The sequence below is a fragment of the Pseudoalteromonas sp. RB2-MNA-CIBAN-0110 genome (genome assembly GCF_040309305.1).
GTDB classification, from domain to species: Bacteria; Pseudomonadota; Gammaproteobacteria; order Enterobacterales; family Alteromonadaceae; genus Pseudoalteromonas; species Pseudoalteromonas arctica.
The window spans coordinates 1-92,546 of record NZ_JBEOOQ010000016.1 but is presented as its reverse complement, the minus strand read 5'-3'; the positions used below and the strand labels follow the sequence as shown (position 1 = coordinate 92,546).

The window sequence follows — 92,546 nt, the reverse complement described above, 5'->3', positions numbered from 1 at the left end:
CTGCTGTACCGAACCTTATCAGATCAACCGGCCAAGATAATTGTCGCTAGACCGGCCACCGTAATTGTCGCTTAATAAACTGATACAACTTTCAAAAAGCTTAGATAACGATAAGCACGCAATAGGGATGCTAAACAATACTGATCCCGCCAAAGTACAATGGATAAACGCGGTAGATTGGATCAGCCAAAGCTATATTAGGCAACAGCAAAACACACAAGCTACCAACACCTCCCCAGCCAATGCGGATGAGCAAAGCAGCAACCCAATACTTAATCTAACGTTGTTAATAAGTATGTTGTCGTTATTCAGTATTTTTATAATTGCGATAAAAATGAAGTTACGCGCAATTATAAATACTTAAACTTTATTTTATAAATTCCATAAAAAAACCCGCTAATTTGGATTAACAAATTTGCGGGTTTCTTATGGTTTTCGAAAGTTCTTTTAATTAATAACTATTTATTCACCCAATCTAAGTGATTAGCCTTAAAAATCTCTACACCTTTTCGACGAACACGTTTTATCCAATCCTCCGCTTTATTAACGCCCACACTAAAATGCTCAACAGCAGCTTTTTGGAGTACTCGGTGCTCATTTTGTATTGTGGTTGGCATTAGGGCTGAGTCATCCGTATTGATACATACTGTAATTGACCCTTTTCTCAAGCCAAAGCGATTGTACTTTTCACCCTGCTTAAGCCAATCCTGTTCAGGTGGGTCCCATCTAAAAATAGGATGTTCGTGATAGTGTTCAAATCGACCAATATAAATATTAGAAGTTGGGCAAGCTTCAATGATTATGCCTTTAGCTGCATAATACTCCATAGACCAGTCTTGAATAGCTTCATATAAGTCAAGTTCAGGAAGGGAAATAGAATCAAATAAACGACCGTCGGCATAGCCAAAAGTGTCTACCTTTAAATCACAAAAACAATCTATGCTGACAATTTTTTCGCGCTTTGAAAAGTAATCACCATCTAAATTACCCTGTAAATACTTTTCCCATAATGCAACTTTCTTGCTAGTAATATTATTTTTACTGAAGTCATTACTATCAATTACCCATCCGCTATAAATAGCATCATCTTCTATAATATCAGTTAAATTAAATTTTGTTTGTTCATAAACTTTTAAATGCAGCGGGCAATTGCGTCTTAATAACCATGCGTCATACAAGCGTTTGGGAGTTTGAGACTCACCAAATAAGAACTCGCTCCAATATTGAATTTTCTCTTGCAGAAGTGGTAAAACGCCAACTAAACTAGGAACAGATTGAGTTACAGTAAGCGCTTTATGATAGCACCACACCAAATTATCTAAATGATCTCCAACTGTTAAGTAAGCCGTTTGCTGACGTTTTGCCCACTGCTTAGGCTCTATACCTAACGCTAAACCATGACCTATCCTGTCATTTTCTTGAAAATCACAAAATACGACAGCTTCATCAACGGCTCTCATACCCGATAATAAATGGCTAAAATCTTCTCCCGCATGTACAGTTATATGCGGCTTAACCTGTCTATTGAAAACAATACCTCGCACAGGATACTTACTATCTCTTAACTTTCTTAATGCTGGTGCAAAAACTTCTATCGGTAAATCATTTTCGTTACCAGCCACATCATAACCTCTTATAGCTTTACGCAGATCAACCAACACATCTGTTTTTTTAAATAAAGCACTAAATGTTGTAATTTCTTGCTCAGAAAAGGTAATTGAATGCGTGAAATCTTGTAATAAGTTAACTTGATTCTTTATTTTAATGCGAAGTGCTTCTTGCAGTTTGTCTTCGCGTTTGCCACTTCGAGTGAAGTGAACCACTAAGTGAACATTATCTGATAGTGAACTTAAATATAGCTGCTTTAATTTTTTCGCAAAATGCCAAGGAGCTAAATTTGTCTCATTTTTATTAAATAAAAGCGCAGGCCCAAAGCGAAATTCTCTGAATGTTGATTTATCAATATCAGTAATAAGACGTTGATCATCATCTTGAAACGAGATTGAATTTGTTTCACGACCCTTAAACCTAAAATACTCAACAAACTGAGTGAGACCAACACCTGAAACAACCATATAGTTGCGCAGAATATTACAGTATCTAATAAGCGGCAGTAGCTCTCCTGCTGCAATTCTTGTATCTACAAGCAATCCAGTTAAATACAATAGCCATGCTTTAGACAAAGGCATACCTTCGCATGTAGCTTTACTTATAAGCTGTTGCGATGAAAATTCATTTACAGAAAACTCTATCCCTGTAATCGCATTGTATTCAAACTCTTTTAATGTGGAATTAAAGTTACATTTCAAAGTGATTGGCTTTTCCGAGCTTTCAAATATTTGCCCCACAAGTTCATCGGCAATCAGTGCACATCGAATGGCTAAATCATTTCTTTCTAATAACCCACTTTCACAAACGATGTATTCCGGACGTGTAGGCCAACTAAAACTTTTCTTTGTTTTAGCTCCATATAAACAGAAACTCAATAAACTTGGACTTAAAGAACCATGCCCTCCGAGATGCACATGGTTATCAGCAATCTGTTTAGCGTTTTTAGGTAATGCAAATGGGCATTGAAACAGCTCAATGCAATGTGCAACCTCGAGTGCGTCAAAGTCGTCATCATTTATTAGGTCAGCATAAGCTTGGCCAATTACCCAACTACCATCACATAATGTCTGTAACTCAAGCCACTGACTTAACTTTTCAGGTTTAACAACAAAACAATTGCCATGCCAGCGTAAAAACTCTTTTGCTAGTTTAGTGAGTAATTTTTTTTCGTTAAAGCGTTCTTCCAATAAGCCAAAGCTATCCAACATAGCATTAATATCATCACTCCGAAGTTTGCGCTGAACATAAGGATGATAATCTATTACAGCTTTTAATAATTGATTTTGAATTATCTCCTTTTCACCATAGTAATTAGGGGGGCCTATAAAGCTAAATAACAGTAATCGATCAGAAGATAGATATGCAGCATTAACTATATTAAAGTCACACGTTTTAAGCATCTAAATCTTCCATATTGCGAATGACAATTAAGATATTACTAATAATCGGAGATTCTATATTGGAGATAAAGCTTTCATCATTCCAAGATTTGATTTGACTCATATCTATAGCTTTAGCGATTCTTTTTAACCGAGGAATTATTATTCCTGATATAGAACCACTTGAACTGAGTTCTTCTATTTTAAGTCTGATAGTATTGATATTTTTGGTGTTGTGGTGAAAAAATTGAAGTAGAAATGCAACATCTTTACAATATTCAGTATCAATGTACTTTTTAAGAACTTCACATTTTCCTAATTCACTTAAATTAGGCTTCCTTATTGTATGGCTTCTACTTTTTTTCTCAGGAACATTAGGACGTGATAATTCACTGTTTACTTCCTTTTCATTCTCATCGTCGACCCCTGCTTTCCCGACCTTCAACATAGTCATCACTGTTTTATCCGTGTTTATAAACACCGAGAATACTGGATGCTCTGATACTGCATCATGTAAATCTTTAACGTCTAGTAAAGTTACTTTTTTTGCTACTTCGCCTTTATCACAGCTTTCTATTTCTTCAATAAGTTTCTTATAATTACGAGTATACGTTCGCTCTGAGTTATTTATTTTCGATATAGATCTAACAGTGGTAGTTTGAGCCCAAACTAAAACATTTGCTTGTATAGCCTCACCATAAATTCCAGCTCTGATTATTGTATTCAATAAATTATATTTAAACCTCAAAATCATATCTGTTAAGTTTTCATCTATAAGCTTATTTGATAGATTTCCTTTTATGATATTTAATGCAGTAAAAACACCATTAAAAGAATAAGAAAGTAGTGCTACTAACTTAGTTAATGAGTTATTTTGAAGAAGTGCGGAATGCATATCCTGCCAGCTAGTAATCATGCTATACAAAGCTATCGCTGTACTATTTAAAGTATCATTGAAATTCGAATTCAGATTAGATTTTTCCTCGCCATCAATAGCAACTTTAGTTTCAGCTAATTTTATTAGACTGTAAAATGGCTTTCGGGAAATTATTTTATATATTTGATCTAATTGCTTCATTCCACTTTTAGGCATACGGAATGAGAAGGCTATTAACTCAAAAGCTCTACTAAAAAATATAAAATGATGTTCATTATTTAGCGTTGAGTACATTTCAGACTCAGTGTATATATCCTTCAATATATCATCAACACGATAGCTACCAGACTGAAGATCATTTGGGTTTATTGTTCTATACAAGTTTGAGGCTTCAATTTTTTTTACATGCGAAGAATCTATATCTACTTTATTATTATTTTTATCCGTAACTTTTTTGCCAATAAATAATTTTTCAAAAATGAACTCGAGCGGAGGCATTGACTGTAAACACCGAGCATAATCTTTAAATACGCTTTCTAGCGATCTTAAATTATTAGCGCTATCTTTTTTAGAGCCTAACGACTCAGCCTGACTCTGAAGGACTTCAAATTCTGCCCAATGATATAGATTTGCATCTATTTGCGCTTTGATATTGAATACCAATAGCTCAGTGATATCGAAGTCTGTATGAGTATTCTGAAGTAAAGTTATAACAGTCTCAGCAAGTGCCAATAACTCACCACTCTTCTTTTGAATTGCCCAGTTTTTTAGTCGATTATATAGTGCAATTTCTTGTGAGGTAGTTAAAACATCTTTATTAAGGTCACTAGGCTTTAAAGTTCGAACTAATTGGGTAAACTCTCGCGCAGAAGAAAGCTCAGGCCAATTTCGACGAGCCTCAGCATTATGTCTAAAATGATAGAACTGATTAAAAATATTTTCTCGGTACTCATAAAAAGATATGTGTTTTATATCTTCATCTACAATGATCATTTTCGTCAACAAACGATCTACATTAAACAGAGAAATTCGCATAGGTGCAGGAAAAACTTTGGTTAAATAGGCGTCAGTTAACTCTTCACTCAGTTCCTGCCCTGCCTCTCTGAGTCGATGATTATCGCATTTGTTATCATATGCTTTTTCATCAAAGTGATTCTGCGTCATATGTTCATAAAGCTTTAGGTCACCACTGACTACAGGGATTATATATGGGCATCCTAAAAAACGACGAACATCATCCACTACTTCAAAGGCTTTATCTAAAGCCATATCAACATCATCGATTAATACTGCGATTGCTTTACACCCTAAGATCTCAATTGCTGACTCAACAAAATTATGAAAGTTAGCTTCTAAATGAATACCAGAGCTATATTTCAAAATCTTATCTATGCCGATTGAGCCATTAAACTCAGATGTTTTACCCATTGAATCAGCGAGTTTTTTTAAATAACGATGGAATGTATCCCGCTCTCTTTTACTTCTATCATCGCAGCAAGTTAATTTATTAAGCTTTTTGCTTACAGCATCATATATCTGAGCAACAATAACATTCGCAAAGGAATCATTAGCCATAAGCATAGTGGGATCGATTACTTTTAGAAAGAACAACTCGCTTGTATCTTTCTTACTTTCAGCCCACATAGCTTTACTATTTCGTAGAAATACAGTTTTGCCAGACCCACGCTGACTTGTTACTAAAATTGCATTATGAGATAGCCAAGTTTCATTACCACTATCTCTACAATCTTTTTTATTTTTACGGAAATATGCATACTCTTTTGCATCCTTTAAAATACTTTCTAAGTTAAGAACTAATTGTTCTTTGGCATGATCCTGCCAAAGCTCTCCATCAGAGTAGTCATCTTTAAATTCTGTTTTACCAATATCGAATACGTAATTTTTTGTCATTTTTGTTATTTCCTTAATCCTTTAACCCAGCTGAACGCGCTTTCATGTACAGCTATGTAGTCACCAACTATGTCTGCGTGAGTTTCGATTCTATTCTTTACTTCAAGTTCGAATAATTTAGATAAGATATTTTCTTGCTCGATGTTTATATAATGGCGATCTGTAGATACGTTTTTATCTCGAATACCCAAACGATATTCGCGAACTAAAATTTCCAGCTGCTCTTTCATTAAGCGATTTCTGCTCCATGCTCTGGTATAGCCTTTAAGTCTATTAACCAAGTAGCTAACAAATAAAATCATACCTGCAATACTGAGAAACAAACTGACAATCAACCTTGAGTAGCCATACTCTAAAACATCAACACCAAATAAGAATGGTGAGTAGATTAAACCAGCTGATAGCAAGACAATTACAAGCGATACAAACGTAAACCTTTCATTGATCTTTTTCTTAGCTGCAAAATTAGTCATCCTTTTAGTGTATTCAGCGATATAAAAGTCAATTTCATCTATAGCAACATCATCAACTACAGGGCCATTATTATGTCGTTTATCATTTTTGTTAATAACAGCATCTGTTAACGCCATACATTTCATCCTAAAAGTAAGTGGATTTAACCTTTGAAGCAGTAATCGCAATTGAATGCTTTTACTTCAAATACGTGCTTGATTCTTAAGTCTAAATTATGGAGGGATTTTGGTCTGTTTGGGAGTGACATATAATTCCATTTTTTGTAAGACTCAGTTAATCCGTTATTTAACAAATGATATTATATAAATTTAGCTGTTAAGGCAAAAAGGCTTTGGGGTGATTGGCACGATTTATATTGAATAATGCACTTTCTTAATTTTAAAAAGTTTAATTAACCTGCCAATTGCAACTGTGTGATATAGATATTTTTGGTTACTATCTAATAAATCAACTATCTAAAGCTGTTAATTTTAAGCCGTCATGCAATACCGTATTATTAACTCCTGAGACTACAAAACAAATCAATTGCATTAATAAAATTATAAGCATAAAAAAACCCGCAAATTTGGATTAACAAATTTGCGGGTTTCTTATGGTTTTCGAATAACGAGTTCAAAAACCTTTATTGGTGGAGCTGGGGGGATTTGAACCCCCGTCCGAAAAGCCTCGACCGTCGGTACTACATGTTTAGTATTGTCATTTAATTAACCTTTAAGTCCCGGACAAACACGGTAAATAAAGGCGAGGCCGCTTAGTTTTAGCGCTTCAACCCCGGCCAGGGTTTCCGTCGCGATCAGGTGTTAGGGTGACACTCCAAAATCCAGTCCACAAGAATACATGGAAGGAGCGCTAGCCAGCCTAAGCTGCTAGAGAGTAGTTATCGTCGTTTGCGATTACTTTAGGTTGCGGCTGTTTAACGAGGCAAACCGCACCTCGACATGCACCTTGGGCTTCTTGAATTCCGTCGAATCCTAATCAGCCCCTGAATTAGTAACTCAATTCAGAGCGTGCAAACAGTATAACTGAGTAAAGTACTGATACTCAAGGCCTAGTAACGCTTTATTTTAATTGTATGTGCCAATCGCGTGTTAAGTAACCAAAATTTAGTTTATGCAAGCCTATATAAACATTTACTTAACAATGTGTTTAACCTGTGTTCAAATGAGGAGTTAAGGTTTTTGCTATTTCTAAACCTTTAGTTGTAAAAAATAAAAATAATAACAGGCATAGAGTAGGGAATTAATAAATGTCGGTTTTTTCATTTGATAAAAGTACAGGGTTTGTCTCTTTAGAAAGTCACCCTATTGATAGTGGTTTTCCTGTTACGAGTACTCAGTTAACGCAAATGCTAGAGCAATCTGAGTTTAGTGAGTACGAAGCTGTCATTGCCAATATTGGAAAGCTTTTTGCGCCAACTAAAAATTATCAGGAAGTATCGCTTGTCGTTGCTAAAGCTGTAGATGCGTCGCTTGTCATTAATATTGATGAAAAAAACATGGTCGCAGAAGCAACATTAACTACAGCTAAAGGTGGCGCACTTTTGTCTATGGAAGGCGCGCAAAAAGCACTTGCTGATGCAGGTGTTAAAAAAGGAATAAGTCCTCGTGCGCTTGATACCTTTTTAGGCCAGCAGTTTGAGCAACCAGCAGGAAGCTCTTACAGTGCCATAATTGCACATGGGCGCAATCCAAAAGAAGGCAGCGATGCCAAATTTGTACGTTTATGCTCAACAGCTCAAGACCGAGTACTTAGCCCACAAGCTAAAGAAGGCGGTAAGGTTGATATGAAAAACCTTGGCGCTATTATCACCGTAAAACCTGGCACTCCCTTAATGCAGCGTATTGCAGCTACACCTGGAGAAGAAGGCTATACGGTATTTGGCGATTCAATTAGTGCAAAACCAGGTAAAGATCACCAACTCCAGCCTTTCGAAGGTACAAAAGTAGATCCTAATAATCCTAATATGCTTATTGCCGACTGCAAAGGTGTGCCCGTTGCCCTACCCCGTGGTATGCGTGTAGATGACGTTTTATGCTTTGATAACGTAGATGTAAGTACAGGCCATGTTGATTTTGATGGTAGCGTAATTATTACTGGTGATATTAAAGACGGTATGCGTGTAAAAGCCAACGGTGATATTACGGTACTTGGTTTTGTAGAATCAGGAACTGTTGAAAGTAAAAGTGCGGTAACCATAATGCTTGGCGCAATTGGCCGAAAACGTGAAGGCGAGGAAGCATTTACGTGCTGTATAACCGCTCAACGAACTATTTCTATTGGTTATGCCCAGTACTGCAACATTAAATCCGAACAAGATTTATTTATTGAACGCCAAGCTCTGCATTGTGATTTAAGTGCTAGGCGATTAATACGTGTAGGCAAAGCAAATGACCCGCGAGGTAAAATTATTGGCGGTAATATTTTAGATGCTATGCGCATTGAAACGGGTGAACTAGGCGCGCCAGCCGGTACTAAAACACGCGTATTTTTAGCGCAACTCTGGTTTGAGCTTCGCCAAAAGCAAATACAAATCACCGATTTTGAAAAAGTACTTGCGACTAAAGTAACCGCTTTACAACAAGCTCGCGAAAAAGCGAGTAAAATTGCGGGGGCTGCTCAGCGCCAGCAATTCATGAATAAGATAACTGAAAATGAAAAGCATATAAAAATACGCTCTGCGCATATTCATCGTCAAAAACTACTTATTAAGCAAAAAATAGTGCAATTACTTGCCAGTAGCCGCTTAAAAGTAAATGAATTAATGCACCCTGGTGTGGAGCTTAAAATAGCGAAAGATTCTAAACAATTTTCGCGTATTTACCCGCCCCACCTAGTTAAGCTAACTGAGGGTAAAATCACTCAGACGTTTTAGTTTCTTCGTCATTTTCAGTTTCAACTTCAGCGTCATCTAGTGGCGCTAATGGCCAACCACCTAATTGCTGCCAGCGGTTTACTATTAAACAATAAAGCTCAGCTGTACGTTCTGTGTCGTAAAGCGCTGAGTGCGCTTGGCTGTTATCAAACTCGATACCAGCCGCTCTACATGCTTTTGCTAATACAGTTTGCCCTAACGCTAAACCCGCTAAAGATGTTGTATCAAAGCTTACGAACGGGTGAAATGGCGTACGCTTAATGTTATTACGCTCTATTGCTGCATTTAAAAAGCCATGATCGAATGCGGCATTATGCGCCACAATAACTGAGCGTTGGCACCCAGCAGCCTTTTGCGCTTTGCGTACTACTTTACATATTTCTTTAATTACTTCATCTTCAGGTACTGCGCCACGTAATGGTGAAAACGGGTCTATACCGTTAAAGTCGATGGCTGCTTGTTCTATATTAGCGCCTTCGAATGGCTGAACATGAAAATGAACAGTATGATCTATGCTGAGCAGTCCTTCGTCATCCATTTTTAAAACAGAAGCTGCTATTTCTAACAAGGCATCTGTTTCTTTGTTAAAACCTGCAGTTTCAACATCAATAACAACAGGAAAAAATCCACGAAAGCGTTTTGCGAAAGGTGTTTGCTCAGTATTTGCCATAGTCTTCTTTGTTTATACGTGTAAGCTGACTATTATGTCAAAATTGATGCCCCCTAGGCTAGGGGATTTAAGTATTTATTGCTTTAAAATTGTAGGCACATAACTTGCTTTAACTTATAAGTTAGTTATGTAGAGAACAAACTAATCATTGCAGTCGTTAATTTGCCAAATTATTGGCATTCCCGGATAGCTGGAGAGCACCATGAAGTATAAGTTGTTATTTATTAGCCTTAGTATAAGTGCAGTACTTTACAGTACTCACTCGCAAGCTGCTATGCGCCAATATACAGCAACCCAAGACAACTCCAACTGGGAAGTCGTTAAAACCACGCGCTTACAATGCCAATTAAATCATGAAGTTCCTTATTATGGGGAAGCTATTTTTAAAGCTTCAGCAAGTAAAAATAAAAACTTAACATTTAATTTAGATATGGTTGTACGCCCAGATAACTACGCAATTGCAGGTTTAAAAGCAGTGCCACCTACATGGCGTGCAGGATTGCCCGCTCGCGATATTGCAAATATGAAATTACTTAAAAAGTTTGATGGCGAGCTAGGCAATAAAACCGCATGGGAAATGCTTACCGAGCTTGAAAAAGGCTACTACCCTACTTTTTATTATCAAGACTGGCAAAACAGTGCCGATAAAATTGCCGTTGGTATATCGAGCGTAAACTTTAAACAAGCTTACTGGGCTTTTTTACAATGCCGTGATGAGCTACTCCCTTACAGCTTTGAAGATATTTCGTTTACTGTAATGAACTATCAATCTAACAGCAGTAAATTAACTAAATCCTCGCAACAACGTCTTGATAAGATTGCTGAGTATTTAAAAAATGATGCAAGCATAGAGTCCATTAGTATTGACTCATACACCGATAGTTATGGCGGACGCTGGAATAACTTAGATTTATCGCGCAAGCGCGCCAAAACTATAAAAGATTATATGGTGAGCTTGGGTGTTGATGAAGCAAAAGTACAAACAACCGGTTTGGGCGAAAAACGCTTTGTTGATAATAACGATAACATTTTAAGCCGAGACAAAAACCGTCGTTTAATTATTCAAATTGAAAAAATGTAGTAAAGTTAATTTGCGCTTACTTTCTTTCGCTTTAAAAACTTATCACCAAATTGGAAAAAACCTAGACTAATTAAAATAATAACCGCACCAATTATTAGTTCTTGGCTTAATGACTCATTATTTAGCCAAGCTCCCAAACCTAACGCAAAGCTAGGAGTTATAAGTGTAGTAAGTGATACCGTGCTTGCATTTAGGTTTTGCAGCACATGAAAATACGCCAAAGCCCCCACTAAAGATCCAAATATTCCTAGATAACCAATAGCCCACAATGATTTTGCACTCCAGTTTTGTATATGCAACTCGCCATCGAATAACCACCAAGCAATAAAAAAGAGTGGGGTTACAAAAACTAAGGCACCAAATGTTGTTGCCATAGGGTGAATCGCAATCTGTACGCGCTTGATCATCACACCACTTAAACTAAAAAAGCAGACAGCCATAAACACATAAAGCAACCCGAGCCCTTGAGTTTGCGAGTTTTGTACTTGGTTATAACTAACAAAATATAAGCCAATTAAGGCGCACGCTAACGCAACTAATTTAATCGGGCTAAATTTAGGTTCATTTAATAATTGCTGAGCAAGCAACCCCGACAAAATAGGTGCAAGGCCAAACATAAGCGAAATAATACCAGAAGGGACTGTTTTAGCTGCCATATAGCTCAACAACATACCGCCAAAAATACCTATACTCGAATAAAAATAAAGTAAGCATGCATTTTTGCTCCAAGGCACTCTAATATTTGTAATGGCAACAATTAAGCCGCCTAACAATAGCCCCACCAGCATTCGCATTAACACTGCAAGTGTTGGCGATACAGTTTCACTACTCCACACTATACCCAGTGGTGTAGTGGACCATATAAGAACCATTAAAAAATACGATACTTTAACTGGCACGTGCCATCCCTACGCTTTATATGAATGAATAAAACAAAGAATAAATTATACGCTCACTACTGTGTTTTAGTACTTTTTAAACACTAAAGTCCTTAATAAATACAGTTGTAAATTGTAAGTTACATTTTAATACTGCTCTTTTATTACAAAACTATTTGAGATTTGAGCAACTAGTTATATGGTGCATCAATATTAATAATAATTAAGGTAATTAAGTGCTTAAAAATAAAACAACTGGAAGCATGTTAATTGTTGCAGGCACCACTATTGGTGCGGGTATGTTGGCATTGCCAATTGCATCTGCCGGGCTTGGGTTTAGTACTGCACTTGCATTAATAATTGCTAGCTGGTTACTAATGACCTACACCGCACTACTCATGTTAGAGCTACACCAATATGCACCACGCGATGCAACGTTAAATACATTGGCTAAATTATGGCTTGGAAAGCGCGGACAATATATTGCGAATTTTTCGATGGTTTTTTTATTTTACGCTTTATGCGCTGCTTATATTGCAGGTGGTGGTGCACAACTCCAAGCGCGTATAAATATAGGCTTTGATGTAAATATAGCCCCACAGTTTGGCTCTGTTATTCTCGCTGTTATTATTGCAAGTGTGGTAACGCTAGGCACTAGCAAGGTAGATAAACTAAACAGAGTGTTATTTACAATAAAAATTATTGTATTAGCTAGTTTGTTTTACATGCTTACCCCTTATGTGCAGGGTAAGCACTTATTAGAGATGCCTGTGGAGCAAGGATTAATCCTTTCAGCTATACCGGTTATATTTACTTCGTTTGGCTTTCATGGTTCTATCCCCTCTATTGTTAAATATGTTGGTGTTGAAATAAAAGTACTGCGCAAAGTAATGATTGCTGGAGCCGCCCTACCTTTAGTTATTTATATTTTTTGGCAACTACTTAGCCAAGGTATTATGAGTCAAGCTGATTTACTCAACAGCCAAGGTCTTAATGGGTTTGTATCTAGCGTGGCAAGTATTGCGCATAACCCAAGTGTGGCAACGGCCGTTAAGTTATTTGCTGACTTAGCACTTGCGACATCATTTTTAGGGGTGAGTTTAGGGTTATTTGATTTTTTTGCTGATGCATTTAAAAAGGGTGACAATAAAACGGACCGAATTAAAACGGCCTTAATTACGTTTATTCCGCCACTTGGCTTTGCATTGTTTTATCCTCAGGGCTTTATTATGGCCTTAGGGTACGCTGCAATAGCACTTGTTGTACTGGCAATATTTTTGCCTGTAGCAATGGTTTATAAACAGCGTACAACATCAAATAAAACAGGCTACCAAGTTAAAAGTGGGAATGTTGGGCTTGGTATAGCAGCTATATGTGGCATAACTATTATTGCTGCGCAGTTTATGCAAATGGCGGGGCTTATTCCTGCTATCGGTTAAAGATTGCTGCTTTTTGTTTAAATTTAGATAATAAAAAACCGCACATCATTATGATGTGCGGTTTTTTATATTAACTGCGTTTATTTACAAACGTCAGCTACAGCATTTGAAAAGTATTCAATATTTGAATGACTAACACCTGCAACATTTACGCGGCTAGAGCCAACTATGTAAATGCCGTATTCTTTTTGTAGGCGAGCAATTTGCTCTTTATTAATACCTAAGAAAGAAAACATACCGTTTTGGCGTTCAATAAATGAGAAGTCTTGAGCAATATCTTTAGTTGCTAAGCTTTCTTTAATTAAGCTACGTAAGCCATTTATACGACTACGCATTTCATCAAGCTCAGAGTGCCACAATTGTGTAAGCTCTGTACTGCTTAAAATAGTATTAACAATGTCAGCACCATGCGCTGGCGGCATTGAGTAAATGCTACGTACAACGCTTAGCATTACAGAGTTTGAAATATCTGCTGTTGCGCTGTCTTTTGCAATTAGTGAACATGCACCAATACGCTCGCGGTATAAGCCAAAGTTTTTAGAACATGAAGAACAAATAATTAGCTCTTCTACTGCATCGGCTAAAATACGTAAGCCACGTGCATCGTCTTCAAGTGAGGCACCAAAGCCTTGGTATGCAATATCAACAAGTGGTGTAAAGCCAACTTCTTTTGCAAGTTCGGCAACTGTGTTCCACTGTGTTTCGTTTAAATCCATACCGCTTGGGTTATGACAACATGCATGCAGTAAAACCACATCACCTTTAGGCACTTGTTTAAGTGTGTTGATCATTTCATCAAACAATAAATCTTTATTTTCGTAATCGTAATATGGGTATTCTTTTACTGTTAAGCCTGCAGCTTCAAACAAGCTAATATGGTTAGCCCATGTTGGGTTAGTTACCCAAACAGTCGCGTCTGTATTACAACGCTTAATAAATTCAGCTGCAACACGAAGTGCACCCGTACCACCAGGAGCTTGCGCGGTACGTACGCGGTTAGCTAGTAATACTTGATGCTCACCTAATAGTAACTGCTCCATTTTTTGGCAGTAATCTAAATTACCCGCTAAACCAATGTAAGATTTGCTCATTTCGTTTTCAAGACGAAACGCTTCAGCTTTTTTAACCGCTTTAAGAACCGGTGTATTGCCTTGCTCATCTTTGTAGACACCTACACCTAAATCAATTTTATTAGGGTTTGTATCTTGTTTATAGGCCGCCATAAGGCCAAGAATAGGATCTGTTGGTAATGGTTTTAATACTGAGAACATTGGCTATCTCTTATCGTTATTTAGGGGTTAGCTGTTAAGCTAAGCTTAACATAAAAGCACATCATATTGACTAGCGTTATTTACACTAGAAAGTGAGGAATTTTAATACAACATGCAATTAAAACGGCAAGCGTCTTTTCATCAAAAAAATCATTTTTAAAGGCTTCTGCATCCACAATACCAACGCATTCATTTTGTGCATTAAATAAAGGTAGGCAAGTTTCTGATTTAACTTTAGGATCGCATGTGTAGTATTCACCACCTTGTGATAAATACGCCTCAACGTTATTAATAATGCGGCCCTTGTGAGATAGCGCAACCTGTACGTTGTTACTGCCAGCCGCAAATGCTTGCGTTAAAGGAAACAACGGACGACTAGGCGCACCATGATAAGCCAATTTTAATAGTTGATTACCTTCGGGGGTATTAGTTGATTGATAAATACCATACCAATCAACGCCCGTTTGCTGCTCAATGTAGCTTACAATACTTTGTAAAGTAGCCAGCTTAAACTGTGTTTGCTCATCATTTTTAATATAGTCAGTTAATTTGAATGGCTCATCTTGTAAGTAACCAAATAAACTACATGCACCGCCCTCGCCAAGCTCTGGTATTTGATACTCCCAACACACATCAGGCAAAGCAGTGTTTGCTAAATGTAGATCAAGCTTTTCAAGCTCTGTTGAAATCAAAGCTGGATTAGCACTAAGTTGTGCTTGTTTTAAGTAAGAAGAAATCATTTGGCCATCCATACATCTAAAGTTTCGAGAATAATAGCATGGATATTTTTACAGAGCTAGCTCAACTTGTAGCACATTTCAACTTGGTTACCACTGGCGTTATAAGTGACTTTTTCGGCTATTTCTTCTAATAAAGACACCCCTCTGCCAAATTCGTTATTAGCCTTTGCCAACTCATCGTGCTTACTACTAAACCCTCGGCCTGAATCACAAATAATAAAATATAAACTGAGCGTGTCGGGGCAATAGCGCATATCAATAATAATCATGGCATCTGTAAGTTTAGCAAGGGCTGCCTCTCTCAACTCGTAATATCGAAAAAAGCCGTCCTCTTGTTTTTTAATTTCTGAGTTAAGTCCTAATACACCATGATCAAGCGCATTATTATAAGCCTCAGACAACAGTAAAAATATATTAGAACGATGAGTATTTAGCCCCTCAACACTACTTAAAATATTAACGACGTCGTAAACGGGGTCTGTTTTTTTTATTTGCTCTGAGTTTAAGCTCAAAGACAAATTAAAAGCCAAAGTAGAAAATGCTTCTCGCTCTTGTTCCACGGGAATTAAAGGCAGGCAGTTTAGTAAAACAATGCTTAAATCGTCTTGCTGCTTAGTACCATCTGCAAACTTAGTAACATTAGCAACTATGTCTTCACTACTAATCATCGATTTACTTTTTAAGGTTTGTAAAAAACGCTCTTCCCCAAAAAATATATCCTCTTTGTTTGCTGTTTCTATAATACCGTCGGTTGCTAATACTAGGCGTGTATTACTATTTGTTTCAAAATGAATAACTTCATATTCAAATTCTTGTTCATCTAAAATCCCCAGCGCCATATGCTGCGATTCTAATGTTTGTTTTACATTACCGTCTTTATCTATTAGGTACGCATCTGGAAGGCCGCCCATCCATGCAGAAACACTTTTACCTGATGCACTAAGCTCTATAATGGTTGCAGCACAAAACATATGCCCAGGTAGGAGGTTGTACAGTAGTGTATTTAGCTCGCTGGCAATATCGTTAACCGCCATGCCTTTTTGTACCATAGTATAAAACACACGAGAAGTTGGTAATGCACCAATAGCCGCAGCTAGGCCGTGCCCCGTAAAATCTCCCAACATGCAATACAAATTACCGATTGGGCTTTGCGCTACTAAAAACATATCGCCGTTAAACATAGAGGCAGGTGATAAATTAAAATCTAAATACTCTTTAAACTTACCTTGGTTTTCTAATGAGTTATTAAAAATATGCTCAATTATTTCGTGTTCACGTTCAATTTGATTATGATGATATTCAAGCAATTTTTTTTGCTGGTTTGCTTTTTTACTCAGCTCTCTGGTGCGAATATGTGCTTTAATTTTTGCATGCAGAATAACTTTTTCAAATGGTTTATGAATAAAGTCATCGCCACCCACTTCGAGGCAGCGCTCAAAACTTGCTTGATCTTCTAAGGAGGTTATAAAAATAATCGGTAAGTAAACTTCACTATACTGCTGCTTTATTTTTTCAGCAGCTTCAAAACCATCCATTACAGGCATTAAAACATCAAGTAAAACAACGTCTATTTGCTCTCTTTTAAGTACATTAAGTGCATCTAGCCCGTTATAAGCCACTGATATTTTATAACCCTCTTGCTCAAGCATTTTACTTAGTAAAATGCGATTGAGCGCCTGATCATCCACAATTAACACATGTATCATTAGCTAATATCAAACTTTTTATCAAAACGTGAAATTTGTAGAATTTTTCTAAGCTGAGGTTGGCAATTGCTTATTTCAATAGTTTTCACTTGGCTATCAATTGTTTTTTTCATGTTAAGTAACATGCCAAGTGCTGAGCTATCCATGTAGTCAGTCTCTCTTAAATCGATAATAACCTTTACTGTTTTTTCGCTCATTTGAGCATAAGCTTGGCGAAAAGATTGCACTAAATTAAAGTCAAATTTACCTTTGATTTGTATTGTTAATGTAGTGCCATCGACTGATTCATTCTTAGTTAAACTCATATTAAACTCCAATAATATTTCCTTTGAACTAAATATAACCTGTTAAAAGTATTTAGCAAAAAGAAAAACACACAACTTCAAATTTGCTATCATTTACGCCAATATTTAATTAATTTTTATCCATAAAGGTAAGGTATGAGTGATAGTCACTTAGTATATTCAACAAGTACGGGGCGCATTGACCAGCCAAAACCAGAAAAAGAGTTAGAAGCTAAGCTTTTTAAAGATGGTTTTATTCGCATTGAGCGTCAAACAAAAGGACGTAAAGGCAAAGGCGTAATGTTAGTTGTAGGCATTGATCCAAAAGATCATGATTTGAAAAAGTTAGCTAAAACTATAAAAAGCAAAATGGGCCAAGGCGGCGCAGTAAAAGAAGGCATTATTGAAGTGCAAGGTGATGACCGCGATAAACTAAAAGCTATTTTAGAAGCGTTAAAATTTAAAGTTAAAATTGCGGGTGGTTAACCCGCAATTTTATTAACTACTTACTTCGCTATTTGAGAGTTCATTTAACCTTTCATACAATTTTGGTAGTTCGTGCTCAGCAATTGGTTTACTAAAATAATAGCCTTGTACAATGAAACAATTATTATTTTGTAAAAACTGCATCTGCTCTATTGTCTCAACCCCTTCTGCGACCACGTCTAGCTTTAACTTTTGCGCCATGGCAATAATAGCGGCAGTGATTTCCATATCATTTGTATCCTCAGGGATATCTTTTACAAATGAACGGTCAATCTTCAATATATCAACCGGGAATCGTTTTAAGTAACTGAGTGACGAATAGCCAGTACCAAAATCATCAATAGAAATAGATATACCTAAGGCTTTAAGCTCGTGGAGTTGTGTAATTGCAGCTTCTACATTTCCCATTAGCATACTTTCGGTAAGCTCTAAGTGAAGGCGCTTAGCCGAAACACCCGTCCTAATTATCATTTTACTCAGTGTTGAGACTAAGCTTGAGTCTTTGAACTGGCGAGCCGATAAGTTTATCGATATATTATTTTCTAAGCCTTGCTTTGTTAATCTTACGGCAAAATCACAAGACTCTTGAAGCACCCATTCGCCTAATTCAACTATAAGGCCTGTCGCTTCTGCAATAGGAATAAATTTATCTGGAGGGATTGCGCCTTCAGTTGGGTGGAACCATCTTAATAACGCTTCATAGCCAATGACCTGATGAGTACGACTATCAACTTGAGGTTGGTAGTAAACTACAAACTGTTTTTCTTTTAGTCCTATACGTAGCTCATTTTCAATAAATAAACGCTCATTAGCAGCTGCGTTCAATTCTTGGCTATAAAAATGGAATGTATTACGCCCTTTTGCTTTTGCCTCATACATTGCTAAGTCAGCATGTTTTAATAACTGATCTTCTTCTAGGCTATCGTACGGAGCCATTGTAATACCAATACTCGCGCTCACAATAACTTCATTACTACCTAGTTTTATAGGCACATTCAGTGTTTTTTGAATTGTATTGGCAACATCAGTCGCGTGAGCTTGGCTTTCTATACCACTGAGTAATACTGCAAATTCATCACCACCTAAGCGCGCTATGGTGTCCTCGGCTCGTAAACGTTTTTTAAGTCTGTTTGCCACTTCAATTAATAATTGATCGCCGGCATCGTGACCTAATGTATCGTTAATACGTTTAAATTCGTCTAAATCAAAGTAAAACAATGCAAATGCATAGTGCCCACGTTCTGCTAATGCCATTGATTTACGCAATTGCATTCTAAAAAACGTTCTGTTGGCAAGGCCCGTAAGGGTGTCAAAGTAAGCAAGCTGCTCCATTTTACGCTGGCTTTCTTTTACAAACGAAATGTCTTGTGCAGATGCTACATAGCTGGTTATTTCACCGCCCTCTTCACGAATTGGCGAAACACTTAAAGACACCCAAATTGGCTCTTTATTCAAGCCTTGAATTAATGTATCACCGCGCCAGTAATTACGGCTGCGTAAATCTATGTCTATATCTTCAACTAAAATAGACATTTCTGAGGCAATAATATTAAGTAATGGTGCTCTATTAAAATGACTTTCTGGGTAGCCTGTCATTTCGAGCATTTTTGGATTTACGTATTCAATTACAAAATTCTCATCGGTGATCACAACGCCAGTGCCCGAGAATGCTACCGCTTTAGATAAACGGTTAGCTGCTTTTTCAGCAATTTCTTTTTCTGTAATTCTCTGGTTTAAGCCATCGATAAGTTTGCGAATTTCTACCGTCATGTCTCTAAATGAGCCATTAAGCGTGCCAATTTCATCTTTGTTTTCTGGTGGGAATTCTGTAGTTAATTGACCTTTGCCAAAACTTGTAACTGCATAAACCAAAGTATGTAAACGGCGAAGGACTAGTTGATAAAGCGCTTGATGCAGCAATAAGGCAACTAATATTGCGTATAAAATAAAGAGACCAAAAAACTTCAGTTTTAAATCTTGTAATGCAGATAACGTCGATGAACGCTTTTTATATACCCCTATGTACCAATCTAAGTCATCAATCTTACGAATATTGATAATATGAGCTTCGTCATTTTTTTCAAACGAATTTGCGTATTCAGGTAATTTCACCGCAATTACATCATCAATAATCGACTGCAGCGCTGGGTTTACAAATTCGTTAGTAGCGAGTGCTTTATTATCACTACCATAGTCGGCTAGTAAGGTCGGATTTAAATCTGGGTGTGCTAACAATTGCCCTTTACTATCAAACACAAGTAGGTGTTTTTCTTTATCACCAACAGGTAAAAATGAAATAAGTTTGTTGAGGGAAATATCGCTCCCTGTCACACCTAAAAACTCATTATCGACATAAACTGGCACTAGTAAGCTAATAACCCATTTGCGCCATACTGTATCGTAATAGACTTTTGACCATGCAGGCTCTCTTACTGTTTCAAGCGTGCTTTTAATCGATTTATAAGTTGAGCCATTCGTTGCTCTAAAGTCGGCAGGTGCGTTTAATGCCCAATTTGGAGGAGAAACACGAATAAAATCATCATCTGTTATTAGATAAAAGTTAAAAAAGTCGTGTACCAGTGTAGGAGAAATTATACGCCACAGCATCTCAGAATCATTAAATAGGCGTTTATAAAAAGGAGAGTAATTTTGCTGTGGTAAAAATGCTGCTGATAAACCATCAGCCGAGGCACTGCGAATCGTACCGTCACTATTAAATTGTAACTGTGATTTATTGCTTAAATTAATTGGTGAATTGGGTTGAAAAAGTTGTTGTGTTACTACGTTATTAGCTTGTTGAGCAATATTTACTTTTGTTTTAATGCGCTCATTAAATTGCTTCACTAATAAGTCTGTCGAGCTTTTTAAAACTTCGTGTTCTTCAAAAACGAGTTGCTTCTCTTCAGATTTAAGCATTAAGGCAGCCGCACATACCCCAGCTATTAAGCAAATAGCGGATATGAGTAGCGATAGTTTTACACTTAAAGAATTCAATCCAAAACGCGATGGAGGGCGTCTGTAAACCACGGGTCAACCTTAATTATTAATAATTGTTATTATTTGAACCAGTTAACGAAATATACCAGATCCGCATTCATATATATAAATTATTTGTAAACTTTCTATAAAAACTAATATAGGGAAATAAATAGTACTCTAAGCTTATTTAGATCTTTATTGACATTGGTAGCAACTCTCCATACATTAACTGCATGAACATATTTATCTCTCGCACTTTTTTTTCGTTTTTTAGCTTCTTTATATAGAAGAGGCTTCCCTGTTTGTGAGATAAAATCAATCGAATAGTAAAGCCTCCCAACCGGGAGGCTTTTTTGTTTTTGCTGTGTAATAACAGCTTACTTTTGGAATGAGGATACCAAAATGACAAATGATGTATTAAATGCACTAAGACACGATATAAATGAAATAGACTCCGACTTACTCGTATTATTAGCTAAACGTCGTCGTATTAGCCACGGTGTGGTTGAATATAAAATTGCTAACAACAAGCCAATTCGCGATGAAGCACGTGAACTCGCACTTTTAGAGAAACTGATTGGTTATGGTAAATCACTAGGTTTAGATGCTTACTACGTGAATAATGTTTTTCAAACTATTTTGGAAGACTCTGTTTTACACCAACAAGCAATGCTACAAAAAAACCTGAATCCAGATGCCCTTAGTGAAACACACCGTGTAACTTACTTAGGTGGTCAGGGTTCTTATAGCCAACTAGCATGCCATAAATACTTTAGCCGCCGCCCGGGTAAATTAGTTGAAATTGGCTGTACATCGTTTGACGAAATAACAGGTAAAGTAGAAAACGGACAAGCTGATTTTGGTTTATTACCCATTGAAAACACAAGCTCTGGCAGTATTAACGAGGTGTTTGACTTATTACAGCACGCGCAAGTATCTATTGTTGGAGAAGTAACTCACAGTGTAGAGCATTGCTTACTCGCCAACCCTGATACTGAACTTAGTCAACTAACAAAAATATTTGCACACCCACAACCATTTGCGCAGTGCAGCCGCTTTTTACAGGGCTTAGGTGATTTACAACACGAAACATGTGACTCAACATCAAGCGCGCTACAATCAGCTCTGAACACACCATACAGTGCTGCAATTGGCTCTGCACAAGCGGGGAAAAACGTCGGGCTTGAGGTTATTAAATCAAACCTAGCTAATCAAAGCGAAAACCATAGCCGCTTTATTGTTGTTGCACGTAAGCCTCTACAAGTGTCTAACCAAATTCCAACTAAAACTAGTTTGATCATGTCGACAAAACAACAAGCGGGCTCACTAGCCGATGCGTTAATGATTTTTAAGCAGCATAAGATTAATTTAGTAAAACTTGAATCTCGCCCTACTCCAGGCAATCCGTGGGAAGAAGTTTTTTATGTTGACCTAGAAGCAAACTTAGCTGAAAGCCAAGTAAAAGAAGCGCTAGAAGAACTTAAAGAGCACACCCAATATGTACGTATTTTAGGATGCTACCAAAGCGAGTCACTACAGGCAGTAAGCGTTAATACTTGATAAGCAATTTTACAAATCAAAAAGGGCCGATATCGGCCCTTTTTCGTTAACTAGTACCAGTCTGCATAAATATTTTAGCAATTTAACGAATTAAATCCCCATACTTAAGCAAACGGTATAATAAATATTAATCTAAAACTTTTGAATCATTCGCTTTATTTAATAAGCTTCTGCTTTGCGTTAAAAAGTGTTCTGTCGAGTCAGAAAAGTAAACTTTCGCCTCAGCAAAAGAATCAATAAGCGCTGCTTTATCTCCCGCTTTTAATTTTGTTAATGTACTTGCGAAGGTATCTTGGTACTGTGCAAGTAAGGTTTCTACATCATCGAATTGTGCTAGCATAATATCTGAGTAAAGCTCAGGCGACTGCGCAAATAAACGCCCTACCATCATCAGTTCTAATTGATATATAGGTGACGAGCAGCTACGTAATTCTTCTAGTGTATGACTTTGTTTTGCTAGAAATTGTCCGTACACAAATGTCGTTAAATGGCGCATTACCTGAATAATTTGCATTGCTTCATCATGCTTTTTAGCATCAAGCTCAACAAGCTGACAACCCCATACTTGTAACTGCTGTAACAAACCTTTTGCCGCTTGGTGTTCTCGCCCTTCACATACAACAACTGTTTGTTTTACCCAGTGTGATATATCAGGCCCAAACATAGGATGTAAACCAACCACAGGGCCACTGTGCGCAGCTTTTAGTGCTTTAATAGGCGATTGCTTTACCGATGTAATATCAACTAGTAAACAGTCTTCATCTAGTTTAGGTAACTTAGCAACGACAGCGTCCAATGCATTAATAGGTACGCTAATCATTACCAGCTTGGCACCTTTTAAAATACTTTTAGCATCGTTTTGCTGATCTTTATCTAAGATTTTAACTTCGTAACCTGAGCGAATAAACTGCTGTGCAAATAACTGGCCCATGGCACCTTGACCACCCACAATCACAATTGGCGAAAGCTCTGGCGCTGCGCATGCAAGTTTTGCTTGTTGGTTTTGATAGGCTTCTCGCATCATGCGTCTTAGTATATCTTCAACGAGATCTGGGCTTACATTTTGATTTATTGCTTCTTGTCGTCTTGCCGCTAATAGCTCTGCTTCACGGACAGGTGCATGTAAAGGCGCGCCTGTTTGTTGTTTTATCTCACCAATTTTTTGCGTAATACCATTACGTTTAGCGAGTAAGGCAACAAGTTGTGCATCGCATTCATCTATACCTTCTCTTAGCTGTGCTAAATCACTTATGTCAGCCACGTTCGTCCCACCTTAAAAAACCAAATAACGTAAATATAAATTTACATAAAAGTAAACTAATCAATACGATAAATACTAACAGGATCAGCTAACTGAGAAAAGGCTAAAGCGGAAATTTTACTAATGAGGAATTGAGAATTGAGAATTGAGAAAATAATATTCTAAAACCAAAACGGGTTGCAACCCGAAGGATGCAACCCGTTTTTTTGCGTTGATAAACAGCGCGTATTAGTTAAGTTTTTCTCTAATACGTGCAGATTTACCAGAACGCTCACGTAGATAGTAAAGCTTAGCACGGCGAACTGCACCGCGACGCTTAACTGTTACGCTATCAATAAGAGGGCTGTGCGTTTGGAATACACGCTCAACGCCTTCACCGTTCGAGATTTTACGAACTGTGAATGCTGAGTGAAGACCACGATTACGCTTAGCGATTACAACACCTTCAAAGGCCTGTAGACGCTCTTTAGCACCTTCTTTTACTTTTACCTGTACAACCACTGTATCACCAGGGCCAAATGCAGGTACGTCTGTTTTAAGCTGCTCATCTTCAAGCGCTTTAATAATATTTTGGTTTACTTTTGCCATTATGTTTCTCACTTTCCTAGGTGTAACTGTCTTCTAGCCACAAGCTTTTTGGTACTCTTGCTGAAATTTCGCGAGTAATACCGCTTGCTCCTCAGTCAGAGCTAGGTTATGCAACAAGTCAGGACGTCGTAACCAAGTTCTGCCTAATGACTGCATAAGCCGCCATTTTGCTATCTCTTGGTGGTTACCACTGAGTAATACAGCAGGAACCTGTTTGTCGTCCAATGTTTCTGGTCGTGTATAGTGTGGACAATCTAACAAGCCATCCGAAAACGAATCTTGTTCTGCTGACTGATTATGACCTAACACACCTGGCACTAATCGCGCTACTGCGTCAATTAATGTCATGGCAGGTAGTTCACCACCACTCAAAATAAAATCACCAATTGACCATTCTTCGTCAACATATGATTCTATTATTCTCTCATCTATACCTTCATAGCGACCGGCAATCAAAATCAGTTTTTTAGAGTTAGCGAGTTCGCTAGCACCTTGCTGATCAAGTTTGCGCCCTTGCGGGGACATATAAATTACTTTAGCACCATCACCAGCTGCTTTTTTAGCTTCGGCAATCGCTTTTTTTAATGGCTCAACCATCATTAACATACCAGGTCCGCCCCCGTAAGGACGGTCATCTACGGTTCTATGCTTATCTAAAGCGTAGTCTCGTGGATTCCAGCAGTTAAAATCAATTAAGCCATTTTTTACTGCGCGACCGGTAACACCTTGGTCTGTAATAGCGTCAAACATGTCTGGAAAAAGGCTTATCACCCCTACCCATAATGAACTAGTTTGCGTCATTAAAAACCAGGATCCCAGTCTACGGTAATTTCTCTTGCGTCGTATTTAACTTCTTTAATAACTGAATCAGTTAAAAAAGGAATCAAACGCTCAGCTTGACCAAATGCGTCTTTACTGTTTGCTTTAACAACCAGTACGTCATTTGATCCTGTCTCCATCAGGTCATCAACAATGCCTAAGCTATAACCTTTATCGGTTACAACAGACATGCCAATGAGATCTCGCCAATAGAACTCACCTTGCGGGAGTTCTGGTAAATGCGCTGCATCCATTGAGATTTCTGCATGGGTATAAGCCATTGCTTCGTCTCGGTCGTTTACCTGCGCAAATTTAGCGATAAAGCCTTTGTTGTGGCGACGCCAGTCGACCACTTCTAAGGACTGCCATTTACCTTGCTGCCCTATCAACCACGGGCTGAAATCGAAGATCCCTACGGGATCATCAGTAAATGAATGTACCTTAAGCCAGCCCTTTATACCATATGGGGCACCGAGCTTTCCTACGACAATTATTGATGAGGTGTTCTCTTGACTCATGGTTACACTTACGCCTATTAAGCCGCTTTACGAGCGTCTTTTACTAACTTAGCTACGCGATCTGAAAGAGATGCGCCCTGACCTACCCAGTGTTCAACACGTGGTAAATCTAAACGAATTTTTTCTTCTTGACCTGAAGCAATTGGGTTAAAAAAGCCTACTTTCTCGATGAAGCGACCGTCACGCGAGAAACGGCTATCCGCAACCACAATTTGATAGAAAGGGCGTTTTTTAGCGCCACCACGTTGCAAACGAATAGTTACCATACCGTCCTCTATAAAGATTGACTGTTTTCATTAATAAGATTTACTCCCCAGAATGGGGAGCTGGGGAATTGTACGAGTTTTTGGCAATAACGCAAGTAAGAAGTGAACCAAAAAGGCAGTTTAGTAGGTTAAACCGTGATCTCAACGACAAATAAGAGTTAAAGGTGTATTACATGCATAATTTATTCAACAAAAAAGGAGCTATTTGCTCCTTTAAATATGATTCGCTATTATTTTAAAAAGTAACTTAATGGTACTTTTTAAAATTTAGGACCGCCGCCGCCCATCATTCCAGGTGGTAACATGCCTTTCATACCGCGCATCATTTTAGTCATGCCGCCTTTACCTTTCATTTTTTTCATCATTTTTTGCATTTGCGTAAACTGCTTAAGCAACTTATTAATCTCTTGTACTTGTGTACCAGAGCCAGCTGCTATGCGTTTTTTACGCGAACCTTTAATGATTTCTGGGCGTGCACGCTCTTTTTTAGTCATAGAGCTAATAATAGCTTCCATTTGGATAAATGTTTTATCACCCATTTGACCTTTAACAGCATCTGGTAAGTTAGACATACCAGGGAGCTTATCAAGCATTGACATCATGCCACCCATGCTTTTCATTTGCTTTAATTGGTCAGCAAAATCATCAAGAGTAAAACCTGCGCCTTTAAATACTTTTTCAGCAACTCTAGCAGCTTGCTCTTTATCTACTTTCATCTCGACTTCTTCGATTAATGAAAGTACGTCACCCATGCCTAAAATACGCGACGCTATACGGTCTGGGTGGAAAGGTTCAAGTGCGTCAGTGCGCTCACCCACACCCATAAACTTGATAGGCTTGCCAGTGATGTGACGAATAGATAAAGCAGCACCACCACGCGCATCACCATCGGTTTTTGTTAATATAACACCGGTAAGTGGTAATGCTTCGTCGAATGCTTTAGCTGTATTCGCCGCATCTTGACCTGTCATTGCATCAACAACGAACAAGGTTTCAATTGGGTTGATTGCTTTGTGAAGATCTTTAATTTCATCCATCATGTTGCTATCAACATGTAGACGACCTGCAGTATCAACAAGTACTACATCTATAAATTTCTTTTTAGCATGAGAAATTGCAGCGGTTGCAATATCAACTGGCTTTTGCGAAATATCACTTGGGAAGAAATCAACATCAACTTCTGCTGCAAGCGTTTCTAGCTGTTTAATAGCCGCAGGACGATAAACATCGGCACTTACTACAAGTACTGATTTCTTTTTTCGCTCTTTTAAAAACTTAGCAAGCTTAGCTACACTGGTGGTTTTACCCGCACCTTGTAGACCCGCTACCATTACAACGGCTGGCGGTTGCGCATTTAGACTTAGCTCTTCATTAGCCTCGCCCATTGCTTTTTCTAGTTCTTCACGCACTATTTTTATAAATACTTGGCCTGGGCTTAAGCTTTTTGTAACTTCAACCCCAACTGCGCGTTCTTTAACTTGTTTTACAAAGTCGCGAACAACAGGCAATGCCACATCGGCTTCTAAAAATGCCATACGCACTTCGCGAAGTGTGTCTTTTATGTTGTCTTCCGTCAGACGGCCACGGCCACTGATATTTTTTAAGGTTTTACCTAATCGTTCTTGGAGGTTCTCAAACATGTAACGGTTCCGATAAGACGTTTATATCAATCCATTTAAATTTTACGATTAATTTGATTTTTCAATTAACCTAGATTGACTTATTAAGTTTCAATTAAAAGTAGTATACCGTATATGGCGTCTTACAATATAGTGTTCAAGTGCACCTTGATGAGTTTCTTTTTTTAAGGTCTATGCATTTGCTTTGCTATAAAATACAATGGCTATATAACAACAAGGATTATTTTGTCTCAAATTAAGTGGCCCAAGCACAATGCTGATTATTAGTTTAACTATTATTGCCAGTTTATTTTATGTGTTAGCAACGTCTCACGTGCTTTCACGCCTGTTTCATCAACAAGGCCCAAGCCAAAAAGTAACCGTTATTTTAAGCACGGTTGCTATAGTGGCGCACATGCTGCTATTAGTTAACTCTGTTTTTAGAGCCGACGGTCAAGATTTAAGTATCGTAAACGTCGCTCTTTTGACGTGCTGGGTGATTGTGGTCTCGGTGACAGCTGTCTCGCTAAAATTCCCTGCTACTTTATTGTTGCCCGTTGTTTATGGTTTTGGTGCCTTACTAACCATTGCCAGTTTATTTATTCCTCATCATATTTTATTGCAAAGTATTAATATTGAGGTGGGTTTAGTAACGCACATCTCTTTATCTTTGTTAGCCTACTGTATTTTAATTATCGCTACTTTATACGGTGTACAGTTTTACTTTATTGATAAACGTTTAAAACGTAAAGATTTAGCAATTGTGCATAGCCATCTTCCGCCTTTAATGGTTGTGGAGCGCCAGCTTTACCAACTTCTTAATTTAGGCACTATATTACTCACATTTGCATTACTTTCAGGGTTCGTATTTCTTGATGGAATGTTCGCTAAAGAGTTCATTCATAAAACAATATTATCGTTAGTTGCGTGGGCTATTTTTGCCGTTGTAGCTATCGGGCATATGAAAAAGGGTTGGCGCGGTAAACCGGTGGTTATTACAATCATGGTCGCTGCATTTGTCCTCACACTCGCTTATTTTGGCAGCCGTTTCATACAAGAAGTGATACTAAATAAGTTTTAACTTGACTCTGCTTGCTCACTCTAGCTTAATACGCATTGATTTATAAGAAAAGGATCCATCGTTGGACGACATATCGACAAGTACCCTATTTATCATTTTAGGTTTTTTGGTGCTTTTTTCTGCTTATTTTTCTGGTTCAGAAACCGGAATTATGTCAATCAATCGTATACGCCTGCGACACCTCGCTAAAGAGGATCATCGTGCAGCTAAACGAGTCAGTAAATTACTTAGCCGTCCAGATAGGCTCATCGGTTTAATTTTAATCGGTAATAATCTTGTTAATATAGCAGCAGCCCAAGTTGCAACCATCATAGGTATTCGCCTTTACGGTGACCTAGGTATTGCTATAGCAACCGGTGTGTTAACTCTAGTTGTACTTATATTTGCAGAAGTAACACCTAAAACCCTTGCTGCCCTCTACCCTGAAAAAGTTGCTTTTCCAAGTTCAATAATACTTAAGGGATTACTAAAAATTCTGTTCCCTTTTGTCGTGGTTATTAACTGGATGACAAACGGTATACTGCGGTTATTTGGTATTAGTGCTGCTCAAATCGACGAACACAGCATGAGTAAAGAAGAATTAAAAACAGTACTCAATGAGTCAGGCGCACTTATTCCTGCTCGTCATCAAAGTATGCTGACTTCAATTTTAGATTTAGAACAAGTAACCGTTGAAGATATTATGATCCCACGAAACGAAATTGTGGCCATTGATATTAATGACGATTGGAAGCTGATTAGTCGCCAGCTTACCCATGCACAACATACTCGTGTGTTGTTGTATCGCGATAATATAGATGATGCAGTAGGTTTTATTCACTCACGTGATGCGCTTCGTCTACTTACAAAAGAGCAATTTGATAAACCATCTTTGCTACGAGCTGTACGTGAAATTTACTTTATCCCTGAAGGAACATCACTAAATACTCAGCTATTAAAGTTTCAGCAATCTAAAGAACGCATAGGCTTAGTGGTAGATGAGTATGGCGACATCCAAGGCCTAGTGACCCTAGAAGATATTTTAGAAGAAGTTGTTGGCGATTTTACAACTACGCAAACTCGTACGCCGAGCGAAGAAGTAGAAACACAAACTGATGGCTCATGTATTGTGGATGGCGGCGCTAACGTACGCGATTTAAATAAAGAAATGGGTTGGGATTTCCCGCTCGATGGACCTAAAACTTTGAGTGGTTTAATTGTTGAATACTTGGAGAATATTCCTGATGCAAATATTAGTCTACGTATCGCGGGATATCCTATTGAAGTACTCGAAGTTAAAGAAAATATGATAAAACAAGTGAAGATACTGCCGAATAAGCGTTCTCGCTAAATAAAAAAGGAGCCAATTGGCTCCTTTTTTATATCCATTAATAACTATCTAGCCAAATATAAGACGTTCAAACCAACCTTTATCAAGCTCTTCTTCGCAGTGTTTTAATTGCGCACCATAACGGCTAGCTCTGTGCTTAACTTTGTTCGCAACACCCATTAGCCACTTTTTCTTTTTGTACGTGCCACGCTTATATCCACCCCAGCCTTCATGGTAATTAAGGTACTGTGCGTAAGCATCCCATTTAGAGATTTTATTTACTTTATGCGTTTTATAAACAAACCACGCCATAAAGTCGATTGCATCGTCAAAGTCATCTCTATCAGCACCGTTGTTGCCTGTTTCACGAATATAATCAGACCATGTTGGTGTTTTAGCTTGCGAGTAACCATAGGCATCACTTGCGCGACCAGTAGGAATTATCCATAAGAAGTACTCCATAGGCGGAGCGGCATCATGCTTAAATGAGCTTTCTTGGTACATCATACTCATGAGTACATGCTTGGGAGAACCCCATTTTTCTTGTGCATCTTTTGCATCGAAATACCAATCGGGCTTTTCTTCAAAGATTTTACATAAATCGTTAGGTTGCTTTGGAGGTGCTGTAGCACAACCGGCTAAAGTAATGGCGAGAGATAGGATAATTGCATTTTTTTTCATTTTTCTAAGATCTCACAGAACTTTTTTATAAAGTGTGGGTCTGACTCAATGAATGCAGCAGTACAGCATTAATTCATCCCTGAATATATTTACGCAGCCAACTTAGGCTGCGTTTTTTTTTACTTAAATGTTGCTAAATACCAAGGTTATTTACCGTCAAAATACGCATCTAAAAACGCGGTAAATGACTGGGTATCTGCTTGCTCAATTGCAGCTTGTGCTTCGTTAGACTCTACAACTTGTTGTTCCAGCCAAGGCTTTAAAAACTCGCTGTAGTCAGTATCTGCGTGGCTTTGCTTATATTTACTAGCCAATGCTAGTGCAAAGTGACCGTTGTCTAAACCAGACTCTTTTAATTGTGACACGTAACGTCCAGAGTAAGTAAGCTCTGGATTATGTATCCACGTTGCCATGCGCTTTATAGTATCTGAGTAATAGTTAACGCCATAAGCATTATCCATCCATTTAGCGACATCTGTAAGCTGGGTAAATATTTCATCGCCCCACGACTGAAGGCTACGCTGTGTGTTATTAAAGTTAAGCATTAGCCCTTCTTCTCGACCTTGGTTTACTACTGTGTCGAGATTTTCAGTACTACGTGCTTGTTCTTTCCAATCCATTGGAGCTGAATCTTTTAATAAACAATACGTTAAAAACACATCTAAAAAGTGAATTTGCTCAATATCAATACCAACTTCGCTAAACGGGTTAACGTCTAATGCGCGAATTTCTACGTATTCAATGCCTGCTCGAAGCAATGCATCCGTTGGCGTTTCGCCACTTTTCGCATTACGCTTAGGACGAATTGGCGAGTAAAATTCGTTTTCAATCTGCAGAATATTTTTATTTAACTGCTTAGGGTTTTCACTCTTGTAGTCATCAAGATCACCATAAATTTCTGATGGTGTGTTGATTGCTTTTTTAAGGCCCGCTACATATTCATCTAACGAGTTATACATTACGCGTAGTGACGACTGAGCGCTATTTGTATAACCTAAATTACCTAAACGCAGTGCTGTACCAACTTCTAAGTAAAGCGTGCCTTTACCTAGTTTTTTAAATGGTAAGTCAGTTTTTCGACCTTGCAAAAATGAGTTACACAATGCTGGCGATGCGCCAAACATGTAACTTATTAGCCATAGTTCGCGTTTAAAGTTACGAATAAGCGATAAGTAGCCTTCTGAAATAAAATCTTGAAGGCTTGCATTGCTTTTTTGTAAAGAATGAAGTGACTGCCAAAGCGTATCTGGGAATGAAATATTAAAGTGAACACCTGCAATTGCTTGCATCATACTACCGTAGCGATTTTTTAATCCTTCACGGTATAGTGTTTTCATTTGACCAGTATTTGAACTACCAAATTGAGCTAACACTATATCGTCTTGGTGCTCAATAAAACACGGCATGCTAATGGGCCAAAGTAGTTCATCGCCCATTTTTTCTAGAGTGAACTTTTGAAGGTCTTTTAATTGCTTAAGCGTTTGCGTTGACGATTCACTAACTGGAGTAATAAATTCAAGTAAAGACTCAGAAAAATCAGTTGTGATATGGCCGTTAGTTAACGCACTGCCCACACCTTTTGGGTGACCTTGAGGTGATATTGCACCATTATCTTGTATTCTTAGCGACTCTCGCTCTATGCCACGTTTAATGCCTTTAACTGCATGTTGGTGCTCATTTACTGATAACGCTTCAAGTGCGTTAGCTAAATCATGTGTTGTCAAAAAATCTTTCCTCGGGCCACGTGGCTTAATCATAAGGTTATGGGGGCTAATTACTTAGACTCAAGATTAATACCAATTTTATTGAAAATATGATCATTCTATCGCATTAAATAGCGCACTCACTGCGTTAAAAATCATTCATATAGAACAACTATATGTCATAATTTTCGCCTTGTTATTGTGCTATTTTCTTAGCGCTATAATTGATCACTTATTTAATGCAACTGGTATAAATTGCTAGAACAATATAATTTTTCTAAGTTAATAATTATTTACCCACTCTATACATGCGTTTGATATGACCAACATCATTATATTAAGTCGTAATATTGCCATTGCTCTGGGCATTATACAAATGCTTTAAATGCGTATTTAAGTATAAATTAAATACGCAAAATATAAGCCTAAAATAATAGACCGGAACTTATTTAAAATGAGTTCAATTTAGCTACTCGATATTTAAATTTGATCTAGATCAATAAAAACAATTATTTGCCTTATGAGCATAAAAGGAAAGACGCTATTTTTTGCTTTGTAGTGTGTAACCAATATAATGACAGCAACAATAAAGGATGATAATAAACATAATGCACAATGATAAAAGCTTAAAAAATGAAGAAGTATACTTTGATGAGTCACAAGAGCTTGTTTCTACTACCGACCTCAAAGGTGTAATAACATACGTCAATCAAGAGTTTTGCTCTGTAGCAGGTTATAGCGCACAAGAGCTTATCGGTCAGCATCATAATATTGTTCGTCACCCTGATATGCCAAAAGCGGCCTTTAAAGAAATGTGGGCAACATTAAAACAAGAACACTCGTGGCGCGGTATGGTTAAAAACCGCTGTAAAGATGGCCGTTATTATTGGGTAGATGCCTTTGTAACCCCTATTTTTGAGCATAGCCGACTTGTTGGTTATCAATCAGTAAGAACCAAAGCGAGCTCTCAACTTAAACAACGCGCACAAAACCTTTACGACAAAATAAATACCAATAAGTCATTATTTAATCTGCGGGAGCACACTGGGATAAGACAAAGTATTACTTTTGTATGCCTATTACTTTGGCTGATTTTTATTGCTGTTACGGGATCAATCTCTTTAGCTGTAATTAGCCTATTGATGTGCGCCTTAGTTATTGCGCTAAATTATGACGAACTGATTGTTACCCCTAAAATATTACGCGAACAAAAAGCAAAAGCCGATTCAATCTCTCGCTATATTTACAGCGGCCATACACCGCATAGCGTAAGTGATTATAGAGAGCAAATGCTAAGCGCAAAATTGCGCACGGTTCTTGGCCGTATGAAAGACTCTACATTAAGCTTTAATGGCATCGCAACTGATCTAGATAAACAATCTACGCTTACTGAAAAAGGCATTTTTTCGCAAGGTGAGCGTTTAGAACAAATTGCATCAGCGATGACTCAAATGAGCTCTACCATTGGTGAAATATCAGTAAATACCGCTCAAACAGCAGATAAAGTGAATAACACCCATCAAAGTTGCTCTGAAATAAAAGACCATATTGCAGATAATAGTAAAATGGTATCTGATTTAGCTTTTCAAGTAGAAAAGGCTGCAACCACAGCCACCAGCTTAGCCTCTGAAGCCGATAAGATTGGTAAAGTAATGAGTGAAATAGAGGGAATTGCCGATCAAACTAACTTACTTGCCCTTAATGCAGCGATTGAAGCAGCTAGAGCGGGAGAGCATGGTCGAGGCTTTGCTGTAGTAGCCGACGAGGTAAGGACCCTTTCGTCACGTACTCAAAATGCTACAACACAAATCCACAGTTCTATTAAAGAAATACAAGATACTTTATTTAGCTGGTCTAAAGTAATGCAAAGCACTAAAGCACAAGCCGATAATTGTGTGCTGACAACCGATAAAACTCAAGTTGAATTAGAGGGGATTTTTATCCAAATCAGTGAAATATCTCATTTAGCAATACAAATATCATCTGCTGCAGAAGAGCAACAAATGGTTAGTAATGATATTAGTAATAATGTTTCGCAAATTAAAGACTTTGGAGATAACAACTTAAGCTTAAGCTTTAATGTGGCAAAAGGAGCAGCTGAACTTGTTGAAGGTTCACGTAGGGTGAACGATTTATTACTAACTTTTAAAGTTTAACAAACATAAAAAAGCCGCTATTTTAGCGGCTTTTGAGTTTAATTATTTACAATTAACGCTTGGAAAATACCAGAGAGTCGTCATTTGCATCAATAACGATCACGCAACCTGGTAAGTAGTCTCCATTAAGTAACTTTTGTGCCAGCGGGTTTTCAATCGTTTGTTGAATAGCACGCTTAAGCGGACGTGCACCGTACACAGGATCAAACCCACTTGCTGCAATTCGCTCAAGAGCAGCATCGCTTATTTCAAGCAGATATCCCATCTCAGTTAAACGCTCACGTAATTTCATTAACTGAATATCAGCTATTTCTTTTATATGCTCGTTTGCTAACGGGTGGAACACGACAGTCTCGTCTATACGGTTAATAAATTCAGGCCTAAACTCATTAATTAATACTTCCATTACTTTAGCTTTAAGGGTCGTGTAATCATTATTACCCGCTTGCTCTTGGATAATATCTGAGCCTAAATTTGAGGTCATGATAATAACAGTATTTTTAAAATCAACGGTTCTACCCTGCCCGTCAGTTAATCGGCCATCATCTAATACTTGCAGTAAAATATTAAACACATCAGGATGCGCCTTTTCTATTTCATCAAGCAATATCACTGAGTAAGGTTTACGACGTACTGCCTCGGTTAAATAACCGCCCTCTTCGTAGCCCACGTAACCTGGAGGTGCCCCTACTAAACGTGCAACTGAATGCTTTTCCATGAACTCAGACATGTCGATACGCACCATGGCATCTTCGGTATCAAACATAAAACCAGCCAGTGCTTTTGTCAGCTCTGTTTTACCCACACCAGTTGGACCTAAAAATAAGAAAGAACCAATAGGACGATTAGGATCTGCAAGCCCGGCACGTGAGCGTCGTATTGCGTTAGAAACAGCAACAACCGCTTCATCTTGCCCTATTACTTTACTGTGTAACTTATCTTCCATTTGCAGCAGCTTTTCACGCTCACCTTGTAGCATTCTTGCAACAGGAATACCTGTCCAGCGAGACAGTATTTCAGCAATTTCATCCTCACCTACTTGGTTTTTAAGCAGAGTCATTTCTTGCATTTCGGCTTGTGAGGCTAAATCAAGTTTTCGTTCAAGTTCTGGAATTCGCCCATATTGCAGCTCTGACATACGCTGTAAATCACTTGCTCTTCGCGCTACATCTAAATCTAATCTTGCTTGTTCAAGCTCGGCTTTAATTACTTGCGTGCCTTGAAGTGATGCTTTTTCAGCATTCCATATCTCGTCTAGCTCACGATATTGCCCATCAAGGTCGGTGATCAACTCTTGCATTTCAGCTCGGCGTTTTTGACTTGCTTCGTCTTTTTCTTTCGCTAGCGCATTATCTTCTAACTTTAGCTGGATGATACGGCGTTCAAGCTTGTCTAACGATTCTGGTTTGGAGTCAATTTGTAATCGAATCGAAGAACCCGCTTCATCTATTAAATCAATCGCTTTATCGGGTAACTGACGGTCACTAATGTAACGATGAGATAACTGCGCCGCAGCAACAATCGCGGGGTCAGTAATTTCTACTGAATGATGTAACTCATATCGCTCTTTTAAGCCACGTAATATTGCAATGGTATCTTCAACAGATGGCTCTTCAATAAGTACCTTTTGGAATCGACGCTCAAGAGCTGCGTCTTTTTCTATATATTTACGGTATTCATCAAGCGTGGTTGCGCCAACACAGTGTAATTCTCCGCGTGCTAATGCTGGCTTTAACATATTGCCTGCATCCATGGCACCGTCACTTTTTCCTGCACCTACAATAGTATGTATTTCATCAATAAATAAAATGACTTGGCCTTCTTCTTTAGCCAATTCGTTTAATACTGATTTTAAACGTTCTTCAAATTCGCCACGGTATTTAGCACCCGCAACTAACGCCCCTAAATCAAGTGATAGTACGCGTTTATTTTTTAATCCTTCAGGTACTTCACCATTAATAATACGCTGTGCTAACCCCTCGGCAATTGCTGTTTTACCAACACCTGGTTCACCGATTAATACAGGGTTATTTTTAGTGCGGCGTTGTAGTACCTGAATCGTGCGGCGAATTTCGTCATCGCGACCAATAACGGGGTCAAGCTTACCTTGCTCTGCTCGCTCAGTTAGATCAATCGTGAATTTTTCAAGCGCTTGACGTGTTTCTTCGGCATTTGGGTCATCAACTTTTTGACCGCCGCGAATCGCTTTAATTGCAGTTTCAATTTTAGTCGAGGTAATATTTAACGACCTAAATATATCGCCAAGTGGACCTTTATCATCGCATGCCGCCAGTACAAATAATTCACTTGAAATATATTTGTCTTTGCGTTTTTGCGCGTACTTATCACATAGATTAATAAGTGATGCCATATTGTTTGATAGCTGGACGTCGCCACCTACACCTTCTACTTTAAATAATTTTTCTATTTCTTGTGAAAGCTTGGTGTTGAGTTCGTCAGCGCTGACACCCGTTTGTGCAAATAATGCACGTACACTAGAGCCACTTTGCTTTAGCAATGAATACATTAAATGTACGGGTTCAATAAATTGATGATCGCGACCAAGGGCTAGCGATTGCGCATCAGAAAGCGCAGATTGAAATTTACTTGTAAATCTATCTAAACGCATGGTGTTACCTATTAAATAATCTAATTGCTTAATTAATGGGTATGTTTAGGTGTTTGTTCAAGGTGTAGGGGGAAATATAATGATTAAAGATGTGAATTACTTGCGCCAGATCAAACTAGCCATACGTCCAGTTTGTCCATCTCGTCGATAAGAAAAAAATAAGTCACTTTGAGAGACTGTGCAGTAGTCGCCACCCGTAATATTTTTAACGCCTTGCTGGGTAAGTAAAGTACGCGCAATACCATAGATATCAGCAAGATATTTACCATTAGTTTGTAGTGTAAATGCTTGAATAAATAAAGGGGACCTTTTTTGAAATAACTCAAACACTTCAGCCCCAACCTCAAATCGAGTTGGCCCAATTGCAGGCCCTAGCCACGCATTTATATTTTCACACTTTGAGCTAAAACATTCCAAAGTATTTTTAATAATTCCCTGCTCAAGCCCTCGCCAGCCGCCATGTATAGCTGCAACTTCTTTTTCATCATCACTGACTAATAAAATAGGTAAACAATCGGCGGTCATTATAGCCAAAGGCTGATTTAATAACTGAGTATAAAGCGCATCAGCATCGTGTAACTCATCAAAATCAAAATGTTCATCAACAATAACAACATTAGAGCTATGAACTTGATTTAGCCACACGGCAGGTTTAGGTAGGAGATTTGTTAATAATGAGCGATTTTTTGATACATGATTTTGATTATCACCAACATGGAATCCCAAGTTAAAACTTTTAAATGGGATTTTTGAAACACCACCTTCACAAGTAGTACTTAACGTTCCTACTTTATGAAGGTTTTGCCATGTCGCTGACAATAAGTGCATTATCTATCGATATCAGGATTAGCTTTAGTATCTTCACGTAATGCGAGTGTCATAGCAACCATATCGTCTGGGATAGGTGCTTGCCATGTCATCATTTCACCCGTGATTGGATGCGCAATACTCAATTTTACAGCATGTAGTGCTTGGCGTCTAAAGCTACGAAGTAACTCAAATAACTCAGGTGTTGCACCTTTAGGTGGACGCGGACGGCCGCCATAAGATTGATCGCCAATTAGCGGGTGATTTAAATGTGCCATGTGCACGCGAATTTGATGCGTACGACCTGTTTCTAAGCGCAGGCGTAAACGAGTATGAGCACGGAATTTTTCAGCAACACGGTAATGTGTAATTGCCGGTTTACCCAGTTCATGTACTGCCATATGCGTACGCTGAGTCGGATGGCGGCCAATCGCTTTTTCAACCATACCACCTGCGGTCATAGTACCATTACACAGTGCTTCATATTCACGCGTGAAGTTTTCACGCTTTTGTAGCGCTGTTACTAAATGCGTTTGTGCTGGAATCGTTTTAGCTACAACCATTAAACCGGTCGTGTCTTTATCTAAACGATGCACAATACCCGCGCGTGGTACGTTAATTATTTCAGGGTAGTAATGTAGTAATGCGTTTAGCACTGTTCCATTAGGATTACCCGCACCAGGGTGAACCACTAGGCCCATTGGTTTATTAATTACCAAAATATCATCGTCTTCATAAACAATGTTTAATTTGATATCTTGTGCTTCGTATTCGCGTGGTGCTTCAATTGTTGTTTCAACACTTACAACTTCACCACCTAGTAGCTTTTCGCGTGGAGTGTTGAAAATTTCACCGTCTACGGTGATTTTATCATCCAATATCCACGTTTTTATACGAGAACGTGAATAATCAGGGAACAATTGTGCTAATACTTGGTCTAGACGTTTACCACCTAATTCGGTTGGAACGTCGGCTTGAAGAGAAATTTGCTCTGACATTAGTAACTTTACCCAATTTACCAGTGCAAGCTTTGCTCGACTGGGTTAGAATCGCTTTTAATAAAAGCATAATATAATACGCATAGTTTACTCGGTTTTACCGACTTGGCCTAGCCGAAGACATCGAAGGTAACAAATAAAATGATAAATAAAATAGGGAAACGTGCATTTGCCATTGTTTTTTCAGTTTCTGTACTTAGTTTAGGCGCTTGTTCGTCTGCTCCAGACCAAGAAGACATTCAACGTGTACCGAATAAGTCTGCACACGCTTTATATGAAGACGCAAAAGAAACACTAGATTCTGGTTTATATGCTCGCGCAATTGAACTTTTGAGTGCAATAGATTCTCGCTACCCGTTTGGCCCATTCTCTAAACAAGTACAAATGGACTTAGTGTATGCACATTACCAATCAGGTAATACTGAACAAGCACTTGCAACCATTGACCGCTTTATTCGCTTAAATCCAAACCATAAAGACCTAGATTACATGTATTACATGCGTGGTTTAGTAAACATTAAAGCAGATAAAAATGCGTTCCAAGAGTACTTTGGTGTAGATAGAGCTGATAGAGATGCAAACCGTACACGTGTTGCATTTACCGATTTATCGACACTAGTAAAACGCTTTCCGAAAAGTGATTACGCGCCTGAAGCTAAGCGTCGTTTAGTATGGCTTTTAAATCGTATGGCACGTTATGAATTAAAAGTAGCCACTTACTATTATGAGCGTGAAGCTTATTTAGCTGCTGCTAATAGAGGTAAGTTTGTTGTTGAACACTACTCACAAAGCAGTTACTTAGATCCCGCGCTTGAAATGATGGAAAAAAGTTACGACCAATTAGGTTTAACTGAGCTTAGTGAGCACGCAAAGCAAACACGAAGACTAAATAAAAGAACTAAATAAAAGAACTAAATAAACAAAAAGGCGCTTAGTAAGCGCCTTTTTACTGCGTAGAAGAAAATCTTAAATCGCTTCTTCATCTTCCTCAGCAGTACGAATACGTATTACACGCTCAACATCAGTGACAAATATTTTACCGTCACCGATTTTTCCTGTTTGTGCCGTTTTTACAATAACTTCAATTGCACGGTCTACATCTTCATCAGTCAATACAATATCAAGTTTTACTTTAGGTAAAAAATCAACCATATACTCTGCGCCACGATATAACTCAGTGTGACCTTTTTGACGTCCAAAGCCTTTAACTTCGCTTACCGTCATACCTGTTATACCTACATCCGACAACGCTTCACGCACATCGTCTAACTTAAAAGGTTTGATAATTGCTTCTATTTTTTTCATATTAATTACTTTTGAAAGCTCCAGTTGCCTCGATTTTAGACAATCATGATGTTCATAGCAAACAAAGCGATTGAATTACGGTGATAAAACAACCGATCATGGTATAATTTATTGTATAAAAATAGCTATACTTAAATGACTAGCAGTAAATGAGATTAATATGAAAAACAAACAAAACGGATTCACTCTTTTAGAACTCATGGTAACCGTTGCTATCGTTGGGATCATTGCATCAATTGCGATTTGGAATAGCAGCGATATGCTAGAAGAAAATAGAGCTGAGAATTTTTTGTTGGAATTAAAAAGAAATATTAGCTATGCACGCTCTCAAGCAGCAAGTACAGATGAAATAGTCGTTATATGTGCCGCGCAGCATGGTGAAGTAAAAAATCAAAATGACACAATGCAATGTCGTAATCGATGGGACAGAAATAAAATTATCATTGTATTCATTGATGGTGATAATAGCGGTCAATACAACAGCTCTACAGACTCTTTACTACGAGTTATGGAAAAAATAAGCCTTAATGACAAAATAAAATATACTGGTAATGATAGGAGATTACGGTTTAATACCAGTGGTCGAATAACAACGAACCCCGGTGATTTTGTATTTTGTCCTAATAATGGCAGTGAAAATAATAAAGCTTTAACAGTATCTCAATCTGGTACTTCTTTTTATACCGGTGATACAGCTCAGACTTGCGGTTAAAAAACATACAAATTCATCTTGTCATATTTGTATCATTTACTAGACTGAGTTAATCATTTATTAACTCAGGTCTTCAAGGATGAGATTATCAATATCAAAAAACAAGGGAGTGACACTTCTTGAATTAATGGTTTCAATTGCTGTTGTCAGTGTAATCAGCCAATTATCGATGTGGTTTTATCCAGACTTCTTGGCTAAAAACCGATTAGATAACCATGTGAATCTGCTACACCGAAATATAAATTATGGCCGCCTTTACGCAATTGAAAATGGTACTTACGTCACGCTTTGCGCACTAAAAGGCAGTCAATGTACAAAGGACGAGTGGGATGGTCAAATGTCACTATTTATCGATAAAGATAAATCAACGACTCTAGATGATGATGAGTTACTCTTAAGTACTTTCGAGGATGTTCATGATGCTGATACTTTAGAGTATCCGCGCAACGCCATTACATTTCGTCCAGATGGTTCTTTAAATGGTTTTCAAAATGGGACTTTTATATATTGCCCCAATAGCAATAAAGCCAATCTCGAAGGATTGGCTTTATCTGTAAGTCAAACGGGTAGAATTCGCATCAAATCAACTGATAAGTGTCAGAAGAAGTAATCTAGGCTATCGACCCCAACAATAATCAATATCAGAGTTACCTTTACTTCCTTTTGCACCTTTAAGGCCTGTGTCAGTAATTGTAAGCTCTTTACAATCGTTATCCCCCTTTACAGCACCGGCTATAGGCTTAGCTGTAATAGTGAAGGTATTGCTATCGACTACTTTTATGGATAGCTCAAAGTGACCATTTTCGGTCTTACTTTGCAATCCTAAATCAGTAAATGTCTCTGTATATTCCCTATTATCGACAAAATACTGCTCCTCCTTGTTTGCAGCATCTAACAATGCTGCAGCAGCTTCAGCGCGCGAAGCACGCTTTACATATTCAGTATAGTTAGGCAGCGCAATTGAAGCGAGTATGCCGACGATAGCAACGGCTATCATCAGCTCAATTAAGGTAAACCCGTGTTGTTTTTTCATCTAATTTCCTTAATTATTAACTTCGTCATTTTCTTCACGTTTATAGATATATGTTTGTTGGGTTTTAAAGCCAAACCCTACTGCATTGTCATTAACCAACACAACTTTACCATCAACAACAGTTAAACCAGGACCTTTTATTTCTACAGGTTTCATTGGATTTTCCGCATTTTCACCTTTAATACCAGGCCCAATTAAATAAAACTGACTCTCTTGTATTACGTCAACTGTTGGGTCGTCATCACATTTACCATCGCCATTACCATCTACACATGAAGGGCTTTCACCAAAGTATAACTGAGGTGTATCTGGTACATCATAGCTGGTTGTAAATTTAAGGTCGTCATACACCTTAGTACCGTAATGTAAGTGAAAAGCGTATAAAGAACCACCACCACCACTTAGCGAACATTGATTTTCAGTCGATGTATCTGATGCAGGAGTGAAGCTTGTAAAATAGGCAACACCTCCAACAACTGTAGCAGCAGCTAGCGACTTTTCACCCGTTCCTAACTCATATCTCCAGCCATTAAATTTAGCCAAGTCCACTTCTAAGTCAACAAAATCATCAACGTCATCTAGAGCATTGCCAAATGGGTCTGAATTCATTTGCATCAAATCAGCAGGCACAATAGTATCTGGTGCATTCGTTTTATACGATTTAGTAACCGTATTTTCATCTCTGATCATAAACAATTGATCTTTTTCATTGGTGCCGGTTGGTTTTGAGCGATTACCACTGCCGATAACTATGGCATCATACGGTGTATCTAAGCGTGTTATAACGGTGCTACCATTAACTGTTGACTCGCTTACTTTACTATAAATTGTACGTGCTACGAGTGGTTTATAGAAAAAGCGTCGGTCCTCAGTTGCTTTATTACTACCAAGCTCAGCTAATTTAAAGTGGCTAAACTCGCTAGTATTACTACCAGGCATATCTACACGCCAAATATCACCTCCGGTATCTGCCGCATAAATTCGGTCTATATATCCATCATAATCTGAGTCAAGCGTGGTTATATCTGCAGCAATACTATGCTTACCTTTAAAGCCATTAATATCCGGTGTTAATGCCCACACCCTTTTACCGGTTTCAGCTTCAACAATATAGATACCTCGCCCTATATTATCTTCACTTTTAATAACTGCATCTTTGTTGTTATCGTATCCTGCACCAAAAATCAATAAAGGCTTATCACCAAATGCTTTAATATAGGCTATTTGTGGTTTAGACCATGTTTGTGCAAGCTCTTTAAAGTCGCCTTTACCACCTTCAATTGGGTTGTCCCATAATTTTTTAGGCTGATCCGGATTTGTTATATCAAGTGCATAATAATTTTTACCGCCGCGACGCATTCCTGCAAAAGCCCACACTTTATCGTCGCCACTCGCATCAATAATACCGTCGTTTAAACCATCGCTATTTAAGTTTTTATTATTGAAATAAACGCTGATTGGACCATCCATACCATATTTTTTACCCGTTTCTTTGTTGCGCAGCGGTTGAATAATGCTGTACAGATCTGAGGGTATAAATGCCCAGCTCTCAGAAACTTCATTATTAGTATCATCGTCTTTAAACATGTGTAAAAAGCCAGCATTGGTACCAATAAGAATACGAATATCATCATTACCGTAATCAAGCGCTACGGGCTTTGAGTGGAGAGGATCACCAAAAATATCATCTCTTTGATCGGTGGTATCGTTATCGTTATCTTCATCATCAACATCAATACCCATAGCCCACTTTATATCTGAGCTAGATAAGCTGATTGGGTTATTAGTGATTAAATCAAGAATGTCACTAACAATCGATGTAGTAAATCGTACAATATCGCCTTGTTTATCTGTATATAGTGTTCTTCGTTCTTCTGCGTTGGTTCCTGTTAAGGTGCTTAGTTGAGAATTAACGCCACCTTGTGCTACTAAGTTACCATCTGCTGACTTACCAGCAGGAAGCCAAAATGTTTTTGCATCAGTGTCTATCAAACCATTAGAATCAAGCGCTACATTGCCTGTTGAATCAACTATATTACTACCCGATACCTTTAACTTTTTTAAGTTACCGCCCCAACGAGTATTTGTCTCTGGATAAAACATTGCAAAGTAAATAGCATCCCGGCTACGAGTTTGATCTACGTTGTTACTAGCAACGGACGGAGATGAAAAGCTATCATTTACTTCACGAATACGAGAAATTGCACTGTTTAATGATTCAGAGAGCTCATCGGGCGTGCTTGCGGGTAAGTTTTCACCACCACCTAAAGAAGCAGCTCTGCGTAAAAGTTCTTGTCCGCTCGCAGTCATACCAGAGCCAAATCCGATAGTATATAAGCGGCCAGTTTCGTGAATATCAGGGGTCGATGGATATAAATCAACTGTTGTATCACTTGTTCCGTGGATAATTTTAGCCATTTGGTGAAGATAGCTGCTGTAGTAACTATCTGTATTCCAGTTTAGTCCTTCCCCAAAGTATTTCTCATGCTCTGCACTAATTTGGCTGTCACTATCATTATCGCCAGATGGGTCGCCATCTGTCATGTAAATGATATTTATCGAGTTATCACAGCGTATAGCCTCAGCTTCACTATCCTCAAAAGGTGAAATATAAGTGTATTCATAGTCATTTGTCACTATATTTTCACATTCATACACCCATCCAGATCTCCGCCCTCTCCAAACCCAGTCACACTCTGTTTCGGTATACTCGCTTCCAGTTCTTAACTCGACACTCGTATCTCGTTCAAGAATTGTGGCCTCTAAGCCATATTGAACTTTTTGTCCTGTAATATATAAATAAGCTTCCCATAGAGTCTCAGTAAGCGGGGTTCCACCATCTGCAGGTAAAGATGCAACCGACGAACGTACAATGGATGAATCGCTACCGACACCATTAACAATATAACCACCGGTTGTGCTTTTAAAGCGCATTAAACCAAAGTCGATAGTATCTTCGTTATCGGTAATAACTTTATTCATAGCGAATTGCGCAGCGGCAAGACGGCTATCAATACATAAATTATATAAGTTTAAGAAATTATTAAAACCACAGTTACCACCACTTGAAGATGAAAAAGCCATGCTTCCTGAAGTATCAAAAATCAGTAATACTCGGGGTTTTTCTTCAACATCTACATCATGATTTACATAAAGCTCAATATCCTCAGCGAATACCGACATACTTATTGTTAAGCCAAGCAAAGAGGCTAACACTTTGTTTAATTTAAATTTCATCTTAAATCCCCTTGCTTACGCTGGCCATTTCTTGTGCTATACCTGTAACAATAGTTAGTTCATGCTTACTTTTAGATCCATATTCTATTGTGGTGGCAACCTGTAACATATTGCACGATATACCTGCTGTAAAATTAAAGCGTCGAGGACATTCTAAATCTAACGCCCCCTTGTTCAGGTTAGTCATTTTGCTTTGCATATCTGCATGATTTGCAATCACCATACCTTTGTCATCACCATCCGCGATTGCAGTTACTTCATCGGGAGTCAGGAAGAACTGATTATTAGCGCCTTGATTTGCCTCATCAGAGATCATGCGCTGCACTTCACCAATGAGTTCATTTTCGGCCACTTCGCGCTCTTGTGCTGCATTGGTAATTTTAATATCAATACTACTACTGCTCATAAGTGTTACAGCAATACCGGTCACTGCAATAACCATTATTAAAGCTGTAATTAGAACTACACCTTGCTGTTTTTTTCGTGATTGTTTTAAATACGCCATAAATTTGATCCAACATTATTTAATCGAATAGTAGTAGTAAACACAGTACGTCTGAAATTATCGGTAAATGTTAATACACGCTTATCTTCATCCTCACCTAACGTATAAGTTTGGTTTTTAATTTTAACTCCTGGGTCTGGCTGTAATGCGCGTATTAATAAAAAAACCTGAACAGTTAAAATACCTTTACGATTTTCCCAATCTGTATACTTCATATCTTGAATACTTCGGTAGGTATCTACACGATTATCACTGTTAGTATCAAGACCAAAAACAAACCGCATGTTCTCAACACCTTCCATAATAGTTTCTGTGTTGATGCTTCCACCAACCAGGCGCTTTCTCATTAATGCAGGTACAGTTAAATTTTTATTATTAACTTTATAAGTTTGTTCTGATAGATAATAAACATGATGGCTGTAAGGCCAAACGGTTGCATTAACATTAAGAGTCGCAGCGTTAACCGTTCCACGGAAAAATTGAGCTTTCTCTTGCTCAGCTACAAAGTAGTTTTCATCAGCCTGAGTCTCATTAGTTACTGTATTAACTGTTAAGCTCTTACCTTGTAAAAATTTTAATTGAATAATGTCAGTGCTTTTAATCGGATTATTTAGGCAGTTAAGCTCTTTTGATTCTCCAGCAACCTTTGCGTAAATAGTTCTAAAATTACTAGCTGTAGCAAAATCAGGAAAACTCCCATTATTTAACCCTTCAAAGCAGTCTGTTCCAGGGTTTGCTAATGTATCTGTATTTACTGCAGTGAACGAATCGTCATAATAAGTTCCCCAAAAGCCAATTTGTTCAATATCACGTTGCATTATGTTAATTGCAAGGCGCCCTGATTCTTGAAGTTCACCAATAGTCATCGTATCTTTAGTGGTTACTTTCATACCTATATAGGTGAACATAACGCCACCTAGTATTAATCCACCAATAAATAATGAAATCATCATTTCTACAAGTGTAAAACCTTTTTGCTTCATGTTAGCTCCTAAGGTAAATGTAACTAGTCAAAACAACTAAGCGACGCTTTTTGTCAGCCGTTCCACACTTTATTGCGCCAGTAGCATCATTTGCATTAAACTCTTGCCGACCTTGCCACGAAACAATTACTTCTAAATTAAATGCCTTACCACCCGAGCCAGCAACTGCTGTAGGTGCAATACATACGGTAGCACCATCTAAAGATCCCGTATTTTCTCGAGCTCTTATAGCTCTTTTCCACTGCTCAAGATCTAAGGCCGCAACTTGCGCTGCGCTACAAGTATTTGTAAAGCACGTTTGCGAGGTTGTCGTTGCAGTTTCACTATCAAATGTTTGTGTGTACAGTCCCGCTATTTGAGGGGTATCGTTAGCACGGATACGCTGCACAATATCATTACCAAGTGCAACTGCAGCAGCACGCTGCATAGAATCAAAGCTTGCTTGCTTTGCTTTTGCTTGCAGGGCAACTGCGCCTAAAAGGCCAAAACTAAGAATAATAAATGCAATTAACACTTCAATTAGAGTGAAGCCTCTTTGCACTTTTGTTTGAGATGACTGCATAGTAGAACCAAATAAAAATTATCTGATTATAAGTTTATGCTATTTATTTGAGGAATCAATGAGGACTAAGACAAGCGGTTATATTTGTTGATAAACGGTTAATTAAATCGGCTCATTCAACAAAACAGTAGTAATTAAGCGTAAATGCATTTAAGTCAGAGGCAACTTAATTGCGAAATAAGTCTAGAGCGTATTTTTAACTAATTTAAGCTCGCGGCGACTCACTGGCAATAACTCACTGCACCCTTGTAGCTCAATCATATGATTGCTATTCCCTTTTGAATGCAAGGCTATTACTTTTTGTTTATTCACCAATGTATTGCGGTGAATTCGTAAAACATATGCGGGATATTGCAGCTCTAATTGCTTTAGGCTTTGCTCCAGTAAAGCCTCTCCACCTGAGAATATCATTTTGGTATACTTTTCTTCGGCACTAAAGTACAAAACATCATTTATATCAACACTACGTAGAGTACCAGCTAGCTGATAAGAGATTTTTACATTTTGTTGTTTTTGAATATGTACTTTATTTAAACGCCCAACTTGCTTAAGCACCTTCTGCAGTGATTGCTCTGAAATAGGTTTAACTAAATAACCTGCAGCGCTTAATTGTAAAGCATCGAAGGCATGCTCAGGGTGGGCAGTTATAAAAACAATAGCAGGAGGTAGAGTTAAACTATTGAGCTCATTAGCAACTTGTAAACCATTCATACCAGGCATATCAACATCTAAAAAAATCAAATCTGGCGTTTGCTTTTTAGCAAGTACTAGAGCTTCCTTACCATTACTTGCCTCACCTTGTACAACTATACTTTTATCGTGTGTTAACAAACGGATTAAGCGAGATCTCGCAAGAGGTTCATCATCAACAATGAGTACATTCATACACTGCCCTCAATTAGCTTAGGGATAACGACCTTGACCCTAAACACATCATTTTTATTAGTAATTGTTAACTGCGCTTTATTTTTATAATAAATATTTAATCGCTGGCGAATATTTTCAAGCGCCATTCCGTTATTAGGCCTAGTTTGAGCATTAGAAATTGTTATAGGGTTAGAAACAATCATGGTTATATAGCCGGTAGTGATATGTAGCTCTACTTTTATTTCTGCACCATGCTCACTTGTTTCAACGCCGTGGCATACCGCATTTTCAATTAATGGCTGCAGGGTTAAGCAAGGAATACTCAATGCGGGTAGTTCATTAGGTATTTGCCAATCAACTCTTAAGCGATTACCAAAACGCCACGTTTCAAGTGCGATATATTGCTTACTCAGCGTTATTTCATCTTCAAGAGATACATTCTTCCCCGAGTGCATTGCAGCCTGCGATAATGCGGCTAATGCTAAAATAGCCTGTTCTGCCGCATCGGCATCATGATGAGTAAGTTCTGCAGCAGTGTTTAAACTATTATATAAAAAATGAGGACGTATTCTAGCTTGTAGGGCATCAAGCTCAGCACGAGAAAGAGCTTTAGTTTGCTGCTCTTTTTCAAAATGAATTAATAAAAACTGGACGAATAAAGCCGCCAGTAAAGCCACTATAATGCAATTGCGAAGTGTGAAATAAATTAGGTTATTTGTATCATCTATATCAAAAGCAAAATGAGAAAATAAAATACTAAAAATACAGGTAGATAATAAAAAAAAGGCAAAAAATAGACTTAATTGAAAAGTTTGAGTACTTTTTTGTAAGAAAAATCTACAGAAGTATAAAGAAGAGGTACCGACTAAAACAATTAAATGCATAAACAAACTAATGATCCCAAGTCGTAGCCAAATATCTCCTTCTACATTAGGTGCAAAAGCTAAAACAATAGCAATAACTTGAGAAACAATAAGCGTGGCTAATACGCCTCGCTCATTAAAAAGAGCCGAAAAAAGCAAACCATCATTTTGAAGTGACTTGCTCATAACGACTCTCCTTTAATCTAAATGTTTAATATATTTAAATTAACGTAGCTCTACAGGAACAGCAAATACTATATTTTCTACTTCACCTGGGTTCTCAACAACCTGTGTGCCACCTAGCTCTTTTAATCGGGTTATTACTTGTTGTACAAGTACTTCTGGCGCAGATGCACCCGCAGTTACGCCAACTGATTTAGAGCCTGAAACCCACTGCTCTTGTACATCAGTTGCGTCATCAATTAAATAAGCAACTGTGCCCATTTTATCTGCAAGTTCACGTAGGCGATTAGAGTTAGAGCTGTTTTTAGCTCCTACAACTAATAGCACATCAACTTTATCAGCTAGGTCACGAACAGCGTCTTGACGATTTTGCGTTGCATAACAAATGTCATCTTTACGAGGTCCGTCAATTGATGGAAACTTATTGCGTAGTGCATCAATAACATCTGCTGTGTCATCAACTGAGAGTGTTGTTTGGCTGCAATAAAAAAGATTTTCAGCATTTTTTACATTAAGCGCAACAACATCATCAACGGTTTCAACAAGATAAATGCCACCGGCTGAGTTATCATATTGTCCCATTGTTCCCTCTACTTCAGGGTGGCCATGGTGTCCAATTAAAATACACTCAATACCTTTACGACTCGCACGTGTAACTTCCATATGTACTTTAGTTACAAGCGGACACGTTGCATCAAATACTTTTAAATCACGACGTTTAGCCTCTGAGCGAACAGCTTGCGAAACACCATGTGCACTAAAAATAACAATGCTGTCGTCAGGTACTTGATCAAGCTCTTCAACAAATACCGCACCACGACTTTTTAATCCATCAACCACATAGCGGTTATGTACTACTTCGTGGCGCACATAAATTGGCTTTTCAAAAATATCTAGGGCGCGCTCAACAATACTAATAGCACGGTCAACACCAGCGCAAAAGCCGCGTGGATTAGCTAGTAATATTTCCATTAACCTTCCACCTCAATAATATCAACTTCAAACGTTAAACGTTGGCCAGATAAAGGGTGATTAAAATCAATCGTTACCGACTCACCTTGCACTTCGCGAACTAATCCAGGAAGCTCAGTACCGTCAGGTTGAGTAAACGCAATAATTGCACCTACTTTGGCTGGTGTTTCTGGGCCAAATTTACTACGGTCAACGTAGTAAATATTATCTGGATTTGGCTGACCAAACGCATCTTCAGGTTCTAATTCAAACGTTTTACTTTCGCCTGCAGTTAAACCTAATAAACACTTTTCGAAGTTTGCCGTTAAGCTGCCATCGCCCATTGTTAATTTAGCAGGTTTGTTGTGCACCTTGGTAGAATCAGCGGCAGAGCCATCTTCTAATTTAATAGAAAAATGGAAAATAACTTGCGAGTTTTCACCAATTACAGCTTGGCTCATGCTTTATGCTCCTTCGGACTCTCGCCGGTAAAGGCATCGAATAACAATAATGCTGCGCCAATACAAATAGCGCAATCAGCAATATTGAATACAGGAAAATGTGAGTCTTTATAAAATACGTGAATAAAGTCGATTACATAACCATACGCAATACGATCGTATAAATTACCAATAGCGCCTGCAAGTACCAGTGCATAAGCACCGCATAGTACTTTGTTTGTTGCAGGTAAGCGTTTTAGCCACCACACAAGCAAAGCACTAATAGCAATAGCAATAGCACTTAAAAACCAACGCTGCCAACCACCCGCTTCACTTAAAAAGCTATAAGCAGCACCATAGTTATGCACATAAGTAATACTAAAAACAGGGAGTAAGTTTATCGACTCTTGATAAGCCATAGTCCCTACAACAAGTGTTTTACTGGCAAAGTCTATTACTAATAGTAATAGACTCAACCAAAGCCACACTAAACCACTTTTTTGGGCTAGTTTGCTCACTAAGAATAACTCCTAAGCGAATTGACGCTTTTCGCCTTCGCCGTCAACATTACTTACACAACGACCACAAATTTCAGGATGAGCAGGGTTAACACCTACATCTTCGCTGTAATGCCAACAACGCTCACATTTAGCAGCATCTGTTGCAGCAACACTAATGAATAAACCTTCAATTTCGGTAGCTTGTGTATCAGCTGGCTGACTATCAACTTCAGAAACATTTACGGCCGATGTTAATAATACAAAACGCAGTTCATCACCAAGCGCATTTAATTTAGCGGCAAGCTCTTTACCAGTAAATAAATTAACCGTTGCTTGAAGCGTTGCACCAATAACTTCTTCTTTACGTGCAGCTTCTAATAAGCGGTTTACTTCGTCGCGTACTGTTAGAATTTCTAACCAGTCATCGTTACTAAATTGGCTATTTGTTGGCGCTTGTAAGCCATCATACCAAACAGATGTAAATACGTAGTCACTACGCTCACCCGGTAAAGCTTCCCAAATTTCTTGTGCGGTAAAGCTCATAATAGGTGCCATCCAACGCGTCATTGCTTCTGCAATATGATAAAGCGCTGTTTGACAAGAACGACGTGCATGGCTGTCACTCTTAGCTGTGTACTGACGATCTTTAATGACGTCTAAATAGAACGAACCAAGCTCACCCGTACAGAAGTTCATTAGCTTTTGCGTTACTAATAGCATTTGGTAGCTATCGTATGCGGCTAAAATTTCGTCTTGCAACTGAGCAGCACGACCAACAATCCACTTATCAAGCTCAACCATATCATCAACAGCAACTTGATCAGTTTTTGGATCAAAACCATTTAGGTTAGCTAGTAAGTAACGGCTAGTGTTACGAATACGGCGGTAGCGATCGGCAGAGCGCTTAAATATTTCATCCGACACAGTCATTTCTGCCGTGTAATCGGTAGAGGCAACCCATAAACGTAGAATGTCGGCACCTAGTTTATTCATCACATTTTGTGGTGAAATAACATTGCCTAGTGACTTAGACATTTTTCGGCCGTTTTCATCAACAGTAAAACCATGAGTCAATACTTGGCGGTATGGCGCATGACCATTAATAGCCACTGATGTCATCATTGATGACATAAACCAACCACGGTGTTGATCAGAACCTTCAAGGTATAAATCAGCAGGACCAACCAAGTCTTCACGTGCGTCTACAACACATGCGTGTGAAACACCTGAGTCAAACCATACATCTAGCGTATCTTGCACTTTCATGTATTGCTTGGCATCTTCTTCACCAAGTAATGTGGCTGGTTCTAAATCGTACCATGCCTGAATACCAGATTTTTCAACTAGCTGTGCAGCTTGCTCAATGAGTTCTTGAGTATTTGGATGAAGTGCACCGGTATCTTTATCTGCAAACAATGCAATTGGCACACCCCAAGTACGTTGGCGAGATATACACCAATCTGGGCGGCTTTCAACCATGTTCGAAATACGGCTTTCGCCCCACTCTGGCAACCACTGCGTGTTTTTAATTTCTTTTAAAGAATCTTCACGCAAGTTAGCCTGATCCATACTTACAAACCATTGTGGTGTAGCACGGAAAATAATCGGTGTTTTATGGCGCCAACAATGTGGGTAACTATGAGTTATAGCATGATGATGCATTAATGCACCGTGCTCTTTTAATACTTCAATTACGCTCGCATTTGCTTTAAATACATGCTGACCTGCAAAAAGTTCAGTATCTGGTAAATAAACGCCATTAGCGCCAACAGGGTTAGCTACTTCAAGGTTGTAATTTAAACCAGCCACGAAATCTTCTTGACCATGCCCTGGTGCTGTATGTACAACACCGGTACCTGAGTCAGTCGTTACGTGTTCTGCAACAATCACGGGTACATTAAAATCATAAAAAGGATGGGCTACTTGTAAGTTTTCAAGTGCAGCACCTTTTACATAACCTAATACGTGGAAGTGATTAAAACCAAAGCGGTCCATTGCATCTTTAACAAGCTCAGAGCCTAAAATTAGACGTTGTTGTACGCCTTCATCTTCAACCTGCACCAATGCATATTCTAAATCGGCATGCACAGCTACTGCGCGGTTTGCTGGAAGCGTCCACGGTGTTGTTGTCCAAATAACAGTACCAACACTGCCTTCACCTTTATGACCATCAGCCAAATCAAATGCACTTACAACAGCATCTTGATCAACAAATGTAAAACGTACATCAATCGCTGGTGATTGCTTGTCTTGGTACTCAACTTCAGCTTCTGCTAATGCAGAACCACAATCTGTACACCAATGCACAGGCTTAGCACCTTTATGCAAATGACCTTTTTCAATAATACGACCAAGTACACGAATTGCATTCGCTTCAAAGTCAAAGTTCATTGTTAAGTAAGGCTTATCCCAATCTGCAAATACGCCTAAACGTTTAAAATCAACTTTTTGACCTTCAACTTGTTTTTTAGCGTATGCACGGCATTTTTCCCGAAACTCGCTCGCGGTTACTTTTACGCCCGGCTTGCCTACTTTTTTCTCAACCATTAACTCGATTGGTAAACCATGACAATCCCAACCTGGGACTAATGGTGAATCAAAGTCAGATAATGTTTTAGACTTAACAATAATGTCTTTTAATATTTTATTAACTGAGTGGCCTAAATGGATGTCGCCATTTGCATACGGAGGGCCGTCATGCAAAATAAAGGTCTTTTTACCTTTCTTAGCGCTGCGAATTTGACCGTACAGGTCGTCTTCATACCATGCTTTAAGCATTTTTGGTTCACGTTGTGCCAAATTGCCACGCATTGGAAACGGTGTTTCCGGTAAGTTCAAAGTATGTTTATAGTCGCTCATTTATCCTACATTCCGTCTCTATCGGCTACCTGATTTAAACCAAAACACTGCTTAGCGGCAGCAACATCAGTTGCTATTTGCGCCGTTAATTGTGTTAATGTCTCGAATTTTTTTTCATTGCGAAGTTTTTTTATTAACTCCACATGCATAAATTGTCCGTAAATATCCTGTGCAAAATCAAAAAGATGAACTTCTAATAATGCACGAGTTCCATTAAATGTCGGCTTATTGCCTACATTTGCAACTCCAAAAATCTGTTTTCCTGCAATCGTTGCTTGCACTGCAAACACCCCGTTGACAGGACACACTTGGCGTTTTAGGGCAATATTTGCCGTTCTAAAACCGAGTTCACGTCCTCTTTTCCAGCCGTGTATAACACGCCCAGAAATAGCATAATCGTGACCAAGCATTGTTTTAGCACTTGCTAAGTCACCAGATGCCAAAGCATCTCGTATTAAAGTGCTGCTTACTCTAGCATTTAATTGACGAAAACTCGCGGTGCTTTTTACGTCCATGCCCGCTTGCTTGCCCATGCTAGCAAGTAAGTCAAAGTTACCTTGGCGCTGCTTTCCAAACTTAAAATCATCGCCAACAGTGAGAGCTTTAACACCTAACTTTTTAATCAAAATATCATTAACAAATTGCTCAGCATGCATGTTTGCAAATTGCTGATTAAAGCTAATGCAAATAACTCGCTCAATACCTAAATCACTAAGCAAACGTAGCTTATCTCGTAAGCGCGTTAGCCGTGCTGGGGCATTATTTTTAGCAAAAAATTCTTGTGGCTGGGGTTCAAATAGCATTACAGTGCTAGACAAACTATGCGCTTTAGCATCAGTAAGTAAGCCTTTTAATACTTCTGCGTGGCCTAAGTGAACACCGTCAAAATTACCAATAGTTAACACACAACCAAAGTGGTGTGGGCGAATATTGTGTATACCTCTAATTAACTCCATGCCACCTAATGCCTTGTTTAGCGAGTTATTAATTACGGCTAAAAATTAATTAAAGCCGCAGAGTTGCCGATTATAATCTTTTTTTTAGTTTGATTCAGTAATTGCTACACTTTTTATCGTATTTAGTCTAACGCCCATCAAAAATAGCATTGCAAAGTAGCTAATACCTGCCAAAGCCACGAGTGCTATTAATAAGACTACCTGCTGTGTAAAAGCCCATGCAGCCCAGTAATAGTAACTGCTCACAAACCATGTAACAGCTCCCATAACCATACTTGCAACAACACATTTAAGTGTAAAGCGCATACTCATTGATGAAAACTGATACACATTTTCTTTTTTAAGCTGCCTATACAGCAAAAATGCATTACAACTAGCCGATAGCGAAGTAGCGAGTGCTAATCCTAAATAACCAATAAAAGGAGCCAGCATAATATTAAATACCATATTCAACACTAAGGTAATAATACCAATACGCACCGGCGTTTTTGTGTCTTGGCGAGCATAAAAGCCAGGAGCAAGTACTTTAATCAGCATAAAGCTTACAAGCCCTACTGAATATGCGACTACGCCTAAACTTACTGCTTTAACATGATCAACACTATCTTCTTTAAACGCACCATGGTCGAATAATACGGTGATAATAAGCGGGCTGATGATCATTAGACCTATCATTGCTGGTAGGCCTAAAAATATAACAAAACGCACTCCCCAGTCGAGAGTATGCTGAAAGTCACTACTTTTTTTACTGCTATGTAACCTAGAGAGCGCCGGTAAAATAACTGTCGCAATACCAATACCAAATAAGCCCAGCGGAAATTCAATTAAACGGTCTGAATAATAAAGCCATGCAATCGAGCCTGTCATCAGTAATGAAGCAATCATGGTATCAAGCAACAAATTAATTTGGCTAATAGATACGCCAAACAAAGCAGGAAGCATAAGTTTACGTACTTTTTTTACGTTTTCGTCTTGCCATGCCCAGCGTGGACGCGCCAACATTTTTGCACGGTATAAAAATGGAAGTTGAAACAATAACTGCACAACGCCACCAATAAATACGCCAATTGCGAGAGAATAAGCCCCGACACTAAATTTATCATGTAAAAAAATTGCACATGTAATGATAGAAACATTGAGTAAAACAGGTGTAAATGCAGCAACAGCAAAACGGTTATACACGTTCATTACCGCACCACTAAGCGCAACTAAGCTTACAAAAAACAAATAAGGGAATGTAAATTTAAGTAATGAACTTGCAAGTTCAAACTTTTCGGCATTGGGTCCGCCCTGCCACCAATCTATAAACCAACCAGTGCCAAACAATGCTGCAATAACGGGTGAAGCGACAACACCTATAATAGTGACAATCAGTAAAATGGTTCCTAATGTGCCTGCTGCTTGTGCAACAAAAAGTCTGACCTTGTCGTCGCCTTGCTGTTCTTTAATTTCACTCAGCACGGGTACAAATGCTTGTGCGAAGGCACCTTCTGCAAATAAACGACGTAAAAAATTAGGAATACGGTTAGCAAATAAAAAAACATCAGCCGCCGCACTTGCGCCTAATAAATTGGCAACGACTGCATCTCGAACGAGCCCTAAAATACGCGATATCATAGTCATACAACTAACAATCATACCGGAGCGAAATAAACCTTTTGACACCTTAAACCTACTCAAAAATCCTCAAGATAGGCGATTATGCCACAGTCTTTTTTATAAATCGCTTTAAAGCACTAGGCTGGGGGTCTGTGCTTTGTTACAATGTCGGTATTAACTGCTAAAGCGGCAAATTGATGCTCGTTATATGGTGCAGTTTTTCTTGGATTGTTAAATTTAAATTGACATTCATGATAGAAACAGGCATATTCCACGGCCTTTAATTTAAGCTTTATTTTAAGATTGTTAGGAGCAAACCTTGGCTAACATCAAGTCTGCAAAAAAACGCGCTATCACAAGCGAAAAAAACCGTCAGCACAACGCAAGCCGTCGTTCAATGATGCGCACTTACTTCAAAAAAGTAATTGTTGCTATTGAAGCGGGCGATAAAGAAGCTGCACAGCAAGCTTTTTCTGTTGCTACACCTATCCTAGACCGTTACGCAACTAAGGGTCTAATTCACAAAAACAAAGCAGCTCGTCATAAGAGCCGTATAGCAGCTAAGATTAAAGCTCTATAATTTGTTTTTGATAGAATATAAAAAACCGGCTTTTGCCGGTTTTTTTTTGTTTAAATTTTAAATGTACTTACTTTATTAGACATTTTCTAAATCTGGATAAAACTTCTTAAGCATTGCCGCTATTTTTTTAGGTGTAAATGGCTTTACTACAAACCCTTTAGCGCCTTTATCAATTGCATCCTTAACATTCTCAATACCTGAATGTGCCGACACCATAACCACATTTGTCTCTGGGCTTAATTCATTGATTTGTGCAATCAAATCTTTACCATCACCGTCTGGCAATTCAATGTCTAAAAAAATGATATTATAATTTGCAGCTTGGCACTCACTAATACATTGTGAGGCAGTAGATGCTTCCTTTACGTTATCTATCCCTAAGTGCATGAGCGTTTGGCTCAAAAAACTACGCACTGTGCTAACGTCATCTACAATTAAAATTGATAGCTGCGTATTCATCTTTATTCCTCGTAGGCTATAAGCTAACTTTAAGTTATCATAATAATTAGCTTAGTATATAAATTTACTCATTTAATTATAGAGACCTACGGAAAAAAGGCCAGATTTGCTTTATGTCTAAAACCCCAAATAAACAATCGTTGCTAGGTAAAGCACCGGCAAGAAAAAAAACAGCGCAAAAAAGAAAACCTCAGCGTTCTACTCAGCGCCCTTCACCTAGCGAGTTAAATTCCAGTGCAAAGAATGATATAAGCCAAAAAACAACGCAAAAAAAAGGACTGTTTATATCACTCGCTGTCGTTGCTGTAATAATTTTAGCTTTTCCAAAACCTACCTTACTCACCTATAAAAAATTAGGGATGGTAAGTGAGAGTGTTTACTGGCCTGGATTCTTTGGCAAGGGGGCTAATTTAATTGATTCAAACCTACACCCCACCTATGATTCTAGCCGTGAGTCCCTTTATTTATGCAGTGACTTACAAAAACCGCAGAGCTGCCAAAAGTATCAAGTAATTGCTGATAATGGTTTATTTTCAGCAATCGGTAGCTACTTTTAGCATTAAAAAAACTAATCTGAAAATTTAAAATTACTTGGTTGAAAGGTGCGCAAAAGATCAACATAATGGCGCTCCTTTTTTCAACAACTGAACTATTGAAACGACCATGCTAAACGAGCTAGATTGGCTTTTAAATACTACACTACTTGCACTAGGTTTAGGTGCATTCTTTATTAACCAGATAACACTGCTGCGCGTTGCCGCCATTAGTGCGTGTGGTTTATTATTCTTATCATTTAGCTTAGATCTTATGTCGTCGAGTGTTATTTCAAATATGAGTTTAGTGTTGATCAATACTTTTTACTTGTTTAAAGTTTATACATTTGGGCAATTTAATGTAACCCAAAGTTAACAACTTTTCCCTAGAATATTTAATAGTCCAGCATTGCTGGGCTTTTTTTTGTTAAGAATTTAAAAATATTAAAAAGCACTTTCAATCAAGATGAAAATTAGAGCTTCAGGGGCACACAAGCACTACTGTGAAAATAATGCTTGTGTACTGCTAAAAAGAGGAATACATAGTAAGTAGGCTAGTCCGCTATCGTTAACTCGCTTTGGGTTTGTATTTTAGAAGGAGTATCCTCTGCATTAGCCTGATTAAACCAAGCTGAAACACCAAGTATAATAATTGAAACAATAACTAGGCTTAATTTAACGCCACTTTGACTCGATTTCATAACACCCTCTTTGTATTTTTTATTAGTGAGAATACCTTTTACACTAATGAAAATTACAAATGTTAACAAGCTGTTTTTTAAACTAATTAGCTATCAGCTATTAACCTTTAGTTCTATCTATTGGATTATTAAGTACTAACCCCTTATTCAAGCATTCAATATTATCGGCTATTTGCTCTATAACACTATTTAAATCAGAAATCGCCGCGCAATGTGGTGTAAGCGTTATTTTGGGGTTTCCCCAGTAAGGGTGATTCGACGCTAAAGGTTCTTGATCAAATACGTCGAGTGTAGCTGCGCGTAAGCTATCGTTATTTAATGCACTTAGTAAGTCTTGCTGAACAACATGAGCACCGCGTGCCACATTAATAACAACAGCATGTTTAGGTAGCTTTGCGAGCATTGAGTGATTAATAATGCCTGTTGTTGCTTGCGTAAGGGGTAATAGACATACAAGGTAGTCAACATCAGAAAGCATACTATTGAGGCCTTCCTCGCCATAAAAAATTTCGACATTAGTCGCGTTTTTATTACTTTGCGCCCAGGCACTTACCTTAAAGCCATTATTTATAAGCTTTTGCGCGCATGCTTTACCTAATTCACCAAACCCAAGTATGCCGACATGTTTATTACTATGCACCCGCTTTGGCTTCCATGTTTGCTGTGTTTGTTTAATGTAATACTCTTTTAAACGTAACTTTTGAGCTAACACATGTGTCAGTACATATTCCGCCATATCTTCAGCTAGTTGCATGTCAACAATACGTACTACTTCAACACTTTCGTCGAGTAATGTTAAATCGATACTGTCTACGCCAGCACCAAATGACGACACAGCCTTTAAGTTAGGTAGCTGTGGCCACATAGATTCTGGCGCTTTCCACGCAAGTACAAAATCCACATCATGTGCGTTTTTGCAATCAGGCCATTGCTCTATCAGCGTATTTGGTAATCGCTCTTGTAACTTCGTTATTAGTTTTGTGTTGTCACGCCCAGTTATAGCAACCAATACCGACATAAATTCTCCTAACAATACACAGTTTATAAGTTAGCACTTTAAAAAGTCACACTACTGCAAAGTAACTGTCACACCCTTTTTTTAATCTTACATGTATGGCGAATAGGCCAAACGGAATATGAGGTTAATATGATAAGTGTTGATAAAGTAATTGCTGCAAACTTACCACAACTAGAGAACTCTCCAAAAGTAAAAGGTTTAGTAAAAAAAGGCCTAGGTTACTTATTACATGAACAAGAGTTTGTTGCTTTTGGTGATGCCTACCCTCACCTACAAGGATTAGAATTTGTTGAACAAGTGCTCGATGAACTCAATTTTGATACGCGCTATAAACCTAAGCAGATAGAACATATTCCTAATGAGGGTAAACTTGTTATCGTTGCTAACCACCCTATTGGTTCATTAGATGCTTTAGCACTTATCAAAGTACTTTCAACTGTAAGACAGGATTTAAAAGTAGTGGCAAACCGCATGTTGATGTCGGTTACTCCAATGCACTCACTTTTACTCCCAGTAGATAACTTATCAGGTATGAGTAAGAAACAAGAGCTTAGTAATATACAAAACCATTTAAAGGATGAAGGCGCATTACTTATATTTCCGGCAGGAGAAGTATCGCGATTAGGGCCAACAGGTATTAAAGACTGCAAATGGAATAGTGGCTTTTTACGTATGGCAAAAAAAGCTAACTGCCCTATTTTACCTATTTATATTAAAGCCAAAAACAGTCCACTTTTTTATGGCACATCAATGATTTATAAACCTTTGGCAAGTTTACTATTAGTGGCCGAAATGTTTAAGCAGCGCCAAAAATCTTTAGAGTTTGAGATTGGCGCCTCTATCCCTCCTGAATCTTACTTAATAGAAAATCTTAAAGATAAAGAAGTTGTAAACCTCATCCGTAAACAGCTTTATAGGCTTACAACAAAAAAAGCACTGCCGCTAAAAACACAAACACCTATCGCTGTTCCCGAGTGCAGAAAAGAGCTAAAAAGAGCAATTGAGCAATGCCAACTACTTGGTAAAACGCAAGACGGTATGCATATTCATCTATACCAATATGCAGGTAGCTCACCTATTTTTAGAGAGTTAGGGCGCCTGAGAGAAATTGCATTTAGAGCAGTCGGTGAAGGTAGTGGTAAGCGTCGTGATATAGATAAATACGATATGGATTACCAACACCTTGTACTGTGGGACCCAATGCAGCTAGAGCTGGTAGGTGCTTATCGATTAGCCTGTGCACAACAGATAATACAAAAACATGGCCGCGAAGGTTTGTATACTGATAGCTTATTTTCTTATACCGACGCTATGACGCCCTATCTAAAACAAGGAATTGAGCTTGGTAGAAGCTTTGTACAGCCTAAATATTGGGGACGTAAGAGCCTCGACTATTTGTGGTATGGCATTGGCGCTTTTATAAAAAGCTATCCACAGTACAGATACTTGTTTGGTGCTGTAAGTGTATCAAATGCTCTACCCGAGCAAGCAAAAGCCATGCTCGTTTATTACTACCAGCATTACTATAAAAGTGGTATTGAATTAGCTACGCCTAATAATGAATTTAAATTAACTGAGCAACAGCTAACCCAGTGCAATACTCTTTTTTGCGGCAATGACGTAAAAGAAGATTTTGTAGAGTTAAAGCATGTGTTAGCTAATATGGGGGCTCAAGTCCCTACTTTATTTAAACAATACACTGAACTTTGTAAACCAGGTGGCGTGCAATTTTTAAGCTTTAGTATTGATCCCGATTTTAATAATTGTATTGATGGATTGGTATTGGTCGATCTTGAAAATGTAAAAGAAAACAAAGCCAAACGTTATTTAGAATAACCAATAATAAGAGAGTGCTTTATATTTATAAAGTACTCGATTTATATTTAATTATTTATAAATATCTGCTCTAGTAAAGTTGTATAAATAGCTTCAATTTTAAGTAAATCACTAATAGATACGTGTTCATTAGCTTGATGAATCGTATTGTTTCGTACACCACATTCAATAACTTGAGTATGGGGGCTGGCAAAAAATCGTCCATCTGATGTCCCTCCATTTGTACTTAGTAATGGGTAACTTGAAGTGTTTTTGTAAATAGCCTGCTCAATATGAGTAAGTAAACTCCAACCCGTATTATGGCTTGTATAATAAGGCTCGCATGGGCGTTCCCACTCAATTGTAAAATGCTCAGCAAACTTGTTTAGGGTATTCATTAATTGCGTTTTAACTGCTGCGCTACTGTAACCGTGGCTATAACGTACATTAAATGTAATCTCACAATGACTTGGCACTAAATTATCGACCACATTATTTATGTTAATTCCAGTCACTTGCAGTGTGGTTTTTGAGCTAGCCACATCGAGTAACCAGATCTGATCACTCAAGCTATTTACTATTTTTGCAGCAATATGAGCAGCATTGAGTGTGTTTTGAGGATAAGCTACATGACCTGCCTTACCAGTAACTAAAATCCGAGCTGAAAGCGCACCACGACGGCCATTCTTAACCGTATCGCCAACTTGTGCCACACTTGATGGCTCCCCTACAATACAGCCATCTAATACAACACCTTGCTTGGCAAGCTTATTAACTATTTCTTGAGAACCAAATTCAGCTTCTCCCTCTTCATCTGACGTGATAAGCCAGTAAAGTGTCCCTGCTTTAGCGGATTCACTATTAATTAACTTTTTTGTGGCGCTAAGCATGGCGGCAACACCCCCTTTCATATCGGCCGCCCCTCTACCGTATATTGCATCATTGCGCACTCGCCCTTCAAAAGGAGGACTTAACCAACCGCTACTTGTTGCTGGTACTACATCAATGTGCCCTGAAAAAGCAACACATGGGCCATCTTTGAATTTTATGCAGGCAATTAAATTGGTTACACCATTTATAGTAAATTGCTCGCAACTTAAACCTAAATCCACCAATTTATCTGCAAGCCAATCAATTGCACCCGCTTGGTTAGGGGTTACTGATTCAAAGCGAATTAGTGTTTGTAAGTGCTCTACAACTTCTTTTTGAATATCCGTTGTTTTTGATTTTTTTTCGAATGCTTCTAAAAACATGTTAAACACACTTTATTATTTAATGTGCCTTTATTAAAACGTGAGTTTATGACTAAGCGATGTCAGCCTTAATACATTCATATGACTGTTGATGAAATAAATATGTCAATCTTTTCAAAAGCAGAACGACGCTAAATTTAATCTAAATCAATAAAGCATTCCACAAGGTTAAAATGTTTTTTAAACTTTGATCTAGAACAGGTTTTCATTTTTATTGCTCGGTAATAATAGCGCCAATCAAACAGTAGTTCTTGGAGAACAACATGAAAACTCAAATTAGCATCGGATTATTAACCTCTTTATTAGCACTCTCTCCAGCTGCACACGCTAACTTTAGCGTAAATGTTGGCGCTATTAACGTAAACCCTGATAACAGTAGCTCAGCAATTAATGAAGCACCTACGCTGGGCCTTAAAGGTGATTCAGATACTCAACTAGGTATCACTGTAGATTATGCATTTAACGATCAATGGGTGTTAGAACTAATAGCAGCGACACCTTTTTCACACGATGTGAATGGCGCAGGCGGCTTAGCAGGCAACAAAATTGCAGATATAAAACAGCTTCCTCCTTCTTTAGTTGCGCAATACCACTTTTTAGACACAAGTTATGCGCTAAGACCTTTTATAGGTGTAGGCATAAACTACACTGCATTTTTTGATGAGCAACCTTCTCAAGCACTTAAAGCGACGCTAGGAACAGACGATGTAGAAGTAAAATTAGATGATTCGTTTGGCTTTATGGCTCAGGTAGGTGCTAACTATAAAATTGATGCAAACTGGGGTCTACACGCCATGGTATCAATTATGGATATTGATACCGATGCCACTGTTTATGCTAATGGTGCAAAAGCACTTACATCAACTGTTGAGCTTGACCCCGTTGTTGCTATGTTCGGTGTTAGATACAGCTTTTAAAGCATATATAAAGTAGTACGTAGTTACCCAATTACAATGTGTGTTAAAAGGCCGAAAGGCCTTTTTTTCATTTGTAGAGATTAGGGCAGGTTACTTAACTTTTTCTGCTCTAGCATTTCTTTCCAGTGCATAACTTCACTTGGCAATATAGGTGTTTGGCCATCAAAACCAGCCACTTCAAGCATTTCTTCAATACTTATAATACCTTTTTTACTTTTAAATACACCGCGTACATAAGCAATAGCATGTAAGCCTCGTTCTGAGTGAAACTTTTGCTCAATATAAAAGTATTTATGATCCCATCCAACTAACTTAGTACTTATTGTATATCGCTGCATAGGCTTAATATCACGAATATAAGTAATAGCAGTTGCGTTAACAATCGGAAACCAGCGACGCTTCATTATTTGTTTAAGCAAGCCAACGCGCTCAGTCATCCAAGTTCGAGATAAATCCATCATCGCGAGGTAACGTGAGTTTGTTAAATGTAAATTAATGTCACAATCAGTAGGTAGAGCTTTGTAATCAATATCTACCGTATCAAGTAAATTTTGATATTGCTTGTTACGTTTAATTTTAAAAAACAATAATAAAAGTCGAATATATAGGTTCACAAAAAAGGTCTTACCAGTTAAATTTATTCGAGTGTAGCATAGCCCCTTGCGAAGACGAATATTCTACTTTAATCTTAAATCACTATTACAATAAAAAGATAACTCATGAAGTCAAAACTAAAAATTATTACTGCGCTAACTCTATTAGTGCCTAGTTATAATGCTTTTGCCGATTTTTCATTACCGGGTAAAGGCTCTGTTACTTACCCTACTGGTGTAGTTAAAGAATTTAAATTTGGTTTTGAATGGCAGCAAAAAGCTGAAAAATTCACTATTGGCTCTAAAAGTTACAATATGGAGCAGATCCCTAGCTCTTACTCGGTAGCTATAACGCTTTCAAAAGATGACAGCCAAATATGGGTGCAAGAATTTAATAATGGATTTATTGAAGAGTTTGAATGGCAAATTGGCGGACATAAGATCACTTTAAAAAAGCAGCAATTTAGCGACCCCGTAAAAGGCGATTATGTTATTGAACTTAATGGCCGTAGCTATTTTTTCACTCGTAATAACGCCAGCATTGTAATGAACTTTAACGAAGAAGGTATCGAGACGATTGCAATTGACGGGGTAACAAAAAATATGGGCACTAAAAATTAGTCCCCATATTTTAATTTATTTAGGCCAATTACACTTTTACTGTTTTTCGGTTAATACCGTAATCACGTAACTTATTAGCTACCGCGGTGTGACTTAGGCCCAATCGCTTAGCTAACTGACGTGAGCTTGGATAAGCTGGGTAGAGTTTGCGAAGTAAAGTCGCTTCAAAACGTTTAACAGCTTGATCTAGTGAGCCTTCAAAATCAGACTCTAAATACCCTAAATCATGGGTAAAAGTTGGTAACTGTAAATGCTCTACGCGAAGCTCGCTATCATCTAGTAACGACACTGCGCGGTAAATTGCATTTTCCAGCTGACGAACATTTCCTGGCCACGGATACTCTTGTAAAAAGCTCAAACACTCTTGTGATAAAACAGGAATTGCATGACCATTTTGTTGCGCATATTTTTGAATAAAATGCTCTGCAAGTGGTCCTACATCTGCTTTTCTATCTCTTAGTGGCGCTATTTCTAAAGTAAGCACGTTTATACGGTAATATAAGTCTTCTCTAAAAACCCCTTCTTGTACCATTGCAGGTAAGTCTTTTTGAGTAGCGGCAACAATACGTACATTTACTTTAACTTCGTTCTCATCGCCTACTTTTCTAAACGTACCATCTTGTAAAAAACGCAGTAACTTAGTTTGTAGTTGAGTCGACATTTCGCCAACTTCATCTAAAAATACAGTTCCACCATCGGCTTGCTCTAATACACCGCGCTTTGGCGCTGCATTTTCTTCGTACCCGGCATAACCAAATAACTCAGACTCAGCAACATCATCAGGAAGTGAAGCACACGACAGTGCAATAAAAGGTTTAACAGAACGATTAGATGCGTAATGGCACGCTCTAGCTAATAACTCTTTACCTGTTCCTGTTTCACCAGTAATCAAAATAGGGGCTTCTAGTTGCGCCATTTTGCGTGCTTCGCGCACAACTCGGCGCATTGCCGTACTAAAGTTATGAATAGTAGCGAAGCTTTCTTGCCCGTAACGTCTAAATGCACTGACTTGCTGCCCTAACCGACTTTGCGATTTAATGTTAATAACCGCACCAGCAAGCACATCACCTTCACTACCTTGAGGCACTGCAATTGGCAAAATGTCTGCAATAAAATCCTCACCAGCAACTTCAACGCGAGTAGTTTGTCCGAGTACTTCTTTACCTTCTAACCAGCGTGTAAAGTTAAAGCCTTTAAGCAGGTTATTAATATTTGCACCAATCACGTCTTTTTCAATTAGCTGTAAGTCTTTACATGCTGCATCGTTACATAAACGCACCCAGCCTTTAGCATCAATAGAGATAACCCCATCAGGCAATGCACGTAGTAAAGTATTTAATTCGTTGTGTTCACGCTCAGATGGTAAAAATGCAGTGGTACGCACATCATGTACGCCGTCGATTAAACGTATCGATGGCATAATTTTTTGGAATTGTTCAAATTCAATTTCGGGAAAACTAACGTACATACGACAATTTACAGAATCGACTTCAATTCCTTTCAAATCAACGCTGTAGTTAACTAATATATTAAGGATTTCTTGAGCAATACCAATTCGATCAGCACAGTGAATATCTAGACGCATACATCCTCAAAGAAGGAAAAACTATATTAGCCGAATAATACGCTAAGTCGCTTTGAGAAGGTAGTTTATTGTAAACATTTTTGGACAAAATAGCTTTTAGAGCCAAAGGGTGGGATGTAATTAAACGAAGAAAAACAGCACTGATATCTATATTTAACTATACCAGTGCTGTTTATTAAATCTTATTATGAGACTACTTACCTTGTGGGTAAGCTGACCAATCACCACCATCTAATTGTATGAATGGTCGTTGGTTAACATACATCATTATTGTGCCTTCATTTTCAGCAACTTTAGGTGCTTTAGGTAGGTTTTCAAGTAAATTAGCAACACTATTATTCCCACCAAACACATCAGTTTGCAGCGTCTTACTTACCAGCTCTGAAAGCGCAAAGTAACTTGTTGAATCATCAACCACAATTTGCGAGTAGTTTTGTACGTCTGGGCCTATAAATTTAATCGCTACAGGTACAGACACAATCGCAGGACTAGGGATTTCGCGTAACCCTGCAAATTGTACTTTATCACCTTTTAAGTTAGCGCCGTGTTCAGGCACTATCATTAACATAACGTTGCGACCACGCTTTTCTAATTTTTTTACAAATTGGTTAATATCAGCAAACAAGTTTTTATGTCTGATTGGGTATGTCTCTTTACTATTCACCCTTGGTTGATTCTCTAGCTGATTACCGTCATGTAAACTTGTGGTGTTGTAGTACATCGCACACGGCTTACAATCATCAGCTTGCTCTAACCAACCATCCAGCACAGCTTCATCTGAGTAAATAGGGCTATTATCAAAACCTCGAAGCGCCACTGGCATTGAATCGATATTAAATGGCGTGCTATCTAGGCCACCGTACTTATTTATTAAACCTTTAAACTCATCAAAATGTCCGTCGTGATTCATCACAACATTATTTTGATAACCTAGTTTTTCTAGGTTTTTAAACAAGTAACATTGTTCAGGTGCCTCTTTAAATAATGCCGTTTGACTAGTTTGGCCACAACTAGCGCGCAGTAGCCTTACCGCAGCTGGTCCGCTGTATGATGTAGCCGAGTTAAAGTCTGAAAACACCACATCAAAGTCTTTATACATATCAGTAACACTTACACCAATAGCATTTAAATCAGCAACAGCCATTGAGCATATGTTCAAAATAATTACATCAAACAGTTCACCATTTACCTGGCTTGGAAAGTGACTCATTAATAAGCTTTGTTGTTGATAAAAATCAGCTAATTTTTGATCAGGAGATTGTGCTGCCTGAGTGATCACTTGTGTTTGAGGATTACTCTGATTCTGTGTAACCGGCTCAGGGTTAGCCACATTATTAACAAATTGTGATTGAGAGTTATCCCCTTGCCATCCTACAACTAACAGCCCAACGATAGTGACTGTTGTAAAGCGTATCCATTGCGATGTATACCAAAAACACACACTAATTACGAACAAAGCCAATAACATATCAATGTTAATAACACGGGTTAATAACTCAATAAAATAACCAAAACTAAAATCTTGAACGTTACCCGCTTGTTTAGTCAACCTGTTTATTGGTGGCAACCATGAGTCTTGGTAAAGTAATACCACAGCAAACACAGCACCTACTATATGTTTTGCCTTCTCTATTAGTGACTGTTTAAATTTAATCGCAAGCAACGCAGCAAAAGCCGCATTAGTTAATACGTTAAAATCAATTGCACCATAATAAAACAGAGCAAACTTAACTAAAAAATAAAGGTTCCAAACCCCTAAACCTGATAATTTCACTTCTTATCCTTTTTTACTGTATTTGGTGTATAAGGCTCTAGTACTTCATGTTTAAAAGTAAGCTTATAATAATATTTTGTTATTTGAGATAAAATGTATTTGCCTAGCATACAAAGCACCGCGCCAAGCACCATTGCAAGAAACACGGTAATTAAAAGCTGATTCATACTCATAAGTTGTCTCTTAATTTCATTATAAAAGGCTTAGCATCTGGGCGGCTTTTGCTAGAAAATTCAGGTGTGTTAATATTTTCAGTAACGCTGTTTGCTATATCAGGTGCAAATTTATAGCTATCATTCTCGGCAAGTTTTTGCGAGAAATCTACAACACTCTTACCTTTATAAAAACGCCTTAATTGTTTACATTCTTGTTGAATGTAAAAGTGATCAGAAATTACATTTTGCTGTACAAAAAAATCGCTTGTTTTTAATTTAAACAAATGCTTAATCGCATTATCAACGTCATTCTCTCTACAAGCATGCAAATATAAATAAACTGTATTATCTGCAATACTAAATACATCACCTTCGCGTTTAATATGAAATAAATGCAAAGGGTGTATTGGGTCGATTCGTGGCAGTAATTCAAGCTTTACTAGCACACCGCTCACACCTAAATTAACGGCTGAGTCACTATGAATTTCTACTTGTTTTGTAAACTCAATGAAAGGTAAATATCCTTTCGAAAAAGTGTTTTCGGTGTATTTCAATACGTCCTCAACTGAGGGAGGTAAAGGCCTAGAAAACTGAAAACCTTGAATAGATTGAATTTGTGAGAGCAACCGAGAAGGCTCTGAAAAACTATATAGAATAAGGTTTACACCCAATGTTAAAAATAAACATTCATCTTGATGGCGAATAACACCATCAACATTTTGAATAACAAGCTTTAACCAGCGCCCACAGTTTTTTCTAAGTTCAAAACACTGCTTACCTAATAACGCTAAATCAGTGTAGCGCGTTACTGCAAAAATTAAGGTGGCTGCTTCTACCTTTGGGCCTTTATTAAATAAGTCATTATTATCTTTTACACTTTTATAGTGCATTGGTAATTTAGTACCTTCGGGCACCGCACTTTGTACAAGCCAAACATCGTCTTCATCGGAAAAGTCTGAACTTTTAGGTGCTTTGCTCTCGCTTATTATTCCCTTTTGAACAACAAACTGATTATTACTTAATAATAACGGGTAATGTTCACCAGCAATAACACCCGTGCTATGGCGCCAATAATCATATTCAAGAACTCGCATTGCAGAATCATTATCAACAAAAACCAGCCCATCAAATACATTATTTAATCGTCTAACTAAAAAACGGTAGTTAGCAATATCAGGCCCAGATATTAAAAATAGTAATGTAGCTCCGGTACGACGAACAAAGTCGTTGTACTCATTCATCATCAGTTTTAAGCTTTTTTCGCCAACACTGTTTAACTGTGTTGTATTAAAATGAACAAAAATGAGCGCTTCGTTTAGACGTTTATAAGCACTTATCTCTTTTATAATACCTGAATTGATTCGCTCAATTGAATAGTGTTGTGTTTCTGGGGCCAACGAAAAAGGATGCACTCGATTATGTTCATAAGCATAATTTAACGATGCAGAAAAAGAAGAATCAAAAAATGATTCAGCCTCTTGAGAAACTATATATATATCATTAGCTAAACTTTGGTTAATTGAATGTAACGCTAATTCGATTGCAAAATTATCTAAAGGGGCTAAAACAGCATAACTTGAAGCCGATTTTAACTCTTTTGCAGCAGGCTCTAATCCCGTTATGTTAAAGTTATGCACTTAAAATGCCCTATAAAAAATACTTTTTTACTAGTTTTAACCGTTATTCTATATATAATAGCCAAATATTGTCCACTTTTAATCAAAATAATTAAAGTAACTGTAAAGGTAAAGATGAACAACTTAACATCTAAAAACTCACAAACGTTAACATCGAGTGATATAGAAAACCTTACACTGCGTTTTGGTGGAAAGAGTGATGACTACATAGAAATAGTAAACAAGCAGCAAAATAATAATACAATTAATAAATATGCATTGCTTAAAGAGATAAACAACGAACTAAACACATACACTAGTTAAACTAAGGATAGGTAACCCCGTTGCAAAGAGTTTTCATTAAAGGTATCAAAGGCGGTTTAGGCAGTACTTCTGTAGTTGCCAATCTTGCATGCGTGCTAAAAAAGTCTGACGTTGACGTTGTTGCTATCGATTTAGATGCAAAAAGTGACTTAGGTTTACATTTTGGTTTACCGTGGAAATACACCAAAGGCTGGAGTAATGAAGTGCGCTTTGAAGATGCACTTACGCATTTTCACCAAGATAACGATGGCATTATATTTTTACCATTTGGCGATAACGACGACACTAGCACCGATAACATCACTAAAATGGTCAATAAATGCAAAAACCTAAATTATAACAACGAAGCCTGGATACTTTTTGACTGCCCTTCACATATTAACCTTTCTCACTACCCATTAGAGAAAGACGATATTGTAATTGAACTTGTTAATTGCGACGCTATTTGTCACAGCTTAATTTATAGGCGCCTGCAAAGACTTAAAAATTCAGATACCAATTGGAAACATTACTTTTTAGTTAACCGCTATAACTCTGCATCAACGCTAGAATTTGACTTATTTTCCCTATGGCAATCGACACTTCCCCTTATGGCTCCCTTTTTTATTAATAGTGACGAAGTTATTAAAGAGTCAACCGCATACAGAAATGTAGCACTTAATTGCGCGCCATATAGTGTCGCAAACGATGACTTTGAAACACTAGCTGGTTGGCTAGTTAGTAAAGCGGCCTTATAAAATGAGCATTACACTATTTTATCAGCGCCCTATTCACAGCACTTTATACTTGCTGCTGAGCATTTTATTTACTGATAAGTTAGTTCGGTACATTTTATTCAAGTTTCATAGCTACTTTAATCAACATAAAGTAAATGTAATTGAAGCTTTCTTAATGCCTTTTATTACGCTTTTAAGCTCGCTATTTATAAACATTAAACAGCATAAAATCAGCTTTGAGTTTACCCTTTATGACTACTACCCTCATTTAAGGTTGCCTTACCGAACCTATATTTACTCAAATATATTACGCTTTATTATTCAAAGTGTTTTTTTAGTGTTTTTTAAAAACCAGCTTAAATCTAGTTCAGTAAAAGAAGATGCAGTTAATTATTTCTATGATGGCGTTAGCTACCTTTTAAGGCAATTACGTTGGTTTGATTTAAAGTTAGGTAAATTATTAAAACGCCTACTATCAAAAAACAAAAAAGGCCCTAAAAAAAGTGCGTTTAAAACCATGGCGGATGCGCGTGTATGGCAAAATAAATTAGTTAAATACGTCATCCTCGCGTTTATTTTATTTTTATTAGCAATATTCATTACAATTCCTTTTAGCTTGGAAGCTCAAGCCGTATTTATAAGCTTTATTTTATTAGTTGCGTATGCACTTAAACGAGTAAAAGGCCAAATGGCAACCATTGTCATGATCACCTTGTCAGTAACTACCTCTTCTCGTTACTTATGGTGGCGTTACACTGAGACTTTAAACTGGGATGATCCGCTTGCACTTGCACTAGGTGGCGGCTTACTACTTGCTGAAACATATGCATGGCTTGTACTGATTTTAGGTTTTTTTCAAACAGTTAATCCGCTTGAGCGAAAACCAGTGCCTTTACCTAAAGACACTGACCTATGGCCAACTGTTGATGTATATATTCCAACTTATAACGAGCCGTTAAGCGTTGTAAGACCCACTACTCTCGCTGCTTTAAGTATCGATTGGCCTGCAGACAAGCTAAATGTTTATATATTAGATGATGGTAAGCGCTCAGAGTTTAAGGATTTTGCAGCCGAGATTGGAGTGGGTTATTTAGCGCGTTCGGATAACAATCACGCTAAAGCCGGTAATATGAATAGCGCTATGCGTTATACCGATGGCGAATATATCGCAATTTTTGATTGTGACCACGTTCCTGCTCGCTCGTTCTTACAAATGACAATGGGACAGTTTTTAAAAGACAGTAAAGTGTGTTTGGTCCAAACACCGCATCACTTTTTTTCTGCCGATCCATTTGAGCGAAATCTTAATAACCACAGTCAAATCCCTAACGAAAATATGTTGTTTTATGGATTGATTCAAGATGGTAACGACATGTGGGATGCAACCTTCTTTTGTGGTTCTTGCGCCGTATTAAAACGAGAAGCGCTTGATAATATTGGTGGTTTTGCATTTGAAACAGTAACTGAGGATGCTCACACGGCCCTTCGTATGCAGCGCGCAGGTTATAAAACTGCATATATAAACATTCCACAAGCCGCAGGCCTTGCAACCGACAGCTTGTCAGCGCATATAGGCCAACGTATTCGCTGGGCGCGTGGTATGGCGCAAATATTTAGGCTTGATAACCCATTGATGGGTAAAGGTTTAAGCATCCCTCAACGATTATGCTATATAAACGCAATGTTGCATTTCCTTTCGGGTATTCCTCGTATTGTATTTTTAACAGCTCCTTTGGCGCTAATATATTTTAATGCCTACATAATTTATGCTCCTTTTATTGCTATTTTTATCTATGTGGTACCGACACTAATTCAAATAAAAGCGACTAACTCACGTATTCAAGGTAAATACCGTTATTCCTTCTGGGGTGAAGTGTATGAGTCAGTACTTGCTTGGTACATACTAAAACCAACTACCGTTGCTTTATTTAATCCTAATAAAGGTAAATTTAACGTAACCGAAAAAGGCGGTTTAAATGATGAAGAGCATTACGACTGGGGGATTTCTAAACCGTATTTAATTCTCTTACTTATTAACTTACTTGGAATAATAGTGGGTGTATTACGTCTGTTTTTAGGTGATTCAAGCCAGATTGGCGTACTTATAATAAGTATGGGTTGGGCTTTTTATAATATTATTATTTTGGGTGCTGCGGTTGCGGTTGCTGCTGAGGCTCGCCAAGTGAGGCACTCGCATCGTATAAAGGCAAACTTTCCTGCCGGCGTTCGTTTAGCAAATGGTCATACTTTAAAAGTAAAAATAACGGATTATTCAGATAACGGTGTAGGTATAGAGACTGAACACGCACATTTATGCCGCGTTAACGATAAAATCGAATTATTAATGAGTCGCGGTAACAAGCAATTTTCGTTTACAACGTATGTATGTAATACCCGTAAAAAACAAATTGGCCTTACACTTAAAGATTTATCTCTCGAAAAGCAAAGAGCTTTTATACAATGTACTTTCTCCAGAGCAGATGCTTGGCTAGATTGGCAAAATAACTTTAGACATGACCGTCCATCGTATAGCTTCAAAGAAGTGCAAAAAACCAGTTTACGGGGCTTTAGTAATTTATTATTTCATGCCCCAAGAGCGTTACAACCTATAATTAAGTTTATGACTAATACTGTCATTTACATAAATTCATTTACTCCAAAAAAACCGATAGTGCATAATAATTATGATTAAAAAGTTACTAAATACATTTCTAACATTGTTACTTATTAGTAGCGCATATCAAGTGCTCGCTATCGAGCCTATGCACGACAAAACTATGTTTGTAAATGGCTACCCTGAGAGCGCTCAGGTTTCTAGTTTACGTCTTAGCTTTGAAAAGTTAGGGTTTAACGACTATAAACTCGACGGCGTGAATAATAATTCTCGAGTCGATTTCACAAATAGAATTGATAAATTAAGCACTAATCTAAAGCTTAACTTTTCGTACACCAACTCACCTTCATTGCTGGCTAATGTATCGCATTTAAAAGTTTATTTTAACGATAACTTAGTTACTGTTTTACCTATTAATGAGCAATTAAGTATTGTAAAAAATACGGTAAGTCATAGCCTAGACCTAAATGCTAAATACATTCAAGACTACAACCAAATTCGCTTTGAACTAGTTGGCTACTACGACTTACGATGCCAAGATTACTTTAGCCGCTCAATTTGGACTGAAATAAACAAATCAAGCCATATCACGCTTGATCAAAAACAGTTAGCAATTGATAGCCGCCTTGAATATTTACCAGAACCATTTTTTGATGCTAAAGATTACAACAAATTAAACTTACCTTTTGTATTTGCAAGCACACCTAATACACAAGCAATAGAAGCTGCAGCCACTTTATCTAGTTGGTTTGGCGCACAAGCTGACTGGCGTGGCGCTAACTTTCCAGTAGTTTTAAATAAAGCACCAGAGCAGCACAGTGTGGTGTTTATTACTAATGACTCAAAACCTGATTTTTTAAAAGATTATCCAGATGTTGAAAAGCCAACCGTCGAGCTAATTTCAAGCCCTATTCACAGATACAATAAAATGCTGTTAATTTTGGGGCGTGACGAAAAAGACTTAAAAACAGCGGTCACTGGTCTTGTATTTGGTCATAAAATTATGACTGGCCGAAGTGCAAGCATCGAGGCTATTAACAAACTCCCACTGCGTAAAGCTTATGATGCGCCGAGATGGCTAAGAAACGATCGTCCCGTGCACTTTGACGAGCTTATTGACTACCCAACTCAGTTACAAGCTGAGGGTCTTAACAACGGCCCTATAAAATTAAATGTTCGTTTTGCACCTGATTTATTTACTTGGCGTGAAAAAGGTATTCCTATTACTTTGCAATACCGTAATACGCCAGAGAGCGAAACATTAAATTCACGTTTAAACATGTTAATAAACCAAGAATTTATAAGTGGTTTTTTACTTGATAAAAAAGACTCATCGTTAACTACCGCTAAAACGTTGCTGCCTTTAATTGCTAATACAGACACAACGCAAAGCGCTGAAGACTTTTCATTAGACGGTATTAATCTTGCCAGCCGAAATGAGTTAAATTTTGACTTTAGATTTGCAGTACTTAAAAAAGGCGAATGTGCCGTTGCTCCACCTGGTGGCGAATACGGAGTAATTGATGGAAACTCTAACATTGATGTAAGTGGGTTTGACCATTACATGGCTCTGCCTGATTTAAATGTATTTGCAAACAGCGGATTCCCATTTACAAAATACGCAGACTTACAACAAACTTTAGTATTGATAGATGAAGTTCCATCACCTAAAGCACTATCTGTATTGTTTAATTTAACAGGCCACTTTGGTGCTATTACAGGCTACCCAGCTCATAGAATAAGTGTTGCTCATTTAAATGAAGATGCCAACTTAGATGATAAAGACATCTTAGTAATCGCAAAACCTAATAGCATTGCTAATAACTTAGATGAAGATGCGCAAACTAATATCCTGCTTGATAATAATCAGCGCGCTATAAAACAAGCCATATACAACGGTGCTTACGATGAGCAGACAACAGATAAAGTCCAAGTAAGTATAAAAAGTAGTGGTGATATGGCCGTTATTACTGGCTTTCAATCACCGTTTGATTCAGAGCGTTCAATTGTATCGCTTAGTGCAACATCACAAAAAGCCTTTACTCTACTAGATGATGCGTTAATGAGTTCAGAAGCTCTTGCGCAAATTAAAGGCAGTGCTGCGGTCATAAATTCTCAAGGCATTAAAACAATTAAAACTGATGAGCAATATTTTGTTGGTCACATTCCTGTGCATACCCTAATTTGGTTCCATTTATCGGATCACCCATTTGTACTGGCGCTATTGTCTATTTTAACACTACTGCTGATCTCATTTATTATATGGCGATTACTACAAGCATTAACATACAAGCGCTTAGCTGAAGGAGATAAGTAATGAAGTCACTCATTAATGTATTTTTTACCGTGATTGCATTATTTACCTTTAATGCCAATGCACAAATAGAGCAATGCCAACCATGGGATGCATGGCAAACGTTTAAAAGTAACTTTATAAGCCAAGATGGCCGCGTTATTGATTTGGGGAGTGAGCAAAAAGTCACAACCTCTGAAGGCCAGTCTTATGCCTTATTTTTTGCTGTCGTAGCAAATGACAAAGCAATGTTTGACCTAGTCCTGGATTGGACGCAAGAACATTTATCAGAAGGTGATTTAAGCACTCGTTTACCGGCATGGCAATGGGGTGTTAACAATCAAAATGTTGGCGGAATTTTAGATTCAAATCCAGCGTCTGATTCTGACTTATGGATAGCATACAGTTTATCGCAAGCTGCTATTCTTTGGGATGACCGCCGCTACAGCATATTAGCAGCCGTACTTGCACAGCGAATAATGCGTGAAGAAACCGCCTATATTTCGGGCCTAGGTTTATCATTACTACCCGCCCCTACTGGTTTTGAATTTGATAATGAGCGTTTTAAGTTAAACCCAAGCTACTCACCGTTATTTATTTATCAGCAGTTTAAAAAGCTTTATCCACACTCGCCTTGGCATCAACTGCACGAAGGCTCAGCAAAGTTGATTTTAGATACAGCAAAGCAAGGTGTTAGCCCTGACTGGGTAATGTTTGATGCAAATAACGGCTTTTACTACGATAAAAAAACGAGCGACTTGGGCAGTTACAACGCTATTAGAGTATATTTATGGGCAAGTATGATGGCAGACAACGCACCTTATAAAAAAGAGCTATTAGCGCAATTTAACCCTTTTATAGAAACAATTAATAAACGTGGTTACGTGCCTTTAAATACTTTTGCTAAATCAGGAAAATCTGAAAAAAGAGGCCCTCTAGGCTTTAACTCAGCTTTATTACCTTTACTAGCAACTAATAACGATAATTCTACAGTAATGGCTATTCAGCAAAAACTAATGATTGATAAATCATTTACCCAGACTCGTTATTACGACAGCGTACTTAACTTGTTTGGTACAAGTGCTTTAAATAAGCGTTTTTCAATTACAGCAGATGGGACGCTACAACCGGTATGGAGCACTGAATGCCGTTAAGGTTTGCCCTCGCTTGCACATTAGCGCTTAGCTCTGGATTAAGCGCTAACACAGTCAACGATATTGATACGCAATCTGTTGATTGGTTACTAAGCCAAATAGGTATTGGTGAAGCACAGCAAAATAAAAAACTAGTTGAAGATAGCTTGCGAAAGCTAGTCGCTATTGCCCCTGCCCGCATAGAAACACAGTGCGCTGTAGCGCGTTATGATTTTGCCAATGGCGAATCAGCGAAAGCCAACCAATTACTAAGTAAAATAGATAATGGGCTTACCAAACAAGCTCCGTGCGTTGAAAAGCTAAAAGTCCTTTCGCGTACTGAAGGAAAAGACAAATCTTCAATTCAGCAAGCTAAATTATTGGCTCGCGCGGGTCGTTATGAACAAGCTCGCGAAATCTATAATAATATTTTTAAAAACGTCTATCCTACATTAGATTACGAGCTTGAGCATTTAAGCTGGTATGGACAAGATAGCTCCCAATGGGAAAGTGTTAAAAAAGGCTATAATAAATTAGCTCAAAGCTACCCAAGTATTGCGCAGATAGAAATTGCTTATGCCCGTCACCTACTTAGACGTAATCTGACAGATAAAAAAGCGATTGATATTTTAAGTAAATATGGCGCAGGCCCTACTTTTATTAATGAAGTAGAATATATTTGGCTTAGTGCTTTGCTAGAAATGCCCTTAACGGATGATACAGTTGAGCAGTATCAGCGCTATTTCACTCTTTATCCTTTTAGTAGTAAAGGTGAATTACAATACCAAGATTTTCTAAAAGATTATAAAAAACGTCAAACACTTCTTGCCGACCCCGCCTATCAACTTTGGGTAAGAGGCGATAAATTACTTGAGAAAAATAAACTTGCTGCCGCAGAGCCTTTACTTTTAAAAGCTTTAAGAGGCCGACCGCAAGACGGCGCTATAATGCGAAGCCTTGGCACACTCTATTTACGCCTTGGTGAAAACCAAAAGTCGTATCAATATTTTACTCGTGCACAAAAGTACACAACTGAGTTCGCTGAACGTGAAACACTACAAGAATTAGCAAAAACAGCTAAGCTTTGGCTTTATATACGCGAAGCTAAAAATGCCATTAATAATAAAGAATTTAAAACGGCTAAGCTTAAGCTTGATTTAGCAGCCACCTTAGAACAAGAAACTAATACAGTAATATATAACAAAGGTTTATTACAATTTGCTCAAGGGCAATATTCACAGGCTGCGCTTACATATCAAATTGTTTTAAGAAGTGATCCACTTAATAGCAGCGCTTTAATAGGCCTACTTGAAATAGCTGAATTAGAGCAAAATGAAAAAGCCCTAACCTCTTTTTATAACAGCTTATCGTTTAATCAAAAGAAACTAATTAAAGAATCTTATTCTGTATCTTTAAGTAGTCAGTACCGCGCAAAGGCAAATACGTTTGCACAGTCGGGAGATTTAGAGCAAGCCGAAAAAGTATTAAAAGACGCTATTGAAATAGCGCAAGAACAGCCTTGGTTATACTACGATTTAGCCTTTATATACCAACAAAAGGGGCTGACAGAAGAGGCCCGCGCTTTATTTAATAATGTGCTGTGGCAATTTCCGTTAAACCCTCAGATTCGTTACAGCCACGCGCTTTTTTTACGATCCCTTGATGATTATCAAGGTGCTATTAAAACATTGCAGTACATTCCATTTAAATCCAGAGATAAAGACATTATTGCGCTTGAACAGCAGCTGCAACTTAATGAGTCTTTAACACAAAGTGAGCGCCACCTTGATGCTAAAGATAAAGCCACTGCAATCTATCATTTAAGCAACCTAGAGGCACAAAATTTAACACCCGCTATGCAGGCAGAGTTATCGCGAAGCTGGTATCGAATTAATGAAAAAAAACACGCTATAAAACTTATAAACAAAGCACTGGAAGCTGAGCCTTCTCTTTCTGCTTATTGGCATACACTTTATGGTGAGTGGCTTTTAGAGCAAGGTGATGAAAATAAAACGAAGCAATGGTTTGAAAAGTACGTATTACCAGAGAGCGCAACTGAAAACGAAACAACTCAATATGTACAACTACAAAATAGCTATATTACTCAGTATTACAATGGTAGTGATTTAATCGCTAAGCTTAACCAGCTGGATCAAAAATATAAAAATACTCCAGCAACAACTACTGCCCTTATTAATGCAAATTTAGCACTTGAACAGCGCGAAGCGGCCGTTATTTTGTATCAGCAAAAAGTACAAAATAAACAAACCATAGAGCCTCAAGCACTACTCGCTATTGCTAATGCATACATAGAACTTGGGGACGACTTTCAAGCAAAAGAAGTTACGCAAAAAGCGATTACGCAAACCACATCGCAAGAAGGTTATTTGCAACGCCAAATCATGTCATCTCTCAATGAGTTTAATTACTCAGGGGATGCACTTTATTTAGCTAAGCAACTTGTTGAAAAGTCACCCAACGATCAAGAATTACGTTATCTAGGCGCTCAAGTAGCCAGCAAATTCAACGAAACCGAACAAGCACAATCTTGGTACGCGCAAACCCTATTTCCTAATCGTACATTAAATGAAAAAGAGCTTTACGGAGCGCTTTCAAAAATAGACGAAAACGATGAATGGTATGTAAACGGTGCTAAAAGAGAGCTAATAAACGAGCAAAACAAAAACCAAGCATACATTGCTATTGGTGTTAACTTTAGTGGGCAAACAAGCACCGAAAGCGAAGCAACACTTGGTGCGGGCTTAGTCCCGATTGAAGCTTACTTTCCGCTTTGGCAAGGCCAAGGGTTTATTAAAGTAGACCCAACTACTATTAGCGCACAAACAACGCGCTTTGATGAGCAATTTGCTGGCAGCCGCTATGGACAAGGTGCTTTATGTATTTTCACTTGTTCAATCGATGAAGTGACACCACAGGAAAGTGGTGTAGATGTAGGTATTGGTTGGCAAAACGAAAACTGGCGTGTAGATGTAGGTACAACTCCACTTGGCTTTTTAATTGAAGATATTGTATGGGGTGTAAATTACGCAGACAGTTTTGGCGATTTTGGATACAGCCTAGAACTTGAAAAACGCCCAGTTACAAGTTCGGTACTTTCTTATGCAGGTCTTAAAGATGTAAAAACAGGTGAAGTTTGGGGTGGTGTACGCTCTACAGGCCTAACTGCTAATGTATCACACGACTTAGGCGGAAAATGGGGTTTTTGGTCAAGCGCCGACTTTACCCTATATAAAGGCCAAAATGTAAAAGACAACCAACGCTATCGTATGATGGGCGGTACTTATTACCGTGTAATTAGCAATCAAGAGCGTGAATTTACCGCAGGCGCTAGCTTATTACATTGGGCATACAAGTATAATTTAAGTGAAGAAACATGGGGCCATGGTGGTTATTACAGCCCACAAAACTATGTAGGTTTATCTGTGCCACTCACTTATGACGCGCGTTGGGGCGATGATTTTGTTTATCGATTAAAAACAGGTGTTTCGTACTCGCAAACAAAAACTCAATCTATTGATTTCTTCCCTAATGATGGCGATTTGCAAATAGCTGCATATGATAGAGAGTCAATAACAGGTGTTGATCCTGTATTTGAAGGTGAAACAAGTTCTGGTGTTTCATATAATCTTGAAGGTAGTTTTGAGTATAGAATAACGCCGAATTGGTTCTTTGGTGGTTACTTAGCCATCGATCGTTCTGACTTTTACGAACCAAATTTTGGTCAGCTTTATATACGTTACTACTTTAATCCTGTGTACGGAACACTTGAGTTTCCAGGCACCCCTATTGTTCCTTATGCTGAGTTTTAACTTGGCATAAGGTGATACACCGCGAACACTTCCCCTAGCACTAAGGTATATGTATACTTGAGCGCAATTGTAACTAGGATAAGGGTGTATCTCTTACCTTGTGGTGTTACTGCCATATAGCAAATCATTATCTTAGCTACAAATAATATACTGATGGTCGAGCATTTTAGTGATTACAAATTCTAAAATAGCTAAAGCAAAAAATTATAAGGCCATCATAACAATACTTAAAGTTAGGAAGTAAATATGAGTTCAGCTCCAGATAGTGGCTGGTTTGGCCACCCTAAAGGACTTTCAACATTGTTCTTCACTGAAATGTGGGAACGAATGAGTTATTACGGTATGCGAGCTATGCTCGTATTATTCATGACAGCAAGCTTACAAGAAGAAGGTTTAGCCTTTACTGTTGCCTCAGCTGCTGCAATTTATGGTTTATACACAGGTGCGGTATACTTTTTAGGTTTACCAGGTGGCTGGCTAGCAGATAGATTGTTTGGTGGTCAAAAAGCAGTATGGTATGGCGGTATAATCATTATGATTGGTCATATCATTTTGGCTATTCCACATGATTATTCTTTCTTCATTGGCTTGATATTTGTAGCGACAGGTACTGGTTTGCTAAAACCAAATATCAGCGCAATGGTAGGCCAACTATACAGTGATGCTGATGAGCGTCGTGATGGCGGTTACGCTATTTACTACATGGGTATTAACTTAGGTTCTTTAATTGGTTACTACGTTTGTGGTTACTTTATGGAAAACGTAGGTTGGCACTGGGCGTTTGGTGCAGCAGCTGTTGGTATGGCTATTGGTTTGGTGCAATATAAGCGCTCACTTAATAACTTACCAGAGCATAGCGCTTTACCAGCAAATCCATTAGGTCCTAAAGGCACTTCTCGCGCATGGGTTGGTATTGCTGCGTTTGTAATTGCAGCGGCTGCAGTTACTACGGCTGCAATGACCGGCGCAATTGTAATCAATCCAACAGTGGTTGCAGGGTACGTAGCTGTTGTATTTACTATTATCTTTTTTGTTTATTTTGGTGTTATTTACTTTACAGGTAAATTAACCGATGCCGAAAAACAAAGAATGTGGGCACTATTTTTAGTCTGTATTGCATCTGCATGTTTTTGGTCTGGCTTTGAACAAGCAGGTTCGTCATTAAACTTATTTGCTCGCGATTACACCGACCGCCTTATTGGTACGTTTGAAATCCCTACGACGTGGTTTCAATCATTAAACTCACTGTTTATTATTGCTTTATCACCATTTTTTGCAGCGCTTTGGATTAACTTATCTAAAAGCTTAGTATCACCTAGCTATAGCGTTAAGTGTGCAATTGGTTTAATTATCATGGCATCAGGCTTTTTAGTTATGTTTATGGCGGCTCATTACGCAGCTGAAGGCTTAAAAGTAGCGCCTTACTGGCTTGTTACTACGTACTTTTTACATACTGTGGGTGAGCTTTGTTTAAGCCCTGTAGCATTAAGTGCTGTAAGTAAGTTATCGCCTAAACGTTACACTGGTCAAATGATGGGTGTATTTGTATTAACTTACTCAATCGGTAATATTATTGCAGGTTTACTTGCTGGTAATTTCGATCCGAACAATGTTTCTGAAATTCCTAACTTATACTTACAAATTGCATTATTTAGCATTGGTGTTGGTGTTGTTTTAGTACTAATGACCTTTAAAGCTAAAGTATGGGAAAAACAAGGGTTAGAAGAGAAAGTCTCTTAATTGTTGTTTATTTTTAATATAACAACATAACCGATACATTCCTCCATAGCGTCTATGGGGGAATTTTTTATTCAACTTTGCCCTGCCCCCGTTAACTGATATTATATCCTGATTGATTATTGAATAGACTCAGGGACAGCAGTATATGCATTCATTAAGATTATTACGTGCCACTCTAATAGCATTTCTCCTTATTTTTTTATCTGCCTGTGGTGGAGCCGAAGATCAAGTTACAGTAAATCCAAATGATCCTGTAGAGCCTGAGCCTAGTGGCTTAATTATTACCAATGCTAATGGCTTACAAACGTCATTAGATGAAGGTAACTTTACTATCAATGCCCCTGGGGAAATAGTGGCTAGCGATACTGAAATAACCTACGAAAAATTAATCCTTGATGAGAATAATCAAGCAAAAAATATCATTTCAGATATACATACGCTTACCCCGAATACACTTCAACTTTCTAGCCCAATGACAATCACTATAAAAATACCTGACGACTATGTATTAGGAGGCCAGTTAACTATTGCTCGTTTGAGCGGAGATTCTTGGTCAAGTATTACTAATTCAACAGTATCGCAAGGCTTTGTTAGCGCACAAGTAGACCAACTAGGTAGCTATGCAATAGAAATGCAACGTACGGTGGCATTTTCTGATATTGGCCCTACATGTGATGCAAATGCAACAGAGCAATCTATACGATTTGTTCACGTTGCCGACATGCATGCTCGTTTTGGGTATCAGGAACAGTATTTTAGTCGTATCAAGGCTTATTATAAAAAAGCGCTAAGCGAATCACCCCATACATTATTTACCGATGGTGGCGATGATTATGAAAAAGGGACCGTTGCAGAGCAAATATCACAAGGCTTAGCCTCTGATGAAACCGTAAAGCTAATGGCTTTTGATTTACGTGTTTTAGGGAATCATGACTATGCATGGGGTCCTGAAAAGCTGCTTGAGTTTTCCCAAGACGATAATGCCATTGTACTCGCCAGTAATACCCGCTTTGAGGGAGAGCAAAATAAGAGCTTTGGCGGTGTGGACTTTGCTAAAGTACAGGTTGGCTGCATAACATTGGGTGTGTTTGGGATGACGTCAGTACCATGGGATGAACTTGACGAGCCAATTGAAGATGACCCTATCCCTGACTTTATAAAACAATTTAAAATGAGTTGGAAGTGGCAACAAATCGCACAAAGTATTGTAAGCCAATACAGCGGTGATGTTGATTACATGATAATGCTAAGCCACTTAGGTAAAGGAACTGACGTTGAGATAGCAACCAATGTGCCCGGTATAGATTTAGTGCTTGGTGGGCATACTCATGGTGGTGAAGACTTTATAGAGCTTGAAAATAATGCTTTAGTCATTCAACCAGAATTTTATGCTCGCGGAGTCACCGATTTAAATTTAGTATTTAATACTGCAAATAAAGCACTAAGTCGTTACGATTATCAACATGTAGATACGCGAACATCTATAGAACCTGACGAAGAAACCAAGCTAGCTATCGATGAAATAATGGGCCGATATGCACCCGATGCTGATACAGAAATTGCCATTTCAGAAAACTACCCAAGTAGCTTTGAAGTTGCAGAAATAACAGCACTTGCAACTAAACATTCAAGCTCAATTAACGCAGCGCTGCTAAACCCTGAACTTGTACAAAAAAGATGGACGCCAGGCACTGTTACACAAGAAGATTTTCACAAAGCATTTTATGTTGAAAGACAGCCTTCAAACACACCTGGCTTTAATTCACTGTATCAAGTAACTGTTACAGGGACTGATTTAAACACAATGATTGCCAGCCAACCCGATTGGTTTGCGTTAAAGCCAGAAGATATTCAAGTAACAACAAATTATAATGTCGCTTTATTTAAAGGTGCGGCACTTAATCCAGATTTATTTTTTAGCAGTGTTACTTTTAATGATGTAAAGCCAATTGCCGAAGCATGGTGGCTACTTGATCAATACGCGCGCTTTAGAACAACTCAATGTCTTCACCTTGATACAGACACACAGCTTAATGCTTGCCAAGATGTTGCAAATATAACAATTTGGAACTTTGACGATCCAACAAACCCACTGACCCCAGACTTTGGTCCATCGGTTTTAAACTACTTTGACCCAGAAAATGACGGTTGGGGCCCCGAAGACACCCGCTATGAGACAACCACTGATCTTAATATTGGGGATTTAACTGATGGTCCTTCTGGTGTAATGGCTTTTACTGATCACTCACCTACAGAGGGTTTAAAAATTGAATTAAACACACAAGCAAATGGTGATTATGCTAATGACGGTATGGTATCTGACTACACTCTAATAATGGATTTATATTGGCCATCAGAAGATAGCGATTCTTATCGTGCGATAATGCAAACTGAAACAGTAGATTATTTAGAAAACGATGCAGATATATTTATTGATCCCAGTGGCGGTTATGGTGAAGCGACGTTTAAAAGTGGATATTTTGGTGATACTAAACCAGAAACATGGCATCGTGTAGCGTTTGTGTTTTACACAGCACCAATAAATGGTGTATTTGAAGTATATATTGATGGTGAATTAACGGGTGTAAAAGAATTTGGAGAAATAGACCAACGTTGGGCTCTCAACAAAGCAGTGCTCTTATTTACTGATAATGGCTACGAAACAGTCCCTGGTTATTTAAATGCCTTACTCTATGCGGGCCGTGCTATGACCCGTGGCGAAATTAAAAGTATGGGCGGCGCACAACAAAAGTTGTCCTTTGAGCAACCGACGCGAGTGTTAAACCAAACGATTGAACGTCACTATCAAGCTGCGCCAGCGATAAAAACAAACCAATGGATTGAGCAACGTAACAAGTTCTTTGGTGGCAACTCTAAAAGTGTAAATAATTAAATACAACCAAGCTTTTGCTTGTTCATTCTAAAAGGAGGCTTCACGCAGGTGAACTCTCCTTTTTATTATTTAAAAACAACACATTAAGAATAAAAACCACTATTCAATCCTATACCATATAACTTCATTTTACTTAACTGTATTACAAACACGTAACTTTATAATAACCGTCCTATAAAATTTACACATACACTACACACTAAATAGTGCCCCCCTCTTCCCCAAATCAAGAATCTGGTTGATTATCTACTGCAATATGACAACAACACATAATCGCAGTGCTTAATTGCGGGAGTAATAATAATGAGTGAAGTAAATAACTATTTAGGTTTAGTCGGTATTGAATTTACCGAGTACGCAACACCTGATGCTGATTATATGGATAAAGTATTTACTGATTTTGGCTTCTCTAAGCTTAAAAAATTCAAAGGTAAAGACATTGTTTATTACAACCAAAACGATATTCATTTTTTACTGAATAACGAGCGTGAAGGTTTTTCTGCAGAATTTGCTAAAAGCCATGGCCCTGCTATTTGTTCAATGGGTTGGCGTGTTGAGAATGCGCAAAAAGCATTTGAAACTGCAGTAGAGCGTGGTGCAAAACCAGCCACTGATTCAACACATAAAAACATGCCTTACCCTGCAATTTATGGCATTGGCGACAGCCTAATTTACTTTATTGAAAATTTTGGCGACAAAGGCACTATTTACGAAAGTGATTTTGAAGATTTAGAAACGCAAAATGTTGTAGAAGATAAAGGCTTTATCCGAATCGATCATTTAACCAATAACGTTTATAAAGGCACCATGGAAAAATGGGCTAACTTTTATAAAGACGTATTTGGTTTTACAGAAGTACGCTACTTTGACATTAAAGGTCAAAAAACGGCGCTTATTTCGTATGCACTTAAGTCCCCTTGTGGCACCTTCTCTATTCCAATAAACGAAGGTAAAGGTAACGATAACAACCAAATTGATGAATACCTTGGTGAGTACAACGGCCCTGGCGTTCAGCATTTAGCGTTTTTAACAGATGATTTAGTAAGCTCTCTTGATAAGCTTGATAAATCAACAATCGCTACTTTGGATATTATTCCAGAGTACTACGACACTATTTTTGACCGTGTACCTTGGGTTGCAGAAGATAAAGAAAAAATTCGTAAGCACCAGATACTCGTAGATAGCCAAAGTGAAAATTGTTACTTATTACAAATTTTCTCTAAAAACTTATTTGGTCCAATCTTTATAGAAATGATCCAACGCGTTGATGATGGTGGCTTTGGTGAAGGTAACTTCCAAGCATTATTTGAATCAATCGAACGCGACCAAGAGCGTCGCGGCGTTTTATAAAATATTTGAGTAAATTAAAAGCAGCGAACTTCGCTGCTTTTTGTCGTTTTAATATTTAAAAAGTATGGCGCCAAGTACAAGTATGATTAAATAAACTATACCTTGTCGCCATACAGTAAAATCCAAAGGAAATGTAATGAGCCTAATTAACGAAACCCACGATATTAATTTAACCAGCTGGGTAGAATCAGCTAATGTTGATAATTGCGACTTCCCTATTCAAAACTTACCGTTTGCAGAGTTTCGCCGTAAAGGGTCTGATGAGGCCTTTCGTGGTGGTGTTGCAATTGGTGACCAAGTAATTGATTTAGCAAAACTGAGTAAATTAAATGTTTTAACAGGTGACGCTAAAACAGCCGCTGATGCAGCAAGTGAAGCAACTCTAAATACATTTATGGGTTTAGGGGGGCAATATTGGTCAGCACTGCGATTAGCGCTTTCAAAAGCACTACGAGCAGGTTCTGAGCACCAACAAGCGCTTAGCGATACGCTTGTAGCACAATCTGACATAGAGTTTTCTTTGCCTTGTCGTATCGGTGATTACACCGACTTTTACACTTCTATTTATCATGCTACAGCTGTGGGTAGTTTATTTCGCCCTGATAACCCATTACTACCTAACTATAAATGGGTACCCATTGGTTATCATGGTCGCTCTTCATCTATTGATGTATCTGGGCAAACATTTCATCGCCCTAAAGGCCAAACTAAAGCGCCTGATGCAGAAGTGCCGTCATTCGGTCCTTGTAAACGTCTTGATTACGAACTAGAACTGGGTATTTACTTAGGTAAAGGCAATGCACTGGGCGATGCAATCGCTATCGAAAATGCAGAAAACCACGTATTTGGCTTTTGTGTATTTAACGATTGGTCAGCTCGCGATTTACAAGCGTGGGAATACCAACCGCTTGGTCCTTTTTTAGCTAAAAACTTTGCCTCAACTGTATCGCCTTGGATTGTTACAACCGAAGCGCTAGCGCCTTATAGAACAAGCTGGACGCGTGATGAAAACGATCCACAGCCTATGGACTATTTAGAGTCAAAAGCGAATCGCGACCAAGGTGCTTTTGATATTCAAATGGATGTTAAAATCCAAACGGAAAAAATGCGTAGCGAAGGCCATAACCCAACGCGCGTATCAACATCTAGCTTTAAGCATTCTTACTGGACTGTGGCACAAATGGTTACTCACCACACAGTAAATGGCTGTAACTTTATGCCAGGTGACATGTTAGGTTCTGGCACTCAGTCAGGTCCAACGCACGAAGAAGCGGGTTCTTTACTTGAACTATCTCGTGGCGGTAAAGAAAAAATTACGCTAAGCAATGGCGAACAACGTAGCTTTTTAGAAGATGGCGATAACGTTATTATGCGCGGTTGGTGTGAAAAAGAAGGCTATGCACGTATAGGTTTTGGCTCTGTAGAGAGCACAGTACTACCTACAAAATAATACGAGTATTAAAAAAATTATTAAAAGGGCTGCTTACTAAAAGCAGCCCTTTTTTATTAATTTTTGAACAGTTACAATTTTTTTCTAGCTTTTTTAACTCAAATTGCTATCTTAATTCGGTTAATAGCCAGTGTTTATATGCCATGTCAGTATTTATAAAGTCTTTTTATCATAAATTTTTCCCAGCTCGACAGCTACTTATTCGTCAAAATGGCGAAGTTAAGCATGTTGTTTTAGCCTCTTGGTTTCAACTTCTTGTAGCATCGCTTATTTTAGCCACTTTTATTTGGCTGAGTATTTCGAGCTTTCGTGTTTATACACAAACAAATAAAATATCTGACATAGAACAAAATCAAATAACCGAGCAAACGCTGTGGCAACAAAAAGTCAGTGAGCAACAAGCCCTTCAAGCAACGCAGTTAGAGCAACTTGCAATACTTGAGCAAAAGCAGGCGCTACTGCAAAGCATGATAGAATCCCTTCCCGCTTCGATTAGCAAAGATGTTATTAAGCTTGATACAGAACTTGATGTACCTCTTAACGAAAATAGCAATGAATTTCACGAACCATTAGTCGATGAAAATCCAAAAAGTAAGCAGGCGCAGTTAATAGCTCCAATTACATTCGCAACAAGAGTGGCCAACTTAAATAATCATTATGAGCAAAGCTTTACCTATTTAGATAACCAAATTAGTGAACGTCACCAAGCTATTTTAGCTATGGTTAAAGGCGCAGGAATTGAGTCAGCGCTTGAGCAACACTTAATATTAAGTGCCCAAACAACCGCACAAGGTGGCCCACTTGATACATTTAACGAAACAAAAATTCCAAGCCACTTTTTAGCCATCGTTGATAAGTTATTAGCATTAAATAATTTAGAAAACTTTTTAACTGAACTACCAAACACCCTCCCCTTAGCTAAAGCTAAATATTATATTTCGAGTAGTTTTGGTCTTAGAAAAGATCCAATGAATAGTAATCATGCCTTTCATAAAGGAATTGATTTAGCAGGTTGGCATAAAACCGAGATATTTGCCCCAGCAGACGCTGTAGTGCTTCGTGCCGGTCGCAATGGTGGTTATGGTAACTTTATTGAGCTTGAACATAAAAATGGCTTAGTGACTCGATTTGGACACTTAAATAAAATTAAAGTAAAAAAAGGTCAGTTAATCACTAAACATGACGTAATTGGTTTAATGGGCAGCACAGGCAGAAGTACAGGTACTCATTTACACTACGAAGTATTACTTAACGGTAAACAAGTCAATCCTCTAAAAATAACAAAGGCGCTTTCTCGTGTTTGGTAGAAAAAAACAAAAAACAGTTAGCTCTAATTTAAAAAGAGTAAATCACACGCCGTCTATTATTTCTGAAGACGTACGCCTTACAGGCACTTTAGTTAGCCAAGGTGAAGTACAGCTTGATGGCCGTATTGATGGCGATATAAAAGTGGAGCATTTAGTTATTGGCTCAACGGGTGTTGTTGAAGGTATTGTTGAAGCTAAAAGCGTTATTGTTAAAGGTAAAGTTATTGGCTCAATTAATGCCAGTGAAGTAAAAGTACAAAGTGGCGCTCATGTTCATGGCGATGTATTTCACGATACATTGAGTATTGATGCAGGCGCAGTAATTGAAGGCAGTTTAAAGCAACGCTTTGAAAAAGAAGAGCCTGAACTAATTTCGAAAGAGCTTAAACCCGCAAAAGAAGTTAAAGCATTATTGAAAGAAGATGGCAGCGACTTATCATTTGTAAATAAACAAGCCGCTGATAAAAGCTAAGTCAAATCAGCTTTACGTAAGTTACTTTTTCTCAGTAATATACATAGTAATATCTGCAGTGAAAACAAGCTCATTGCGGGTATTATACAGTTTAACCGGTACTACTAAGTCTTCTTTATCAATCCACTTGTGTGGTAAATCAATTTCAGCGACTGCTCGTACATCTGTATCTACTTTAGCCAAATACCTAACTGTCATCCCTTTTGGGATCCAACGATGCGTTTTAACTGGCACTGTTGCATCAACCATTACACCTGCACACAATTCAGCTAAATTACACTGCGCAATAGCATGAATAGTTCCAATATGATTATGAACGCTGCGACGATTTTTAACCACCGCACTACAATGGCCCTCTCTCAAATCGAGTACGTAAGGTTTCATCGAACCAAAATATGGCGCTTTAAAGCAAACAGCTTTAGTAAAAAGCCAATTCCCAAAAGGTAGGCGTTTAAATTTATGCCATGTTTGTACAAGTGCAGATTTATTACTCATTATTATTTTCCATCAACAGTTACTTTTTTCAAATTAACACATCAGACCAGTTTTAAAAAGTGCATTTACGCTGCCTTTTTAGCTTAATCCAATCAAAAAATAAAAATGACAACCTATGCAGGGGTCATAAGCCCTTTCTTTTTTACGAGTGCCCACCTAAAATACTCGGCAAAAGGAGACTCAATGCAAACACAGCCCGCTAAACCTAATATGACTTTGTTACTTATCCTAGCGTTACTCGTTATATTTTGCCCTATGGCAATCGATATTTACTTACCCGCTTTTCCTACTATTGCAGAACAATTTGCAGTTACAGAACAACAAGTTCAGCAAACCGTTGCTATTTTTATGCTAACAGTAGGTTTAGGCCAATTAATTGCGGGGCCTTTGGCCGATAGGTTTGGCCGAAAGCCAGTGGCTATAGTGGGTATAAGTTTATATGCAGGCTCAGCATTACTTGCCTATTACTCGCCTTCTTTTGAAGTATTGATGATTGCACGTGCTCTTCAAGGTTTTGGAGCCTGTGCCACATTTGTTGTCGCATTTGCGATAGTGCGTGACAAATATGGTAGTGAACGAAGTGGACAAATGATCACTTACCTTAACGGGATTGTGTGCTTTATTCCGGCAATGGCACCTATTTTAGGGGCTTGGCTTACCGTACAATTTGGCTGGCGTATGAACTTTATGTTTTTAACCGCGTTTGCCATTGTAGGCCTTGTTGTTACGCTATTCTTTTTTAGAGAAACTCGTCCTGCTGATAGCCATTATCAGGGGCATATTTTAGATTTACGTCGCTTTACACCTATTATAAAAACACCGGTATTTTTGTTTAATAGCCTAATTTGCATGGTCTCAATGTCGGCCATATTAGTTTATGTGACGCTAGCTCCAGGCTGGCTTATTACGCATTTAGGCGGCACCGTGGCTGACTTTACTTTTTGGTTTACGTTAAATGCCGTAATAAGTATTGTCGCTAGTTTTATTTTACCAACGTACATTAAACGAAATAGCCAACGTGCTTTGCGTGTCGGTGTGAGTGTACTGGTTTTTTCAGGCGTTTTAATGCTAGCCCTTAGCAGTATAGAAACGGCATTTGCGCTTATGTTACCTATTTTAATTGCAGCATTAGGCTTTGCTCTAAGTTTAGGCTCAGCTGCAGGTATGGCTCTGTCGAGCTTTCCTAAACAAGCAGGCACAGCCTCGGCATTACTTGGTGCTATGCAAATGAGTGGCGCGAGTATACTCGTTGTTTTAACCCAATATTTAGGGTTAAGTACACCGTGGTTAATTGCTTTTCATTTATTATTACTAGTTCCGCTTTGGATTATTTTAATGAGCAAAAAAGCACATACTTTACACCCAACTAAAAGCGCTCAATGATCAATCCTGATTTTTTAGTCTCGTTTTTATTAGCCAGCTTTTTAATGGCTGTAGCACCTGGGCCATCAAATGCATTTTTGATGGCACAAACATTTGCTAATGGTCGAAGCGCCGGTATGCAAAGTGCTTTTGGTTTTGCATTAGGTGGGGTTATTCATACTCTATTTGCTGTTGTAGGCCTAAGCGCAGTCCTAAAAGCTTCCCCAAGTGCCTATGCCGCAGTGCAATATGTAGGCGCAGCATATTTATGTTATTTGGGATTTATGATGATTAAAGGCACGCTAAAGCAGCCAGAGCCTATATCTGATGACAAGCAAACCGATAACCCGCATATAAGTACCAGTAAAAAAAGTAATGTCATGTTTCAAGCCATGATGACTGAAGTGCTAAACCCTAAAGTGGCGCTGTTTTTTATTGCATTTATTCCGCAATTTGTAGATCCAACGCTTTCATCTGCTACTTTTCAACTCGCTTTTTTTGGCTTGCTTTACCCTATTTTTGCTTTTCCGATTGACTGCACGTATATTTATTTTGGCGACAAAATTGCACAGTTTTTTAGACGTAACCCAAATAGCCAACTTTGGATTGATAGGATCACCGGCATTGTATTTATAGCCCTTGCTATCAATCTATTATTTTAACTAACCTGATGTAATGGTCTCCTCCCTATACGGCATCTATGTGCCATGATTAAAGTGGTTACAATAATCAAAGGGAG

76 protein-coding genes, 1 other RNA gene and 1 other annotated feature are annotated in these 92,546 nt (G+C 38.2%); of the genes, 32 read left to right on the top strand and 45 right to left on the bottom strand.

Translation table 11 applies throughout. The features are described from left to right. Nucleotides 1–64 precede the first annotated feature (64 nt). Nucleotides 65–364, top strand: coding sequence for a hypothetical protein (locus AAEY68_RS10115; RefSeq protein ID WP_350585881.1), 300 nt, complete (start codon nt 65–67; stop codon nt 362–364). A gap of 94 nt (nt 365–458) precedes the next feature. On the opposite strand, the gene rdrB is transcribed toward AAEY68_RS10115, so the two are convergent. The 4 genes from rdrB to ssrA form a co-directional block, all read right to left on the bottom strand. After that, entirely contained in the window at nt 459–3,011 is a 2,553-nt protein-coding gene (gene rdrB, locus AAEY68_RS10110; protein WP_350585880.1) for an antiviral RADAR system adenosine deaminase RdrB, read from the bottom strand. Beyond that, nucleotides 3,004–5,778 carry a hypothetical protein gene (locus tag AAEY68_RS10105; RefSeq protein ID WP_024593594.1) on the bottom strand — a complete coding sequence of 925 codons (2,775 nt, stop codon included), beginning with the start codon at nt 5,776–5,778 and terminating at the stop codon, nt 3,004–3,006. The genes rdrB and AAEY68_RS10105 overlap by 8 nt, the downstream gene beginning before the upstream one ends. A gap of 5 nt (nt 5,779–5,783) precedes the next feature. Then, nucleotides 5,784–6,368: a hypothetical protein gene (locus tag AAEY68_RS10100; RefSeq protein WP_024593593.1), complete on the bottom strand. Its 585-nt coding sequence runs from the start codon at nt 6,366–6,368 to the stop codon at nt 5,784–5,786. A 510-nt stretch (nt 6,369–6,878) separates the two neighbouring features. Next, nucleotides 6,879–7,235: a transfer-messenger RNA gene (gene ssrA / locus AAEY68_RS10095) on the bottom strand. Between the two features lie 263 nt (nt 7,236–7,498). Between ssrA and AAEY68_RS10090 the strand changes: the two genes are divergently transcribed. Continuing rightward, entirely contained in the window at nt 7,499–9,124 is a 1,626-nt protein-coding gene (locus AAEY68_RS10090; protein ID WP_350585879.1) for a flagellar assembly protein A, read from the top strand. Here AAEY68_RS10090 and rnt read toward each other — a convergent pair. After that, a complete protein-coding gene (gene rnt / locus AAEY68_RS10085; RefSeq protein WP_007581991.1) occupies nt 9,108–9,794 on the bottom strand; it encodes a ribonuclease T in 687 nt (228 codons plus the stop codon). The two genes, AAEY68_RS10090 and rnt, sit on opposite strands and share 17 nt — an antisense overlap. 202 nt (nt 9,795–9,996) lie before the next feature. Here rnt and AAEY68_RS10080 point away from each other — a divergent pair, with 202 nt between their 5' ends. Next, the gene (locus AAEY68_RS10080) at nt 9,997–10,875 is read left to right on the top strand and encodes a flagellar protein MotY (RefSeq protein WP_007581990.1); all 879 of its coding nucleotides are present in this window, start codon (nt 9,997–9,999) and stop codon (nt 10,873–10,875) included. Nucleotides 10,876–10,880: 5 nt separating this feature from the next. On the opposite strand, the gene AAEY68_RS10075 is transcribed toward AAEY68_RS10080, so the two are convergent. Further along, nucleotides 10,881–11,774: a DMT family transporter gene (locus AAEY68_RS10075; RefSeq protein ID WP_024593590.1), complete on the bottom strand. Its 894-nt coding sequence runs from the start codon at nt 11,772–11,774 to the stop codon at nt 10,881–10,883. 215 nt (nt 11,775–11,989) lie between these two features. Between AAEY68_RS10075 and AAEY68_RS10070 the strand changes: the two genes are divergently transcribed. After that, the gene (locus AAEY68_RS10070; RefSeq protein WP_010554637.1) at nt 11,990–13,192 is read left to right on the top strand and encodes an aromatic amino acid transport family protein; all 1,203 of its coding nucleotides are present in this window, start codon (nt 11,990–11,992) and stop codon (nt 13,190–13,192) included. Nucleotides 13,193–13,272: 80 nt separating this feature from the next. Here AAEY68_RS10070 and AAEY68_RS10065 read toward each other — a convergent pair whose 3' ends face one another. The 4 genes from AAEY68_RS10065 to AAEY68_RS10050 all read right to left on the bottom strand — a co-directional run bounded on the left by AAEY68_RS10065 (nt 13,273) and on the right by AAEY68_RS10050 (nt 17,214). Continuing rightward, on the bottom strand, nt 13,273–14,463 hold the full coding sequence (locus AAEY68_RS10065) for an amino acid aminotransferase (protein WP_024593589.1): 1,191 nt from the start codon (nt 14,461–14,463) through the stop codon (nt 13,273–13,275). Between the two features lie 80 nt (nt 14,464–14,543). After that, nucleotides 14,544–15,203, bottom strand: a complete 660-nt coding sequence (locus tag AAEY68_RS10060) for a GAF domain-containing protein (RefSeq protein WP_024593588.1) — start codon at nt 15,201–15,203, stop codon at nt 14,544–14,546. Between the two features lie 56 nt (nt 15,204–15,259). After that, complete coding sequence (locus AAEY68_RS10055; RefSeq protein ID WP_024593587.1) at nt 15,260–16,909, bottom strand: SpoIIE family protein phosphatase; 1,650 nt, start codon at nt 16,907–16,909, stop codon at nt 15,260–15,262. After that, nucleotides 16,909–17,214 carry an STAS domain-containing protein gene (locus AAEY68_RS10050; protein WP_002962948.1) on the bottom strand — a complete coding sequence of 102 codons (306 nt, stop codon included), beginning with the start codon at nt 17,212–17,214 and terminating at the stop codon, nt 16,909–16,911. Before AAEY68_RS10050 ends, AAEY68_RS10055 begins: the two co-directional genes overlap by 1 nt. 135 nt (nt 17,215–17,349) lie before the next feature. Here AAEY68_RS10050 and AAEY68_RS10045 point away from each other — a divergent pair, with 135 nt between their 5' ends. After that, complete coding sequence (locus tag AAEY68_RS10045; protein WP_007581414.1) at nt 17,350–17,679, top strand: SUI1 family translation initiation factor; 330 nt, start codon at nt 17,350–17,352, stop codon at nt 17,677–17,679. 12 nt (nt 17,680–17,691) lie between these two features. Here AAEY68_RS10045 and AAEY68_RS10040 read toward each other — a convergent pair whose 3' ends face one another. Beyond that, nucleotides 17,692–20,706 carry a bifunctional diguanylate cyclase/phosphodiesterase gene (locus AAEY68_RS10040; RefSeq protein ID WP_021032079.1) on the bottom strand — a complete coding sequence of 1,005 codons (3,015 nt, stop codon included), beginning with the start codon at nt 20,704–20,706 and terminating at the stop codon, nt 17,692–17,694. Between the two features lie 192 nt (nt 20,707–20,898). Beyond that, nucleotides 20,899–21,016 (top strand) — a sequence feature (Phe leader region). A 44-nt stretch (nt 21,017–21,060) separates the two neighbouring features. Between AAEY68_RS10040 and AAEY68_RS10035 the strand changes: the two genes are divergently transcribed. Beyond that, nucleotides 21,061–22,218, top strand: coding sequence for a chorismate mutase (locus AAEY68_RS10035; RefSeq protein WP_007581410.1), 1,158 nt, complete (start codon nt 21,061–21,063; stop codon nt 22,216–22,218). Nucleotides 22,219–22,345: 127 nt separating this feature from the next. Here AAEY68_RS10035 and tyrA read toward each other — a convergent pair whose 3' ends face one another. The 6 genes from tyrA to ffh all read right to left on the bottom strand — a co-directional run bounded on the left by tyrA (nt 22,346) and on the right by ffh (nt 27,310). Continuing rightward, nucleotides 22,346–23,479 (bottom strand): bifunctional chorismate mutase/prephenate dehydrogenase, encoded by a 1,134-nt coding sequence (gene tyrA, locus AAEY68_RS10030; RefSeq protein WP_024593586.1) that lies wholly within the window; start codon nt 23,477–23,479, stop codon nt 22,346–22,348. 228 nt (nt 23,480–23,707) lie between these two features. Next, a complete protein-coding gene (rplS, locus tag AAEY68_RS10025) occupies nt 23,708–24,067 on the bottom strand; it encodes a 50S ribosomal protein L19 (protein ID WP_007581406.1) in 360 nt (119 codons plus the stop codon). A gap of 33 nt (nt 24,068–24,100) precedes the next feature. Continuing rightward, on the bottom strand, nt 24,101–24,868 hold the full coding sequence (gene trmD / locus AAEY68_RS10020; RefSeq protein ID WP_007581405.1) for a tRNA (guanosine(37)-N1)-methyltransferase TrmD: 768 nt from the start codon (nt 24,866–24,868) through the stop codon (nt 24,101–24,103). Beyond that, nucleotides 24,868–25,404 (bottom strand): ribosome maturation factor RimM, encoded by a 537-nt coding sequence (rimM, locus tag AAEY68_RS10015; RefSeq protein WP_010554631.1) that lies wholly within the window; start codon nt 25,402–25,404, stop codon nt 24,868–24,870. The genes trmD and rimM overlap by 1 nt, the downstream gene beginning before the upstream one ends. 17 nt (nt 25,405–25,421) lie before the next feature. Further along, nucleotides 25,422–25,670 (bottom strand): 30S ribosomal protein S16, encoded by a 249-nt coding sequence (gene rpsP, locus AAEY68_RS10010; RefSeq protein WP_002962192.1) that lies wholly within the window; start codon nt 25,668–25,670, stop codon nt 25,422–25,424. Between the two features lie 260 nt (nt 25,671–25,930). Further along, complete coding sequence (ffh, locus tag AAEY68_RS10005; RefSeq protein ID WP_007581399.1) at nt 25,931–27,310, bottom strand: signal recognition particle protein; 1,380 nt, start codon at nt 27,308–27,310, stop codon at nt 25,931–25,933. 253 nt (nt 27,311–27,563) lie between these two features. Between ffh and AAEY68_RS10000 the strand changes: the two genes are divergently transcribed. Together AAEY68_RS10000 and AAEY68_RS09995 are read left to right on the top strand one after the other, a co-directional pair. Next, nucleotides 27,564–28,370 (top strand): cytochrome C assembly family protein, encoded by an 807-nt coding sequence (locus AAEY68_RS10000; protein WP_024593585.1) that lies wholly within the window; start codon nt 27,564–27,566, stop codon nt 28,368–28,370. A gap of 61 nt (nt 28,371–28,431) precedes the next feature. Continuing rightward, on the top strand, nt 28,432–29,700 hold the full coding sequence (locus AAEY68_RS09995; protein WP_024593584.1) for an HlyC/CorC family transporter: 1,269 nt from the start codon (nt 28,432–28,434) through the stop codon (nt 29,698–29,700). A gap of 48 nt (nt 29,701–29,748) precedes the next feature. Here the strand turns inward: AAEY68_RS09995 and AAEY68_RS09990 are convergent, their stop codons facing one another. Continuing rightward, nucleotides 29,749–30,360, bottom strand: coding sequence for a transglycosylase SLT domain-containing protein (locus AAEY68_RS09990; RefSeq protein ID WP_010554629.1), 612 nt, complete (start codon nt 30,358–30,360; stop codon nt 29,749–29,751). Nucleotides 30,361–30,506: 146 nt separating this feature from the next. Then, nucleotides 30,507–32,084, bottom strand: a complete 1,578-nt coding sequence (gene gshA / locus AAEY68_RS09985) for a glutamate--cysteine ligase (RefSeq protein ID WP_010554628.1) — start codon at nt 32,082–32,084, stop codon at nt 30,507–30,509. Nucleotides 32,085–32,671: 587 nt separating this feature from the next. Between gshA and AAEY68_RS09980 the strand changes: the two genes are divergently transcribed. Continuing rightward, on the top strand, nt 32,672–34,219 hold the full coding sequence (locus tag AAEY68_RS09980; protein WP_024593583.1) for a methyl-accepting chemotaxis protein: 1,548 nt from the start codon (nt 32,672–32,674) through the stop codon (nt 34,217–34,219). Nucleotides 34,220–34,271: 52 nt separating this feature from the next. Here AAEY68_RS09980 and clpB read toward each other — a convergent pair whose 3' ends face one another. From clpB to rluD, 3 genes are all read right to left on the bottom strand, one after another. Further along, nucleotides 34,272–36,848: an ATP-dependent chaperone ClpB gene (gene clpB, locus AAEY68_RS09975; RefSeq protein ID WP_024593582.1), complete on the bottom strand. Its 2,577-nt coding sequence runs from the start codon at nt 36,846–36,848 to the stop codon at nt 34,272–34,274. Nucleotides 36,849–36,944: 96 nt separating this feature from the next. Then, a complete protein-coding gene (pgeF, locus tag AAEY68_RS09970) occupies nt 36,945–37,676 on the bottom strand; it encodes a peptidoglycan editing factor PgeF (RefSeq protein ID WP_350585878.1) in 732 nt (243 codons plus the stop codon). Next, nucleotides 37,676–38,653 (bottom strand): 23S rRNA pseudouridine(1911/1915/1917) synthase RluD, encoded by a 978-nt coding sequence (gene rluD, locus AAEY68_RS09965; RefSeq protein WP_007581384.1) that lies wholly within the window; start codon nt 38,651–38,653, stop codon nt 37,676–37,678. The genes pgeF and rluD overlap by 1 nt, the downstream gene beginning before the upstream one ends. A gap of 141 nt (nt 38,654–38,794) precedes the next feature. On the opposite strand from rluD, the gene AAEY68_RS09960 reads away from it, so the two are divergent. Continuing rightward, a complete protein-coding gene (locus AAEY68_RS09960; protein ID WP_007581382.1) occupies nt 38,795–39,559 on the top strand; it encodes an outer membrane protein assembly factor BamD in 765 nt (254 codons plus the stop codon). A 60-nt stretch (nt 39,560–39,619) separates the two neighbouring features. On the opposite strand, the gene glnB is transcribed toward AAEY68_RS09960, so the two are convergent. Next, nucleotides 39,620–39,958: a nitrogen regulatory protein P-II gene (gene glnB, locus AAEY68_RS09955; RefSeq protein WP_002962211.1), complete on the bottom strand. Its 339-nt coding sequence runs from the start codon at nt 39,956–39,958 to the stop codon at nt 39,620–39,622. Nucleotides 39,959–40,118: 160 nt separating this feature from the next. On the opposite strand from glnB, the gene AAEY68_RS09950 reads away from it, so the two are divergent. Next, entirely contained in the window at nt 40,119–40,670 is a 552-nt protein-coding gene (locus AAEY68_RS09950; RefSeq protein ID WP_007581379.1) for a GspH/FimT family pseudopilin, read from the top strand. Nucleotides 40,671–40,749: 79 nt separating this feature from the next. Further along, the gene (locus tag AAEY68_RS09945) at nt 40,750–41,280 is read left to right on the top strand and encodes a GspH/FimT family pseudopilin (RefSeq protein WP_024593581.1); all 531 of its coding nucleotides are present in this window, start codon (nt 40,750–40,752) and stop codon (nt 41,278–41,280) included. Nucleotides 41,281–41,286: 6 nt separating this feature from the next. Here the strand turns inward: AAEY68_RS09945 and AAEY68_RS09940 are convergent, their stop codons facing one another. The 13 genes from AAEY68_RS09940 to murJ form a co-directional block, all read right to left on the bottom strand. Next, nucleotides 41,287–41,703, bottom strand: a complete 417-nt coding sequence (locus tag AAEY68_RS09940; protein WP_024589416.1) for a type IV pilin protein — start codon at nt 41,701–41,703, stop codon at nt 41,287–41,289. A gap of 9 nt (nt 41,704–41,712) precedes the next feature. Beyond that, on the bottom strand, nt 41,713–44,940 hold the full coding sequence (locus AAEY68_RS09935; RefSeq protein WP_024593580.1) for a pilus assembly protein: 3,228 nt from the start codon (nt 44,938–44,940) through the stop codon (nt 41,713–41,715). Nucleotide 44,941: 1 nt separating this feature from the next. Next, nucleotides 44,942–45,445, bottom strand: coding sequence for a hypothetical protein (locus tag AAEY68_RS09930; RefSeq protein ID WP_007581376.1), 504 nt, complete (start codon nt 45,443–45,445; stop codon nt 44,942–44,944). Beyond that, complete coding sequence (locus tag AAEY68_RS09925; protein WP_007581375.1) at nt 45,433–46,428, bottom strand: PilW family protein; 996 nt, start codon at nt 46,426–46,428, stop codon at nt 45,433–45,435. The genes AAEY68_RS09930 and AAEY68_RS09925 overlap by 13 nt, the downstream gene beginning before the upstream one ends. Nucleotide 46,429: 1 nt before the next feature. Continuing rightward, the gene (gene pilV / locus AAEY68_RS09920) at nt 46,430–46,990 is read right to left on the bottom strand and encodes a type IV pilus modification protein PilV (RefSeq protein ID WP_007581374.1); all 561 of its coding nucleotides are present in this window, start codon (nt 46,988–46,990) and stop codon (nt 46,430–46,432) included. Between the two features lie 183 nt (nt 46,991–47,173). Continuing rightward, nucleotides 47,174–47,875, bottom strand: a complete 702-nt coding sequence (locus tag AAEY68_RS09915; RefSeq protein ID WP_350585877.1) for a LytR/AlgR family response regulator transcription factor — start codon at nt 47,873–47,875, stop codon at nt 47,174–47,176. Further along, nucleotides 47,872–48,906, bottom strand: a complete 1,035-nt coding sequence (locus AAEY68_RS09910; protein WP_024593579.1) for a sensor histidine kinase — start codon at nt 48,904–48,906, stop codon at nt 47,872–47,874. Before AAEY68_RS09910 ends, AAEY68_RS09915 begins: the two co-directional genes overlap by 4 nt. Before the next feature lie 39 nt (nt 48,907–48,945). Then, nucleotides 48,946–49,875 (bottom strand): 4-hydroxy-3-methylbut-2-enyl diphosphate reductase, encoded by a 930-nt coding sequence (gene ispH, locus AAEY68_RS09905; RefSeq protein ID WP_024593578.1) that lies wholly within the window; start codon nt 49,873–49,875, stop codon nt 48,946–48,948. After that, on the bottom strand, nt 49,875–50,315 hold the full coding sequence (gene fkpB, locus AAEY68_RS09900) for an FKBP-type peptidyl-prolyl cis-trans isomerase (RefSeq protein ID WP_002958231.1): 441 nt from the start codon (nt 50,313–50,315) through the stop codon (nt 49,875–49,877). The genes ispH and fkpB overlap by 1 nt, the downstream gene beginning before the upstream one ends. Next, nucleotides 50,312–50,812 carry a signal peptidase II gene (lspA, locus tag AAEY68_RS09895; protein ID WP_007376920.1) on the bottom strand — a complete coding sequence of 167 codons (501 nt, stop codon included), beginning with the start codon at nt 50,810–50,812 and terminating at the stop codon, nt 50,312–50,314. Before lspA ends, fkpB begins: the two co-directional genes overlap by 4 nt. A gap of 12 nt (nt 50,813–50,824) precedes the next feature. Continuing rightward, nucleotides 50,825–53,653, bottom strand: coding sequence for an isoleucine--tRNA ligase (gene ileS / locus AAEY68_RS09890; RefSeq protein ID WP_024589422.1), 2,829 nt, complete (start codon nt 53,651–53,653; stop codon nt 50,825–50,827). Between the two features lie 5 nt (nt 53,654–53,658). Further along, a complete protein-coding gene (gene ribF / locus AAEY68_RS09885; protein ID WP_024607280.1) occupies nt 53,659–54,609 on the bottom strand; it encodes a bifunctional riboflavin kinase/FAD synthetase in 951 nt (316 codons plus the stop codon). Between the two features lie 84 nt (nt 54,610–54,693). Then, nucleotides 54,694–56,232 (bottom strand): murein biosynthesis integral membrane protein MurJ, encoded by a 1,539-nt coding sequence (murJ, locus tag AAEY68_RS09880; RefSeq protein WP_404821917.1) that lies wholly within the window; start codon nt 56,230–56,232, stop codon nt 54,694–54,696. A 295-nt stretch (nt 56,233–56,527) separates the two neighbouring features. Here murJ and rpsT point away from each other — a divergent pair, with 295 nt between their 5' ends. Next, a complete protein-coding gene (gene rpsT, locus AAEY68_RS09875) occupies nt 56,528–56,788 on the top strand; it encodes a 30S ribosomal protein S20 (RefSeq protein ID WP_002958225.1) in 261 nt (86 codons plus the stop codon). A gap of 75 nt (nt 56,789–56,863) precedes the next feature. Here rpsT and AAEY68_RS09870 read toward each other — a convergent pair whose 3' ends face one another. Further along, a complete protein-coding gene (locus tag AAEY68_RS09870) occupies nt 56,864–57,247 on the bottom strand; it encodes a response regulator (RefSeq protein ID WP_002958224.1) in 384 nt (127 codons plus the stop codon). Nucleotides 57,248–57,360: 113 nt separating this feature from the next. On the opposite strand from AAEY68_RS09870, the gene AAEY68_RS09865 reads away from it, so the two are divergent. Both AAEY68_RS09865 and AAEY68_RS09860 read left to right on the top strand, forming a co-directional pair. Further along, nucleotides 57,361–57,804: a hypothetical protein gene (locus AAEY68_RS09865; protein WP_024593575.1), complete on the top strand. Its 444-nt coding sequence runs from the start codon at nt 57,361–57,363 to the stop codon at nt 57,802–57,804. Between the two features lie 106 nt (nt 57,805–57,910). Further along, the gene (locus AAEY68_RS09860) at nt 57,911–58,156 is read left to right on the top strand and encodes a hypothetical protein (protein ID WP_002958222.1); all 246 of its coding nucleotides are present in this window, start codon (nt 57,911–57,913) and stop codon (nt 58,154–58,156) included. Nucleotides 58,157–58,334: 178 nt separating this feature from the next. Here the strand turns inward: AAEY68_RS09860 and AAEY68_RS09855 are convergent, their stop codons facing one another. Together AAEY68_RS09855 and AAEY68_RS09850 are read right to left on the bottom strand one after the other, a co-directional pair. Continuing rightward, nucleotides 58,335–58,481: a hypothetical protein gene (locus AAEY68_RS09855; RefSeq protein WP_007581365.1), complete on the bottom strand. Its 147-nt coding sequence runs from the start codon at nt 58,479–58,481 to the stop codon at nt 58,335–58,337. Nucleotides 58,482–58,581: 100 nt separating this feature from the next. Continuing rightward, nucleotides 58,582–59,499, bottom strand: a complete 918-nt coding sequence (locus AAEY68_RS09850; RefSeq protein WP_350585876.1) for a 2-hydroxyacid dehydrogenase — start codon at nt 59,497–59,499, stop codon at nt 58,582–58,584. Nucleotides 59,500–59,628: 129 nt separating this feature from the next. Between AAEY68_RS09850 and olsF the strand changes: the two genes are divergently transcribed. After that, nucleotides 59,629–61,335, top strand: a complete 1,707-nt coding sequence (olsF, locus tag AAEY68_RS09845) for a bifunctional ornithine lipid synthase OlsF (protein ID WP_010555115.1) — start codon at nt 59,629–59,631, stop codon at nt 61,333–61,335. 47 nt (nt 61,336–61,382) lie between these two features. On the opposite strand, the gene dapE is transcribed toward olsF, so the two are convergent. Then, the gene (dapE, locus tag AAEY68_RS09840; protein ID WP_282113980.1) at nt 61,383–62,567 is read right to left on the bottom strand and encodes a succinyl-diaminopimelate desuccinylase; all 1,185 of its coding nucleotides are present in this window, start codon (nt 62,565–62,567) and stop codon (nt 61,383–61,385) included. A gap of 263 nt (nt 62,568–62,830) precedes the next feature. On the opposite strand from dapE, the gene AAEY68_RS09835 reads away from it, so the two are divergent. Continuing rightward, nucleotides 62,831–63,484, top strand: a complete 654-nt coding sequence (locus AAEY68_RS09835; RefSeq protein ID WP_024593573.1) for an OmpW/AlkL family protein — start codon at nt 62,831–62,833, stop codon at nt 63,482–63,484. An 80-nt stretch (nt 63,485–63,564) separates the two neighbouring features. Here the strand turns inward: AAEY68_RS09835 and AAEY68_RS09830 are convergent, their stop codons facing one another. Further along, entirely contained in the window at nt 63,565–64,098 is a 534-nt protein-coding gene (locus AAEY68_RS09830; RefSeq protein ID WP_002958217.1) for a thioesterase family protein, read from the bottom strand. A gap of 105 nt (nt 64,099–64,203) precedes the next feature. Here AAEY68_RS09830 and AAEY68_RS09825 point away from each other — a divergent pair, with 105 nt between their 5' ends. Further along, nucleotides 64,204–64,698 carry a hypothetical protein gene (locus AAEY68_RS09825; protein WP_197141058.1) on the top strand — a complete coding sequence of 165 codons (495 nt, stop codon included), beginning with the start codon at nt 64,204–64,206 and terminating at the stop codon, nt 64,696–64,698. 28 nt (nt 64,699–64,726) lie between these two features. On the opposite strand, the gene tyrR is transcribed toward AAEY68_RS09825, so the two are convergent. The 3 genes from tyrR to bcsE form a co-directional block, all read right to left on the bottom strand. Next, entirely contained in the window at nt 64,727–66,283 is a 1,557-nt protein-coding gene (tyrR, locus tag AAEY68_RS09820) for a transcriptional regulator TyrR (protein ID WP_010555118.1), read from the bottom strand. A 193-nt stretch (nt 66,284–66,476) separates the two neighbouring features. Beyond that, on the bottom strand, nt 66,477–68,057 hold the full coding sequence (gene bcsG / locus AAEY68_RS09815) for a cellulose biosynthesis protein BcsG (protein ID WP_350585875.1): 1,581 nt from the start codon (nt 68,055–68,057) through the stop codon (nt 66,477–66,479). A 169-nt stretch (nt 68,058–68,226) separates the two neighbouring features. Further along, a complete protein-coding gene (gene bcsE, locus AAEY68_RS09810) occupies nt 68,227–69,849 on the bottom strand; it encodes a cellulose biosynthesis protein BcsE (RefSeq protein ID WP_121954445.1) in 1,623 nt (540 codons plus the stop codon). 114 nt (nt 69,850–69,963) lie between these two features. Between bcsE and bcsR the strand changes: the two genes are divergently transcribed. From bcsR to AAEY68_RS09750, 12 genes are all read left to right on the top strand, one after another. Continuing rightward, entirely contained in the window at nt 69,964–70,152 is a 189-nt protein-coding gene (gene bcsR, locus AAEY68_RS09805; protein WP_007581346.1) for a BcsR/BcsP family cellulose biosynthesis protein, read from the top strand. 20 nt (nt 70,153–70,172) lie between these two features. Beyond that, complete coding sequence (gene bcsQ, locus AAEY68_RS09800) at nt 70,173–70,889, top strand: cellulose biosynthesis protein BcsQ (protein WP_165721319.1); 717 nt, start codon at nt 70,173–70,175, stop codon at nt 70,887–70,889. A 1-nt stretch (nt 70,890) separates the two neighbouring features. Next, nucleotides 70,891–73,560, top strand: a complete 2,670-nt coding sequence (gene bcsA / locus AAEY68_RS09795) for a UDP-forming cellulose synthase catalytic subunit (RefSeq protein WP_197121712.1) — start codon at nt 70,891–70,893, stop codon at nt 73,558–73,560. Beyond that, nucleotides 73,553–75,799: a cellulose biosynthesis cyclic di-GMP-binding regulatory protein BcsB gene (gene bcsB / locus AAEY68_RS09790; RefSeq protein WP_197209479.1), complete on the top strand. Its 2,247-nt coding sequence runs from the start codon at nt 73,553–73,555 to the stop codon at nt 75,797–75,799. The genes bcsA and bcsB overlap by 8 nt, the downstream gene beginning before the upstream one ends. Further along, entirely contained in the window at nt 75,799–76,929 is a 1,131-nt protein-coding gene (bcsZ, locus tag AAEY68_RS09785) for a cellulose synthase complex periplasmic endoglucanase BcsZ (RefSeq protein ID WP_010555125.1), read from the top strand. Before bcsB ends, bcsZ begins: the two co-directional genes overlap by 1 nt. Continuing rightward, entirely contained in the window at nt 76,920–80,738 is a 3,819-nt protein-coding gene (locus AAEY68_RS09780; protein WP_350585874.1) for a cellulose synthase subunit BcsC-related outer membrane protein, read from the top strand. Before bcsZ ends, AAEY68_RS09780 begins: the two co-directional genes overlap by 10 nt. Nucleotides 80,739–80,984: 246 nt before the next feature. Further along, complete coding sequence (locus AAEY68_RS09775; RefSeq protein ID WP_024593567.1) at nt 80,985–82,478, top strand: peptide MFS transporter; 1,494 nt, start codon at nt 80,985–80,987, stop codon at nt 82,476–82,478. A gap of 145 nt (nt 82,479–82,623) precedes the next feature. Further along, nucleotides 82,624–85,371, top strand: coding sequence for a metallophosphoesterase (locus tag AAEY68_RS09770; protein ID WP_350585873.1), 2,748 nt, complete (start codon nt 82,624–82,626; stop codon nt 85,369–85,371). Between the two features lie 303 nt (nt 85,372–85,674). Beyond that, nucleotides 85,675–86,721, top strand: coding sequence for a 4-hydroxyphenylpyruvate dioxygenase (gene hppD / locus AAEY68_RS09765; protein WP_010555129.1), 1,047 nt, complete (start codon nt 85,675–85,677; stop codon nt 86,719–86,721). A 136-nt stretch (nt 86,722–86,857) separates the two neighbouring features. Further along, nucleotides 86,858–88,171, top strand: coding sequence for a fumarylacetoacetase (gene fahA, locus AAEY68_RS09760; protein WP_350585872.1), 1,314 nt, complete (start codon nt 86,858–86,860; stop codon nt 88,169–88,171). A gap of 143 nt (nt 88,172–88,314) precedes the next feature. Then, nucleotides 88,315–89,478 (top strand): M23 family metallopeptidase, encoded by a 1,164-nt coding sequence (locus tag AAEY68_RS09755; protein WP_350585871.1) that lies wholly within the window; start codon nt 88,315–88,317, stop codon nt 89,476–89,478. Beyond that, nucleotides 89,468–89,950, top strand: coding sequence for a bactofilin family protein (locus AAEY68_RS09750; RefSeq protein WP_024607173.1), 483 nt, complete (start codon nt 89,468–89,470; stop codon nt 89,948–89,950). Before AAEY68_RS09755 ends, AAEY68_RS09750 begins: the two co-directional genes overlap by 11 nt. A 21-nt stretch (nt 89,951–89,971) precedes the next feature. On the opposite strand, the gene AAEY68_RS09745 is transcribed toward AAEY68_RS09750, so the two are convergent. Then, a complete protein-coding gene (locus AAEY68_RS09745) occupies nt 89,972–90,445 on the bottom strand; it encodes a hotdog fold domain-containing protein (RefSeq protein WP_193226136.1) in 474 nt (157 codons plus the stop codon). A gap of 183 nt (nt 90,446–90,628) precedes the next feature. On the opposite strand from AAEY68_RS09745, the gene AAEY68_RS09740 reads away from it, so the two are divergent. Together AAEY68_RS09740 and AAEY68_RS09735 are read left to right on the top strand one after the other, a co-directional pair. Then, on the top strand, nt 90,629–91,828 hold the full coding sequence (locus tag AAEY68_RS09740) for a multidrug effflux MFS transporter (protein ID WP_024593564.1): 1,200 nt from the start codon (nt 90,629–90,631) through the stop codon (nt 91,826–91,828). Continuing rightward, nucleotides 91,825–92,469: a LysE family translocator gene (locus AAEY68_RS09735; protein WP_350585870.1), complete on the top strand. Its 645-nt coding sequence runs from the start codon at nt 91,825–91,827 to the stop codon at nt 92,467–92,469. Before AAEY68_RS09740 ends, AAEY68_RS09735 begins: the two co-directional genes overlap by 4 nt. The last annotated feature ends 77 nt before the right edge of the window (nt 92,470–92,546 follow it).

Excerpts from the sequence above, each read along its gene's own strand:
- bcsR (WP_007581346.1), top strand. The coding sequence starts at position 69,964 with ATGAACAACTTAACATCTAAAAACTCACAAACGTTAACATCGAGTGAT.
- bcsA (WP_197121712.1), top strand. The coding sequence starts at position 70,891 with ATGAGCATTACACTATTTTATCAGCGCCCTATTCACAGCACTTTATAC.
- AAEY68_RS09925 (WP_007581375.1), bottom strand. The coding sequence starts at position 46,428 with ATGAAGCAAAAAGGTTTTACACTTGTAGAAATGATGATTTCATTATTT.
- AAEY68_RS10065 (WP_024593589.1), bottom strand. The coding sequence starts at position 14,463 with ATGTTCTCAGTATTAAAACCATTACCAACAGATCCTATTCTTGGCCTT.
- fahA (WP_350585872.1), top strand. The coding sequence starts at position 86,858 with ATGAGCCTAATTAACGAAACCCACGATATTAATTTAACCAGCTGGGTA.
- ribF (WP_024607280.1), bottom strand. The coding sequence starts at position 54,609 with ATGGAGTTAATTAGAGGTATACACAATATTCGCCCACACCACTTTGGT.
- AAEY68_RS10000 (WP_024593585.1), top strand. The coding sequence starts at position 27,564 with ATGCTGATTATTAGTTTAACTATTATTGCCAGTTTATTTTATGTGTTA.
- ileS (WP_024589422.1), bottom strand. The coding sequence starts at position 53,653 with ATGAGCGACTATAAACATACTTTGAACTTACCGGAAACACCGTTTCCA.
- AAEY68_RS09735 (WP_350585870.1), top strand. The coding sequence starts at position 91,825 with ATGATCAATCCTGATTTTTTAGTCTCGTTTTTATTAGCCAGCTTTTTA.
- murJ (WP_404821917.1), bottom strand. The coding sequence starts at position 56,232 with ATGACTATGATATCGCGTATTTTAGGGCTCGTTCGAGATGCAGTCGTT.
- AAEY68_RS09960 (WP_007581382.1), top strand. The coding sequence starts at position 38,795 with ATGATAAATAAAATAGGGAAACGTGCATTTGCCATTGTTTTTTCAGTT.
- rdrB (WP_350585880.1), bottom strand. The coding sequence starts at position 3,011 with ATGCTTAAAACGTGTGACTTTAATATAGTTAATGCTGCATATCTATCT.
- AAEY68_RS09915 (WP_350585877.1), bottom strand. The coding sequence starts at position 47,875 with ATGAATGTACTCATTGTTGATGATGAACCTCTTGCGAGATCTCGCTTA.
- AAEY68_RS09850 (WP_350585876.1), bottom strand. The coding sequence starts at position 59,499 with ATGTCGGTATTGGTTGCTATAACTGGGCGTGACAACACAAAACTAATA.
- rluD (WP_007581384.1), bottom strand. The coding sequence starts at position 38,653 with ATGTCAGAGCAAATTTCTCTTCAAGCCGACGTTCCAACCGAATTAGGT.
- AAEY68_RS09870 (WP_002958224.1), bottom strand. The coding sequence starts at position 57,247 with ATGAATACGCAGCTATCAATTTTAATTGTAGATGACGTTAGCACAGTG.
- AAEY68_RS09745 (WP_193226136.1), bottom strand. The coding sequence starts at position 90,445 with ATGAGTAATAAATCTGCACTTGTACAAACATGGCATAAATTTAAACGC.
- AAEY68_RS09780 (WP_350585874.1), top strand. The coding sequence starts at position 76,920 with ATGCCGTTAAGGTTTGCCCTCGCTTGCACATTAGCGCTTAGCTCTGGA.
- trmD (WP_007581405.1), bottom strand. The coding sequence starts at position 24,868 with ATGACGCAAACTAGTTCATTATGGGTAGGGGTGATAAGCCTTTTTCCA.
- AAEY68_RS10055 (WP_024593587.1), bottom strand. The coding sequence starts at position 16,909 with ATGATACATGTGTTAATTGTGGATGATCAGGCGCTCAATCGCATTTTA.
- AAEY68_RS10045 (WP_007581414.1), top strand. The coding sequence starts at position 17,350 with ATGAGTGATAGTCACTTAGTATATTCAACAAGTACGGGGCGCATTGAC.
- rplS (WP_007581406.1), bottom strand. The coding sequence starts at position 24,067 with ATGGCAAAAGTAAACCAAAATATTATTAAAGCGCTTGAAGATGAGCAG.
- AAEY68_RS09865 (WP_024593575.1), top strand. The coding sequence starts at position 57,361 with ATGTCTAAAACCCCAAATAAACAATCGTTGCTAGGTAAAGCACCGGCA.
- AAEY68_RS09740 (WP_024593564.1), top strand. The coding sequence starts at position 90,629 with ATGCAAACACAGCCCGCTAAACCTAATATGACTTTGTTACTTATCCTA.
- olsF (WP_010555115.1), top strand. The coding sequence starts at position 59,629 with ATGATAAGTGTTGATAAAGTAATTGCTGCAAACTTACCACAACTAGAG.
- AAEY68_RS09940 (WP_024589416.1), bottom strand. The coding sequence starts at position 41,703 with ATGAAAAAACAACACGGGTTTACCTTAATTGAGCTGATGATAGCCGTT.
- glnB (WP_002962211.1), bottom strand. The coding sequence starts at position 39,958 with ATGAAAAAAATAGAAGCAATTATCAAACCTTTTAAGTTAGACGATGTG.
- pgeF (WP_350585878.1), bottom strand. The coding sequence starts at position 37,676 with ATGCACTTATTGTCAGCGACATGGCAAAACCTTCATAAAGTAGGAACG.
- AAEY68_RS10105 (WP_024593594.1), bottom strand. The coding sequence starts at position 5,778 with ATGACAAAAAATTACGTATTCGATATTGGTAAAACAGAATTTAAAGAT.
- AAEY68_RS09945 (WP_024593581.1), top strand. The coding sequence starts at position 40,750 with ATGAGATTATCAATATCAAAAAACAAGGGAGTGACACTTCTTGAATTA.
- AAEY68_RS09935 (WP_024593580.1), bottom strand. The coding sequence starts at position 44,940 with ATGAAATTTAAATTAAACAAAGTGTTAGCCTCTTTGCTTGGCTTAACA.
- ffh (WP_007581399.1), bottom strand. The coding sequence starts at position 27,310 with ATGTTTGAGAACCTCCAAGAACGATTAGGTAAAACCTTAAAAAATATC.
- AAEY68_RS09910 (WP_024593579.1), bottom strand. The coding sequence starts at position 48,906 with ATGAGCAAGTCACTTCAAAATGATGGTTTGCTTTTTTCGGCTCTTTTT.
- AAEY68_RS09855 (WP_007581365.1), bottom strand. The coding sequence starts at position 58,481 with ATGAAATCGAGTCAAAGTGGCGTTAAATTAAGCCTAGTTATTGTTTCA.
- AAEY68_RS10090 (WP_350585879.1), top strand. The coding sequence starts at position 7,499 with ATGTCGGTTTTTTCATTTGATAAAAGTACAGGGTTTGTCTCTTTAGAA.
- tyrR (WP_010555118.1), bottom strand. The coding sequence starts at position 66,283 with ATGCGTCTAGATATTCACTGTGCTGATCGAATTGGTATTGCTCAAGAA.
- AAEY68_RS09775 (WP_024593567.1), top strand. The coding sequence starts at position 80,985 with ATGAGTTCAGCTCCAGATAGTGGCTGGTTTGGCCACCCTAAAGGACTT.
- AAEY68_RS09860 (WP_002958222.1), top strand. The coding sequence starts at position 57,911 with ATGCTAAACGAGCTAGATTGGCTTTTAAATACTACACTACTTGCACTA.
- fkpB (WP_002958231.1), bottom strand. The coding sequence starts at position 50,315 with ATGAGCCAAGCTGTAATTGGTGAAAACTCGCAAGTTATTTTCCATTTT.
- clpB (WP_024593582.1), bottom strand. The coding sequence starts at position 36,848 with ATGCGTTTAGATAGATTTACAAGTAAATTTCAATCTGCGCTTTCTGAT.
- AAEY68_RS09990 (WP_010554629.1), bottom strand. The coding sequence starts at position 30,360 with ATGAAAAAAAATGCAATTATCCTATCTCTCGCCATTACTTTAGCCGGT.
- dapE (WP_282113980.1), bottom strand. The coding sequence starts at position 62,567 with ATGTTTTTAGAAGCATTCGAAAAAAAATCAAAAACAACGGATATTCAA.
- AAEY68_RS10050 (WP_002962948.1), bottom strand. The coding sequence starts at position 17,214 with ATGAGTTTAACTAAGAATGAATCAGTCGATGGCACTACATTAACAATA.
- AAEY68_RS09835 (WP_024593573.1), top strand. The coding sequence starts at position 62,831 with ATGAAAACTCAAATTAGCATCGGATTATTAACCTCTTTATTAGCACTC.
- AAEY68_RS10035 (WP_007581410.1), top strand. The coding sequence starts at position 21,061 with ATGACAAATGATGTATTAAATGCACTAAGACACGATATAAATGAAATA.
- AAEY68_RS10080 (WP_007581990.1), top strand. The coding sequence starts at position 9,997 with ATGAAGTATAAGTTGTTATTTATTAGCCTTAGTATAAGTGCAGTACTT.
- rnt (WP_007581991.1), bottom strand. The coding sequence starts at position 9,794 with ATGGCAAATACTGAGCAAACACCTTTCGCAAAACGCTTTCGTGGATTT.
- AAEY68_RS10100 (WP_024593593.1), bottom strand. The coding sequence starts at position 6,368 with ATGGCGTTAACAGATGCTGTTATTAACAAAAATGATAAACGACATAAT.
- bcsZ (WP_010555125.1), top strand. The coding sequence starts at position 75,799 with ATGAAGTCACTCATTAATGTATTTTTTACCGTGATTGCATTATTTACC.
- rimM (WP_010554631.1), bottom strand. The coding sequence starts at position 25,404 with ATGAGTCAAGAGAACACCTCATCAATAATTGTCGTAGGAAAGCTCGGT.
- bcsB (WP_197209479.1), top strand. The coding sequence starts at position 73,553 with ATGATTAAAAAGTTACTAAATACATTTCTAACATTGTTACTTATTAGT.
- AAEY68_RS09825 (WP_197141058.1), top strand. The coding sequence starts at position 64,204 with ATGAAGTCAAAACTAAAAATTATTACTGCGCTAACTCTATTAGTGCCT.
- AAEY68_RS10060 (WP_024593588.1), bottom strand. The coding sequence starts at position 15,203 with ATGATTTCTTCTTACTTAAAACAAGCACAACTTAGTGCTAATCCAGCT.
- AAEY68_RS09930 (WP_007581376.1), bottom strand. The coding sequence starts at position 45,445 with ATGGCGTATTTAAAACAATCACGAAAAAAACAGCAAGGTGTAGTTCTA.
- AAEY68_RS09755 (WP_350585871.1), top strand. The coding sequence starts at position 88,315 with ATGTCAGTATTTATAAAGTCTTTTTATCATAAATTTTTCCCAGCTCGA.
- AAEY68_RS09770 (WP_350585873.1), top strand. The coding sequence starts at position 82,624 with ATGCATTCATTAAGATTATTACGTGCCACTCTAATAGCATTTCTCCTT.
- AAEY68_RS09980 (WP_024593583.1), top strand. The coding sequence starts at position 32,672 with ATGCACAATGATAAAAGCTTAAAAAATGAAGAAGTATACTTTGATGAG.
- pilV (WP_007581374.1), bottom strand. The coding sequence starts at position 46,990 with ATGCAGTCATCTCAAACAAAAGTGCAAAGAGGCTTCACTCTAATTGAA.
- AAEY68_RS09950 (WP_007581379.1), top strand. The coding sequence starts at position 40,119 with ATGAAAAACAAACAAAACGGATTCACTCTTTTAGAACTCATGGTAACC.
- rpsP (WP_002962192.1), bottom strand. The coding sequence starts at position 25,670 with ATGGTAACTATTCGTTTGCAACGTGGTGGCGCTAAAAAACGCCCTTTC.
- ispH (WP_024593578.1), bottom strand. The coding sequence starts at position 49,875 with ATGGAAATATTACTAGCTAATCCACGCGGCTTTTGCGCTGGTGTTGAC.
- hppD (WP_010555129.1), top strand. The coding sequence starts at position 85,675 with ATGAGTGAAGTAAATAACTATTTAGGTTTAGTCGGTATTGAATTTACC.